At 70.7% G+C, this 113468-nt stretch carries 103 protein-coding genes, 1 tRNA gene and 1 riboswitch (2 of these 105 only partly in view); of the genes, 58 read left to right on the top strand and 46 right to left on the bottom strand.

Annotated elements, in window-relative coordinates:
- On the top strand, positions 1–139 hold the 3' end of the coding sequence (locus KNO15_RS05975; protein ID WP_241702501.1) for a carbohydrate ABC transporter permease. It extends 812 nt beyond the left edge of the window; the window shows 139 of its 951 coding nt (coding positions 813–951); the start codon falls outside the window, past its left edge; the stop codon is at positions 137–139.
- Positions 140–180: 41 nt separating this feature from the next.
- Complete coding sequence (locus tag KNO15_RS05970) at positions 181–1113, top strand: carbohydrate ABC transporter permease (protein WP_241702701.1); 933 nt, start codon at positions 181–183, stop codon at positions 1111–1113.
- Positions 1114–1123: 10 nt separating this feature from the next.
- Here KNO15_RS05970 and KNO15_RS05965 read toward each other — a convergent pair whose 3' ends face one another.
- On the bottom strand, positions 1124–1723 hold the full coding sequence (locus tag KNO15_RS05965) for a LysE/ArgO family amino acid transporter (protein WP_241702500.1): 600 nt from the start codon (positions 1721–1723) through the stop codon (positions 1124–1126).
- 71 nt (positions 1724–1794) lie between these two features.
- Here KNO15_RS05965 and KNO15_RS05960 point away from each other — a divergent pair, with 71 nt between their 5' ends.
- Positions 1795–2685: a LysR family transcriptional regulator ArgP gene (locus KNO15_RS05960; protein WP_241702499.1), complete on the top strand. Its 891-nt coding sequence runs from the start codon at positions 1795–1797 to the stop codon at positions 2683–2685.
- Between the two features lie 62 nt (positions 2686–2747).
- Here the strand turns inward: KNO15_RS05960 and KNO15_RS05955 are convergent, their stop codons facing one another.
- Positions 2748–5624 carry an aminotransferase gene (locus tag KNO15_RS05955; protein ID WP_241702498.1) on the bottom strand — a complete coding sequence of 959 codons (2877 nt, stop codon included), beginning with the start codon at positions 5622–5624 and terminating at the stop codon, positions 2748–2750.
- Between the two features lie 140 nt (positions 5625–5764).
- On the opposite strand from KNO15_RS05955, the gene KNO15_RS05950 reads away from it, so the two are divergent.
- From KNO15_RS05950 to KNO15_RS23285, 5 genes are all read left to right on the top strand, one after another.
- Positions 5765–6145 carry a DUF3054 domain-containing protein gene (locus tag KNO15_RS05950; RefSeq protein ID WP_241702497.1) on the top strand — a complete coding sequence of 127 codons (381 nt, stop codon included), beginning with the start codon at positions 5765–5767 and terminating at the stop codon, positions 6143–6145.
- Positions 6146–6287: 142 nt separating this feature from the next.
- Positions 6288–6758: a hypothetical protein gene (locus KNO15_RS05945; protein WP_241702496.1), complete on the top strand. Its 471-nt coding sequence runs from the start codon at positions 6288–6290 to the stop codon at positions 6756–6758.
- Positions 6759–6817: 59 nt separating this feature from the next.
- Entirely contained in the window at positions 6818–8383 is a 1566-nt protein-coding gene (locus KNO15_RS05940) for a hypothetical protein (RefSeq protein WP_241702495.1), read from the top strand.
- A 10-nt stretch (positions 8384–8393) separates the two neighbouring features.
- A complete protein-coding gene (locus tag KNO15_RS05935; protein WP_241702494.1) occupies positions 8394–9026 on the top strand; it encodes an ATP-binding cassette domain-containing protein in 633 nt (210 codons plus the stop codon).
- Positions 9023–10243, top strand: coding sequence for an FtsX-like permease family protein (locus tag KNO15_RS23285; protein WP_241702493.1), 1221 nt, complete (start codon positions 9023–9025; stop codon positions 10241–10243). Before KNO15_RS05935 ends, KNO15_RS23285 begins: the two co-directional genes overlap by 4 nt.
- A 4-nt stretch (positions 10244–10247) precedes the next feature.
- Here KNO15_RS23285 and KNO15_RS05925 read toward each other — a convergent pair whose 3' ends face one another.
- The 4 genes from KNO15_RS05925 to KNO15_RS05910 form a co-directional block, all read right to left on the bottom strand.
- The gene (locus KNO15_RS05925; RefSeq protein WP_241702492.1) at positions 10248–11528 is read right to left on the bottom strand and encodes a DUF445 domain-containing protein; all 1281 of its coding nucleotides are present in this window, start codon (positions 11526–11528) and stop codon (positions 10248–10250) included.
- Complete coding sequence (locus KNO15_RS05920) at positions 11525–12634, bottom strand: aminopeptidase P family protein (RefSeq protein WP_241702491.1); 1110 nt, start codon at positions 12632–12634, stop codon at positions 11525–11527. Before KNO15_RS05920 ends, KNO15_RS05925 begins: the two co-directional genes overlap by 4 nt.
- A 50-nt stretch (positions 12635–12684) precedes the next feature.
- Entirely contained in the window at positions 12685–13845 is a 1161-nt protein-coding gene (locus KNO15_RS05915; RefSeq protein ID WP_241702490.1) for an acyl-CoA dehydrogenase family protein, read from the bottom strand.
- 91 nt (positions 13846–13936) lie between these two features.
- Positions 13937–14692, bottom strand: a complete 756-nt coding sequence (locus KNO15_RS05910) for an SDR family NAD(P)-dependent oxidoreductase (protein WP_241702489.1) — start codon at positions 14690–14692, stop codon at positions 13937–13939.
- A 60-nt stretch (positions 14693–14752) separates the two neighbouring features.
- Between KNO15_RS05910 and KNO15_RS05905 the strand changes: the two genes are divergently transcribed.
- Positions 14753–15412 carry a TetR/AcrR family transcriptional regulator gene (locus tag KNO15_RS05905; RefSeq protein WP_241702488.1) on the top strand — a complete coding sequence of 220 codons (660 nt, stop codon included), beginning with the start codon at positions 14753–14755 and terminating at the stop codon, positions 15410–15412.
- On the opposite strand, the gene KNO15_RS05900 is transcribed toward KNO15_RS05905, so the two are convergent.
- On the bottom strand, positions 15384–15992 hold the full coding sequence (locus tag KNO15_RS05900) for a TetR/AcrR family transcriptional regulator (RefSeq protein ID WP_241702487.1): 609 nt from the start codon (positions 15990–15992) through the stop codon (positions 15384–15386). The two genes, KNO15_RS05905 and KNO15_RS05900, sit on opposite strands and share 29 nt — an antisense overlap.
- 111 nt (positions 15993–16103) lie before the next feature.
- Between KNO15_RS05900 and KNO15_RS05895 the strand changes: the two genes are divergently transcribed.
- On the top strand, positions 16104–17210 hold the full coding sequence (locus KNO15_RS05895; protein ID WP_241702486.1) for an ABC transporter permease: 1107 nt from the start codon (positions 16104–16106) through the stop codon (positions 17208–17210).
- A 9-nt stretch (positions 17211–17219) separates the two neighbouring features.
- Complete coding sequence (locus KNO15_RS05890; RefSeq protein WP_241702485.1) at positions 17220–18200, top strand: aldo/keto reductase; 981 nt, start codon at positions 17220–17222, stop codon at positions 18198–18200.
- Between the two features lie 22 nt (positions 18201–18222).
- Here the strand turns inward: KNO15_RS05890 and KNO15_RS05885 are convergent, their stop codons facing one another.
- A complete protein-coding gene (locus tag KNO15_RS05885; RefSeq protein ID WP_241702484.1) occupies positions 18223–19434 on the bottom strand; it encodes an MFS transporter in 1212 nt (403 codons plus the stop codon).
- 285 nt (positions 19435–19719) lie between these two features.
- Between KNO15_RS05885 and KNO15_RS05880 the strand changes: the two genes are divergently transcribed.
- Together KNO15_RS05880 and KNO15_RS05875 are read left to right on the top strand one after the other, a co-directional pair.
- The gene (locus tag KNO15_RS05880; RefSeq protein ID WP_241702483.1) at positions 19720–22209 is read left to right on the top strand and encodes a ribonucleoside-diphosphate reductase subunit alpha; all 2490 of its coding nucleotides are present in this window, start codon (positions 19720–19722) and stop codon (positions 22207–22209) included.
- A gap of 118 nt (positions 22210–22327) precedes the next feature.
- A complete protein-coding gene (locus tag KNO15_RS05875; protein WP_241702482.1) occupies positions 22328–23317 on the top strand; it encodes a ribonucleotide-diphosphate reductase subunit beta in 990 nt (329 codons plus the stop codon).
- 87 nt (positions 23318–23404) lie between these two features.
- Here KNO15_RS05875 and KNO15_RS05870 read toward each other — a convergent pair whose 3' ends face one another.
- Together KNO15_RS05870 and KNO15_RS05865 are read right to left on the bottom strand one after the other, a co-directional pair.
- Complete coding sequence (locus KNO15_RS05870; protein WP_241702481.1) at positions 23405–24838, bottom strand: DHA2 family efflux MFS transporter permease subunit; 1434 nt, start codon at positions 24836–24838, stop codon at positions 23405–23407.
- Between the two features lie 83 nt (positions 24839–24921).
- Positions 24922–25473, bottom strand: coding sequence for a TetR/AcrR family transcriptional regulator (locus tag KNO15_RS05865; RefSeq protein WP_241702480.1), 552 nt, complete (start codon positions 25471–25473; stop codon positions 24922–24924).
- Positions 25474–25531: 58 nt separating this feature from the next.
- On the opposite strand from KNO15_RS05865, the gene KNO15_RS05860 reads away from it, so the two are divergent.
- Positions 25532–26368 (top strand): sulfurtransferase, encoded by an 837-nt coding sequence (locus tag KNO15_RS05860; protein ID WP_241702479.1) that lies wholly within the window; start codon positions 25532–25534, stop codon positions 26366–26368.
- Positions 26369–26455: 87 nt separating this feature from the next.
- Here the strand turns inward: KNO15_RS05860 and KNO15_RS05855 are convergent, their stop codons facing one another.
- A complete protein-coding gene (locus KNO15_RS05855; protein WP_241702478.1) occupies positions 26456–27532 on the bottom strand; it encodes an ABC transporter ATP-binding protein in 1077 nt (358 codons plus the stop codon).
- Positions 27516–28523: an ABC transporter ATP-binding protein gene (locus KNO15_RS05850; RefSeq protein ID WP_241702477.1), complete on the bottom strand. Its 1008-nt coding sequence runs from the start codon at positions 28521–28523 to the stop codon at positions 27516–27518. Before KNO15_RS05850 ends, KNO15_RS05855 begins: the two co-directional genes overlap by 17 nt.
- A 169-nt stretch (positions 28524–28692) precedes the next feature.
- Between KNO15_RS05850 and KNO15_RS05845 the strand changes: the two genes are divergently transcribed.
- From KNO15_RS05845 to KNO15_RS05800, 10 genes are all read left to right on the top strand, one after another.
- Positions 28693–29901 (top strand): dipeptidase, encoded by a 1209-nt coding sequence (locus KNO15_RS05845; RefSeq protein WP_241702476.1) that lies wholly within the window; start codon positions 28693–28695, stop codon positions 29899–29901.
- Complete coding sequence (locus KNO15_RS05840) at positions 29901–31517, top strand: ABC transporter substrate-binding protein (protein WP_241702475.1); 1617 nt, start codon at positions 29901–29903, stop codon at positions 31515–31517. Before KNO15_RS05845 ends, KNO15_RS05840 begins: the two co-directional genes overlap by 1 nt.
- Positions 31518–31529: 12 nt before the next feature.
- The gene (locus KNO15_RS05835; RefSeq protein ID WP_241702474.1) at positions 31530–32492 is read left to right on the top strand and encodes an ABC transporter permease; all 963 of its coding nucleotides are present in this window, start codon (positions 31530–31532) and stop codon (positions 32490–32492) included.
- Entirely contained in the window at positions 32492–33439 is a 948-nt protein-coding gene (locus tag KNO15_RS05830) for an ABC transporter permease (protein WP_241702473.1), read from the top strand. The genes KNO15_RS05835 and KNO15_RS05830 overlap by 1 nt, the downstream gene beginning before the upstream one ends.
- Positions 33440–33489: 50 nt before the next feature.
- The gene (locus tag KNO15_RS05825) at positions 33490–34662 is read left to right on the top strand and encodes a M24 family metallopeptidase (RefSeq protein ID WP_241702472.1); all 1173 of its coding nucleotides are present in this window, start codon (positions 33490–33492) and stop codon (positions 34660–34662) included.
- 64 nt (positions 34663–34726) lie between these two features.
- Entirely contained in the window at positions 34727–35656 is a 930-nt protein-coding gene (locus KNO15_RS05820; protein WP_241702471.1) for an alpha/beta fold hydrolase, read from the top strand.
- Positions 35572–36690: an Lrp/AsnC family transcriptional regulator gene (locus KNO15_RS05815; RefSeq protein ID WP_241702470.1), complete on the top strand. Its 1119-nt coding sequence runs from the start codon at positions 35572–35574 to the stop codon at positions 36688–36690. Before KNO15_RS05820 ends, KNO15_RS05815 begins: the two co-directional genes overlap by 85 nt.
- A gap of 70 nt (positions 36691–36760) precedes the next feature.
- Positions 36761–37783: a PLP-dependent cysteine synthase family protein gene (locus KNO15_RS05810; RefSeq protein WP_241702469.1), complete on the top strand. Its 1023-nt coding sequence runs from the start codon at positions 36761–36763 to the stop codon at positions 37781–37783.
- A gap of 21 nt (positions 37784–37804) precedes the next feature.
- A complete protein-coding gene (locus KNO15_RS05805; protein WP_241702468.1) occupies positions 37805–39106 on the top strand; it encodes an NtaA/DmoA family FMN-dependent monooxygenase in 1302 nt (433 codons plus the stop codon).
- Positions 39107–39110: 4 nt separating this feature from the next.
- Positions 39111–40592: an aromatic amino acid ammonia-lyase gene (locus tag KNO15_RS05800; protein WP_241702467.1), complete on the top strand. Its 1482-nt coding sequence runs from the start codon at positions 39111–39113 to the stop codon at positions 40590–40592.
- A gap of 79 nt (positions 40593–40671) precedes the next feature.
- Here KNO15_RS05800 and KNO15_RS05795 read toward each other — a convergent pair whose 3' ends face one another.
- On the bottom strand, positions 40672–41181 hold the full coding sequence (locus KNO15_RS05795) for a GNAT family N-acetyltransferase (RefSeq protein ID WP_241702466.1): 510 nt from the start codon (positions 41179–41181) through the stop codon (positions 40672–40674).
- A gap of 219 nt (positions 41182–41400) precedes the next feature.
- Here KNO15_RS05795 and KNO15_RS05790 point away from each other — a divergent pair, with 219 nt between their 5' ends.
- From KNO15_RS05790 to KNO15_RS05775, 4 genes are read left to right on the top strand one after another with little or no spacing between them, the layout of a single operon-like run.
- Positions 41401–42303 (top strand): ABC transporter substrate-binding protein, encoded by a 903-nt coding sequence (locus KNO15_RS05790; RefSeq protein ID WP_241702465.1) that lies wholly within the window; start codon positions 41401–41403, stop codon positions 42301–42303.
- A 4-nt stretch (positions 42304–42307) separates the two neighbouring features.
- Positions 42308–43294 carry an amino acid ABC transporter permease gene (locus tag KNO15_RS05785; RefSeq protein ID WP_241702464.1) on the top strand — a complete coding sequence of 329 codons (987 nt, stop codon included), beginning with the start codon at positions 42308–42310 and terminating at the stop codon, positions 43292–43294.
- Positions 43291–44094, top strand: a complete 804-nt coding sequence (locus KNO15_RS05780; protein ID WP_441328147.1) for an amino acid ABC transporter ATP-binding protein — start codon at positions 43291–43293, stop codon at positions 44092–44094. Before KNO15_RS05785 ends, KNO15_RS05780 begins: the two co-directional genes overlap by 4 nt.
- Before the next feature lie 53 nt (positions 44095–44147).
- Positions 44148–44942 carry an SDR family oxidoreductase gene (locus tag KNO15_RS05775; RefSeq protein ID WP_241702463.1) on the top strand — a complete coding sequence of 265 codons (795 nt, stop codon included), beginning with the start codon at positions 44148–44150 and terminating at the stop codon, positions 44940–44942.
- A gap of 74 nt (positions 44943–45016) precedes the next feature.
- On the opposite strand, the gene hrpA is transcribed toward KNO15_RS05775, so the two are convergent.
- Positions 45017–48874, bottom strand: coding sequence for an ATP-dependent RNA helicase HrpA (hrpA, locus tag KNO15_RS05770; RefSeq protein WP_241702462.1), 3858 nt, complete (start codon positions 48872–48874; stop codon positions 45017–45019).
- Positions 48875–48949: 75 nt separating this feature from the next.
- Between hrpA and KNO15_RS05765 the strand changes: the two genes are divergently transcribed.
- From KNO15_RS05765 to KNO15_RS05755, 3 genes are read left to right on the top strand one after another with little or no spacing between them, the layout of a single operon-like run.
- A complete protein-coding gene (locus tag KNO15_RS05765) occupies positions 48950–49573 on the top strand; it encodes a hypothetical protein (RefSeq protein WP_241702461.1) in 624 nt (207 codons plus the stop codon).
- Positions 49570–50064: a winged helix-turn-helix domain-containing protein gene (locus KNO15_RS23470; protein ID WP_374113143.1), complete on the top strand. Its 495-nt coding sequence runs from the start codon at positions 49570–49572 to the stop codon at positions 50062–50064. The genes KNO15_RS05765 and KNO15_RS23470 overlap by 4 nt, the downstream gene beginning before the upstream one ends.
- Positions 49983–51551, top strand: coding sequence for a long-chain-fatty-acid--CoA ligase (locus KNO15_RS05755; protein WP_241702460.1), 1569 nt, complete (start codon positions 49983–49985; stop codon positions 51549–51551). Before KNO15_RS23470 ends, KNO15_RS05755 begins: the two co-directional genes overlap by 82 nt.
- A gap of 87 nt (positions 51552–51638) precedes the next feature.
- Here the strand turns inward: KNO15_RS05755 and KNO15_RS05750 are convergent, their stop codons facing one another.
- Positions 51639–52049 carry a hypothetical protein gene (locus KNO15_RS05750; RefSeq protein WP_241702459.1) on the bottom strand — a complete coding sequence of 137 codons (411 nt, stop codon included), beginning with the start codon at positions 52047–52049 and terminating at the stop codon, positions 51639–51641.
- 96 nt (positions 52050–52145) lie between these two features.
- Positions 52146–52979 carry an aldo/keto reductase gene (locus tag KNO15_RS05745; protein ID WP_241702458.1) on the bottom strand — a complete coding sequence of 278 codons (834 nt, stop codon included), beginning with the start codon at positions 52977–52979 and terminating at the stop codon, positions 52146–52148.
- Positions 52980–53017: 38 nt separating this feature from the next.
- On the opposite strand from KNO15_RS05745, the gene KNO15_RS05740 reads away from it, so the two are divergent.
- Positions 53018–54904, top strand: coding sequence for a thioredoxin domain-containing protein (locus KNO15_RS05740; RefSeq protein WP_241702457.1), 1887 nt, complete (start codon positions 53018–53020; stop codon positions 54902–54904).
- Between the two features lie 2 nt (positions 54905–54906).
- Here KNO15_RS05740 and KNO15_RS05735 read toward each other — a convergent pair whose 3' ends face one another.
- The 4 genes from KNO15_RS05735 to KNO15_RS05720 all read right to left on the bottom strand — a co-directional run bounded on the left by KNO15_RS05735 (position 54907) and on the right by KNO15_RS05720 (position 57412).
- Positions 54907–55518 carry a dihydrofolate reductase family protein gene (locus KNO15_RS05735; protein WP_241702456.1) on the bottom strand — a complete coding sequence of 204 codons (612 nt, stop codon included), beginning with the start codon at positions 55516–55518 and terminating at the stop codon, positions 54907–54909.
- A gap of 13 nt (positions 55519–55531) precedes the next feature.
- Positions 55532–55867, bottom strand: a complete 336-nt coding sequence (locus KNO15_RS05730) for a hypothetical protein (RefSeq protein ID WP_241702455.1) — start codon at positions 55865–55867, stop codon at positions 55532–55534.
- Between the two features lie 277 nt (positions 55868–56144).
- On the bottom strand, positions 56145–57035 hold the full coding sequence (locus KNO15_RS05725) for an aminodeoxychorismate lyase (protein ID WP_241702454.1): 891 nt from the start codon (positions 57033–57035) through the stop codon (positions 56145–56147).
- Positions 57036–57118: 83 nt separating this feature from the next.
- Positions 57119–57412, bottom strand: a complete 294-nt coding sequence (locus tag KNO15_RS05720; RefSeq protein ID WP_308220426.1) for an acylphosphatase — start codon at positions 57410–57412, stop codon at positions 57119–57121.
- Between the two features lie 32 nt (positions 57413–57444).
- Between KNO15_RS05720 and KNO15_RS05715 the strand changes: the two genes are divergently transcribed.
- Positions 57445–58965, top strand: a complete 1521-nt coding sequence (locus KNO15_RS05715; RefSeq protein WP_241702453.1) for a DUF7059 domain-containing protein — start codon at positions 57445–57447, stop codon at positions 58963–58965.
- Between the two features lie 27 nt (positions 58966–58992).
- On the opposite strand, the gene KNO15_RS05710 is transcribed toward KNO15_RS05715, so the two are convergent.
- Positions 58993–59487, bottom strand: coding sequence for a metallophosphoesterase family protein (locus KNO15_RS05710; protein WP_242599337.1), 495 nt, complete (start codon positions 59485–59487; stop codon positions 58993–58995).
- 60 nt (positions 59488–59547) lie between these two features.
- Here KNO15_RS05710 and KNO15_RS05705 point away from each other — a divergent pair, with 60 nt between their 5' ends.
- On the top strand, positions 59548–60579 hold the full coding sequence (locus KNO15_RS05705; RefSeq protein ID WP_241702451.1) for an aldo/keto reductase: 1032 nt from the start codon (positions 59548–59550) through the stop codon (positions 60577–60579).
- Positions 60580–60617: 38 nt separating this feature from the next.
- On the opposite strand, the gene KNO15_RS05700 is transcribed toward KNO15_RS05705, so the two are convergent.
- Positions 60618–61061 (bottom strand): WapI family immunity protein, encoded by a 444-nt coding sequence (locus KNO15_RS05700; protein ID WP_241702450.1) that lies wholly within the window; start codon positions 61059–61061, stop codon positions 60618–60620.
- A 5-nt stretch (positions 61062–61066) separates the two neighbouring features.
- Positions 61067–61660, bottom strand: a complete 594-nt coding sequence (locus KNO15_RS05695; RefSeq protein WP_241702449.1) for an NADPH-dependent FMN reductase — start codon at positions 61658–61660, stop codon at positions 61067–61069.
- A gap of 198 nt (positions 61661–61858) precedes the next feature.
- Between KNO15_RS05695 and KNO15_RS05690 the strand changes: the two genes are divergently transcribed.
- Both KNO15_RS05690 and KNO15_RS23055 read left to right on the top strand, forming a co-directional pair.
- A complete protein-coding gene (locus KNO15_RS05690; RefSeq protein ID WP_241702448.1) occupies positions 61859–62155 on the top strand; it encodes a hypothetical protein in 297 nt (98 codons plus the stop codon).
- A 73-nt stretch (positions 62156–62228) separates the two neighbouring features.
- Positions 62229–65252 carry a helix-turn-helix transcriptional regulator gene (locus tag KNO15_RS23055; protein ID WP_278046466.1) on the top strand — a complete coding sequence of 1008 codons (3024 nt, stop codon included), beginning with the start codon at positions 62229–62231 and terminating at the stop codon, positions 65250–65252.
- Positions 65253–65432: 180 nt separating this feature from the next.
- Here the strand turns inward: KNO15_RS23055 and KNO15_RS05675 are convergent, their stop codons facing one another.
- Complete coding sequence (locus KNO15_RS05675; protein WP_241702447.1) at positions 65433–65849, bottom strand: TraR/DksA family transcriptional regulator; 417 nt, start codon at positions 65847–65849, stop codon at positions 65433–65435.
- Positions 65850–65920: 71 nt separating this feature from the next.
- Between KNO15_RS05675 and KNO15_RS05670 the strand changes: the two genes are divergently transcribed.
- Complete coding sequence (locus KNO15_RS05670) at positions 65921–66211, top strand: hypothetical protein (RefSeq protein ID WP_241702446.1); 291 nt, start codon at positions 65921–65923, stop codon at positions 66209–66211.
- Positions 66212–66247: 36 nt separating this feature from the next.
- Here KNO15_RS05670 and KNO15_RS05665 read toward each other — a convergent pair whose 3' ends face one another.
- The 4 genes from KNO15_RS05665 to KNO15_RS05650 all read right to left on the bottom strand — a co-directional run bounded on the left by KNO15_RS05665 (position 66248) and on the right by KNO15_RS05650 (position 69483).
- Positions 66248–66736 carry a glutathione peroxidase gene (locus KNO15_RS05665; protein WP_241702445.1) on the bottom strand — a complete coding sequence of 163 codons (489 nt, stop codon included), beginning with the start codon at positions 66734–66736 and terminating at the stop codon, positions 66248–66250.
- Positions 66737–66820: 84 nt separating this feature from the next.
- Positions 66821–67741 carry a sulfurtransferase gene (locus KNO15_RS05660; RefSeq protein ID WP_241702444.1) on the bottom strand — a complete coding sequence of 307 codons (921 nt, stop codon included), beginning with the start codon at positions 67739–67741 and terminating at the stop codon, positions 66821–66823.
- Between the two features lie 109 nt (positions 67742–67850).
- Positions 67851–69236 carry an L-serine ammonia-lyase gene (locus KNO15_RS05655; protein ID WP_241702443.1) on the bottom strand — a complete coding sequence of 462 codons (1386 nt, stop codon included), beginning with the start codon at positions 69234–69236 and terminating at the stop codon, positions 67851–67853.
- Positions 69237–69312: 76 nt separating this feature from the next.
- The gene (locus KNO15_RS05650; protein ID WP_241702442.1) at positions 69313–69483 is read right to left on the bottom strand and encodes a hypothetical protein; all 171 of its coding nucleotides are present in this window, start codon (positions 69481–69483) and stop codon (positions 69313–69315) included.
- 91 nt (positions 69484–69574) lie between these two features.
- On the opposite strand from KNO15_RS05650, the gene KNO15_RS05645 reads away from it, so the two are divergent.
- The 4 genes from KNO15_RS05645 (at position 69575) to KNO15_RS05630 (ending at position 72308) form a co-directional block, all read left to right on the top strand.
- A complete protein-coding gene (locus tag KNO15_RS05645) occupies positions 69575–69817 on the top strand; it encodes a helix-turn-helix domain-containing protein (RefSeq protein WP_241702441.1) in 243 nt (80 codons plus the stop codon).
- Between the two features lie 9 nt (positions 69818–69826).
- Positions 69827–70336, top strand: coding sequence for a Clp protease N-terminal domain-containing protein (locus tag KNO15_RS05640; protein WP_241702440.1), 510 nt, complete (start codon positions 69827–69829; stop codon positions 70334–70336).
- A 137-nt stretch (positions 70337–70473) separates the two neighbouring features.
- On the top strand, positions 70474–71493 hold the full coding sequence (locus tag KNO15_RS05635) for an ATP-binding cassette domain-containing protein (protein WP_241702439.1): 1020 nt from the start codon (positions 70474–70476) through the stop codon (positions 71491–71493).
- Positions 71490–72308: an ABC transporter permease gene (locus KNO15_RS05630; protein ID WP_241702438.1), complete on the top strand. Its 819-nt coding sequence runs from the start codon at positions 71490–71492 to the stop codon at positions 72306–72308. The genes KNO15_RS05635 and KNO15_RS05630 overlap by 4 nt, the downstream gene beginning before the upstream one ends.
- A gap of 101 nt (positions 72309–72409) precedes the next feature.
- Here KNO15_RS05630 and KNO15_RS05625 read toward each other — a convergent pair whose 3' ends face one another.
- The 3 genes from KNO15_RS05625 to KNO15_RS05615 all read right to left on the bottom strand — a co-directional run bounded on the left by KNO15_RS05625 (position 72410) and on the right by KNO15_RS05615 (position 77861).
- Positions 72410–73501, bottom strand: coding sequence for a DUF5937 family protein (locus KNO15_RS05625; protein ID WP_241702437.1), 1092 nt, complete (start codon positions 73499–73501; stop codon positions 72410–72412).
- Between the two features lie 248 nt (positions 73502–73749).
- Positions 73750–74469 carry a class I SAM-dependent methyltransferase gene (locus KNO15_RS05620; RefSeq protein ID WP_241702436.1) on the bottom strand — a complete coding sequence of 240 codons (720 nt, stop codon included), beginning with the start codon at positions 74467–74469 and terminating at the stop codon, positions 73750–73752.
- A gap of 113 nt (positions 74470–74582) precedes the next feature.
- Entirely contained in the window at positions 74583–77861 is a 3279-nt protein-coding gene (locus KNO15_RS05615) for an AfsR/SARP family transcriptional regulator (RefSeq protein ID WP_241702435.1), read from the bottom strand.
- Between the two features lie 57 nt (positions 77862–77918).
- Between KNO15_RS05615 and KNO15_RS05610 the strand changes: the two genes are divergently transcribed.
- The 3 genes from KNO15_RS05610 to KNO15_RS05600 all read left to right on the top strand — a co-directional run bounded on the left by KNO15_RS05610 (position 77919) and on the right by KNO15_RS05600 (position 79422).
- Positions 77919–78500 carry a class I SAM-dependent methyltransferase gene (locus KNO15_RS05610; protein ID WP_241702434.1) on the top strand — a complete coding sequence of 194 codons (582 nt, stop codon included), beginning with the start codon at positions 77919–77921 and terminating at the stop codon, positions 78498–78500.
- Between the two features lie 248 nt (positions 78501–78748).
- Complete coding sequence (locus tag KNO15_RS05605) at positions 78749–78982, top strand: FitA-like ribbon-helix-helix domain-containing protein (RefSeq protein ID WP_241702433.1); 234 nt, start codon at positions 78749–78751, stop codon at positions 78980–78982.
- On the top strand, positions 78979–79422 hold the full coding sequence (locus KNO15_RS05600) for a type II toxin-antitoxin system VapC family toxin (protein ID WP_241702432.1): 444 nt from the start codon (positions 78979–78981) through the stop codon (positions 79420–79422). Before KNO15_RS05605 ends, KNO15_RS05600 begins: the two co-directional genes overlap by 4 nt.
- 114 nt (positions 79423–79536) lie before the next feature.
- Here the strand turns inward: KNO15_RS05600 and KNO15_RS05595 are convergent, their stop codons facing one another.
- Both KNO15_RS05595 and KNO15_RS05590 read right to left on the bottom strand, forming a co-directional pair.
- Positions 79537–80076 carry a CoA-binding protein gene (locus tag KNO15_RS05595; RefSeq protein ID WP_374113154.1) on the bottom strand — a complete coding sequence of 180 codons (540 nt, stop codon included), beginning with the start codon at positions 80074–80076 and terminating at the stop codon, positions 79537–79539.
- Between the two features lie 128 nt (positions 80077–80204).
- Positions 80205–81503: an O-acetylhomoserine aminocarboxypropyltransferase/cysteine synthase family protein gene (locus KNO15_RS05590; RefSeq protein ID WP_241702431.1), complete on the bottom strand. Its 1299-nt coding sequence runs from the start codon at positions 81501–81503 to the stop codon at positions 80205–80207.
- 148 nt (positions 81504–81651) lie between these two features.
- Positions 81652–81717: riboswitch (guanidine-III (ykkC-III) riboswitch) on the top strand.
- 11 nt (positions 81718–81728) lie between these two features.
- On the opposite strand from KNO15_RS05590, the gene KNO15_RS05585 reads away from it, so the two are divergent.
- Positions 81729–82043, top strand: coding sequence for a DMT family transporter (locus KNO15_RS05585; protein ID WP_241702430.1), 315 nt, complete (start codon positions 81729–81731; stop codon positions 82041–82043).
- 76 nt (positions 82044–82119) lie between these two features.
- Here the strand turns inward: KNO15_RS05585 and KNO15_RS05580 are convergent, their stop codons facing one another.
- Both KNO15_RS05580 and KNO15_RS05575 read right to left on the bottom strand, forming a co-directional pair.
- A complete protein-coding gene (locus KNO15_RS05580; protein ID WP_241702429.1) occupies positions 82120–83709 on the bottom strand; it encodes a S53 family peptidase in 1590 nt (529 codons plus the stop codon).
- A 58-nt stretch (positions 83710–83767) separates the two neighbouring features.
- Complete coding sequence (locus KNO15_RS05575; protein ID WP_241702428.1) at positions 83768–85405, bottom strand: dolichyl-phosphate-mannose--protein mannosyltransferase; 1638 nt, start codon at positions 85403–85405, stop codon at positions 83768–83770.
- Positions 85406–85430: 25 nt separating this feature from the next.
- On the opposite strand from KNO15_RS05575, the gene rsmI reads away from it, so the two are divergent.
- On the top strand, positions 85431–86252 hold the full coding sequence (gene rsmI / locus KNO15_RS05570) for a 16S rRNA (cytidine(1402)-2'-O)-methyltransferase (RefSeq protein ID WP_241702427.1): 822 nt from the start codon (positions 85431–85433) through the stop codon (positions 86250–86252).
- On the opposite strand, the gene KNO15_RS05565 is transcribed toward rsmI, so the two are convergent.
- Together KNO15_RS05565 and KNO15_RS05560 are read right to left on the bottom strand one after the other, a co-directional pair.
- Complete coding sequence (locus tag KNO15_RS05565) at positions 86249–86641, bottom strand: type II toxin-antitoxin system VapC family toxin (RefSeq protein ID WP_241702426.1); 393 nt, start codon at positions 86639–86641, stop codon at positions 86249–86251. The two genes, rsmI and KNO15_RS05565, sit on opposite strands and share 4 nt — an antisense overlap.
- Positions 86642–86652: 11 nt before the next feature.
- A complete protein-coding gene (locus tag KNO15_RS05560; RefSeq protein WP_241702425.1) occupies positions 86653–86946 on the bottom strand; it encodes a hypothetical protein in 294 nt (97 codons plus the stop codon).
- 120 nt (positions 86947–87066) lie between these two features.
- Between KNO15_RS05560 and metG the strand changes: the two genes are divergently transcribed.
- From metG to KNO15_RS05540, 4 genes are read left to right on the top strand one after another with little or no spacing between them, the layout of a single operon-like run.
- On the top strand, positions 87067–88656 hold the full coding sequence (gene metG / locus KNO15_RS05555) for a methionine--tRNA ligase (protein WP_241702424.1): 1590 nt from the start codon (positions 87067–87069) through the stop codon (positions 88654–88656).
- A complete protein-coding gene (locus KNO15_RS05550; protein ID WP_241702423.1) occupies positions 88653–89582 on the top strand; it encodes a TatD family hydrolase in 930 nt (309 codons plus the stop codon). The genes metG and KNO15_RS05550 overlap by 4 nt, the downstream gene beginning before the upstream one ends.
- Positions 89579–90424, top strand: a complete 846-nt coding sequence (rsmA, locus tag KNO15_RS05545) for a 16S rRNA (adenine(1518)-N(6)/adenine(1519)-N(6))-dimethyltransferase RsmA (protein WP_241702422.1) — start codon at positions 89579–89581, stop codon at positions 90422–90424. Before KNO15_RS05550 ends, rsmA begins: the two co-directional genes overlap by 4 nt.
- A gap of 44 nt (positions 90425–90468) precedes the next feature.
- Positions 90469–91413: a 4-(cytidine 5'-diphospho)-2-C-methyl-D-erythritol kinase gene (locus KNO15_RS05540; RefSeq protein WP_241702421.1), complete on the top strand. Its 945-nt coding sequence runs from the start codon at positions 90469–90471 to the stop codon at positions 91411–91413.
- A 192-nt stretch (positions 91414–91605) separates the two neighbouring features.
- Here the strand turns inward: KNO15_RS05540 and KNO15_RS05535 are convergent, their stop codons facing one another.
- Positions 91606–94479, bottom strand: a complete 2874-nt coding sequence (locus tag KNO15_RS05535; protein WP_241702420.1) for a LuxR family transcriptional regulator — start codon at positions 94477–94479, stop codon at positions 91606–91608.
- A gap of 157 nt (positions 94480–94636) precedes the next feature.
- On the opposite strand from KNO15_RS05535, the gene KNO15_RS05530 reads away from it, so the two are divergent.
- A complete protein-coding gene (locus KNO15_RS05530; protein WP_241702419.1) occupies positions 94637–96412 on the top strand; it encodes an ABC-F family ATP-binding cassette domain-containing protein in 1776 nt (591 codons plus the stop codon).
- 130 nt (positions 96413–96542) lie between these two features.
- Positions 96543–98144, top strand: coding sequence for an acyl-CoA dehydrogenase family protein (locus tag KNO15_RS05525; protein WP_241702418.1), 1602 nt, complete (start codon positions 96543–96545; stop codon positions 98142–98144).
- Between the two features lie 7 nt (positions 98145–98151).
- Here the strand turns inward: KNO15_RS05525 and KNO15_RS05520 are convergent, their stop codons facing one another.
- The 3 genes from KNO15_RS05520 to KNO15_RS05510 form a co-directional block, all read right to left on the bottom strand.
- Positions 98152–99255, bottom strand: coding sequence for a DUF2207 family protein (locus tag KNO15_RS05520; RefSeq protein ID WP_241702417.1), 1104 nt, complete (start codon positions 99253–99255; stop codon positions 98152–98154).
- An 87-nt stretch (positions 99256–99342) separates the two neighbouring features.
- Positions 99343–101928 carry a glycosyltransferase gene (locus KNO15_RS05515; RefSeq protein WP_241702416.1) on the bottom strand — a complete coding sequence of 862 codons (2586 nt, stop codon included), beginning with the start codon at positions 101926–101928 and terminating at the stop codon, positions 99343–99345.
- Positions 101929–101988: 60 nt separating this feature from the next.
- Positions 101989–102519, bottom strand: coding sequence for a MarR family winged helix-turn-helix transcriptional regulator (locus KNO15_RS05510; RefSeq protein ID WP_241702415.1), 531 nt, complete (start codon positions 102517–102519; stop codon positions 101989–101991).
- 81 nt (positions 102520–102600) lie between these two features.
- On the opposite strand from KNO15_RS05510, the gene KNO15_RS05505 reads away from it, so the two are divergent.
- The 3 genes from KNO15_RS05505 (at position 102601) to KNO15_RS05495 (ending at position 105151) form a co-directional block, all read left to right on the top strand.
- Positions 102601–102672: transfer RNA gene (locus KNO15_RS05505), tRNA-Gln, on the top strand.
- Positions 102673–102730: 58 nt separating this feature from the next.
- Entirely contained in the window at positions 102731–104173 is a 1443-nt protein-coding gene (gene glmU, locus KNO15_RS05500) for a bifunctional UDP-N-acetylglucosamine diphosphorylase/glucosamine-1-phosphate N-acetyltransferase GlmU (RefSeq protein WP_241702414.1), read from the top strand.
- Complete coding sequence (locus KNO15_RS05495; RefSeq protein ID WP_241702413.1) at positions 104174–105151, top strand: ribose-phosphate diphosphokinase; 978 nt, start codon at positions 104174–104176, stop codon at positions 105149–105151. It begins immediately after the preceding gene.
- 72 nt (positions 105152–105223) lie between these two features.
- Here the strand turns inward: KNO15_RS05495 and KNO15_RS05490 are convergent, their stop codons facing one another.
- Entirely contained in the window at positions 105224–106555 is a 1332-nt protein-coding gene (locus KNO15_RS05490) for a glycosyltransferase (protein WP_241702412.1), read from the bottom strand.
- Between the two features lie 70 nt (positions 106556–106625).
- On the opposite strand from KNO15_RS05490, the gene KNO15_RS05485 reads away from it, so the two are divergent.
- Positions 106626–107291: a TetR/AcrR family transcriptional regulator gene (locus KNO15_RS05485; RefSeq protein ID WP_241702411.1), complete on the top strand. Its 666-nt coding sequence runs from the start codon at positions 106626–106628 to the stop codon at positions 107289–107291.
- On the opposite strand, the gene KNO15_RS05480 is transcribed toward KNO15_RS05485, so the two are convergent.
- From KNO15_RS05480 to KNO15_RS05465, 4 genes are all read right to left on the bottom strand, one after another.
- Positions 107260–107607: a hypothetical protein gene (locus KNO15_RS05480; protein WP_241702410.1), complete on the bottom strand. Its 348-nt coding sequence runs from the start codon at positions 107605–107607 to the stop codon at positions 107260–107262. The two genes, KNO15_RS05485 and KNO15_RS05480, sit on opposite strands and share 32 nt — an antisense overlap.
- A 109-nt stretch (positions 107608–107716) precedes the next feature.
- A complete protein-coding gene (gene gndA / locus KNO15_RS05475; protein WP_308220425.1) occupies positions 107717–109177 on the bottom strand; it encodes an NADP-dependent phosphogluconate dehydrogenase in 1461 nt (486 codons plus the stop codon).
- A gap of 76 nt (positions 109178–109253) precedes the next feature.
- Positions 109254–110669, bottom strand: a complete 1416-nt coding sequence (uxaC, locus tag KNO15_RS05470) for a glucuronate isomerase (RefSeq protein ID WP_241702409.1) — start codon at positions 110667–110669, stop codon at positions 109254–109256.
- Positions 110666–111742 carry a LacI family DNA-binding transcriptional regulator gene (locus tag KNO15_RS05465; protein WP_241702408.1) on the bottom strand — a complete coding sequence of 359 codons (1077 nt, stop codon included), beginning with the start codon at positions 111740–111742 and terminating at the stop codon, positions 110666–110668. The genes uxaC and KNO15_RS05465 overlap by 4 nt, the downstream gene beginning before the upstream one ends.
- 148 nt (positions 111743–111890) lie before the next feature.
- On the opposite strand from KNO15_RS05465, the gene KNO15_RS05460 reads away from it, so the two are divergent.
- Together KNO15_RS05460 and KNO15_RS05455 are read left to right on the top strand one after the other, a co-directional pair.
- Positions 111891–113252: an ABC transporter substrate-binding protein gene (locus KNO15_RS05460; protein WP_241702407.1), complete on the top strand. Its 1362-nt coding sequence runs from the start codon at positions 111891–111893 to the stop codon at positions 113250–113252.
- A gap of 13 nt (positions 113253–113265) precedes the next feature.
- On the top strand, positions 113266–113468 hold the beginning of the coding sequence (locus KNO15_RS05455) for a carbohydrate ABC transporter permease (RefSeq protein ID WP_241702406.1). Its footprint extends 781 nt past the window's final position; 203 of the gene's 984 nt are visible here — the first part of the coding sequence; it begins with the start codon at positions 113266–113268; its stop codon lies beyond the right edge, outside the window.

Below are 113468 nucleotides of genomic sequence, written 5' to 3'. Positions count from 1 at the left end.
CATCTACCAGTACGCCTTCACGAACAGCCTCGGCGGGGCCTACGGGCAGGCGACGGCGCTGAGCCTGATGCTCGCGGTCTTCCTCGCCGTGCTCTCGATCGTCTACTTCCGACTCACCGCACGATGGAGCGACAATTGACCACCACGATCCCCGCCCAAGAAGTCCAGGTCACCGAGCCGCTGCCCGATTCCGGGGTGCCGGGGCGGCGACCCCGCCGGCGCAGGAGCGTGGAGGCGGAGGACCGGCACATCCTCTCGGCCGCCGACTGGCGCCGCCCGCGGATCCGGATCACGACGAACGTCCTGCACGTCATCCTGCTGATCCTGCTGGTGCTCGTCGGGCTCTTCCCGCTGCTGTGGCTGTTCAAGTCGGGAATCACGCCGACGCAGGACACGCTGACGAACCCGCTCGCGCTCTTCCCGCACGGGGTCGCGTGGGACAACGTCGTCAAAGCGTGGAACGAGGTCCACATCGGCGATTTCTTCTTCAACACGATCGCCATGGCCGCCGGCGAGTGGGCGGTGCAGCTGATCGTCGCGACCACCGCGGGGTTCGCGCTGTCGGTGCTCCGGCCGAAGTACGGCCGCTACCTCGCCGGCCTGGTGCTCGCGACACTGTTCGTCCCGGCGGTCGTGCTGCTGGTGCCGCTCTACCTGACGATCCTGCACCCGCCGCTGATCGGCCACTCCCTGATCAACACGTTCTGGGCCGTCTGGCTGCCGGCCGGCGCCAGCGCTTTCAACGTGCTGCTCGTGATGCGGTTCTTCGACAGCCTGCCGCGCGAGATCTTCGAGGCGGCGCGCACGGATGGCGCAGGGACCTTCCGGTTGTTCTGGTCGATCGTGCTCCCGATGTCCAAGCCGATCCTCGGCGTGGTCTCGGTGTTCGCGATCAACGCGGCCTGGGCGGACTTCCTCTGGCCCAACCTCGTGCTGGCCGACATCCACATCCAGCCGTTGTCGGTGCGGCTGCCGCAGATCCAGTCGAGCACGGACCTCGGCGTGTACCTGGCCGCGCTGAGTATCGCGACGCTGATCCCTGTCGTCATCTTCCTGATCTTCCAGCGGACGTTCCTGCGGGGAGGCGGGCTCGGCGGAGCGGTCAAGGGCTGAGCGGTACCGCTCACACCACCAGCATCACCGCGAGGACGAGCATCAGCACCGCGATGCCCGCGTCGAGCACACGCCAGGCGACCGGGCGCGCGAACACCGGTGCGGCGGCGCGGGCGCCGAACCCGAGCAGCAGGAACCACAGCAGGCTGGCCGTGGCCGCGCCCGCGCCGAACACCCAGCGGCCCGGGTCGCCGTGCGTCGCCGACAGCGAGCCGAGCAGGAGGACGGTGTCCAGATAGACGTGCGGATTGAGCCAGGTGATCGCCAGGCACGTGCCGATCGCCGCGGCGAGCGTGCCTCCGCCGGAGGTGGCGGCGGTGAGCGTGCTGGGGCGCACAGCCCGGATCGCTGCGAAGATCCCGTAGCCGACCAGGAACGCGAACCCGGCCCAGCGCACGATCTGCAGCGCGAGCGGGGCCGCCTTCACGAGAGTTCCGATGCCGGCGACCCCGGCAGCGATCAGCACCGCGTCGCTCGCGACGCAGATCGCGACGACGGCGAGCACGTGCTCCCGGCGCAGGCCTTGACGGAGCACGAACGCATTCTGAGCGCCGATCGCGACGATGAGGGCGGCGGCCGAGCCGAGGCCGGTGAGGAAGACGGAGAGCACCCTTCGACGATAGGCATCGACCCGGGTTCAGTACAGCTCATGTTCCTTAAGAACCATTAGCATTGCTGAACATGGAAGCCTCGAGCGATCAGCTGCGCACCCTCGCCGCCGTGGTCGAGCACGGGACGTTCGAGCGGGCGGCCGCTGCACTGCACCTCACGCCGTCGGCCGTGAGCCAGCGCATCAAGTCGCTGGAAGAGCTGAGCGGCCGGATCCTGGTGCGCCGGAGCAAGCCCGTCCAGGCGACGCCCGCCGGTGCTGTGCTCGTGCGGCTCGCGCGACAGGTGGCGCTCCTGGAGGCGGAGGCCGCGGCGGAGCTGGAGGGCGACGAGACGGACGGCGTCACCGCGCCCACGTCCATCCCGCTGGTGGTCAACGCCGACTCGCTCGCCACCTGGGTGCTGCCGGCGCTGGCGACGCTCCCCGGATCGGTGTTCGACATCGCCCTCGACGATCAGGAGCACACGATCGGCCGGCTGCGGGACGGCACGGCGATGGCGGCGATCGGGTCGGACCACGAGCCGGTGCAGGGTTGCACGGTGTCAGCGCTCGGGGCGATGCGCTACCGGCCGCTCGCGAGCCCGGCGTTCGTCGAGCGCTGGTGCTCCGACGGATGGGATGCGCGCGTCGCCGCGGTGGCGCCGATGCTGGTCTACGACCGCAAGGACGCGCTCCAGGATCGCTACCTCGCCCGCTTCGCTCCGGGCGCCCGGCCACCTCGGCAGTACGTGCCAGCGTCGACCGAGTTCCTCGGGGCAGCGGCGCTCGGGCTCGGCTGGGGCATGATCCCCGACCTCCAGGCGCGCCCGCTGCTCGACGACGGCCGGCTGGTCGTCCTCGACAAGGGCGGCGCGGTGGACGTCCCGCTCTACTGGCAGCAGTGGTCGCTGCAATCGGCCGCGCTGGGAGCGGTCGCCGCCGCCATCGCGCGCGCCGCCGCCACCGCGCTCCGCCCGGTCTGACCGCTCCCGATCCCGCCGCGCCCGTCGACCGGCGTCACTCGGTCGCGCAGAGGGGAACGGAGTCAGATCGTCGCGAGCACCAGGTCGAGCGCATCGACGAACCGGTCGGCGCTCTCCCGGGTGATGCACAGCGGCGGCTTGATCTTCAGCACGTTCTTGCCGTCGCCGGTGGGTTGCACGATGGCGCCCTCCTGCAGCATGCGCTCGCAGATCAGGGCCGCCTCCGCAGTGGCCGGCTCCAGCGTCTCGCGGTCGCGGACCAGCTCCACCCCGAGATAGAGCCCGAGACCGTGCACAGCGCCGACGAGCGGATGCCGCTGGCCCAGCGCGCGCAGCCGCGTGGCCAGGTGGTCGCCGACCGTGGCGGCGTTCTGCTGGAGGCGCTCGTCGCGCATCACGTCGAGCACGGTCAGCCCGACGACCGAGCTGACCGGACTGCCGCCGGCGGAGGAGAAGAAGCTGCCTTCGGCGGCGAACGACTCGGCGATCTCCCGGCGGGTGATGACGGCGCCGAGCGGGTGCCCGTTGCCCATCGCCTTCGCGACGGTGATCACGTCGGGCACGACGCCCTGCTGCGCCGACCCCCAGAAGTAGTGGCCCAGCCTCCCGTAGCCGACCTGCACCTCGTCGGCGATGCACACGCCACCGCGGGAGCGCACCCGCTCGTAGACGCCGGCCAGGTAGCCGTCGGGGAGCATGAGCCCTCCCGCGTTGCCGAACACCGGCTCGGCGATGAAGCCGGCGATCCCGGTGCCTGCGGCGTCGAGGCGGGCGAGCTGCTCGTCCAGCTCGGCGAGGTAGGCGGGGGCGGAGCCGGCGCCGCGGTGGCGGCCGTGGAAGATGTTGGGCGAGGCGATCAGCTCCACCCAGTCCGGCCGCGTCTCGAGCGCGCGCGGGTTGTCGCCGAGCGACGACGAGACCGCGTCGGCGCCGACGGTCCAGCCGTGGTAAGCCTCGGTGACGGCCAGGATGGTGCGTCGCGCGGTGTGCACCTGCGCCAGCCGCAGCGCGAGGTCGACGGCCTCGCTGCCGCTGTTGACGAGGAAGACCGTGTCCAGGCCCTCCGGGGCGACCTCGGCCAGCCGCTCGGTGAAGCGCGAGAGCTCCTCGTAGTGGAAACGCGAGTTCGTGTTCAGTCGCGCCCACTGGTCGCGGACGGCGTCGACGAGGCGGGGGTGCGCGTGCCCGATCTGGGTCACGTTGTTGACCATGTCGAGGTAGCTCTGGGCGCGCGTGTCGAACAGGTGATGGCGCCAGCCGCGCTCGATGAGGGGAGGTTCGGCGAAGTAGTGCTCCTGAACGCGCGCGAAGGACGCCTCGCGGCGGGACAGCGCTGCGGCGGCGTCGGCGTCCTCCACGGCGAGGTCGATGCCGAAGAGCGACGACGGATCGGGGGAGACCCCGGCCCAGACGGCGGCGGGCAGGGCCGGGGTGACGAACGCGGGAGGTCGGCGTCCCGGGATGCGGCTCAGCTGGGCGGTCAGCCGCACAGCGCTCCCGATCGCGTCCCCGCGCTCGACGGAGGCGGTGGTCAGCGGTCGCGACAGGCCGTCGAGCCAGAGATCGAGGCCGTCGCCGTGCAGCAGCCAGGAGCCGTCGGTGAGCCGCAGCTCGCCGCCGAATGGCGCGTGCACGACCAGCCCGGAGGGGGCGTCCAGGGTCACGCCGAGCGCGATGGTGGCCGACGCGTCCGAGCGGTCGAGCACGGCGCGGCTGAGGCGCGCCTCGCCGTAGCGCGTGAGTGCATGTCCGAACGTGCGGCAGATCGTACCGAGCACGGCGTCCTCGGCGTCGGGACGGGTCCATCGCCCGGCGTCGAGGGCGTGCCCCGTCACCGAGAGGTCGGCCAGGTTCTGGTCGGTGCTGTCGATCGCGATCAGGCGGCCGAGCGATGGCGCGCCGTGCTGCTCGCGCCCGGCGGCGAGACGGGCACGCACCACGGCCTCCACCTCGACCGCGGGGAGGCGGCGCGCGATGTCGAAGGCCACCCACTCGTGGGCGCGGTTCTCGTCGGCGTAGGCGTTGTCGCCGTCAAGGGCGACCTGCTGCTCCCCGCTGACGACGAGCACCGCCCCGCGCAGCACCACGAGCGGCCAGAGCGCGGCCAGGTCCACGTCGTCGAGCGGCGACTCCTCGTGGAACGCCTCGATGACGTCGAGCACAGCGAGCGGGTCGTCCGGAACGTGGTGGAGCGCGCTCGTCACGGTCGCGGCCAGCTCGGCGACGAGCCAGCCGTCGGCGACGTCACCGAAGTCGATGACGCCGGGACCGTCGTCGCCGAGCACGATGTTGTCGTCGGTCACATCGCCGTGCACCGCCTGCACGCGCAGCCGGTTCCGCAGCGGTGCGAGCGCGGAGAGCGCACGCTCCGCCGCCCGCTGCACCGCGAGCCGCTTGGCCGGCTGCGGCACGTGGTCGGCCAGCAGCTCGACCACGTCGCCGCCGATCCGCGCGTCCCACTGGGTCGTACGGGCGAGGCCGGCGTGCCGCAGGCCGGACAGCCCGGCGGCGATGCGGCCGGACAGGTGCCCCAGCGTGCGCAGCTGCTCGCGGCTGGGGCGCGCGACCTCGGTGAGCGGCTCGCCGTCGAGGAAGCTGAGCACGCGTGCGTTCAGGGTGCGTCCGCGCACCTCGACGGGCGCGACCTCCGCGCCGTCGAGCGCCGGCACGACGGTGGGAATGCGCACGTCGATTCCAGCGAGACGTTCGAGAGCGGCGTTCTGGGCGTGGAGCTCGTCGAGCGAGAAGACCGGGTTCGCGATCTTGAGGACGAACCGCTCGGCGCCGGTGTCGACGAGGAAGTTCCGATCCTGGTTGCTCCCGAGCTCGGTGATGCGGCCCGACAGCCCGAACACGCGCTCGGCGACGGCGCCCGCGTCGTCAGGGCCGACCTCCGGGCGGGGCAGCGATGGCTGGGCGAGGAAGTCGGAGTTCGGCACGGGTGCTCCTCGGCGTGCGGACGCGCGGCGCTGGTCTGCGGCCGTCGAATCGTCGGTGGGCGGGACGTGGCCAGTCTATTGAAGCGGACGCCACGCTCGCACCCAGCGAACGCACGGGAGCCGCGCCGTAGCATCGACGCGTGAAATCCTGGAGGACAGCGGTCGTGGCGTTCGTGATCGACGCCGTGCTCGTCCTCGTGTTCGTGCTGATCGGCCGGCGCAGTCACGGCGAAGCGGCGACGGCCGCCGGCGTCTTCACCACCTACTGGCCGTTCTTCATCGGCCTGGTCGCCGGCTGGCTGGTGACCTGGGCGTGGCGCCGCCCGCTCGCGCTGATCTGGCCCGGCGTGCCGGTCTGGCTGATGACGGTCGCGCTCGGGATGCTGATCCGCACCAACGCGGGCCAGGGCGTCGAACCCGCGTTCATCGCGGTGGCGTTCGTGGTGCTCGGTGTGTTCCTGGTCGGCTGGCGGGTCGCCGCGATCCCGTTCGTGCGGCGGCGGGCGCTGCGGCGAGTGTAGTGGTGGGGCGTGGCAGTTCCTGCGGCTTGAAATCTGTGAAATATAAACATTGACATGTAAGACGCTACTTGAGAATCTGAACTAGCCAGAGAAGCAGTCACGACGCAGAAGTTCATGACTGGGTTAGGAGATTCTTGTGCGAATGAAGCTTGGCGTCCGAAAAGGACTGGCTCTTGCAGGCGTAGTCGTCGGTGCATCTGCGTTGGCATTTGCCGGTGCCGCTCCGGCAAGCGCAAAGAGCACCACGAGTTCGGCGGCGATTCCAGGCGGCACGATGAAGGCGTACGCCTACATTCAGGACTACGCGAACTCGAATAACTGCGGGAGCTTCAACACCAACGCCTCATCGACCAAGGTCGTTTCTGCGATCACCAACACGGTCCAGTGGGACCCGATCGGCATCGGCGGGAGTGCGTCGATCCAGGGCGTCGGTGTCAGTGTGTCCGGTAACGGTGGCGGATCACCGACGGCCTCGATCACCGGCAACAACACGACAAGTGCGGGGATTCAAGGCACCGCATGCATGTCGTGGAGCACGATCTACCTCGGGGTCTACTCGACGGCTGGCTCGCGGATCAACAACACGTATTACTCGGTCACCGCGCATCTGTGAGATCTGCTTCCAAGAGAGGGGAGACCCCTGTCGCCAGGTCTCTCCTCTCTTTAGCGATCGTGCTCATCGCAGCCCTGGTCGTTTCCGGGTGTACGAGCCTAGGCTCCGAAAAGGATGTGCCGGAGCCGACGACGGCGTTCACGCGCCTTCAGTTCGCGCTGGCGCATGAGCTTGCAGAGCTTCGGGATGATGCCGGCCTCGTAGCGAGTCCAGCGAAAGGAGCCGAGGTTCCGATCGATTTCTACGGCTCTGCCCTCATCCGGGAAGCCGCGAGGGAGGTCCAGGTGGATGTCCCGACATTGGATCTCGACCAAGTGACGTCTGATTCGATCGCCGCGTACCGCGAATGGACGTCCATACCCGCTCCCTGGCTCGCCTACGCGCTGACAATGATCGGTGTGCGCGGCAGTCGAATCCCGACGGAGGCGCACGAGGTTTCCGGTACTCCGGACGAGCGAGCAACGGGCCACTGGCTTGCCACGTATGAGACGGCTCCTCGGTCGAGTTCCGACCGCGCAGAGACTGCGAGTGCGTTGCGCCGTCTGGTCGACGACCCCGGGCTCGGCCCTGTCGGAGCGTCCCGGGTCCTCCTTGCGTGTGAACGCATGTCAGTGACCTGCAAACGAACTCAGCCGATGACAGTGGAGCTCGGCCTGGATTCGGTAGACCGCATTCTCGACACCCTCGCTGCGAGCGATCTCGTCCAGCGCGGAGTCGTCGTCGGAGGCTGGTCGAGTGACAGTGCCCGTTTGGGTAACGACGCGAACGAACTGATCGCTGCTCTCGGCGATGGACACGAACTCGAGGTCTCGGCGCTCGCACGCATTGCATATCGCACGAACGGCAGCACAAAGGCCTTCGAAGGCTACGTTGACCGCGCGCGTGGTCGACTGGACCCGTCGACTCGTCTGTACCGCATCTTTGCTGAGCCGCTGGGAACTGTCGGGCTGACCTACGACGCGATGATGTCTGTCGGCGCGTATTGGCCGCTTGTCATCGACAGACGGACGACGCTCGACTCCGTCCAGCGCATCGTGCGCGAAGAGCGCACCGATGCTGGAGCAGACGCCGATCGTCTTCGAGCGTTGGCGATCATCGCCAGGATCCGAGCGTTGAACGCAGCGGAAAGGAAGCTTCTTGATGCAATGGAAACGGAATTCGTGGCGCACCCTGGTGAACCTGCTGGTCTGAGCCGGTCACTCGTGATTCTCGATGCGCTCACCGAGCTCGATTCGCCACCGACCGGATTGCGACTCGATCCCGTCCCGATTACCGAGCGAACCGAGGGTCAGGCCGCAGATCTGATCGCTGCCGCCCGCGACGGACGGATCTCGAACTCAGCCGACGTCCTCGAGTTCTACAGCGGATACATCGCGGATCTTCCTGGTTCTCTCCTCGCGACGAAGGCCGACGATCCACGCTTCCTTACACGTCTGGCCCTTGCCGCGTCGAGTCCCGACATCCTGTCAGGCGAGCAGTGGGATTCGCTGCGTGAGCGATTGACCGCGCGAACCGGGTGCGAATCGACCCCGCACATGATCCGAGTCAGCACCGACGCGAAGAGCTCGTGCGAGGTCACGATCACCCGCCGAGCGATGAGCACCGGGCTCGCTTTCGCGCAATAAGGAGATCTACATGATCGAACTCAGGAATGTCTCCAAGTCGTACGGAAGATCCGGAACGATGCCGGCATTGGCACAGACGAGCGTCCTGTTCGAACGCGGACAATTCGTCTGGATCTCGGGGCCGTCCGGATCGGGCAAGAGCACGCTTCTCGGTATCGGCGCGCTGTTGCTTCGTTCCGACTCGGGGGACGTGATCTTCGATGGGAAGAAGGTCGATGCCGAAGGGAGCTCGGAGCGCGACAGACTTCGGCGACGGTCGGTCGGCATCGTGCCGCAATCGTCGCGACTCTTTCCCGAACTGACTGCTTCGCAGAATGTGATGCTCGCGCGGCGGAGGTCCTCCGTCGTCGACGCAGTCTCTGCTCTCGATCGAGTTGGACTGGGCGAGTTTGCCCACCGGAAGACGAAGACTCTCTCGGGTGGCCAGCAGCAGCGGGTCTCGATCGCCCGTGCGCTCGCCAAGAAGCCCGCGGCGGTCTTCGCAGACGAAGTGAGCTCGTCCCTGGACGATCAGAACGCCGAGTCCGTCTATCGCCTGTTGCGCGCGCTCGCCGACGACGGCCGGATCGTCGTGGCTGCCTCGCACGATCATCGCATCGAAGCTTTCGTGACCTCTCGCCTCATGCTGGAGTCGGCGACGTGAACCGAACGATCCGCCTCGCCCGGTGGCTCTCCTCGAGCATCGTCCGCCGTTATGCTCCGTCCCTCGCCATCGCTGCTGCGGGATTGGCGCTGTTCGTCGCGTTCGTCCCTGTCGTCGCCAACGTCGCGGGTGAGGCGGCGACCTCGAACGAGGGACTTGGTGCTCCGGTGCTTCGAACCGCTGTTCTCGGTGGGTCGGCGGCTGTCGGAAGCGCCGTCCAGCCCGTTCCGCTGACGTCGACTGCGCTCGATGGAGTGCGGGCTATCCGCGGCGTCGAGTCGGTGTTCGGGTGGACCCAGGCCTTTCTCAACGTCGAGACCAGAGGCGAATACTCCACCCTGACCATCACACCCCGCTTCGCCGAGCTGCAGCCTCCACTCGTCGAGGGGCGCGAGCCCCGTGGCGACCGGGAGATCGTGATGGGTTCCCGGTGGGCGACGTCAGTCGACGTCGGCAGCACGCTCCCCGCGATCTATAACGCACGCATCGCAGAAGGCGAGCAGGAAGGCGTCACGACAACGGTTACCGTGGTCGGATTCTATGACTCGGGCGTCCCCGGGGTCGATGGAGAAGGCACGACATACGGGACCAAGCCATGGACTCTCGGCATTGTGGGCGCTGGCCTGGGGCGGGAGATCGCCTGGATGGATTCCGACTACGCGTTTCCGACCGCCTACGTCGTCGCTACGAATCCGGGCGAGCTCTCGAGCATCGTCAGCGAGCTCAGAGCCCGCAACTTCGCTGTCGACAGTCTCGCGACCCTGCTCACGTCGGTCCCACCGCTTCAGTCTTTTCTCTCCACCATGCGACTCGTGCTCGCAGGGCTTCTGGTGGTCTTCCTGGTCGTCGTCGCCTGGGCAGTAGCCGGATCGGTTCTGACGGCCAAGCGCGCAGAGATCGGCTTGCTCCGCGCTCTGGGGTGGTCGCGGGGCGAGATCGGGCGCACGTTCGTCATGCAGTTCGGGTTACTCGGACTCATCGTCGGATCGGCCGGCGTCATCGCCGGCTCGATCGCACTGGCGATCGTCCTTATCGTGGGCGGAGACGCGGAGTTCTTCGGTCTTCCCGTCACACTCCAGTTCGATGCGATGACGATCGGAATGTTCGCGGCGATCGGCCTCGCTCCCGTCGTGCTCTTCGTCGTGGCAGCTGTAGTCCCTGTCACGCGCATCTCGAGGATTCCTCCGGACGATGTCCTCCGTGACCTGACCTCCTGACCCCTCAGAACACCCCCGCCACCACCGTCGCGATCGTATAGATCGCCAGACCCGCGAGCGCTCCCACCACGGTCCCGTTGATGCGGATGAACTGCAGGTCGCGGCCCACCTGAGTCTCGATCTTGTCGGTGGTCTCCGCCGGGTCCCAGCCGCGGACGGTCTCGGTGATGACACTCGCGATGTCGTGGCGGTAGGTCGAGACCAGGTAACGGGCCGCGCCGGAGATCCGCTCGTCGAGGGAGGCGCGCAGCTGCGGGTCGGCCGCGACCCTGGCGGCGGTGTCGGCCAGGGCTGCGGCCGCGCGCTGCCGCACGACGCCGTCGGGATCGCTCAGCGCCTCCACCGCTGCGGTGCGGGCCGCCGTCCAGGCGGACGCGGCCAGCTCGCGGATCCGTGGGTCGTCGAAGGCGCGCGCCTTGGCCGACTCGAGTCCGGCGATGGTCTCCGGATCGTGCTGGAGGCGGTCGCTGAGCTCGGCCAGATAGCCGTCGATCGCGCGTCGGGCGCGGTGCGTGGGGTCGTTCCGCACCTCGGCGACGAACCGTCTGAGCTCCTGGTGCACGCGCTCGTCGACGAGCCGGTCCACGAACGACGGCAGCCACGACGGAAGCCGCCCGGAGACCAGGTTCGACAGCGCGTCGGGGTGGATGACGAGCCAGTCGTCGAGCCGGTCCAGCAGCAGGTCGACCGCGTCGTGGTGGCCCCCGGAGGCCAGGATCCGCTCACCCAGGCGTCCGATCGGCGGCGCCCACTCCGGCTCGATGACGTGCGTGCGCACGACCGCCTCCACGGCCTCCCGCATCCGGTCGTCGTCGAGCAGGCCGGCCAGACCGATGACCGCACCGGAGGCCTCTGCCACCACCCGCTGCGCGTTGCCGGCCTCCATCAGCCAGCGGGCGACGGCGCCGGACACGTCGTAGGCGGCGAGCCGGGTGGCGACGACGTCGTCCGACAGGAACTCCGTCTCGACGAAGTCGCCGAGGCTCTCACCGATCTCGTCTTTGCGCGTCGGGATGATCGCGGTGTGCGGGATGCGCAGGCCCAGGGGATGCCGGAACAGCGCGGTCACCGCGAACCAGTCGGCCAGCGCGCCGACCATCGCGCCCTCCGCCGCCGCACGGACGAACCCGAGCCACGGGAACCTGTCCTGCAGGGCGAAGGAGACCGCGAAGATCACCGCGGCGACGGCGAGCAGGCTGGTGGCCAGCAGCTTCATCCTGCTCAGGGCGCGGCGACGCTCGGCGTCGCGGTCCGCCGTCGTCGTGGTCACCGGCTCAGTGGTCACCGGACGAGGTGCAGCTCGCGGCTGGTGTTGTTCAGCCGCTCTGCGCCGTCGGCGGTCGCGACGACGATGTCCTCGATGCGGACGCCGAACCGGCCGGGAAGGTAGATGCCCGGTTCGATCGAGAAGCACATCCCGGCGACGACGGGCTGCTCCTCACCCTCCACCAGGTACGGGGGCTCGTGCGTGGTGGTCCCGATGCCGTGGCCCACGCGATGCACGAAGTACGGCCCGTAACCGGCCTCCGCGATCACGGCGCGCGCGGTCCTGTCGATCTCCTGCAACGGCACGCCGACGGCGACGGCGTCGAACGCCGCCTGCTGGGCGCGCTTGACCACCTCGAAGACCTCGTGCTCCTCGTCGGTCGGCTCGCCGACGTGCACGGTGCGGGTCGTGTCCGAGCCGTAGCCGTCCATGAGGCCGCCGAAGTCGAGGACCACCATGTCGCCCTGCCGGATGATCCGGTCGCCGGCCTCGTGGTGCGGGTTGGCGCCGTTGGGGCCGGAGCCGACGATCGTGAAGTCGACCTGCGAGTGGCCGTGCTCGCGCAGCAGCCGGCCGAGGTCGGCGGCGACCTCCCGCTCGGCACGGCCCGCGAACGGCACGGACAGGATGTCCTCGAATGTCGCGTCGGCAGCTGCGCCGGCGGCGGCGAGGCGGTCGATCTCGTCGGCGCCCTTCACCGCGCGCAACAGGGGAAGGACGTCCGAGAAAGCACGGAAGCGCACATCGGGCAGCTCGTGCTGCAGCGCGAGCAGGTGCAGCGCCCAGGCGGAGTCGGAGATCCCGTAGCGACCGCCCGACCAGAGCTGGTCGACCAACGGGGCGTGCTCGTCCTCGCCGTCGGCCCAGGTGATCAGCCGGATGGCCCCTGCCGCCCGGGTGGCGGCAGCGCTGTCGTGCTCGAGCACCGGCAGGATCATCGTCGGCTCGCCCTCGGTGGGGATCACCAGCATCGTGAGCCGTTCGGTCACCGGAGGCAGATAGTCGGCGAAGTATGCCAGGTCGGGGCCGGGCGCGACCAGCAGGGCGTCGAGGTCGGCCGCTCGGGCCTGGGCCGCACCGCGCGCGAGGCGCTCGGCGAAGTGCTGCGCGGTGATCTCCTGCATGACGCCTCCGTGTGTGTCTGCTCCGTGTCGGTCTGCTGCGGGTGCTGCTGTCAGTCCTCGATCGGTCCGAGCCACGCGTTCGCGACGGTGCTGTGCGCGGACTCGGCGTCGGAGGGATGGAAGATGCCGGCGAGCACGTCACGGTACAGCCGGCCGAGCTCGTTGCCGGAGAAGTAGCTGGAGCCTCCCGAGACCCGGATGGCCTGGTCGACGACGCGACGCGCCGTCTCCGTCGCCCGGACTTTCATCCCGACGAGCTTCGGGAACCACTGCGCGCCGTGGTCGGCGAGCGTGTCGACGTCGCGCGTGATGGCGTCGAGCTGGGGGAGGAGAGCGTCCTGGTCGATCGCCGCCTCCGCGATGCACCACCGGATGTCCGGGTCGTTCGCGTAGCTGCGGCCGTCGTTCTTGAGACTCTTCCTGCGGTGTGCGGAGGCGACCGCGAGCTCCAGGGCACGCGCGCCGATACCGGTGTACACCGAGGCCAGGAGCAGCTCGAAGTTGGCGAAGATCGCGAAGACCAGCGGGTCGGGGTTGGGGCCGGGATCGAGTCGGCGGACGACGCGATCCGCGGGAGCTTCCGCCCCGGCGAGCACGGTCGTGCTGCTCTGGGTCGCCCGCATCCCGATCGTGTCCCAGTCCTCCCGGATCTCGAACCCGCCCGCTGCCCGGTCGATGAAGCCGTAGACGATCTTGGGGCTGTCGGCGCTCTCGGTGTCGAGCCCCATCGTGCCCAACCTCGTCCACGCGGGAGACAGCGAGGTGAAGATCTTGGTGCCCGTGTAGCGGTACGAGCCGTCGGGCTGTGGCCGCGCCTGAGTCGTCGACCCGAACAGCACCAGGTCGTTTCCGGCCTCGCTGAGCCCGAACGCGAACACCTCGCCGGCTCCGGCCTCCCGCAGCAGGAACTCGAGCGAGTCGTCGCCGCGGTCGCGCAGCGTCTTGGCCACGCCTGTCCAGACCAGGTGCATGTTCACCGCGAGCGCGGTCGCGGGGGCGGCTCCGGCGAGCCGGACCTGGAGGCGGGCGGTCTGCTCCAACGACAGCCCGAGGCCGCCGAACTCGGCGGGGACCAGTGCCTTCAGGTAGCCGGCGTCGGCCAGCTCGGCGAAGTCCTCGGTGAAGAAGCGGTTCTCGGCGTCGTACTGGGCGGCCCGGGAGCGGAACCGCTCCAGTCGCTCGTCGCTCAACAGCAATTCGTGCGCACTCACCTTCCACAGCCTAAGTGCCGAGACGCCGAGGGGCACGTAAACGCCCCTGAAGCCGCATAATGCGGGCGTCCACGTGCCCCTCGATCCCTGCTTACTGCGCGGTGTAGCCGCCGTCCACGAGGTGGTAGCTGCCGGTGATGAACGAGGCGGCGTCGGAGGCCAGGAATGCGACGAGGGCCGCGACCTCTTCCGGCTCGCCGAGGCGCCCGAGCGCGTGCTTGCTCTCCAGGAACTGCAGCGCCTCGGAGGTCATGTTGGCCTTCACCAGCGGCGTCTTGATGAAGCCGGGGCCGACGGCGACGACGCGCACCTTCTGGTCCGCGTACTCGAGAGCGGCGTTCTGGGTGAGGCCGAGCAGGCCGTGCTTGGCGGTGACGTAGGCGGACGAGTTCGCGAAGCCCACGCTGCCGAGGATGGACGCCATGTTGACGATCGCGCCTCCGCCGTTGGCCGCCATCGCGGTCAGCTGCGGCTGCATCGAGTACAGCACCGCGTTCAGGTTGACCTCGATGACCTTCCGCCAGCTGTCCAGGGAGTACTCGGCCACGGGAGCGGCCGCGCCACCGATGCCGGCGTTGTTGACGGCGATCTTCAGCGGCGCGAGGGCGTTGGCGGCCTCCACGCTGGCCACGGCGAACGCCGGGTCGGTCACGTCGCCGGCGAGTGCGGCGGCGGTTCCGCCCGCTGCCTCGATCTCGGCGACGACCGCCTTCGCGTGCTCCTCGTTCAGATCGGTGACCAGGACCGCGGCGCCGCTGGCCGCGAGGGTCAGCGCCACCGCGCGTCCGATGCCCGAGCCTCCACCTGTGACGATCGCGGAGCGGTCGGCGACATCGTACTGAGCCATGGGGAATTCTCCTTCCAGATATCCGACACTTGTCGGATATCTCCATTGTACGATCGGAAAGTGAACACCGGGAAGCCCACGCAAGCCCGATCGAGTGCGCCTCGGGCGAACACCCGGGGCGGGGCGGGAACCGTCGATGGCGCCCGCCTCGACGCCCGGCAGGAGAAGACGCTCGGCCGGCTGACCTCCGCCGTGCTCGCGCTCGCCGCGGAGCAGCCGATCACCGACGTGACCGTCTCCCGGCTGGCCGCGACCGCCGGCGTGCACCGGTCGACCGTCTACGAGTACGCCGCCTCTCCCGCCGCCCTCCTGCAGCGGGTGCTCCGCAGCGAGCTCGACGTGCTGCGCGCCGAGTACCTGGTCGACGTGGCGCCCGACGACGCCGCGGCGGCGATCGGCGGGGTGACCCGGGCGGTGCTCCGGCACGTCGACGACCATGACGCCGTCTACCGGCGCGGGCTCGGGGCGGAGGGCGCGGAGGCCGGCCTCAACGCCATGCTCAGCGAGCACTTCCAGGGCTCCATCGAGCTGCTGCTGGAGCAGCACAGCGTCACGGTGCCGGCCGCCGACGAGCTGGAGAGGCGCGCGATCGAGCGCTACCTGGCAGACGGGATCATCGGCGCCATCGACGTCTGGCTCACCCGGCCGCGACCGCGTGACGTGGAGACCTTGCTCGCCCTCCTCGAGCGACTCACTCCGCCGTGGTGGCCGTCGCGTTGAGCGAGATACCCTCCACGACGTCCAGGTAGGCGGGCCCGTCGAAGCCGTCGAAGAGGACGGTCTGGAGGACGTAGCCCTGCACGAGGCTCATGTACACCGACGACTCGCGTTCGGCGCGCACGCGGGCTTCGTCGAGCGGCATGGTCTGCCCGTGCCAGTCGGTCAGATAATCGGTGAACATCGACCGGATCCGGTCTCCGATCTCCGAGGCCATCCTCTTCAGCCCGGGGTTGATCGGCACCTGCCCCCAGACCTGCACGAGCAGCTGCACGTCGACGATGTGCGTCAGCAGACCGGTGACCAGGAGGCGGACGATCTCGCCGGGGGAGGCGAGGGGTTGCGTGGTGCGCGCCTCGGCGACCTCCAGGAAGCGCGCGTCGAGGATCTCCGACGCGGTGAGCTCGATCAGCTCGTCCTTGCTCGCGTAGTGCCCGTAGATCGCACCGGCCGACAGGCCGGACTCGGCGATGATGTCGGCCATGGAGGTCGCGGCGAAACCGTTGCGCGCGAAGCAGCGGAGGGCGGCCTGCGCGATCTCGTGACGTCGTGCGCTGCGGTACTCCTCGGTGACCTTGGGCATGCCGGCCTCCTCGTCGTCGGGATCCTCGGAAAAAGAACGTTCGTTCTTGACAATAGCGTCGGCGATGTCGATTATAAAGAACGAGCATTCGTTTTTATTGGGGAGTTCGCCATGAGCATCAGCACCGAGCGGCACGTCGAGCGTTCCGCACCAGAGACCCGCGCGGCGCAGGCCGCGCCAGCCGTCGTGCACACCCCGTGGGCGCGCGCGGTCGCACTCGCCGTGGGAGCTGCGGCGGTCGTCGTCGTCATCCTGCTGGCCTTCCTCTGGCCGACCGCGACCTCCACCGTCAAAGACCTCCCGATCGGCGTCGCCGGCCCGGCCGCTCAGGTGACCGCCGTCGAGAAGCAGCTCGGCACGGAGGCCGACGGCGCGTTCGCCGTGACCTCGTACAGCGATCGGCAAGCGGCGGTCGACGCCATCCAGAAGCGCGAGGTCTACGGCGCGATCGTGCTGGGCGACACCCCCGAGGTGCTCACCGCCTCCGCCAACGGCGCCGCGGTGACGCAGATCCTCAACCAGGTCGCGACGACGCTGCAGACGCAGGCCGACGCGCAGGCGGCCGCGGCCGTGGAGCAGGCGATCGCTGCGGGTCGTGCGCCCGCGGGAACCAAGCCGCCGACGATCACCGTGAAGGTGACCGACATCGTGCCGCTGTCGTCCCGTGACGCGCGCGGCCTCGGACTGGCTGCGTCGTCGTTCCCGCTGGTGCTCGGCGGCATGATCGGCGGCGTACTCATCTCGCTGCTCGTCGCGGGCAGCTGGCGCCGGCTCTCCGCGGTGGTGCTCTACGGCGTCGCAGGGGGGTTCGCCGTGGCCGGGATCCTGCAGGGCTGGTTCGGCATCCTGCAGGGCGACTTCTGGCTGAACACGCTCGCCGTCGGCCTGGCGATGTTCGCGACCGCGGCTTTCGTGGTCGGTATGAACGCGCTGTTCGGCCGGGTCGGCATCGCCCTCGGCGCTGTGCTGACGGTGCTGGTCGGCAACCCGCTGTCGGCCGCGGCCCAGCCGCTACAGTTCCTGGTCGGGCCATGGGGTGCGATCGGGCAGTGGTTCGTCCCTGGCGCATCGGTGTCGTTGCTGCGCGACCTGTCCTACTTCCCGTCGGCGGACGCGCCCTTCGCGTGGCTTGTGCTGCTGGGGTGGGCAGCGGTCGGAGTCGTCGGGATGCTGGCGGGCCACTTCCGCAACCAGGAGGTCACCGAGGCAGCCGCCTAGGCTGGGTGCATGCAGCAACGAACACTCGGACGCACCGGGCGCGACGTCTCGGTCATCGGTCTCGGCACCTGGCAGCTCGGTGCCGACTGGGGCGACGTGTCGGAGGCCGACGCACTGGCCGTGCTCGACGCGGCCACCGGGGCAGGTGTGACGTTCTTCGACACGGCGGACGTGTACGGCGACGGCCGCAGCGAGCAGCTGATCGGACGCTACCGTGCCGCGCATCCGGAGCTGTCGCTGACGGTCGCCACCAAGATGGGCCGCCGCGAGGAGCAGGATCCCGCCAACTTCACGCTGGCGAAGTTCCGTGAGTGGACCGATCGCTCCCGCCGCAACCTCGGTGTGGACACGCTCGACCTCGTGCAGCTGCACTGCCCTCCGACGCCCGTCTTCTCGAACGCCGCCGTCTACGACGCGCTCGACACGCTGGTCGGGGAGGGCGCGATCGCGAACTACGGCGTCAGTGTCGAGACCTGTGCGGAGGCCCTGGAGGCGATCGCGCGCCCGGGGACGGCGTCGGTGCAGATCATCCTGAACGCGTTCCGGCTCAAGCCGCTCGATGAGGTGCTGCCGGCGGCGCGGGAGGCCGGCGTCGGCATCATCGCCCGGGTGCCGCTGGCATCCGGGCTGCTGAGCGGCCGTTACTCGGAGACGACGACCTTCGCTCCGGACGACCACCGCAGCTATAACCGCCACGGCGAGGCGTTCGATGTGGGGGAGACCTTCTCCGGCGTCGACTACGAGCAGGGCGTGCGCGCGGCCCGCGAGTTCGCCGCGCTGGTGCCGGACGGCGTGACGCCGGCCCAGGCGGCTCTCGCGTGGGTGATCGCCCAGCCCGGCGTGACCACGGTCATCCCCGGTGCGCGCTCGCCCGAACAGGCCAGCGCGAACGCCGCCTCCGCCGGCGTGGAGCTCGGTGACGACTTCTTCGAAGCCGTCACCTCCCTCTACGACCGCTACTTCCGCCCCACCACCCACCTCCGCTGGTAGCCGAGGGGCAAGAGAGTCGGGGTCAGGAGGGCTGGACGGGGACCGGCTCGGTGTCGGGGATGGGGGAGGCGTCGCGACCGCGGAGGTCGGGGTGGACGCGCCACGCCAGAGCCGGGACCACGAAGCCCACCAGGGCGAAGGCGCCGGCCGCCCAGAACGCGCCGACCGGGCCGTTGGCGTCGATGAGGAAGCCCGCGAGCGCCGAGCCGAGGGCGGCTCCGATCAGCTGCCCCGTGCCGACCCAGCCGTAGGCCTCCGCCGTGTCGGAGAACTTGACGCTCGCCGAGACGATCGCGAACAGCACGGCCAGCGCGGGCGCGATCCCCAGACCGGCGATGATGAGCGAGAGCGACAGCCCCCACCACGACCACAGCATGAAGGTCGAGATCACGACGCCGACGAAGACGATCAGCATGCGCCGCGCCGTCGCCCACGGCCCGATCGGCACATGGCCGAAGGCGAGACCGCCGACGAGCGAGCCGAGCGACCAGATGGCGAGCACGATTCCGGCGAACGGCGAGCCCTCGCCGAAGTTGGCGACGACTCCCGCCTCGACCGCGGCGCACGACCCGATGAGCAGGAAGCCGACGACCGTCGCCAGCAGCACGGGAGGCCGCGCCAGCACCACGCCGAACCGCCGCTTGCTGCGCGGGATGCGCACGCGCCCGACCTCGGGCGACGAGATGAACCAGAACCCGCCGAGCAGCATGATCGCGACCGACATCAGGATGCCCTCGACGGTGCCGATCTGGGTCGAGACGAACGTGATCGCGACGGGGCCGGCGATCCAGATGATCTCCTGGGCCGACGCGTCGAGCGAGAACAGCGGGGTGAGCTGCCGCGAGTTGACCATCTTGGGGTAGATCGTCCGCACCGCCGGCTGGATGGGCGGCATGCTCAGCCCGGCGAAGAACGCGACCGCCATCGTGACGGGGATCGGCATGACGAACACGCCGATCGCCGCGACGGCGACGGAGCACAGCGCGAGCGTCGTCCAGAGGACCGTGCGCATGCCCAGCACGCCCATCAGGCGGCTGGTCATGGGACCGGCGATGGCCTGGCCGATGCTCATGGCGCCCAGCACCAGGCCGGCAGCCCCGTAGGAGTGGTGGATGCGTTCGATGTGCAGCAGGAAGGCCAGCGAAAGCATGCCGAACGGGAACCGGGCGGTCAGCTGGGCAGCGATGATACGCGCGACGCCCGGCGTCTTCAGAAGGCTCGAGTAGCTGCTCACAGTCTTCCCACTCTATCGGTCGGAACCGGCGGAGGAAGGGGTGTGGAACCCGTTCGAGGGGGTGTGGAAATGTGCATAACTTTCCCACACCTGTGGATGACACGCCCACTAGATATGGGGGCATGGAAATGTCGGCACCCGGCTATATAGTGGTTCACGCGACAGGGGGTCCGGCCGGTTCTCGGGGAGGCCAGAGGCTGTCGCGACGGACTTCGCCGCTCGTCCGAGCGGCACTGTGTGAACCGGAATTCGCGTGAACGCAGAAAACGGGAAGAGGGAGAGAAAGTGGCTATCACTGTTGTGAAGCGGAACGGCGAGCGGGAGCCGTACGACGCCAACAAGATCAATCTGGCCATCGAGAACGCGGCTGCCGGCCTGGATGAGAACATCACCTGGGTGACGCAGATCGCGAGCGAGCTGGAACTGACCCTGTTCGACGGCATCACGACCCAGCAGCTCGACGAGGCGGTCATCCAGGTCGCCCTCCAGAACGTCAAGGACGACCCCGCGTTCGACACCGTGGCCGCTCGCCTCCTCCTCAAGACGATCTACAAGCGCGTCCTCGGCGACTACGAAGGGTTCGACGCGCTCGTCGACCTCCACGCCTCCCACTTCCGCGGCTACATCGAGCGCGGCGTCTCCGAGACGCTCCTCGACTCCCGCTTCACCTCCCTCTTCGACCTCGACCGCCTGGCCGGCTACCTCGACCCGTCGCGCGACGAGCTGCTCAAGTACATCGGCGTGGTCACCCTCAACAACCGCTACGGCATCAAGGCCCGCAACGGCGACTCGCTCGAGGTGCCGCAGTACTTCTGGATGCGCATAGCGATGGGCCTCTCGCTCAACGAGGCGAACCCGACCGAGCACGCCATCGCGTTCTACGACAAGATGTCCAAGCTCGAGTACCTCGCCGCGGGCTCCACGCTCGTCAACGCGGGAACCGCGTACCCCCAGCTCTCCAACTGCTTCGTCATGGAGATGCAGGACGACATCGAGCACATCGCCAAGTCGGTGCGCGACGTCATGTGGCTCACCAAGGGCACCGGCGGCATCGGCCTCTCGGTGACCAAGCTGCGCGCCCAGGGCTCGCCCATCCGCTCGAACAACACGACCTCCACCGGCCCGATCCCGTTCATGCACACGATCGACTCGGTGCTGCGCGCGGTCAGCCGCGGCGGCAAGAAGTTCGGCGCGCTCTGCTTCTACATGGAGAACTGGCACCTCGACTTCCCCGAGTTCCTCGACCTCCGCCAGAACTCGGGCGACCCCTACCGCCGCACCCGCACCGCCAACACCGCGGTGTGGATCAGCGACGAGTTCATGAAGCGCGTGCAGAACGACGAAGACTGGTACCTCTTCGACCCGCTGGAGGTCTCCGACCTCAACGAGCTCTACGGCAAGGAGTTCTCTGCCCGCTTCCAGCACTACATCGACGAGGCCGAGGCCGGTCGCCTGCGGATGTTCAAGAAGATCAGCGCCCGCGCGCAGTTCAAGGACATCCTGATGAGCCTGCAGACCACCAGCCACCCGTGGCTGACCTGGAAGGACACCATCAACAACCGCGCCCTCAACAACAACACGGGCACGATCCACCTCTCCAACCTGTGCACCGAGATCACGCTGCCGCAGGACCGTGACAACGTCTCGGTCTGCAACCTGGCCTCCATCAACCTGTCGCGTCACCTGATCGACGGAAAGATGGACTGGGAGCGCATCGAGGCGAGCGCCCGCCAGGCCGTGCGCCAGCTGGACAACCTGATCGACATCACGGTCTCCAGCGTCGACGAGGCCGACTTCTCCAACCAGCAGAACCGCGCGATCGGTCTGGGCGTCATGGGCTTCACCGACATCGTCGAGCGCCTGGGCTTCAGCTACGAGAGCGAAGAGGCCTACGCCCTGATCGACGAGATCATGGAGCACGTCTCGTACGCGGCCATCGACGAGAGCGCCGACCTGGCGCAGGAGCGCGGCGCGTACCCGAACTTCGAGGGCTCGCGCTGGTCGAAGGGACTGGTTCCCTACGACTCGATCGCGCTGACGGAGGCCGACCGCGGCGTGCCGATCACGGTCGACCGCACGATCCGCCTCGACTGGGACCGCCTGCGCGAGAAGGTCAAGGGCGGCATGCGCAACGCCACCCTCATGGCGATCGCCCCGACGGCCTCCATCGGCCTGGTCGCCGGCACCACGCCGGGCTTCGACCCGCAGTTCTCGCAGATCTTCAGCCGGTCGACCTCCTCCGGCAAGTTCCTCGAGGTCAACCGCAACCTGGTCGAGACTCTGCAGGAGCGCGGCATCTGGCAGGATGTCCGCGAGTCGATCCTGCGCTCGCAGGGCGACATCCAGGGCATCGCCGAGATCCCGGACGAGGTCAAGGCCACCTTCAAGACCAGCTTCCAGCTCTCGCCGTACGCCTTCATCGAGGTGGCGGCCCGTGCCCAGAAGTGGATCGACCAGGCGATCAGCCGCAACATGTACCTCGAGACGCGTGATCTCGGCGACATGATGGACATCTACTACGCCGCGTGGGAGAAGGGTGTCAAGACCACCTACTACCTGCACATGAAGCCGCGTCACCAGGCCGAGCAGTCGACCGTCAAGGTCAACAAGGCCGAGGAGATCTCGGGAGGCCGCAAGGGCTTCGCGACGGTCGGCGCCGGCGCTCCGGCCGCAGCCCCCGCCGTCACCGAGACCGCCCCGGCTGCCGCTCCCGCTCGCCGCGGGTTCGGCTTCGGCGGCTTGACCTCCAACAGCGCTGCTGGGGGTGACAAGTAATGAACAGCACCAAGATCGAGGAGTACTACGTGCCGGTCGACCCGATGGACGACCTGCAGTGCGAGTCCTGCCAGTAAGCCCCGCGCCAGCACGAGATCACGAGAGAAGAGACACACACATGGGCATCCTGGGAACAGGAATCGAAGAGGGACTTCTGCTCAAGCCGGTGAAGTACCAGTGGGCGATGGACCTCTACGACCAGGCCGTGGCGAACACGTGGTTCCCGAACGAGATCCAGCTCGGTGAGGACATCGCGGACTTCAAGAAGATGACCGACGAGGAGCGTCACGCGGTCACCTTCCTGATGAGCTACTTCAACCCGAACGAGCTGCTGGTCAACAAGGCGCTGGCGTTCGGGGTCTACCCCTACATCAACGCTGCGGAGGCGCACCTCTACCTCGCCAAGCAGATGTGGGAGGAGGCCAACCACTGCATGTCGTTCGAGTACGTCCTCGAGACGTTCCCGATCGACCGCGAGCAGGCGTACAACTCCCACGTCGACATCCCGTCGATGGCGCGCAAGGAGGAGTTCGAGGTCAGCTTCATCAAGCGGATGACCGAGCAGACGCTCGACATCACGACGACCGAGGGCAAGCAGGACTTCATCCGCAATCTGGTGGCCTACAACGTCATCCTCGAGGGGATCTGGTTCTACTCGGGCTTCATGGTCGCGCTGTCGTTCCGCCAGCGGAACCTGCTGCGCAACTTCGGGTCGCTGATCGACTGGGTGGTGCGCGACGAGTCGCTGCACCTCAAGTTCGGCATCAACCTGATCCTGACGGTGCTGGAGGAGAACCCCGACCTGCAGACGCCGGAATTCGCGAACGAGATCCGCCAGATGATCCTGGACGCCGTGGAGATGGAGGAACAGTACAACCGCGACCTCCTGCCCGGCGGCATCTTGGGCCTCAACGCCAACTACATCAACCAGTACGTCAAGTACCTGGCCGACCGCCGTCTGGAAGAGCTGGGCTTCGAGGCCGAGTACAAGGTCTCCAACCCGGCCAAGTGGATGGCGACCGCGAACGACACCCTCGAGCTGGTCAACTTCTTCGAGTCGACCAACACCTCGTACGAGTCGAACGCGAAGGCGTCCAGCGGGCACTGAGTTCGCGCCGCAATAGCGACATGATCCGCCGAGGGGCGGTCCCGGTCAGCCCGGGACCGCCCCTCGGCGGATGTGCGGGGCGGGAGGTCAGCGCCGGCTGCGCACCACAACCGTGATGGCAGCGGCGATGATCGCGAGAACCGCGACGCCGCCGAAGAGCAGCTGGAAGCCGCCCGCCGCCGCGTCCGCCTGCGAGTGACCCTGGGCGAGGAGCGTGGCGGTCTGGGCCGCTGCCACGGTCCCGAGGCCGGCGAGCCCGAGCGCGCCGCCGATCTGCTGGCTGGTGTTGACCAGTCCGCTCGCGAGCCCCGACTCCCGTTCGGCGACCCCGCGCACGGCGAGCTGCGTCGCGGTCACGAACGCGGCTCCGAGCCCGGCGCCGATCACGACGCTGGGGAGGATGAACCCGGTGAGCAACCCGGTGGGTGCTGCGATCGTGAACCAGGCGACCCCGGCGGCCAGCACGACGAGCGATCCGGCGAGGGTCGCGCGGAGGCCGACCCGGGCGACCACGATGGGGACGAGCCCGGCCACCGCGACCAGCGCCACGGCGAGGGGGAGCTGGCTCAGCCCGGCCGTCAGGGCGTCGAGCCGCAGGACCTCTTGCAGGTAGACCGAGAGCGCGAAGAACAGGGCGACCGTCGCGCCTCCGACCAGCAGCATCACGAGGTCGCCGGCCGCGGCATCCCGATTGCGGAAGAAGCCGAGCGGCACGAGCGGGTGCGCCGACCGGCGCTCGATCAGCACGAACGCCGCGAGCAGCACGGCGCCTGCGGCCGCGAGCCCGAGCACGAGCGGGTGGGTCCAGCCGAGCGCGCTGCCCTCGCTCAGGGCCGCGACCACCGCCGCGAGCCCGAGGGTCGCGGTCGTCGCGCCGGCACCGTCCATGCGCTCCGCGGCGCCGCGCGCATCGCGCCCGACCAGCCGCGGGAGCACGATCAGCACCAGGATGCCGACGGGCACGTTGACGAAGAAGACGGCCGGCCAGCCGAACGCGGCGGTCAGCACTCCGCCGAGCAGGACGCCTGCGGCGCTGCCCATTCCCGCGACGGCTCCCCATACGCCGAGCGCCTTGCCGCGCGCCTCGCTGTCGGGGAAGAGCTGGGTCAGGAGGGCGAGGGAGGCCGGCGCCAGCAGGGCCGCGAAGCCGCCCTGGACCGCGCGGGCGGCGAGCAGCATCCCGCCGCCGATCGACAGTCCGGCGAGGAGGGAGGCCGCGGTGAAGCCGGCCACGCCGACGAGGAACACCCGCCGGTGCCCGAAACGATCGGCGAGTCGTCCGCCCAGGAGGAGCAGTCCGCCGAACGGGAGGACGTACGCCGTGATGACCCAGGCGAGGGCTGCCGTGTCGAGGCCGAGCGCGGTGCCGACGCTGGGGAGCGCGATGTTGACGATGGAGGCGTCGAGCACGACCAGGAACTGGGCGAGGGCGAGGACGGCGAGCGCCCACCAGCGGTGCGCGCTCCGTGGGGCGGGCGTCGCGCCTGCAGTGGCGGTGGTGGTGGCGGCGGTGGCGGACATTCTGATTCCTTTCGATGCGTGAGTGATCAGTCAGTCACTCTTTGAGGCCGAGAAAGCCGGGCGAGTCTGCCCGGTCTCGGTGGTCAGGGGTGGCGGATGCCGCGCGTGAGTGTCGCGGCCCAGGCGTCGGGGATGTCCTCCAGTCCGGCGGTGACGATGAGGTGGCAGAGCTGGCCGAAGGCGATGAAGCGCTGGACGGCCTCCGGCTCCGCGCCGGTCCGCGTCGCCGCGTAGCGCGTGACTCTGGCCAGCCCGCGGCGCAAAGCCTCGCGGATCTCCGGGACGTCTGACGCAGACTGTGCGTGCACCTGGAGCATGAGGAGGCTGCGGTCGGAGATGAGCTCGGCGTAGGCGCCTCCCATCGCGTCCAGCAGCTCGTCGGGTGTCGCGTCGCCGGCGGCTTCGGCTCCTGCGTCGAGCGCTTCTTCGATGAGCTCGAAGCATCGATCGAGGGCGGCGACGAACAGGCTCTCCTTGCCCGGGAACAGTTTGAAGACGTAGGCCGGCGAGATGTCTGCGTCGGCCGCGACGGCGGCGATGGGGGTACCCAGGTAGCCGCTGCGCGCGAAGACGGCGATCGCGCTGGCGAGGACGGCTTCGCGGCGATCCTCGGCGGTGGAGAGCGTTCGTGGCATGTGAGTGACTGTACACTCACTCTTCTCGAGACCGCAAGGATCGTGCGAGAATCGGGGGATGAATCCTCTCGTCTCGGCCGCCGAGCTCGCCGCCGCCCTGACCGCGCCGAACCCGCCGCGCGTGCTCGACGTCCGCTGGAAGCTCGGCGGGCCTCCCGGCCGGGAGGAGTACGCCAAGGGCCACGTCCCGTCGGCCGTCTACGTCGACCTCGACACCGAGCTCGCCGGCCACGGCCTCCCGACCGACGGCCGGCACCCGCTGCCGGCGATCGCCGACTTCCAGGCGGCCGCCCGCGGGTGGGGCCTGAACGACGGGGATGCCGTGGTGGCCTACGACGACGTCTCCGGCATGTCCGCCGCTCGGGCGTGGTGGCTGCTGCGGCACGCGGGCTTCGAGAACGTGCGCGTGCTCGACGGTGGCCTGACCGCCTGGCTCGCCGCCGGGGGAGCGGTCGAGACCGGCCGGCCGGACGTCGCGCCGGGAACGGTCCACCTGGAGTTCGGGCAGCTGCCGGTGCTCGACGCCGACGCAGCCGAAGCTGTCGCCGCGCACGGTGTGCTGCTCGATGCGCGAGCGGGCGAGCGGTTCCGCGGGGAGGTCGAGCCGGTCGATCCGCGCGCCGGCCACATCCCGGGCGCTGTGAGCGCCCCGACGGCCGACACGATCGGGCCCGACGGCCGGCTGCTGCCGCAGCGCGAGCTCGCCGAGCGCTTCGCGGCTCTCGGCATCGACGCCGGCACTCGGGCGGGCGTCTACTGCGGCTCCGGCGTCACGGCAGCGCACGCCGCCCTGGCGATGGAGGCCGCCGGCCTGCCGATCCCCGCGCTCTACCCCGGCTCCTTCTCGGCCTGGTCGAACGACCCGGCCCGCCCGGTCGCCGTCGGCGCCGACTGACGACCACCCGGCCCGGCCATCCGGCGCGGCCATCCGGCGCGGCCGCTCAGTGCGGCCACCCGGTGCGGCGGTGCAGCGGCCGCGCCGCTACTCGACCGCCACCGCCTCCTCCGCGTGGTGGCAGGCGACCTCGCGCAGCGGCAGCCCGCGCCCGTCGAACTCCCGCAGGGCCGGCGCGGTCGCGCGGCATTCGTCGGTGGCGAGCCAGCAGCGCGGGTTGAATCGGCAGCCGGCGGGCGGATCGACCGGCGACGGCGGCTCGCCCATCAGCATGCGGCGCTTCGCGAGCCGGCCGCGGCCCGCCCGAGTCGCTGTAGGCGTCGCCGAGAGCAGGGACTTCGTGTAGGGGTGCGACGGAGTGTCGTAGATCGCCTCGGTGTCGCCGAGCTCTGCGATGCGGCCGAGATACATCACGGCGACCCGGTCGGCGAGGTGGCGCACGACCGACAGGTCGTGCGCGATGAACACGATGGACACGCCGAGCCGCTGGCGGAGGTCGGCGAGGAGGTTGATCACCTGCGCCTGCACCGAGACGTCGAGCGCCGACACCGGCTCGTCGCAGACGAGCACGTCCGGGTCGAGGGCGAGCGCCCGCGCGATGCCGATGCGCTGCCGCTGGCCGCCGGAGAACTGGTGCGCGAAGCGCCCGAGCATCTCCTCGCCGAGGCCCACCAGTTCGAGCAGTTCGACGGCGCGCGCCCGGCGTGCAGCGCGGCCCATGGCGTGCGAGGCCGCGAGCGGCTCCGTGACGATGTCGAGCACCGTCATCCGCGGGTCGAGGGAGGCGTACGGGTCCTGGAAGATCATCTGCACGCCCTGGCGCAGGTGCTTCCTGTCGCTCAGGCGCCCGCGGCTGACATCGCGCCCGCGGTAGGCGATCGTGCCGCCGTCCGGGCGTTCGAGGCCGACCAGCATGCGGGCGAGCGTGGACTTGCCGCAGCCGGACTCGCCGACGATCCCGAGAACCTCGCCCGCGTGCAGTTCGAGGCTGACGCCGTCGACGGCAGAGACGGTCGCGCCCTTCAGGCGGGAGCCGGTCGCGAACCGCCGGACGAGCCCGGAGGCGCTGAGGACGATGTCGCGGTCGGCGAAGCGACCGGCGGAGCGGCCGTCGGCGGACGCGCGTTCGAGCGTCGCGGCGAGCGGGTCAGGGGACGAGTTCACCGATGAGCTCCTCGGATCGGAGACAGGCGGCCTGCCTGCCGGCGGCGACCTCCACGAGCGGAGGCCGGGTGGTGGCGCACGCGTCCACCGCGAGGTGGCAGCGCGGGTGGAACGAGCAGCCGCTGGGCACGCGCGCAGGGCTGGGCGGCGAGCCGGGGATGGTGAGGAGGTCGGATCCGCGCTGCGCCGCCTGCGGCACCGACCTCAGCAGGGCCTGCGTGTAGGGGTGGGCCGGGTGGTCGAAGACCACGTCGGCACTGCCCGACTCGACGATGCGGCCGGCGTACATGACCGAGACATGGTCGGCCACCTCCATCACGACGCCGAGGTCGTGGGTGATGAGGAGGACGCCCATCCCGAGCTGGTCGCGCAGCGAGCCGAGGAGGTCGAGGATCTGAGCCTGCACCGTGACGTCGAGCGCGGTGGTCGGTTCGTCGGCGATCAGCAGCTCGGGTTCGAGGGCGATCGCCATCGCGATGAGGATGCGCTGGCGCATGCCGCCGGAGAACTGGTGCGGGTAGTCGTCGACCCGTCGCGCGGGCGCCGGGATCCCGACCATCCCGAGCAGCTCGACGGCGCGGGCGCGGGCCTGCTTGCGCGTGGCCCCGCGGTGCACGCGGAACAGCTCGCCGATCTGGTCGCCGATCGTCATCACGGGGTTGAGCGCCGAGAGCGCGTCCTGCAGCACGAGGGCGATCCGCTCGCCGCGCAGCCGGCGCCTGGCCTCCTCGTCGATCGTGAGGAGGTCGACCTCGCCGAGCCGGAGCTCGTCCGCCGTGACCCGGGTGTACTCGTCACCGAGACCCATCACCGCCCGTGCGGTGACGGACTTGCCGGAGCCGGACTCGCCGAGCAGCGCGACGAACTCGCCGCGGCCGACGCGGAGGTCGACCTCCCTGACCGCGGGTACGTCGGGCCCCGAGCCCGTGAAGGCCACGGAGAGGTTGCGTACGCGCAGCACCTCGGCCGCGCGATCGTTTCTGGTGTCCACGCTGACATCCTCGCATGAGAGTAATTTCCGGAATGTTTCAATCAGGAAACAGATTTGCCGAATTTTCAAATCAATATTGACACAGGTGCCGAATATCCGCGAGATTGTGTCCTACTGCGCCACGTTGCGCACTCTCGACACCACCTCACCAGGAATCAAAGGAGACCGCGTGCTCGACCCCTCCCCGCGCTATACCGGCTACACGGCGTACGACTACCTCGAGGCAGGAAAGGACTACCGCGAGTTCCGCTATGCGGCGCAGATCGGCCGCGTTCCCGCCTATGCCGGGCTCGACCTCAGCGACGCCCAGAAGGAGCGCACCACCCGCCTCCTCACCGAGTCCACCGTGATCTCGCTTCACGACCACGTGCAGGTGTTCCCGGAGGACATGACCCAGCTCCGCGACCACATCCGCCAGGGCCGCGAACCAACCGGCTACGAGGGCCTGAGCCGCTCGGGCATCACCGCCGTCTTCGACAACGGCATGGACGGCACCTGCTGCATCTCGAGCGATGCGGGCTGGAAGTACCAGGACGTCCTGTTCGACCTGGGCGTCCGGATGGCCGACATCGCCCACCAGGACTTCGTCATCAAGGGCGAGACCGTCAAGGACATCGAGTACGCGGCCGAGACCGGGCGCATCGCGCACATCTTCGCGCTCGAGGCCGCGACGCCCATCGAGAACGAGGTCGACCGCCTCGACGTGCTCTACGGGTTCGGCGTGCGCCAGATGGGCATCGCCTACTCGGAGGCGAACTACCTCGGCTCCGGCCTGAAGGAGCGTGGCGACGGCGGGCTCACCTACTTCGGCGAGCGCGCCATCGAGCGGATGAACAAGCTCGGCATCGCCATCGACGTCTCGCACTCCGGCGACCGCACGGCCGTCGACGCCATCAAGGCCTCCACGCAGCCGGTGTTCATCACCCACGCGGGAGCCCGCGGCCTCTGGCCGACGAACCGGATGAAGACCGACGAGACCATCATCGAGTGCGCAAAGCGTGGCGGCGTGATCGGCATCGAGGCCGCTCCGCACACCACGCTCTCGCCGCAGCACCCGCGGCACTCGCTGGAGTCGGTCATGGACCACTTCCAGTACTGCGTCGACCTGGTCGGCCTCGAGCACGTCAGCTTCGGCCCCGACACGCTCTTCGGCGATCACGTCGGCCTGCACGACGCGTTCTCGTCCAACCTGTCCATCGGCCAGGCGCACGGGCACGTCGACTACGAGAAGGTCGAGTACGTCGACGGCCTCGAGAACCCGGCCGAGGAGTTCTACAACATCATCGGCTGGCTGGTGGAGCACGACTACTCCGACGACGAGATCCGCGCCGTCGTGGGTGGAAACACGATGCGGGTCCTGAAGGAGGTGTGGGTCTGATGCGCCCACGGAAGATCGCGATCGCCGCAGCGGCCCTTGCCGCGTCGGCGCTCGCCCTGAGCGCGTGCGCCCCCAGCGCACCGCCTGCCGCGAGCACGGCGACCGCCGGCTCGCAGACTCTCACGGTGGCGACCACCACCGACGTCGTGAACTACAACCCGCTGGTCGGCAACAGCCGCAGCGACTACTGGATCACGAACCTCATGTACCCGCACCTGCTGAGCATCGCGAACGACGGCTCCAAGGAGCCGCAGGTGGCGACCAAGTGGGGCTACGTGAACAACACGACGGGCTACTACGAGATCCGCGACGACCTGAAGTGGAGCGACGGCCAGCCCCTCACGGCCGAAGACGTCGCCTGGACGATGAACGCGGTCAAGAAGGACAAGCCGTCCGGAACGTTCTACGGCCAGCTGACGAACCTGGACACGGCGAAGGCGGTCTCGAAGACCCGCGTCGAGTTCACGCTCACCCAGCCGGACTCGTCGATCGTGGAGGAGATCGGCTTCTGGGGCAACATCGTCCCGAAGCACATCTTCGAGAAGGCCGACTCCGTCGCCACCTTCGCGAACGACGGCAAGGACGGCGGCTGGGTCAGCGCAGGACCGTACGTGCTGAGCAAAGTGCAGGTCGGCCAGAGCTACACGCTCGACCGCGTCTCCGACTACCCGCTGGTCAAGGGCGGAACGCCGCTGTCGGCCAAGGTCGTCTACCGCGTGTTCCCCGACATCAACACCGAGATCCTGGCGCTGCAGAGCGGCGAGGTCGACGTGATTGCGAACGCGCTGCCGCCGGCGCAGGTCGCGAAGCTCAAGTCCACCACCGGCATCTCCGTCGAGGAGGCCGTGGGCCTCGGCTACGCGCACATGACCTACAACATGAACAACCCGGACCTCGCCAAGGTGGAGGTGCGTCAGGCGCTCGCGCACGCGGTCGACTACAACGCCATCCGCAAGGTCGTGCTGCAGGGCCAGGCGGTGTCGACCGGCTCGAGCCCACTGATGCCGGTGCTGAAGGACTATTACGACCCGTCGATCAAGGAGTACGCCTTCGACACCGACGAGTCGCGGTCGCTCATGCAGAAGGCCGGCTACGCGGCCGGTTCCGACGGCATGTTCCCGGTGAAGTTCCGGCTCATCTACTCGCTGCAGGACAGTGTCACGAGCCAGTGGGCGACCCTGGTGAAGGACAGCGCCGCGAAGGCGGGCATCGCCATCGAGCTGCAGGGCACCGAGCGGAACACCTACCTCGCGATGACCAACAAGGGCGACTTCGACATCTACGCGGGCAACTTCGCCATCATGGACGACCCGGTGACGAACATGACGCTCGCGTACCTGCCGGGCGGCGCGATCAACTACACCTACGTCGATGACGCGAAGCTCAACGACCTGATCGCCCAGGGCACCGCGACGACCGACAAGGACAAGAAGGTCAAGCTGATGCGCGAGGCGGCGAAGATCGTGCGGGACAACGTGTACGACAACATCATGTACACGCAGAACCTGTACTTCGCCCACAGCTCGAAGTGGACGGGGTTCGTCTCCAAGCCCAGCGAGCTGCTCTCCATCGTCAACCCGGTGTCGCTCGCGAGCGCACACCCGACCGGCAAGTAAGAAGGGCCCCGCGTGTCCCGGTTCCTGTTCCTCCTTCCACGGCTCGGCCGGGGAGTCCTCACGATCTGGTTCGCCGTGACCGTGACGTTCCTCCTGCTGCGGCTGCTTCCCGGAGACCCGGCGCTGGCGGTCGCCAGCCCGAACATGACCGAGGACACGCGGGAGGCCCTGCTGAAGCAGTACGGGCTCGATCAGCCGCTGATCGTGCAGTACGGCATCTATCTGTGGCAGCTCATCCAGGGAAACCTGGGGGTGTCGTTCACGCAGTCGATTCCTGTGCTCGACGTGCTGATGCAACGACTCCCGTGGACGCTGCTGCTCACGGGCACCGCGCTCGTGGCCACGGTGGCCGTCGGCATCCCGCTCGGGGTGCTGGCGGCCTCCCACCGCGGCAGATTCCTCGACAGGCTCGTGCAGATCGTCGGGGTCACCGGGCAGTCCATCTTCGTCCCGAGCATCGGCGTGCTGCTGCTGTTCGTGTTCGGCCTGATGCTCGGCTGGCTGCCGATCGGCGGCGCCTACGACCAGGACGCCTACGGACTGGCCTGGTACGGCAGCGTCGCCACGCACCTCATCCTCCCCGCGCTCTCACTCATGCTGGTGCAGCTCGGCTCGTACGTGCTGACCATGCGCTCGACGCTGATCGACGCGCTGGGGGAGGACTACACGACCCTGGCGAAGGCCAACGGCCTCCCGTACCGCCGGGTGCTCTGGAAGCACGCGCTGCGCAACGCGCTCCTGCCGACCACGACGCTGATCGGCCTCCAGCTGGGCTTCCTCGTCGGCGGCGCCGTGCTCACCGAGACGGTCTTCGCCTACCCCGGCATCGGCCGCGGGATCTACGAGGCCGTCACGCAGCTCGACTTCCCCGTGCTGCAGGGTGCGTTCCTGATGCTCGCGATCACCGTGGTGGTCGCCAACATGATCACGGACACCGTCTACGGTTTCCTCGACCCGAGAGTGAAGAAGGCCTGATGTCGCAGTCGAACACGGTGACGCACTCGGATGCGGCGCTCGCCGACCGGGACGACCCGGCCGTCATCGAGGAGGAGTCCGTCGGGCTCGAGCCCGTCGCCCTCGAGAACGGCAGGGCCGCCGCGCAGACCTGGCGGGCCTTCCGGCGGGAGCCGCTCGGCATGCTCGCCCTCGGCGTCCTCATCCTCCTGACGGTCGTCGCGATCGCCGCACCGCTCATCGCCCCGTACCCGCCGAGCTACGGGGAGGTCGTGCTCGCGCCGCCCGGCCTCCAGCACTGGTTCGGCACCGACAGCCTCGGCCGCGACGTCTTCGGCGAGGTGGTCTGGGGTTCGCAGCAGAGCATCCTGGTGGCCGTCGCCGCGTCGGCCATCGCGATCGTGGTCGGCACCGTCATCGCGGTGGTCGGCGCGTACTTCCGCCGGCTCGACGGCTTCATCAGCGTCGTGGTCGACCTGACGCTGTCGCTGCCGGTGCTCCCGCTGATGATCCTCATCGCGGCGCTGGTCGGGCCGAGCACGACCACGATCATCCTCGTGGTCGCCGCGTTCTCGTGGCCCGAGGTCACCCGGCTGGTGCGCTCGCAGGCGCTGACCGTCGTGCGTCTGCCGTACGTCGACGCCGCCCGGCTGATGACGACCTCGCCGCTCTGGATCATCGTCAGGCACGTCGTCCCCGCGGTCACCCCGGTGATCGTGGTCTCGGTGGTCGTCACGGCCTCCCGCGCGGTGCTCTCCGCGGCCGGTCTCGCGTTCCTCGGCCTCGGCGACCCGAACGTGTGGTCGTGGGGCCGCATCCTCTACGAGGCGCAGCAGTCCGGCGCGATGTCGAGCGCCTGGTGGCTGACGCTGTTCCCGTCGCTCGCGATCCTGCTGCTGGTGCTCTCGGCCACGCTGCTCTCGATCGCCTACAACGACGCCCGCAACCCCAAGTCCCGGCGCCGCTGACCGGCTCCGGCACCGACGCCCACCGACACCAGAACGACCGAAGGAGGCCCGTGTTCACCACCCGCCTGAGCGCCGAGGTGCTCGACCGGCTGCAGGAGCGCGTCCGCGAACGCCTGCGCGCTGCGCAGCTGGACGCGCTGCTGACCGACTCACCGGAGGACGTCGCCTACCTCACCGGCTTCTTCCACCACCCTTGCGAGCGCCCGGTCGCCGTCTGGATCGGTGCCGGCGGGGGCGCCGTGCTGCTGGTCCCGGAGCTCGAGCGTGAGAACGCCGAGCGCCAGGAGGCCCGCGCAGAGATCGTCTCGTACCCCGAGTTCCCCGGCGTGCTGCCGCCGTTCCGCGTGCTCGCCGATCGCGTCGGTGCGGCCGGCCGGGTGGGATACACGACGGGGATGACCTGGGAGCGGCATCACGCCGCCTTCTCCGAGCTCGCGGTCGCCGAAGCCGTCCCCACCCCGATCGTCACCGTCGCCCGCCACGTCAAGCTCCCCGAGGAGGTCGCCCTCCATGCCGAGGCGGCGCGCATCACCGACCTGATGCTGGAGGCCGGAGTCGCCCTGATCCGCGAGCGGGTCTGTGCCGGAGGAGAGCTCCCCAGCGAAGCCGAACTGGCGTCGCACGTCGGCGGTGTCGGCGTCGCGACCATGTACGCGGAGCACGACGACGTGATCGTCGTATCCCCGCTCGCGGGCGGCCTGGTGTACGCCGGCGCCAACTCCGCGTACCCGCACGGGCTGCCGTCCGGCTACCGGCTGCGCCCGGGGGACACGTTCATGCTCTCGCTCGGCTGCGCCGTCGGCGGGAGGTTCGTGGAGGGCGAGCGCACCTTCGTCCTCGGCGAGCCGACGGCCGAGCAGCGGCGCTACCACGACGCCGTACGGCTCGCGCAGGAGATCGGGGGCCGAGCGATCCGTCCCGGCCGCGAGTGCCGCAACGCCAACCGCAACTGCCTCGACGTCATCCGCGACGCCGGACTCGGCGGGTACCTGCGCCATCGGCAGGGGCACGGCATCGGCCTCGGCATGCACGAGCCGCCGTGGCTGGAGGACGGCGACGACACCCCGCTGGAGGCGGGGATGATCGTGTCGAACGAACCGGGCATCTACATCCCCGGCCACGCCGGCTACCGGATCTCCGACAGCATGCTGGTGACGGCGGACGGCTCGCAGCCGCTCACCGCCTTCCCACGGGACCTCGACTCCTGCACCATCCCGCTCTGACGTACCACGCTCCGACGCACCATCGCGCGGCGACGCGCACCGCACCCTGAAGAAAGGACCCACCGTGACCGCCACCGAGGACGTCTCGCCCGAGTTCGCCGCCGCGACCACCACCGCCCAGTTCGTCGAGATCAACGGCAACCGGCTCGCCGTCGAGGTGCTCGGCCCGGAGGGGGCTCCGGTGATCATCACGCACCACGGCGCGCCGGGCCTCGGGTCGCGTGCGGAGCCGCGGGCCAGCTTCGGCCGGCTCGCGGACGAGTACCGCGTCGTGGTCTTCGACGCCAGAGGATCCGGTGAGAGCGAAGGCGCGGGTGAGTTCAGCCACGAGCAGTGGGCCGCCGACATCGACGGCCTGCGGGAGTGGATCGGTGCCGACACGATCATCATGGCGGGCGGCTCCTACGGCGGCTTCATGTCGATGGAGTACGCGACGCGCTACCCGGACCGGGTGCGGGCGATGGTGCTGCGCGACACCGCAGCGGACAACACGCACTCGGAGCTCTCGCGCGCCAACGCCCTGGCCTCCGACCGGGTGACGGTCGACATGGACAAGTTCGACCGCATCGACGAGGGGCGGGTGCGCGACGACGACGATCTGCGCGACTGCTGGCGGGAGATCCTGCCGCTCTACGACTTCGTCTACGACCCGGAGGCCGTCGAGCGCAAGGTGGCCGCCACGCCCTACCGGTACGAGGCGCACAACTATGCATTCTCGAGGAACCTGCCCTCCTACGATCTGAAGGAGGCCCTCCCCGGTATCACTGCGCCGACACTCGTCACGGTCGGCCGCACGGACTGGATCACACCGGTATCGTGCAGCGAGACGATCGTCTCGCTGATCCCGGGCGCAGAGCTGGCGGTCTTCGAGAAGTCGGGGCACTCGCCCCAGATCGAGGAGGCGGAGGAATGGACGGCGACGGTTCGCAGCTTCCTGCACCGGGTGGCTCCTCCGCGCACCGGCACGGGCACGCTCACGGGCACGGCCGAGTGAAGGCGCTCGACACCCTCGACGAGCTCGACCGCAAGATCATCGTCGCCCTGCAACACGACGGCCGGGCCAGCTGGACGGCCATCGCCGACATGGTGGGAAGTTCGACGGCGACCGTCGCCCGGCGCGGGCAGCAGCTCGTCGCCGACGGGATCGTCCGTATCGCCGTCGTGCCGGCGCTCGGCAGCTCCGGGCAGGTGGACTCCTTCCTGGTGCGACTCAACTGCCGCCCCGGCACGCAGCTCGACGTGGCCGCAGCGCTCGTCGCACACGCGGACGTCCGCTTCCTCACCCTGGTCACCGGCCAGTACGACATCATCGCCGAACTGGTGGTGTCCGGGGGAGCGGCCCACTACCCGACGCTGATCCAGTCGCTGCAGTCGATCGCGGGGATCCGGCGCTGGCGCAGCGACATCATCATGCACGTCTACAAGGTGCGGCACGACTGGAGCCGGCAGCTGTTCGCGGAGACCATGCGGCTCCCCGACGCTCTGGAAGTGGAGAAGACGTCGCTGGTCGACCCGGAGTGGTGCGAGCCCGCCCACTTCGACGACGCGGACCGACGCCTCCTCGCCGAACTGCGCGCGGACGGGCGGGCATCGTTCCAGACCGTCGGCGACAGGATGGGGATGAACGAGTCGAGCGTGCGGCGACGGTTCGACCGGCTGCGCAGCAAGGGCTGCGTCGACATCCTGACGCTCGTGCCGGCCGCGGCGCTTGGGATGGGTGCCGAGACCCTGCTGCTCGTCCGCGTCGCACCCGACCGGCTGCAGGCCGTGGCGCAGGCCCTGTCGGAGTACCCGGCGGTGCGCTACCTCGCCGCGATCCTCGACGACAACTCCCTGTTCTGCGAGGTGATCACCCCGTCGGTGGCCGAGCTCAACGAGTTCATCTCGCGCACGCTCGCCCTGCTCGACGGCGTCGAGGGCTGGACCGGCGCCATGGAGCTGCTCTACCTCAAGCGCGGCTTCGTCGAGACGCCGTGGTGGCGAACCCAGGTCGGCTACCCGGCGAAGCCGGACGCTGTCGACGCGTGACGTGCCTGCCCCGGTGTAACACGTCGACACAGCCCGTGCGCTCCGCGGCCGACGCGTCTATCGTTCCTGCATGACCGCGCTCGACCTGATCCCCGCCTCCGCCCCAGGCAACCTCCCGCTGGGCGAGGTGTGCGACTCGGCGGCGGCGCTGATCGGCAACACCCCGGTGGTCGAGCTGCACTCCCTGCCGGCCGGCCTCGAGTCCCGGGTGCTGGTCAAGCTCGAGGGCCGCAATCCGGGAGGCTCGTCGAAGGACCGCATCGCCCTCAACATGATCCGCGCGGCGGAGGCGGCGGGCGCACTCGCCCCCGGCGGCACCATCGTGGAGGCGACGAGCGGGAACACCGGGATCGGTCTCGCGCTCATCGGCCGGCTCACCGGTCATCCCGTCGTCATCGTGCACGCCGCCGACATCTCCGACGAGAAGCGCAAGATCCTCGCCGCCTACGGAGCCCGCCTGGTGGAGGCCGACTGGGAGGCCGGCCCCGACGACCCGGCCAACCCGCGCGCCGTCGCGGACAGGATCGCGGCCGAGACGCCGGGGTCGTGGCGCCCCGCCCAGTTCGCGAACGCCGCGAACCCCGAGGCGCACTACCGGGGCACCGGACCGGAGATCTGGCGCCAGACCGCCGGCCGGGTGACGCATTTCGTCGCGGCCATCGGCACCGGCGGCACCGTCAGCGGTACCGGACGCTACCTCAAGGAGGTCAGCGGGGGAGCTGTGGAGGTGCACGGGGCGAACCCCGCCGGTTCGACCTATGGCGGCGGCGCGGCCGGCCGCATCCTCGTCGACGGCGTCGGCACCGCCTGGCCGCGCGACTTCTGGCCGGACACCTTCGACCCGCGGGTGGTGGACGAGGTCCACACGGTCGAGGATGGGGTGGTGTATCGCACGCTCCGCCGGCTCGCCGCAGAGGAGGCCCTCCTGCTCGGCCCGTCGTCGGCGCTCGCCGTCGCGGCCGCCCTGCGGGTGGCGCGCGAGGCGCGACCGGGCTCGATCATCGTCGCGATCGCGCCGGACGGCGGAACGAACTACCTCACCAAGGCGTACGACACCGACTGGCTGACGGCCGCCGGCGTCGGCGTCGATTGACGCGCACAGCAGAGAGAACGCATGGCACTCCTTCACTTCGGCTGGTTCCTCGGCGCCGGCTTCGGCGTCCAGGGCTGGGGCGATCCCACGTACGGCATCGGCTACGACTGGAGGCAGCCGCCCGTCTACCAGGACGCGGCGCGTGCCTTCGAGGGGGCGGGCTTCGACCTGTTCATCATCGAAGACGGGGTGGCCGTGCCTGACACCTACGGCGGGTCGGCCGAGGTGAACCTGGCCGCCGCACGGTTCGTCCCCAAGCACGACCCGCTCCCGCTCGTACCCTACCTGCTCGGGGCCACCAGCCGGCTCGGCATCGTGCCGACGCTCAGCGCGAGCTTCTACGAGCCGTTCACCGCGGCGCGCCTGCTCAGCACCCTCCAGCACTTCGCGGGCGGGCGGCTCGGCTTCAACGTGGTGACCAGCGGCTCCGACCTCGCCGCACAGAACTACGGGCTCGACAAGCAGGTGGAGCACGACCTCCGCTACGACAGGGCCGACGAGTGGGTGGAGGTCGTCCGCAAGCTCTGGCGCAGCTGGGAGCCTGACGCCATCGTGGAGGATGCCGAGGGCGGCGTCTTCGCCGACTACCGCAAGGTGCACACGATCGACCACGAGGGCCGCTTCTTCCGCGTGCGCGGGCCGCTGAACATGGCCCCGGCCGCCGAGGAACCGGTGATGGTGCAGGCGGGCGCGTCCGGCCGCGGGCGCGACTTCGCGGGCAAGAACTCGGACGTGGTGCTCGCGCTGGCCTCCACCCCGGAGCGGATGCGCGAGTACCGCGACAGCATCCGGGCCGTCGCCGTCGAGAACGGCCGGCCGGCCGACGCGGTGAAGGTGCTGTTCGTCGTGCAGCCGATCCTGACCGCGAACGCCGAGGAGACCGCGAGCGTGCGCGCGGCCCGCGCCGAGCTCACGCAGACGGCCATCGACGAACAGCTGCAGTCGATCAGCTACCTGACCGGGGTCGACTTCAAGACCTTCGACCTGGACGCACCGCTTCCGGAGATCACCACCAACAGCAACCGCGGCACCCTCGACAACTTCGTGTCGTCCGCTCCGGCGGGATCCACGCTGCGCGAGATCCTGCAGACCCGCGCCAAGAAGGACGGCCTGGCGATCATCGGCACCGCCGACGAGGTCGCCGACCACCTGGGCGAACTGGGGGAGGCCGTCGGCGGCGACGGGTTCCTCTTCACCGGGCAGGTGCATCCCGCGAACGTGCACCGCACACTCGACCCGCTGGTGCCGGCCCTCCGCCGCCGCGGCCTGCTGCGGCCGGAGCTCGGCGACGGCGGACTCCGCCGCAACCTCGCGGACTTCTGACGCCGTGACAGGACCGACGGGGGACGTCTTCTTCGGCGATGGGCCTCCGACCGTCTCCGACATCGTCGCGATCGCGGAGGGCGCGCCTGTCGCGCTCGACACCGATGCGCGCGAGCGGATCGCCGCGTCCCGGGCGGTCGTCGAGCGTGCGATCGAGGCGGGGGAGCCGGTCTACGGGCTCAACCGTCGACTGGGGGCCGGCCGCGACGACGCCGTGCCGGCAGACGAGCTGGCGGCGTTCCAGCGCCGCACGATCGCGAACCACCGCGGCGGAATCGGCGAACCTCTCACCGAGGTGGAGGCCCGCGCGGTGGTCGCGACCCGCCTCGCCGGGTTCAGCCGGGGCGGCGCCGGCGTCCGGCCGGAACTCGCGGACGCGTACGCGGCACTGCTCAACGCCGGCGTGACCCCGTGGATCCCCTCGCGGGGCTCCGTCGGCGCGGCCGACCTGACCGCGCTCGCCGAGGTCGCCGCCGTCGTCATCGGCACCGGGACGGTGGTGCGCTCCGGCGCGGAGGTCCCGGCGTCCAAGGCCCTCGCCGACGCCGGCCTGGAGCCCATCGAGCTCGCGCCGCACGAGGCTCTGGCCGCACTGAGCGCCAACGCGCTGAGCGTCGGGGTCGGCTCACTGGCGGCGGTCGCCGCGCGGAGGCTCGCGGAGGCGGCCGACCTCGTCGTGGCGCTGTCGCTGGAGGCCGTCGGCGCAGCGGGACCGTCCGGCAACCTGAGCCCCTACTCGTCTGAGGTGGCGGAGGCTCGTGGCGGCACCGGACAGACCGCCTCGGCCCAGGCGATCCGCGCCGCGCTGGATGGCAGCGGCCTCCGCGCGCCCGACCGCGTGGTGAGCGTGCAGGATCCGCTGGCGTTCCGCACGGCGCCGCAGCTCCACGGCGCGTTCCGCGAGGCTGTCGCCCGGCTGCGCTCCGAGCTGGAGGTCGAGCTCGCGGCGCGCTCGGAGAACCCGGTCGTCGACCTCCCGGGCGGCCGGCTGGTCTCCGGAGGCAACTTCGAAGCACTGCCGCTGGCGCTGGCCCTGGAGAACCTGCGCCTGGCACTCGCCCACGTCGCCGAGGCGTCGGAGCGTCGCACCGCCGCGCTCTCGCTCGCCCTCGCGCCCGCGCGCCGGGAGGGCCGCACCCGCATCCCCGGGCTCCTCCTCTACGCCGCCGCCGACGCCGTCGCAGAGGTGCGCCAGCTGGCGGCGCCGGCGACACTCGGCAGCTCGACGCTGTCGGGGGTGGAGGATCACGCGACCTACGCGCCGCTCGCGCTGCGCCTCCTGCAGCGCGCCATTGACCGGACGACGGAGATCGTCGCCATCGAGGCACTGCACGCGGCCGACCTGCTCGGCGTGCTGGGCGCCCATCCCGCCGGCGCCGGCACGGGCCGCTTGGCCGAGGCCCTCGCGGAAGCGTTCGCCGACCCCGTCGACGGCCGCTCCGCCGCCGCGCTCGTCGCCGAGACCTCCCGCCTCCTCACCGACTGACCCCGCGACATTCGTCACGAATGTCGACATTCGTGGCACGAATCACGACATTCGTGACGAATCTCGAGACCGCGCAGCGTTAGAGGTCTTTGCGGAAGCCGAGGTACGAGACGCGCTCCCAGTCGCCGTCGAGGTCGAACAGCGGTGAGTAGCCGAGCGCGATGTACAGCGCGACCGCCTCCGGCTGGCGCGCGCCGGTGGTGAGCACGATCGTCCGGATGCCGCGACGGGCGGCCTCGGCCTCCAGCTCGGTCATCACCCGGCGGGCGAGCCCCTGGCGCCGGTGGCCCGAGTCCGTCCAGACCCGCTTGACCTCGACCGTGGAGTCGTCCTCGCGCATGAAGGCGCCGCCCGCGACCGGTGACCCCGACGCATCGACGAGGAGCAGGAACGTCCCGCCCTCCGCCTCGGTGAACCGCTCGGCCGGATAACGCGACAGCTCGGCGGAGGAGGGGATGCCGTCGTTGAGGCCGTACCGCTCGTCGTACTCGCGCGACAGCTCCTCGACCAGCGGCGCGGCCAGCGGATCGTCGGGGCGTGTGACGACCACGCGGGCCGATTCGGCCAGGCCGGATTGCGGTTGGGTCACGACCCGACCCTAGCGCGGCGCGCCGCACCGCGTGCAATCGGCGTCAACACCCGGCGCAGACAACGGATTCCGCGCAAAGAAACACGAAATCTCTGCGAAACTTGCAGGAAAACTGGCGTTTCGCGCGCGATTTAGTATGCCTACATTGCATCGGGGCTGGGGTATTCTCCCCTTACCCCTCCTGCACACCTTGCACCAGGAAGAAGGACAACTACCATCATGCGCATCCGATCCGTGGCCCCCGTGGCCGCCCTCGTCGCCGTCGCAGCGCTCGCGCTCTCCGGTTGTGTCGACAACTCCACCCCCTCGTCGAGCGGCTCAGCGTCGAGCGCCGCGTTCGACGTGAAGAAGGACGACACCCTCGCAGCCAGCCTGCCGTCCAAGATCAAGTCCGCCGGTGTCCTCACCGTCGGCATGGACGACACCTACCCGCCGAACGAGTACAAGGACGACAACGGCAACCCCGTCGGCTGGGAGGTCGACTTCACCAACGCCATCGGCGCGAAGCTCGGCGTCAAGATCAACTACGCGATCGCCAAGTTCGACAACATCATCCCGAGCGTCACCGGCGGCAAGGACGACTTCGGAATGTCCTCCTTCACCGACACGGTCGAGCGCGAGAAGCAGGTCGACTTCGTCAACTACTACAACGCCGGCATCCTCTGGGCGTCCGCCAAGGGCAAGACCGTCGACCCCGACAACGCCTGCGGCCTCAAGGTCGCCGTCCAGTCCACCACGTACGAGGACACCGACGAGGTCCCCGCCAAGTCGAAGACCTGCACCGACGCGGGCAAGCCGGCCATCCAGGCGCTGCGCTACGACAACCAGGACGACGCGACCAACGCGGTCATCCTCGGCAAGGCGGACGCCCTCAGCGCCGACTCGCCCGTCACGCTGTACGCGGTCTCGAAGTCCAGCGGCAAGCTGCAGGAGGCCGGCAAGACGTTCGACGTCGCGCCCTACGGCATCCCGGTCGCCAAGAACTCCGATCTGACCCCGGTGCTGCAGAAGACCATCCAGGCGCTGATCGACGACGGCACCTACAAGAAGATCCTCGACAAGTGGGGCGTGGCCGACGGAATGGTCACGACCGCGAGCATCAACGCAGCCTCGAAGGGCTGACCTGATGTCGCAGGGCAACCCGGCCGGTCCGGCGACGGGATCCGTCCCGTCGCCGGCCGGCGCCCCGCCGTCCGAGCCGATCAAGGCCATCAAGCTGCGCCATCCGTGGCGCATCGTCTTCGCGATCGTCCTCATCCTGCTGGCCGTCTGGTTCATCGTCGACGCGTCGCAGCGATCCGCCTACGGCTGGCAGTACGTGGGCAAGTACGTCTTCGACAAGCGCATCAGTGCCGCTGCGCTCGTGACCCTCCAGCTGACGGTCTACTCGATGGTCATCGGCGTCATCCTCGGCCTGATCCTGGCCGTGATGCGGCTGTCGCCGAACCCGGTCGTCAAGTCGGTGGCCTGGCTCTACCTCTGGGTCTTCCGCGGCACCCCGGTGTACGTCCAGCTGGTGTTCTGGGGCCTGTTCTCACTGATCTACCCGCACGTCTTCCTCGGCGTGCCGTGGACGAACCTGGGCGCGACCTTCGACCTGGGCTTCATGCAGAACGCGTTCATCATCGCGATCGTCGGACTTGCGCTCAACGAGGCCGCGTACATGGCCGAGATCGTGCGCGCCGGCCTGCTCTCGGTCGACGAGGGGCAGGAGGAGGCCGCGACCGCTCTCGGCATGTCGTGGTGGCAGACGATGACCCGCATCGTGATCCCCCAGGCCATGCGCGTGATCATCCCGCCGACGGGCAACGAGGTCATCTCGATGCTGAAGACCACCTCGCTCGTCGCGGCGATCCCCCTGACCACCGACCTCTACGGTGTCGCGCGCGACATCTCCGCGGTCACCTACACGCCGATCCCGTTGCTGATCGTCGCTTCGCTCTGGTACCTGCTGTTCACCTCGATCCTGATGGTCGGCCAGTACTTCCTCGAGAAGCGGTTCTCGCGCGGCGTCAACATGCGGCGGCCCGAGAACAGGGAGCCGGCACTCGCCACGGGCGCGCTGCCCGCGGCCGGCGCACCCGACGGCAACGACCTGGGAGGCAAGGGATGAGCGACGCGACGGTACCGGACGCGATCGGGAAGGCCGGCGTCACGCCGATGGTCCTCGCCGAGGGCGTCTCGAAGAGCTTCGGCTCCAACGAGGTGCTCAAGTCGATCTCGCTCTCGGTGCGGCCGGGGGAGGTGCTCTGCATCATCGGGCCGTCCGGCTCGGGCAAGTCCACCTTCCTGCGGTGCATCAACCACCTGGAGCGGGTGGATGCCGGGCGGCTCTCGGTCGACGGCCAGGTCGTGGGCTACCGCCAGCACGGCGACAAGCTGTACGAGCTGAAGCCCAAGGAGGCCTCCCGCCAGCGGCGGGAGATCGGGATGGTTTTCCAGCGGTTCAACCTGTTCCCGCACATGACGGCGCTCGAGAACATCATCGAGGCTCCGATCCGGGTGAAGGGCCTCCCGAAGGCGCGAGCGGTCGAGCGCGCCAACGAGCTCCTCGCCCGCGTGGGCCTGGCCGACAAGGGCGACCACTACCCGTCGCAGCTCTCCGGCGGTCAGCAGCAGCGCGTGGCGATCGCCCGCGCGCTCGCGATGGACCCGAAGCTGATGCTGTTCGACGAGCCGACCTCTGCGCTCGACCCCGAGCTGGTCGGCGAGGTGCTCGACGTCATGAAGGGCCTGGCGGCCTCCGGCATGACGATGGTCGTCGTCACCCACGAGATGGGCTTCGCCCGCGAGGTCGCGGACGAGCTGGTCTTCATGGACGGCGGCGTCGTCGTCGAGGCGGGCGACCCGCGCGAGGTGCTCGCGAACCCGCAGCACCGGCGCACGCAGGCCTTCCTCTCGAAGGTGCTGTAGCCGCTCGAAGTACGACGGAGCGGGTGTCGTCGTCCGTCTGACACAATCGTCGGATGGACAACGACGCCCGCTCCTCCCGTCCCGTCGTCTTCATCACCGGCGCGAGCCGCCCGAACTCGATCGGGGCGGCGATCGCCCGCAATCAGGCCTCCCTCGGCTGGGACGTCGCGTTCGCCTTCTGGGACGACTACGACGCTTCGATGCCGTGGGGAGCGCATGAGCGTGCACACGATGAGTTCGCCGACCAACTGCGGGCGTTCGGCGTACGCGCCCTGCCGGTGTCCGTCGACCTCGCGCATCCGGAGTCGCCGCGCCTGGCCGTCGAGCGGGTGCGTGCGGGCCTCGGGCCGATCCAGGCGCTCGTCGCCAGCCACGCCCACTCGGTCGACAGCGGCCTGCTCGACACGACGGTGGAGGCGTTCGACGCGCACTTCGCGGTGAACACGCGCGGCACGTGGCTCCTGATCAAGGCGTTCGCCGAGCAGTTCGTGCAACCGTCGGATCCCGGCGCACCGGCGATGGGCCGCATCGTCGCGCTGACGAGCGACCACACCGCCCACAACCTCCCGTACGGCGCCAGCAAGGGCGCGCTCGATCGCATCGTGATCGCCGCGGCCGTCGAGCTCGCGCACCTCGGAATCACCGCGAATCTCGTCAACCCCGGCCCGATCGACACCGGTTGGATGACGCCGGACCTCGCCGAGGCGCTCGCCGCCGAGACCGCCCTCGGCCGCCTCGGCCGTCCGCAAGACACCGCGGACCTGGTCGCCTTCCTGCTTTCGCCTTCCGGCGGCTGGATCAACGGCCAGCTCCTCCACTCCAACGGAGGCTTCCACCTCCCCGTCTGAGCAGCCATCGCTTCCTCACTTTCTCCCGCCTCCGACCGGCGTGTTGCGGGAGAAAGTGAGGAAGCGACGGCTGCTCAGCCCCCGAGCACCTTGCGGATGCGCTGGAGGGAGACGGTCTCCGCGGTGCCGAGGGACTGCGCGAAGAGCGACACGCGGAACTCCTCCAGCATCCAGCGGGCGTGCACGAGGTTCTCCGGTGCGTGCGGCGCAGGCGGGATGCGGCCGCCGGCCTCCGTGTAGAGCGCCGTCGCGGTCTCCACCTGGGTCTGCCAGGCGCGGTCGCGGCCCGGGTTGGTCGGCAGCGCCTGCATGCGCTGCGTGATGCCCGACAGGTAGCGCGGGAGGTGCTTCAGCTGCTCCAGGCCCGTCGCCGACACGAACCCCGGGTAGACCAGGCCCGCCAGCTGTGTCTTCGCGTCGTTCAGCGCCGGGAGGTACGCGAGCGAGGTCGCGCTCCCGATCGCCTTCTCCGCCGCCCTGGCCGCCGTGAGGGTGCGCGTGACGAGGGCGACCGTGTCGAACATCGAGTCCATCACGACCGCTGAGACCCGGTCGCGCACCGCCTCGAACTCGGCGCGCATGAAGAGCTGGCCGTCGGGCTTCATCCGGTAGAGCACCGAGTCGACGACGGCGAGCAGGCAGTCGTCGAACAGTGCCTTCGTGTTCGGGTACGGGCTGGCGGCGAGCGTCAGCTTCTCGGTGGAGGTGAGGTGCTGCTGCACGTAGGCGACCGGCGACGGGATGCTCGCCAGCAGCAGCCTCCGCACCCCGCCCGGCAGCGCGCGCGCCTGTTCTGCGGGCGTCGACATCAGCCGGATGCTGACGCTCGCGCCGTCGTCGACGAGCGCCGGGTACGCGCGGATGGTGTTGGTCGTGCCGTTCGGGCCCTTCTGGGCCGAGTCGAGGTGGCGGGGCAGCTCGTCGAGGTCCCAGGTCGTGAGCCCCGAGCGCTCGATGGCGTCGGGCGTGCGCGCCTCGGCCACCCGCGCGACCGAGTCGCGGGCGCGCGAGCGCAGGCGCTCCTGCAGCGCGGTGAGATCCTTGCCGCTCGCGAGCGGCCGCCCGCGCTCGCCGATCACCTGGAAGGTGGGCCGCAGGTGGGCGGGCAGCCGGTCGAGGTCGAAGTCGGCGCCGGTGACGCGCGAGCCGGTCTGCCGCGAGATGGTCGCGGCGAGCGTATCGGCGAGGGAGGCCGCGGGCCGACGGCCGTCGTGGGCCTCCATCCCGGCCGCGCCCGCGAGCTCGCCGAGCAGGCGCTTGGCCCAGTCGGCCGCGGGGACCACCTGGCGCCGGATCGCCTTCGGCAGCGATTTGATCATCGCGGTCACGAGCTCCTGGCGGAGCCCGGGCACCTGCCAGTCGAAGCCGTCGGGCACGAGCCCGGCGAGCAGCGCGAGCGGCACCTGCACGGTCACCCCGTCGTCCTCCGCTCCCGGCTCGAAGCGGTATCGCAGCGTGAGCCGTTGATCGCCCTGACGCCACACCGGAGGGAACGCCTCCTCGTCGACCCCTGCCGCGTCGTCCTCGAGCAGCGACTCCGGGGTCATCGTCAGCAGCTCGGGCGTCTCGGTCCTGGCCTTCTTCCACCAGCCCTCGAACGACCGCGTCGAGACCACGTCGGCGGGGATGCGGGCGTCGTAGAACTCGAAGACGGCCTCGTCGTCGTTGAGGATGTCACGGCGGCGGGTGCGCTCCTCCAGTTCGCGCAGCTCGGCGAGCAGTTTGCGGTTGGCCCGGTCGAACGCCTGGCGCGAGTCCCACTCGCCGTCGACGAGCGCGTGCCGGATGAACAACTCGCGCGACAGCTCGGCGTCGATGCGGGCGTACTGCATGCGGCGCCGGGGGATGATCGGGACGCCGTACAGGGTGACGCGCTCGTAGGCGACGACGGCTCCCTGGTTCTTCTCCCAGTGCGGCTCGCTGTACTGCCGCTTGCAGAGGTCGCCGGCGATCGGCTCGGCCCAGGCCGGGTCGATGGTCGCGTTCATCCGAGCGAAGAGCCGGGAGGTCTCCACGAGTTCGGCGGACATGATCGCGTTCGGCTGTTTCTTGGCGAGCGCAGAGCCGGGGAAGATGACGAACCGGGTCTGCCGGGCGCCGAGGTACTCGGACTGTCGCTGACCACGGGCGGACCCCTTGTTTCCGCTCTCGCGAAGGTCTTTCAGCCCGATGTGCGACAGCAGCCCGGCCAGCAGCGACCGGTGGATGCCGTCGGGATCGATCGACGGCTCGCCCACCGTCAACTCGAGCGGTCGGGCCAGCTGGCGCAGCTGCCGGTAGACGTCCTGCCACTCGCGCACGCGGAGGAAGTTGAGGTACTCGGCTTTGCACAGCCTCCTGAACGCGCTGGAGGAGAGCTCGCGCTGCTGTTCCTCCAGGTAGTTCCAGAGGTTGAGCAGGGTGAGGAAGTCGCTGGTCGGGTCGACGAAGCGGGCGTGCTTCTCGTCGGCGCTGCCGCGCTTCTCGACCGGCCGCTCGCGCACATCCTGGATCGTGAGCCCCGCGACGATCGCCATGACCTCGCGCGACGTGTTGTGCCGCTTCGACTCGACGACCATGCGGGCGAACCGCGGGTCGATGGGGAGTTGGGCGAGCGACCGGCCGACCTTCGTCAGTGCGTTCTCGCCGTTCTTCGTCGTGATGGCGCCGAGCTCGGCCAGCAGATCCAGACCGTCCTTGATGCCGCGCGAGTCCGGCGGTGTCAGGAACGGGAACGCCGCGATGTCGCCCAGCCCGAGCGAGATCATCTGCAGGATGACCGCCGCCAGGTTGGTGCGCAGGATCTCCGGCTCGGTGAACTCGGGCCGCTTCTCGAAGTCCTCTTGCGAGTAGAGCCTGATGGCGATGCCGTCGCTCGTGCGTCCGGAGCGGCCGGACCGCTGGTTGGCGCTGGCCTGCGAGATGGCCTCGATGGGGAGGCGTTGCACCTTCGCGCGGGTGGAGTAGCGGCTGATGCGGGCGGTGCCGGCATCGACCACGTACTTGATCCCGGGCACGGTCAGGCTGGTCTCCGCGACGTTCGTGGCGAGCACGATGCGGCGACGCACGCCCGGCATCGTGGACGGTTGGAAGACGCGATGCTGTTCGGCTGACGAGAGCCGACCGTAGAGCGGGAGGACCTCGGTGCCCGGCAGGTTGCGGCCGTGGATGGCGTCGGCGGCATCGCGGATCTCGGTCTCGCCGGAGAGGAACACGAGCACGTCGCCCGCCGCCTCCCTGGCGAGCTCGTCGAGGGCGTCGTTGATGCCCTGCAGGTAGTCGCGGTCGGCGGCGGGCACCGGATCCGGCTCGTCGTCGTCCGCCTCCAGCGTCTCGGCGACAAGCGGCCGGTAGCGGATCTCGACCGGGAACGTGCGGCCGGAGACCTCCACGATCGGCGCCGGCGTGCCGTCCGCCGCGGCGAAGTGGGCGGCGAAGCTCTCCGGGTCGATGGTGGCGGAGGTGATGATCACCTTGAGGTCGGGTCGCTTCGGCAGCAGCTCGCGCAGATAGCCCAGCAGGAAGTCGATGTTGAGACTGCGCTCGTGCGCCTCGTCGATGATGATGGTGTCGTATTTGCGCAGCAGCCGGTCGCGGTGGATCTCGTTGAGCAGGATGCCGTCGGTCATCAGCTTGATCCGCGTCGCCTTCGACACCCGGTCGGTGAACCGCACCTGGTAGCCGACCAGCTCGCCGACGCTCTGGCCGAGCTCCTCGGCGATGCGCTCGGCGATCGTGCGCGCGGCCAATCGCCGGGGCTGGGTGTGCCCGATGCTCTCCCGGCCGAGCTCGAGGCAGATCTTCGGCAGCTGGGTGGTCTTTCCCGAGCCTGTCTCGCCGGCGACGATCACGACCTGGTTGTCGCGGATCGCGCGCGCGATCTCATCGCGTTTCTGGCTGACGGGCAGCTCGGGAGGAAAGACGATGCGGGGGAGGGCGACCGATGCGGACATGAGCCCTCCAGTCTAGCCGTTCGCAGAGTTGCAAATCTCTTGCGGGCGCAGAGTACTTTGTGTTACAAAGTGAATATGAACGAGAACCTGTCCGGAGACGCACGCGAGATGCTCGACCTCATCGACGGTCAGCGCCGCCGCGTCGACCGAGGCCACCGCCTCCCCGTCGTCTGGCTGTACACCGTGTGGGCGGTGGCGTGGCTGGTCGGCTTCCTGGCCCTCTACCTGGCCGAGCTGGGAGTCTTCCCGCCGGTCGCCGCCGGCATCCTGTTCGCCGTGCTCATCGTCGCGTCGATCGTCGCCTCCGCCGTGATCGGCTCGCGGATCGGCCGCGGCGTGCGCGGGGAATCCCAGTTCTCCGGCACCGTGTACGGAGTGTCCTGGTCGGTGTGCTCTGTCGCGTTCGCGCTGGTCGGCACCGGGCTGATCGCACAGGGCATGCCGGGCGAGCTCGCCGGCATCTACTTCCCGAGCGCCTACGCGCTCATGTGCGGAACGCTCTACCTCGCCGGCGCGGCGATCTGGGGCGACCGGTTGCAGCTGTTCCTGGGGCTCGCCCTGCTGGTCGTGGGCTCGGTCGCGCCGTTCCTCGGTCTCGGGCCCAACCTCCTGCTCATGGCGATCACGGGCGGGGTCGTCTTCGGCGTCGGCGCGATCGTCACCCTCGGCACGCTCCGCGCCCCGAAGCCGCAGCGGTGACCGGCGTGGACGAGCTCGACCCGGTCATCCACGCTGCAGCCAGACTCAAGATCACCGCCACACTGGCGACCGTGCCCGACGGCGGCAGCATGTCGTTCCCCCGGTTGCAGGAGCTGCTCGACCTCACCGCCGGCAACCTGGCGACCCACCTGCGCAAGCTGGAGGACGCCGGATACGTGGAGGTGGAGAAGGCGCACCGCGGCCGGGTCCCCGTGACCTACCTCGCGCTCACCACCACCGGCCGCCGCGCCTTCGAGGACTACACGGCCACTCTCCGCTCCATCCTCGGCGCGCACGGGACGCGATGGGGGACAGCCGCGCACCAACGGGGGCGTTGCGGGGCGGGGCGCGGTGACGTAGGTTTCCCTCAACCCGAACGGGTCCGTCAACGTCGACGAAGGAGCCCCCCATGCCTCACGGCTACGCCACCATGTCGGTCGCCAGCATCCTGGCCGAGACCGCCCACCGGATGCCGGACAACGTGGCGTTGATCTTCAACGGCCAGGAGATCGTCTACCGCGACCTCTGGGACCAGACCCGCGCCTACGCCGGCGCCCTCCGCGATCTCGGCGTCGGCCCGGGCGACAAGGTCGCGCTGATGATCCCCAACGTCCCCGACTTCCCACGGGCCTACTACGGCGTGCTCGCCCTCGGCGCGGTCGTCGTCCCCATCCACGCGCTGCTCAAAGCCGGCGAGATCGAGTACGTGCTGCGCGACTCCGGTTCGAAGCTGCTGATCTGCGCTGCGCCGCTCCTGACCGAGGGCGCGAAGGGCGCGGCGCTCGCCGGCGTCGACACGCTGTCGGTGCTGGTACCCGACGAACTGGTCGAGCAGCTGCCGTTCCCGCGGCTGGAGGAGCTGGCAGCGGGCGCGGACCCCGTCGTGACGTACGTCCCGCGTCATCCCATCGACACCGCCACGATCCTCTACACGAGCGGGACGACCGGCAAGCCGAAGGGCGCGGAGGGCTGCCACTTCTCGCTCGTCGAGCAGGTGAACGTGCTCCTCAGCGGCACGCTCGACCTCGAGCCGACCGACCGCATCCTCGGCTGCCTCCCGCTCTTCCACACCTTCGGCCAGACGTGTGTGATGAACATGGGCTTCCGCGCGGGCGCCGCGGTCGTGCTGGTGCCGAAGTTCGACCCGGCGACGGCGCTGCAGCTGCTGAACGCGCACCAGTGCACGGTCATGACCGGGGTGCCCACGATGTACATCGCGCTGCTGGAGGCCGCCAAGACCAACCCGGAACGACCGCCGCTGCGGTACGGCATGAGCGGCGGCGCGGCCATCCCCGTCGCGGTCATCGAGCGCATGAAGGAGGTCTACGGCATCGACGTGCACGAGGGGTACGGGCTCACCGAGACCTCGCCCGTCGCGTCGTTCAACCACCGCGGCCGCCCGACGCGCGTCGGCACCGTCGGCCAGCCGATCTGGGGAGTGGATGTCGAGATCGCCGACGCGGAGGTCGACGACGCGATCCGGCTGCTGCCGCGCGGCGAGCTCGGCGAGATCGTCGTGCGCGGCCACAACCTCATGAAGGGCTACCTCAACCTCCCGGAGGCCAACGCAGAGGCCATGGTCGACGGCTGGTTCCGCACCGGCGACCTGGGCACGAAGAGCGACGACGACTACATCACGATCGTCGACCGCAAGAAGGACATGATCGTGCGCAACGGCTACAACGTCTACCCGCGGGAGGTCGAGGAGGTGCTCTCGACGCACCCCTCTGTCGCGCTGGTGGCGGTGTTCGGCGTCGCGCACGACACGCACGGCCAGGAGATCATGGCGGCGGTGACGCTGATGCCCGGCACCGAGGCCGAGCCGGACGAGCTGATCGCCTTCGTCCAGGAGCGGGTCGCGGCCTACAAGTTCCCGCGCAGGGTGGAGATCCTCGAAGTGCTGCCGCTCGGCCCGAGCGGCAAGGTGCTCAAGCGCGAGCTCGTGGCACGTTTCGAGGAGCAGACGCCGGTCGGGTGAGGGCGGCCTCCGGCCGAGGGGCACGCAAACGCCCCCAAAACCACGGAATGAGGGCGTTTACGTGCCCTTCGGCGGATGCATCGCGCCCTACGGCGCGGTGTCGAGCGTGCGCAGGCGGTAGGACGAGTGCAGGTAGTACGCCGCGAGGAGCGCGTAGGCGATGCACGCGACGGCCGGGACGAACGCCGACTCCGGCTTGCTGGCGAGCGCTCCCACGCCGGAGATGAAGGCGAGCACCCCCAGCACGGCGCCCAGCCAGAATCCGGCCGCCGGCCGGGCGGTGGCGCGCCACCACGGGCGCGGGTCTTCGCGGTTCTCCTCGCTGCCGCGGAAGGTGCGCGTGCCGACGAGCACGTAGGCGACGTTGAGAACGGCGACGATCAGGACATCCAGGGCCGCGTTGACGAGCGGGTCGATCACGAAGAAGTTGAGCGCCAGGATCAGACCGAAGGCGCCCACGATGTAGATGATCTTCCCCGTGATCGACGTGATTCTCACGCTGCGAGCCTAGTCGCGGAACGCCGAAGGGCACGTCGTTGTCACTTTTTCGCGGGATAAGCGACAACGACGTGCCCTTCGGCATGGCAGCAGGTGTCAGTTGACCTCGTTCGGGTGCGCGCTCACGCGGCCCTCGCGCTCCATCGCCGAGATCGCGGCGACCTCGGCGGCGGTCAGCTCGAAGTCGAAGACGTCGAAGTTCTCGGCCATGCGCTCGCGGCGGTTCGACTTGGGGAAGACGATGTTGCCGGTCTGGAGGTGCCAGCGGATGACGACCTGCGCCGGCGTCTTGCCGTGCGCGGCCGCCGGACCGGCGACCTCCGGGGCCTCGAACAGCGGGTACTTGCCCTGGCCGAGCGGACCCCACGCCTCGATCGCGATTCCGTGCTCGCGCGAGAACGCGGTGACCTCGGGCTGCTGGTGGGCCGGGTGCAGCTCGATCTGGTTGACGGCGGGCACGACCTCGGTGTTCGCGAGCAGCTTGGTCAGGTGCGGCACCAGGAAGTTGGAGACGCCGATGGCCTTTGCGCGGCCGGTCGCATAGATCTTCTCCAGCGACTTCCACGCCTGCACGAAGGTGTCCTTCTCGGGAGTCGGCCAGTGGATGAGGTACAGGTCGACGTAGTCGAGGCCGAGCTTGCCGAGCGACTCGTCGAAGGCCGCTTCTGCGTCGGTCTGGCGGTCGTTCCAGAGCTTCGTGGTGATGAACAGTTCGTCGCGGGCGATGCCGGAGGAGGCGATCGCGGCGCCCACGCCCTCCTCGTTGCCGTAGATCGCGGCGGTGTCGATGTGCCGGTAACCCACCTCGAGGGCGTCGGTGACGATGCGGGTCGTCTCGGCCGGGTCGACCTTGAAGACGCCGAAGCCCAGCTGCGGGATGGTGGTGCCGTTGTTGAGGGTCAGGAGCGGGGTATTTGCGTGTGCAACCATATCCTCCAGCTTAGCAAGTGCGGCCGTAGGGTGAGCCCATGACGAATCGGCTGGCGGGCGCGATAAGCCCGTACCTGCGCGCGCACGCCGGCAATCCGGTCGATTGGTTCCCGTGGGGTCCGGAGGCGTTCGCCGAGGCGCGCCGCCGCGACGTGCCCGTGCTGATCTCGATCGGCTACGCGACCTGCCACTGGTGCCACGTGATGGCCAGGGAGAGCTTCAGCGACCCCTCCGTCGCGGCGCTGATCAACGAGCGCTTCGTCGCGGTCAAGGTCGACAGGGAGGAGCACCCCGACGTCGACGCCGCGTACCTCTCGGCGGCGAGCGCCTTCACCGACGGCCTCGGCTGGCCGCTGACCGTCTTCGCCACCTCCACGGGCCGCGCGTTCTTCGCCGGCACCTACTTTCCGCCGGTGCCGACAGCAGGCCGGGCGTCGTTCCGCCAGATCCTCGACGCCGTCGCCGACGCCTGGCAGAACCGCCGTGCCGAGGTGGAGGCCGATGCCGGGCGCGTCGGGGAGGCGCTCACCGCGGCGGCCGCCCGGGCTACCGCGGTGTCCGACCTCCCCGACCAGCGGCGGCTCGACGCGGCCGTCGACGTCCTCGCGGAGGCCGAGGACCCGCAGTTCGGCGGTTTCGGCGGCGCGCCGAAGTTCCCGGTCGCGCCGGTGCTCGGCTTCCTGCTCGAACGCGGCGCCGGCCACGGGCTCGCCCACCGCACGCTGCGCCGGATGGCGGAGTCGCCGCTACGCGACCCGGTCGACGGCGGCTTCTTCCGCTACGCCACCCGGCGCGACTGGAGCGACCCGCACTACGAGCGCATGCTGTATGACAACGCGCAGCTGCTCGATGCGTACGCGACGGCGTGGGGGCAGACGGGGGAGGACTGGGCAGGGCGGACAGCAGACGGCGTCGCCGCGTTCCTGCTCGGCGTGCTGCGCCGGCCCGGCGGCGGCTTCGCGTCGGCGCAGGACTCGGAGAGCGTGATCGACGGCGCCCGGGTGGAGGGGGCGTACTACCGCGTGCCCCCGGAGGAGCGCGCGCGCCTGCGACCTCCCGCGATCGACGACAAGGTGCTGACCGGCTGGAACGGCTTCGCGATCGCCGCGCTGGCCCGCGCCGGACGCATCCTGGATCGGCCCGCGTGGATCGCGGCGGCAGGCGAGGCGGCACGCTTCGTGCTCGAGACGCACCGGCGTGCGGACGGCACGCTCGGCCGCGCCTCGGTGTCCGGCCGGGTCTCCGACGCCGTCGCCACGCTCGAGGACTACGGAGGCCTCGCCTGCGGGCTCCTGGAGCTCGCCCTGGCGACCGGCGACGCAGAGGCCGCGTCCGACGCGCGCGACCTCGTCGACCTGTGTCTGGAGGCCGAACGCGGCGAGGACTGCCCGTTCGGGGTGCCGGGAGGCGGCGACTCGGTGTTGCAGTCGACCGGCCTCGCCGTGCGGGTCGACCCGTCGGAGGGCGCCTACCCGTCGGGTCTCACCGCGATGGCGGCGGCGGCGCACACGCTGTTCCTGATGACCGCGAGCCGGCGCTACGAGCGGGCCGCCCGGGAGGCCATGCGGCTCGTCGCCGGGCCGGCGACGAGCGTGCCGAGCGCGTTCGGGGCGGCGCTGGCGCTGATGTCGCGGCTGGATGGGGAGGGGCGGCAGCTGGTGGTGGTGCGACCGGATGACGGCACGGCCGCGGCCATCGACCACAGCGCCGATCACGGCACCGACCCGGCGGGCCTCGTCGCGGCGGCCCGTCGACACCCCGCAGACCTGGTGGCGATCGTCGACGAGGCCCGGGCCGTCGCACTCGCCGCGGCCGGCTTCGAGCTGTTCGAGGGCAGGACGGCGCGGCACGGCCTCCCGACCGCGTACCTCTGCCGAGACTTCGTCTGCCGGCTGCCCGTCACCTCCCCGGTGGAGCTCGGCTGAGCTCAGCGCACGACCCGGTAGGTCAGGTGGGCGACCTGCGGCGTGACGCGTGACCGCAGCAGTTCCAGCTCCAGCGGAGGCACCCGGTCGAAGACGCGCTCCCCGGCGCCGAGCGTGAGCGGCACCACGTGCAGCCGCAGCTCGTCGACGACTCCCGCCCAGAGCGCCTGGTTGAGCGTCTCCGCGCCCCCGGCGATCGCGACATCGGCCTCCCCGGCTGCGGCGCGTGCCCGGTCGGCCGCTGAGTGGATGCCGTCGGTGACGAACTCGAACGTCGTCCCACCCGCCATCACCAGGGGCTCCCGCGGGTAGTGCGTCAGCACGAACACCGGCGCGTGGTACGGAGGATCCTCGCCCCACCAGCCACGCCAGTCGGACAGATCGCCGGCGGCCGGCCAGTCGCCCCGCACCGGGCCGAACATGTTGCGGCCCATCACGTAGGCGCCCGCCGCCGTGATCGCGGCGATCTCCTCGACGTGCTCGTCGGCGTACTCGAACATCCAGGTGTGCAGTCGCTCCATCCCGTTCTCGCCGAGCGGGTACTCGCGGGACTGGTTGGGCCCGGCGGCGAAGCCGTCGAGCGACACGGCGATATCGGCGGTGACGATCCCCATGCCGCCAGGTCTACTACGCGCGCTCGACCTTGTCGAGCATCCCCCAGACGGCTTCGCTCAGCTCGGGATGCTCCAGGGCGATCCGGCGCAGCACGCCGTACTCGAACCGCGTGTACGTGTCGCGTCCGGCGGCGGGGTGGTGGGCCCTGGACTGCTCCTCGGCGAGGTCGAACTGCTCGATCGCGCCGGCTCGAAGCGAGATGACCACCTGCTCGTCGACGCTCGGGAGGTCGGGGATGAAATGCCAGGGGTCTTCGCCGGCGCGGCATCGGTGCTCGATGATCGCGGCCAACTCGTCGCGCGCCTGCTGGCGCAGCACTTCGATGCTCCTCGGGACCCGCTCGTCCACGTCGACCTCCTTTCCCCTGGCGGTGGTCCCGGCGTCGTCGCCGGTACGGTGCGTACAGCCTAGGCGGCGAATGCATGCACCGCGAATCGGGGTGTAACGCGCAGTCCACGCGCGGGTGAACGATGGGCGCCGCTGGGCCGCGGGTCCCTCCGCGCGGCGACGCGACGAACGGCAACGGAGGAGATCGCCCCCGACACGCCGGCGGATCGCAGCGAACGGAGGAGATCCGCGCCGGATCAGGCGCGGATTCCTCCGTTGCCGGCGAGGGGCGCCCCGCTCAGTGGGACCGCGACAACAGGTACCGGTTCAGCTCGGCCGTCAGCTCCGCGTCCACCGGGTACTCGCGACCGTCGAGGTGCGTGATCGGCGCCGCCTGGCGCACGCTGGAGACCAGCCAGAGCGCGTCGGCCGCCTCCAGCTCGTCCACGGTGATGTGCCGGTACTCCGTCGCGTATCCGCGCTCCTCGAAGAACGCGAAGACCGCCGCCTGCGTGGTGCCGGCGAGGATGCCCTGGTCGGTCTGCGGCGTGCGGACGACCCCGCCGGCCAGCAGGATGACGTTGGAGGTGGGCCCCTCCAGCGCGTAGCCGTCGGAGCTGACGAAGATCACGTCGTCGGCGCCACGGCGCGCGGCCTCCCGCTGGGCCGCCCGGTTGACCGCGTACGACAGGCTCTTCGCGCCCGCCAGCAGCCATGGGGAGGTCTCGGCGACGTCGTGCCGCAGACCGCGGTCGAGCGCGACGACCGAGATGCCGAGCCGCTGCCGGGAGAAGTCCTCGCCCTCGTCGACGAAGATCCAGCCGCTGGGAGCGCCCGTGCCCTCGATGCCGCGCGTGTAGATGAGCTTGGCGAAGAGTTCGCCGCCGTCGCCGTTGCGCGACCGGTAGTCGGCGATTCCCGCCAGCACCGCTTCGTGCCAGACGTGCTCCGCCGGGACGGGGAGGTCGAGCAGCTCGGCCGAGTGCGCGAGACGCATCAGGTGCGGGCCGAGGGCCTGCGGGTGGCCGTCGATGACGGCGATCGTCTCGAAGACGCCGTCGCCGCGCGTCACAGCCAGATCGGTGATGCGCACCTGCGGTGCGTCGAAGTCGGCGAGGGCGAAGCCCGGGTCTCCGGGAGCGGGCTCGCCGGTGGGCGCGGTGATGGTCAGCAGCGTTGCGCGGGTCATGGCCCTATTGTGCCCCTCGCCGGTTGCCGGTGTCAGAGCGCGGCCCTGCGCGGCTGCGGACGCGCCGTCGCGCGCTGGCGCGCCTACTCGGTCTGGCGGATGCGGAACGCGTCGTCCCCGTCGGGCTGGGCGTCCGACACCCGCACGTCGTCGACCGCGCTGCCGGGAGGGCCGGAGCGCAGCCACGCGACCATGCGCTCGACGCTCGCGGGCTCGCCCTCCACCTCCACTTCGACGCTGCCGTCGACCCGGTTGCGCGCCCAGCCGGTCACGCCGAGCCGGTGCGCCTGCTCGCGTGCGCTCCATCGGAATCCCACGCCCTGCACCATCCCGGTCACCACGGCTCGTCTGCGTACGATGCTCTCTCGGGGGTTCACAGCGCCCATTGTGCTCCTGCTTGAATGGTTCCGTGCGTTCTGCAGCCGTCTGGGCCCTCCGTTCCGATCTCCGCGCCGCCGGCTTCACCGTCGACGGGCTCACCGGCCTCTGGGGCGAGTCGGCATCGGCCGCGCTGTCCCGCGGCCGGCGCGTGCCCGCCGAGCGGGCGCTCGCGGCAGCGGCGCCCGGCCCGCTGGGCACCCTCGCCGCGCTCTTCGTGCTCGGCAGGCCGGTTCCGCGGACCGACGCTGCCGAGGCCCTCCCCGCACTCGGCGTCGCGGGCGCGGTTGAGCTCGGCCTGGTGCGGGCCGGCGAGTCGGTCGCTCCCGCGGTCGACCTCCGACCGTACGCGTTCGTCGACTCCGTCGGTCCCGCCGAGTGGTGGATCGTGTCCGACCTCGGCGAGCTGGCACTCGGCGGCGCGCTGCCGGAAGACCACGTCCTCGGGGTCGGCGGTGCCTCGCTGACGCTCAGCGGTCTGATGCTGCAGCGGCCGGTGCGCAGCGCCCTCGACCTCGGAACGGGCTGTGGCATCCAGGCCCTGCACGCCTCCCGCCACGCCCAGCGCGTCGTCGCGACCGACATCTCCGAGCGCGCGCTGCGGCTCGCGGCGCTGAACGCCGAGCTCAACGAGATCGACGGGATCGAGTTCCGGCTCGGCAGCCTGTTCGAGCCGGTGGCCGGTGAGCTGTTCGACCACATCGTCTCCAACCCGCCCTTCGTCATCACGCCGCGCGTGGAGGGCGTGCCCGCCTACGAGTACCGCGACGGGGGCATGGTCGGCGATGCCCTGGTCGCCGCGTTCGTCGCGGGCTGCGGCGCCCACCTGAGCCCGGGCGGCGTCGCCCAGCTGCTCGGCAACTGGGAGTACCACGGCACGGGCGACGCGCTCGACCGGGTGCGCGGCTGGATCGACGACGCGGCGCAGCCGCTCGACGCCTGGGTGATCGAGCGCGATACCGAGGACGCCGCCCAGTACGCGGAGACGTGGATCCGCGACGGCGGCACCCGGCCCGGAACGCCGGAGTCCGACCGGCTCGAGAACGCGTGGCTCGACGACTTCGAGGCGAGGGAGGTGCGCGAGGTGGGCTTCGGCTATGTTCTGCTGCGACGGGCCGACGGCCTCCCGACGCTCCGCCGGTTCGAGCGGAGGCACGGCTCGCTGGGCGCGAACGAGGCGGGGCTCGGCGTGCACCTCGACGCGTGCCTGGCCGCCCACGACGCACAGGCGGCGCTCGACGACGACGCGCTGGCGGCCCTCCGGCTCACCGTCGCGCCCGATGTGACGGAGGAGCGGCACCTGTGGCCGGGTGCCGACGCTCCGACGGCGATCCTGCTGCGCCAGGGCGGCGGCTTCGGGCGGGTCGTCTCGGCCGACACGGGCCTGGCCGCCTTGGTCGGCGCGTGCGACGGCGAGCTGAGCGTCGGCGCGATCGTCGCCGCGCTCGCCCAGCTCCTCGAGGTCGACGAGGCCGCGCTGCGGGCCGACCTCCTCCCCGCCGTCCGCGCCCTCCTCTCCGACGCCCTCCTCACCCTGCCCGAGCTCCCCTAGCCGCTGGGAACGCCCGGGATCGGGCCCTCAGCGCGCGAGGGGCGGGAGGGCGACCAGGCGCACGGCGGTGAGGCGGGAGGCGGTGATCTCGGCGGTCAGGTAGGTGCAGGACGGCTGGCGACGGCGGTCGGTGGGCGAGCCGGGATTCAGGAGGCGCAGGCCGGCTGGAGTGACGGTGTCCCAGGGGATGTGCGAGTGGCCGAAGACGAGCACGTCCGTGTCGGGATGGTCGCGCTCGCAGCGCTGTTCGCGCCCGGCGGCCGGGCCGGTCTCGTGCACCACGGCGAACCGCACGCCGTCGAGGTCCGCGCGCGCGACCTCCGGCAACCGCCGGCGCAGCGACGGCCTGTCGTTGTTGCCCCACACGCCGATGAGCCGGCTGGACCGCTCCTCGAGCAGGTCGAGTGTCGCGTCGTCGACCCAATCGCCCGCGTGGATCACGACGTCGGCCTCGTCGATCGCGGCGAGGACCTGAGCGGGCAGCGCTCGCGCGCGCTTCGGCACGTGCGTGTCCGAGAGCATCAGCAGCTTCACGGTGGCAAACGGTAGGCGAAATCGCCGCCCGAGGCTAGCGTCGAGAGTATGGACCTCAGGACCCTCGGTAACAGCGGAACGATCGTTTCCGCCTTCGCACTCGGCACCATGACCTTCGGAGCGGAGGCCGACGAGGCCACCTCGCACGCCATCCTGGAGCGCTACCTCGACGCCGGCGGCACCCTGGTCGACACCGCGGACGTCTACAGCGCCGGCGCGTCCGAGTCGATCATCGGGCGCTGGCTGTCACGCAACCACGGCCGTCGCGACGGCATCGTCATCGCCACGAAGGGCCGGTTCCCGATGGGGGAGGGGTCGAACGACCTCGGCCTCTCGCGCACCCACCTGCGCAGGGCGCTGGACGACTCGCTGCGCCGGCTGGGCGTCGACCGCATCGACCTCTACCAGCTGCACGCCTGGGACGCCCTGACACCGCTCGAGGAGACGCTGCGGTTCCTGGACGACGCGGTGACCGCCGGCAAGATCGGCTACTACGGTTTCTCGAACTACCTCGCGTGGCAGCTGACCAAGGCCGTGGCCATCGCCGACGGCCGCGGATTCGCGCCGCCGGTGACGCTGCAGCCGCAGTACAGCCTCCTGGTGCGTGGAATCGAGCACGAGATCGTGCCGGCCGCGCTCGACGCCGGGATCGGGCTGCTGCCCTGGTCCCCGCTCGCGGGCGGCTGGCTGAGCGGCAAGTACCGCCGCGACCAGGCGCCGACGGGGGCGACCCGCCTGGGTGAGAACCCGAAGCGCGGCATGGAGGCTTTCGACGCCCGCAACGCCGACCCGCGCACCTGGGAGGTCATCGACGCCGTTGAGGCCGTCGCGGACGAGACAGGGGCGAGCATGTCGCAGGTCGCCCTCGCGTGGCTGGTCGACCGTCCCGCCGTGACCAGCGTGATCCTCGGCGCGCGCACGGTCGAGCAGCTCGACGACAACCTCGCTGCGGCCGAGCTGGTCCTGAGCGACGAGCAGCTCGCCAGACTCGACGGGGTGAGCGCGCCCCGCGCCGAGGTGTACCCGTACGGTGCACAAGCGGTCGCGCAGCGGCACCGCAAGCGCGAGGGAGGTCGCTGAGCCCGGCGCAGGAGTGAGCCCCCGTGCAGAGCCCGGGCTCACTCCGGCGGCGCCGAGAGCCCCTCGACGAACGCGACGGCAGCCTCCTCCACGGCGGCGGCCGGCAGCTGGAGGCCGAGCACCACGTCGGTCGTCCGGCGGGGCTGCCCGGGCGGCGGAGGGTCGTCGTCGGCAGTCGCCATCCCGAGCACCGACACGCGCAGCTCGACGCCCCCGCCGGGCACGCGCCGACCCGCGAACGACAGCGCGGGCGAGCGGAACGTGAGCGTCGTCCACTCGTCGGCACCGAGCGTGAGATCGCCGGGCAGGCCGGCCAGCCACGCTCCCAGGCCGGTCGCCTCGTCGGGGGTCAGCAGGGGGCCGGTGAGCGTCCAGCGGCCGTCGCCGTCCACGGCCTCGACGCGCAGCACGAGCGCTTCGCCGTCCGGGGTGAGCGGGCGCAGCCCGATGCTGCGCGGCGCGTCGGCGTCCTCGAGGAGCATCCGCGTCACTGCGGCGCAGGCACGACGGTCAGCACGCGCTCGATGTACTCGAAGAACGAGACCATGAAACCGCGGAGGAAGGCCTCCGTCGACTCGTCGCTGACGACACCGTCGTCGTCGATCAGCCCGGGGCGCATCTGGATGTAGGCCTCCGGCGCGTTCATCTGCGGGGCCTGCAGGAAGCTGAGAACGCTGCGCAGCTGCTGCTGGGCGACAGCGGTGCCGATCGCCCCCATCGATGCTCCGATCACCGCGGTCGCCTTGCGTGCGATCACGTTCTCCCCGTAGGGCCGGCTCGCCCAGTCGATCGCGTTCTTGAGGGCTCCCGGAATGGACCGGTTGTACTCGGGCGTGACGAAGAGCAGCGCCTCCTGAGCGGCGATCGACGCCTTGTAGTCGCGCGCGACCTGCGGATAATCGCCGTCGAAGTCGCGGTTGTAGAGCGGGAGGTTGCCGATCTCGATCTCGGTGAACAGCAGTTCGGCGGGGGCGAGGCGGAGGAGCGCCTTCGACAGCCTCCGGTTGATCGAGGCCGAGGAGAGGCTGCCGACGAAGTAGCCGACGCGATAGGGAGGCTGGAGCTCGTTGATCGTTGCCATGACGTCAGCTTGCTCTGCCGGCCGCGCGGTGTCGACCCCCTGCGTCGGTCAGGGCGGCCGGGGCGGTGCGTGGAAGGGGGTGCGCGTCGGTCTGAGGCGGCGTGCGGCCGGAATAGGGCATCTTCCCGATGTGAGAGGGGGTACTTAGCGACGAGTCTGAGGGAGTCGAAGAAAGCAGTGGAACGAAGGGTGAGGATCATGATGCTGTCCGAGGAGTTCGTCGCAGGTCGCGTGTTCGAGGGGGACGCCCGCCGGGCCGAGCAGGAGCGCGAACTGGCGCGCCGCGGCCGCGAGCAGCGGGGGGAGCGCCGGGCGGAGCGCGAGGCCGAGCGTTCTGCCCGGAGCATGCGGCGGCACGCGGCAGGTCGGGTCGGCCGCGGAGACGCCGCGAAGGGTGTCGTTCCGGCCGCCGAGCCGGTGCGGGAGCCGGTCGCGGTACCGCTCACCGAGTCGGTCGCCGAGTCGCAGCGCGAGCTGGCCCACGCCGGGCGATGACGGTGGTTCTGCCCTGCGCGAAGCCCGGCGGGGAGAAGGTGAGGATGTCGGTGGTGCGTGGCACGATGATGCCATGCGATCACCGGCGTCCAGCCCCACGATGATCGGGCGCGAGTCCGATCTCGAGGCGCTGCGCGACGAGCTCCGCGCCGTCGAGCGGGGTGCTCTCGAGCAGGGCGGGGGCCTGCGCGCGGTCGTCATCGGGGGAGAGGCGGGCATCGGCAAGTCCCGGCTGCTCGCAGAGTTCCTGGGCGAGGCGGAGGCGTCCGCGACGGTGCTCCTGGGGCGCTGCGTCGACCTCGGCAACGACGGCGCGCCGTACGCCCCCTTCGCGAGCATCCTGCGGAGGCTGATCGAGCTGCGCGGCCTCGACACCGTGCTCGCCGCGGCCGGGCACGGGGCGGGAGTGCTCCCCGTGCTCCTTCCCGAGCTCGCCGACGACTCGGCGGTGCCGGCACGCACGGGCGCCGAGCGCCTCTACGAGCTCGTCACGGTACTGCTCGAGACGCTGTCGGTCGAGCGGCCGCTCGTGCTCGCGGTGGAGGACATCCACTGGGCCGACTCCGCCACGCTCGAGCTGCTCCGCTTCATCGTGCGGATGGCCGAGCGCGGACGCATCCTCGTGCTGCTCAGCTACCGCAGCGACGAGGTCGGGCGCGGCCACCCGTTGCGGTCGTATCTCGCCGAGCTGGAGCGCACGCGCCGACTGACCAGATGGGAGCTCTCCCGGCTCGGTCGCGACCAGGTGGAGGCGCTGATCGCCCGCCTGCTGGGCTGCGAGCCGGACGCCGCGACGGTCGACCGGGTCTACGGCATGAGCGAGGGAGTCCCGTTCTTCGTCGAAGAGCTGATCGGCATCGACGGGCTCGCCACGGGCGAAGACCTCCCCGAGACGCTCCGCGAGCTCCTCCTCGCCCGCTTCGAGAAGCTCAGCGAGCCGACCCAGCAGCTGCTGCGCCTGGTCTCGGCAGGCGGGGTCTGCGTCGACCATGAACTGCTCAGTGCGGTCTTCGACGGCACCGCCGACGAACTCGACGCCGCCGCCCGCGAGGCGGTGGTCGCCAACGTCCTCGCCGCCGACACCACCGAGTACACCTTCCGCCACGCTCTCGTGCGCGAAGCGATCCACGCCGACCTGCTCCCCGGCGAGCGCAGCCGGTATCACCGCCGGTTCGCCGAGGCCCTGGAGGCCGGCCCGCAGCGCTCGGCCACACAGCTCTCGACCCACTGGCTCGCGGCGCACGACCTGCGGAGGGCGTTCGTCGCGTCGCTGGAGGCGATGGAGGAGGCCAGGCGCTCGTACGCCTATGCGACGGCGGCCGCCATGGGCGACCGGGCTCTCGAACTGTGGGACAGCGTGCCGGATGCGCAGGAGCTCGGAACGCGCGTCCTCGGGGTCACCAGCCGCACCGAACTGCTGTCCCGCACCGCGTCGGCGCTGCGCAACGCCGGAGACAACGAGCGCGCGCTCGCGATGGTGAACGCCGCCCTCGAAGCCGCCGGCGACCTCCCGCCCGCCCAGCACGCGCGCCTGCTGCGCGACAAGGCGCAGTATCTGATGAACCTCAACCGGCCGGGCGTCATCGAGCTGTTCCAGCGTGCGCTCGAGGTGGTGCCTGCCGGCTCGCTCCCCGCCGGCGACGGCCTCCGGCCGCAGCTGCTCACCGAACTCGCCGCCCGGTACATGCTGGCAGCCCGCTTCGACGAGGCGGTCGCGCTCACCTCCCAGGCCGTCGACGAAGCGGGCGGCGACGCCGAGGCCCTGCTCTCGGTCGCGCACAACATCCGCGGCAGCTCGTTGGTGGCGGCCGGCTCCATCGACCGCGGCCTGGCCGAGCTCGACGAGGCGGGCCGGCTGGCGGAGCACGATCCGGGAGCCGCGCTGCGCTATGCGGTCAACGCGTCCGACGCGATGAACACACTGGGCCGCTACGACGAGGCCGTGCGCCTCGCCGAGCGCGGAGTCCGCGAGGCACGTGCGCGCGGCGTGGAGCGCACATCCGGTGTCATCCTCTCGTCGAATACGGTGGAGCCGCTGCTCGCGCTCGGCGAGCTCGACCGCGCCGAGGCGATGCTCGATCCGGCCCTCGCTCTCGACCCGCCGCCGAGCTTCCGCGCCCACCTGCAGCGCATGAAGCTGTGGATCACGCTGTGGCGAGGCGACCTCGACACCGCGGACGCGCTGCTGCGCCGCTGGCACGGCGGTCTGCGCACGCTCGGCGAACTCGAGGTGCAGTCCGAGCTGGGGGTGGCCCGGCTGGCCGCCGAGCTCGCCATCGCGCGCGGAGACCACCTCGCGGCCTGGGAAGCGACAGCCCCCGTGCGCTCCGTCTCGCATCGCCGGCTGCCGGCCTCCGACCTCCCGGTGCTCGCCGCCGCCGCGCGGGCGCTCGCCGACGGCGCGTTCCGGGCCGCGCGCGACGCCACTGCCGCCGGCGGTTCAGGCGAGCCAGGCACCCCCGACGGCTCCGGTGCGCTCGATGTCGTTCGGGAGGCCGCCGGCCTGGACGCCGTGCTCGCGGCCATCGAGACCTGGCCGACGGCTGTTGCGTGGGGTCCGGTGATCCGTGCCGAGCTCGCGACGGCCCTGGCCGTCGGGGAGCCCGGAGACGGTTCGAGCGGTGCAACCGGCGCCGACCGCTTCGCCGCCGCGCGTGCCGCCTGGCAGGTGGCGATCGACGCGACGACGTCGCCGCTCGCGCCGGCGCACCTCCACCCGTACGCCCTGGTCCGAGCGGCACGCGTGGCCCGCGCCGCCGGCGACAGCGGTGCGGTCGAGCAGCTCGCCGCTGCTGCCCGCGGCGAGTCGGAGCGTTCGGGGTTCGGCCTCCTGACCGAGGCGGCGACGGTTCTCGCCTCGTCGCGGAGCATCCGCGCGGCGCACGGGTCGGCAGCCGTCGGCCCCGGCGCGCCACTGACCGAGCGCGAGGCGCAGGTGCTCGCACTCATCGAGCAGGGCCTCAGCAACAAGCAGATCGGCGAGGCGCTGTTCATCTCCGCCAAGACCGCGAGCGTGCACGTCTCGAGCATCCTGCGCAAGGTCGGCGCCTCCAGCCGCACCGAGGCGGTCTACCGCGCCTCGCGCCCGGCGCGCTGACGCCGGGGCGCGGTGCGCGCCGGCGGCGGAGCTATAGCGCCTCAGTGCGTGCGGCCAGTGCTCCCGGTGGGTTCGGCGTGCGGCGCAGAGCGCTGGCGCTCAGTGCGCGCTCGGCGCTCACGTTCACCGCTCACGTTCACCGCTCGCGCCTAGCGGCAGCGCGCGCTCAGCGCCCAGCCCTCAGCGCTCGGCCGCGATCGCGCAGACGATGCAGAGTTCGGTCGTCGGGCGTGCTTCGAGCCGCTGCACGCCGATCGCCCGCCCGCACGAGGCGCAGGTGCCGTACCGTCCGGCCCGGATGCGCTCGCGTGCGGCGTCGACGGCCGCGATGTCGGCGGCCGTCTCCGAGCGCAGGGCCTGCAGTCGGCTCCACTCCGCGCTGAGCGTCGGTCCCTCCGGGTCGTGCTCGTCGTCGGCGGTCGACTCCGACCGCGACGACAGCAGGCTGCCCAGTGCTTCGGCATGCCGCTGCGACTCGGCGACATCCCCTCGGCGTCGCTCGTCCAGCATTCGGCCGAAGCGTTCCAGTTGGTCGACCGTCAGCGCCACGTCCTGGATGATGTAGAGCTCTCGTGTGTCCGGTGATTCGGTGTGCATACGCGCACCCCCTTCCGATCCCGCCGTGTCAGCGTACGTCATGGTAGGCCTGCGCCCCGTAGGCTCGGCGCGTGCCTTCGTTTCGTGTGATCATCCCTGTCGGGCGTCTGCGCGGCGACGTGCAGGCCGCCTCCATCGAACCCGCTGCCGCCACGGCCGCCGCCGAGCTGACGACGGTGGAGGCGACCAGCGTCGACATCGTCAGCCGCGAGGCGCGGCTCACCGTGCGGTTCACGGCCGATGGCGCGGCCGACGCATTGCGTGTCGCCGAGCACACCGTCGCAGCCGTGCAGGCGCTCGCGGAGACGGGCGGCTGGCGGCTCACCGAGCGCGTCGGGGGCCGCTGGTTCCGGCGCGCTTGAGCATCGGCGCGAGCCGGCCTGTGGTCGCGCCGGCTGTCAGGCGGCCGCGGGAAGGGCCGTCTCGATCAGCCCGATGATGCGCGGGTCGTCCGGCTCGGTCTGCGGGCGGAAGCGGTGCACCGCGCCGTCCGGTGTGATGACGAACTTCTCGAAGTTCCACTTGACCTTGCCGGCTTTGCCGTCGACGTCCGGGTGGGTGGTCAGCTCGGCGTAGAGCGGGTGCGCGTTGCGCCCGTTCAGCCGCACCTTCTCCATCATCGGGAACGTGACGCCCCACGTCGTCGAGCAGTACTCCTTGATCGCGTCGGTCGAGCTCAGCTCTTGGAGGAACTGGTTGCTCGGGAAGCCGATCACGGTGAAACCGCGGTCGCCGTACGTCTCCTGCAGCTTCTCCAGCTTCTCGTACTGCGGTGCGAGTCCGCAGCGCGAGGCGACGTTGACGACCAGGATGACCTTGCCCGCGTAGTCGGACAGGCTGCTCGGCGCCCCGTCGATGGTGTGGAACGGAATCTCCATCAGGGTCATGCTCCGAGCCTACGACGCGGCCTGGCACCGGGTGCCCGATTGCGGCGAAGACCCAGGATCGACCTGGCGGCGACCGGTTCGGGGTCAGAGCCGGGCGAGCGGAGCCTCCGGGTCGGAGGCCCACTCGTTGAGCGAGCCGTCGTAGACCGAGACGTCGTCGCGGCCGAGCAGCGCGAGTGCGAGGGCGTCCGCGGCGGCGGCGATCCCGCCTCCGCAGTACGTGACGATCGGGTCGGTGGACGACAGCACGTCGGCGAAGAGATCGCGCAGTTCGGCGAGGGGCAGGAACGCGTTCGTCTCGCGGTCCACCAGCCGCACCGCCGGTGCGCTCACGCTGCCGGGGAGGTGCCGAGCGGCGAAGTCCCGCGGCGGGGCGCCGCAGACCAGCGTGCCGGTGCGGTCGCCGGACAGCACGGCCGCGACGTCGTTCCGGTCGCTCCAGTATCCCGGCAGCTCGGTGAGGGGGAGGAGATCGACGCGGCGCGGTGCGACGTCACCGGTCTCGAGGGGCCGCCCTTCCCCGCTCCACTTGGTGACGCCGCCGTCGAGCACGGCGACCCGGTCGTGCCCGAACGACCGGAACAGCCACCAGAGCCGGGACGCCCACTGCCCGACCGCCGCGTCGTAGATCACGACCGTCGTGCCTTCGTCCACGCCGAGCGCGGCGGCGGCGGAGGCGAACGCGTCGGCACCCGGACGCGTGAACGGGAACCTCCCTGCCGGGTCGCTGAACGGGTCGAGCAGGTCGGCGAAGACCGCACCGGGCACGTGGCCGTCGCGATACCGGTCCGCCCCGCTCAGGTAGCCGACGCGCCCGTCGGCGCCGGTCGCGGCCACGACCGTGGCGTCGACGACGATCAGCCCGTCGGATCCCAGGTGGTCGCACAGCCACTGGGTCGACACCAGGGGTCCGGCGAGCGCGGCGCCGAGAGCGGCGCCGCGGGCGTCGGAAGCGGGGAGGAGCTCGGGGTCGGCCTGGCCGGAGCGATCGGTCGCGAAGGTCATGTCGACCACGCTAACGGGACCCCCCGACGCTTCCTATGCTCGTCGCAACCCGGCGTAACGCGCTCAGCGCGTGCGCACCGAAGCGGCACGAAGTCGGGGGCCCACGTGCTCAGCACTCGATGACGTTGACCGCCAGCCCGCCTTCGCTGGTCTCCTTGTACTTCGTCGACATGTCGAGGCCGGTCTGCCGCATCGTCTCGATGACGGTGTCCAGCGACACCAGGTGCGATCCGTCGCCGTGCAGCGCGAGCCGGGCGGCGGAGACCGCCGTGGAGGAGGCGATCGCGTTGCGCTCGATGCACGGGATCTGCACGAGCCCGCCGACCGGGTCGCAGGTCAGGCCGAGATGGTGCTCCATCGCGATCTCGGCCGCGTTCTCCACCTGCCTGGGCGTTCCGCCGAGCACGGCGCAGAGCGCTCCCGCCGCCATGGCGCACGCCGACCCGACCTCCGCCTGGCATCCGCCCTCCGCGCCGGAGATCGAGGCGTTCGCCTTGAACAGCGACCCGATCGCCGTCGCGGTGAGGAGGTACTTGCGGATGCCGTCGAGCGAGGCGCCGGGGACGAAGCGGAGGTAGTAGTGGGCGACGGCGGGAACGATGCCCGCTGCGCCGTTGGTCGGCGCGGTGACGACGCGGCCTCCCGAGGCGTTCTCTTCGTTCACCGCGAGCGCGAAGGCGTGCAGCCACTCCAGCGACGTCGCGCGGCCCGGCTCGTCCTGCACGCTCTCCAGGTGCTCCCGCATGGCGGCGGCGCGTCGCTTGACGCCGAGGCCGCCCGGGAGGGTGCCGTCGCCGGCGAGACCGCGCGCCACGCATTCGGCCATGGCCTCCCAGATCAGGTCGAGGCGTGCGTCGGTCGCCGCCACGCCGTGCAGCGCGACCTCGTTGCGGCGCGCCACCTCGCAGATGGGGATGTCGAGCTGCTCGCAGATGGCGAGGAGTTCCTCGGCCGAGTCGTAGGGGAGGGGGTGGGCGGCGCGGGCCGCGAGGTCGGCCTCCTCGCCGTCGCGACGGATGAAACCCCCGCCGATCGAATAGTAGGTCTCCTCCAGCAGCGGCAGCGGCTCGCGCGCGCCGTCGGCCGCGCGGCCCCAAGCGCGCAGGGTGAGGGCGTTGGGGTGGCCGGGGAGGCGCGTGCGCGGCTCGAAGTCGATGTCGTTCTTCGACAGCGGGATCTCGCGACGGCCGGCCAGGAGCAGGGTCGCGCCCTGCTCGATGCCGGACCAGGCCCGGCGCACGTCGTCGGGCCGGCAGTTCTCCGGTTCGTTGCCGCGCAGGCCGGCGACGACCGCGTCGGGGGTGCCGTGTCCGATCCCGGTGGAGCCGAGGGATCCGTAGAGGGTGCAGGTGACCTGGTCGACCCGGTCGAGGAGGTCGTCGGCGACGAGCCGGTCGGCGAACGCCTTCGCTGCCCGCAGAGGTCCGACGGTGTGCGAGCTCGAGGGGCCGATGCCGATCGAGAACAGGTCGAAGGCGGAGACGTACGCTGTCACTTCATCAGTGTACGTCGCTGCGCACGCGGGATTTGCGCGCCAAGGTGCGCATCCGCGCGGATTTCCTGCGCGAAACTCACGGCCGACGCGGTTGGACCCGGGCGTCGCCGGGCGGGCACCAGATGCTCTCCAGGCCGCCGTCCAGGGTCGAGTACTCCACGAGGAACTGACCGCCCTCGTCCGGTCCTTCCACCACCACCCCGGGCCGATCCCCGAGCCAGACGGCTGTGCCGACGCCGATGTCCATGTGCGCCAGGATACGCGCGGTCGACCGCTCGCGGCAGCACAGCGAAGCAACTTAAGTTGACAAATTGGATTAAGCAACTACAGTTGCTTCCATGAACCCTCCACTTTCAGCACCCGACCCGCTCGGCGGCGTCGCCGACGGCCTCGCCGCGGTCGTCGCGCTCCGCGAGCTCGCCGACCGGCTAGAAGACGCGGAGGTCGAACGAGCCCTCCGCGACGGCTGGAGCTGGACCCAGATCGCCGACGCCCTCGGCGTCACCCGCCAAGCCGTGCACAAGAAGCACCTGCGCCGCGTCGCCGCGGCCGGCGTCGCTCTGCGCCGCCGCCACAACTGAGGAGACGACATGTCCGACACCCCTCCAGGAACCGCCAACAACGCACCGGGCCAGCCGCTCTCCAAGGCGGTGCGCGCGGTCGTGGTCGCCTCCGTCACCGAAGCCCAGCGACGCAACTCCACCCTCGTCGAAGCCGAGCACCTGCTCCTCGCGCTCTCCCGCGACGGCAGCAGCCCGGTGCGCGACGTGCTCGCGTCGGCAGGCCTCGACCCCGCCGGCGTGGAGGCCGCCCTGCTCGCCGAGCGCGAGGCCAGTCTTCGGGTGGCCGGCGTCGAACCGCTGGGGGAGGAACGCCTCGTCGCCTCCCCGCGGGTCGCCCGTCCGCGCTGGGGGGCGTCCGCCAAGGAGGCTTTGACGCGCGCGCACCGCGTCGCATCGGCGCACCGCCGCCAGCGTTCGGGCGAGGCCGACCTCCTGACCGCGATCCTCGGGCTGGAGCTCGGCACCGTGCCCCGCGCGCTGATCCTCGCGGGCGTCGACCGGCCGGCGGTCGTCGCCGCCGTCCGCGACATCGGCTGAGGCGCACCCCGCCCGGCCCACCATCCCTTCTTTCGTCGCCGCTTACAGTCCGGAAGCGGCTCTGTAAGCACGCCGTAAGCGCGGTGTAAGCGCGCCAGGCGACCATCGACTCATCCACCTCATCAGGAAGGACCACCATGACTCGCAGCACCGAGTGGGCCGTCGAGGCCCACGGGCTCGTCAAGGTCTTCGGCGACAACCGGGCGGTCGACGGTGTCGACCTGAACGTCCGCGCCGGCACCGTCTACGGTGTCCTCGGCCCGAACGGCGCCGGGAAGACCACCACCATCTCCATGCTCGCCACCCTGCTGCGGCCCGACGGAGGCGACGCCTTCGTCTTCGGGCACGACATCCGCAAAGAGCAGCAGGTCGTCCGCCAGCTCCTGGGCGTCACCGCGCAGTTCGCATCGGTCGACGAGACGCTCTCGGCCAACGAGAACCTCATGATCTTCGCCCGTCTGCTCGGCCTGAGCGGTCGGGAGGCCAAGGCCAAGACCGCAGAGCTCCTCGAGGAGTTCGGGCTGACGGATGCCGCCAAGCGGCCGCTGAAGAAATTCTCCGGCGGTATGCGGCGCCGCCTCGACCTGGCGGCCAGCCTCATCGCTCAGCCGCCGCTGATCTTCCTCGACGAGCCGACCACGGGGCTCGACCCCCGCACCCGCGCGCAGATGTGGGACACCATCCGGCGCCTGGTCTCCACCGGCTCGACGGTGCTGCTCACCACGCAGTACCTGGACGAGGCCGACCAGCTCGCCGACCGCATCGCGGTCATCGACCGTGGCCGCGTGGTCGCCGAGGGCACCGCCGACGAACTCAAGGCATCGGTGGGCGAGTCCTCCCTGCAACTGCGGTTGACCGACCCCGCCGACATCGAGGACGCCCGGCGGGCCATCGCCACGGTGCTCGGCGTGGAGGCCGTCGTCTCGCCGGAGGGCTCGCGGCTCACCGCGCCGATGCGCGACGCCGACGCCGTCACCGACCTCTTCATCACGTTCCGCGAGGCCGGCATCCATCTGCAGGAGATGTCGGTGCAGAAGCCGACCCTCGACGAGGTGTTCCTGACGCTCACCGGCCACGGCGTCGAAGACGAGGAAGCCACCGACGCCGGGTCCGCCGAGACCGAGAAGGCCACGATGTCAGAAGGAGCCAGGGCATGAGCGCCATCGCCACCATCACCCCGCCGTCCGAGCGGAACCTGAAGAACCACGTCAGTCTCGGCCAGACGCTGTCGAACACGATCACGATGGCCCACCGCGGCCTCCTGAAGATCAAGCGGACGCCCGAGCAGCTGTTCGACGTGACGCTGCAGCCGATCATCTTCACGATCATGTTCGCGCTGCTGTTCGGCGGCGCGATCACCGGAAGCGTCTCGAGCTACCTGCCCTACCTGATCCCCGGCATCCTCGCCCAGACGGTCATCACGACCTCGGTCGTCACGGGTGTGCAGTTGCGGGAGGACATGGACAAGGGGGTGTTCGACCGTTTCAAGTCCATGCCGATCGCCCGCATCGCACCACTCTCCGGTGCGCTGCTCGCCGACACGCTGCGCTATGCGATCGCGACGACGATCACGTTCATCACCGGATTCTTCATGGGCTACCGGCCCGCCGCTGGTCTCGGGTTCGTGGTCCTGGCCGGACTCCTCGTGATCGTCTGCGCGTGGGCGATCAGCTGGATCTTCGCCTTCTTCGGGGTGATCGCTCGCACCGCCGGGTCGGTCCAGGGCATCTCGTTCCTGGTGCTCTTCCCGCTGACGTTCTTCTCCAACGCGTTCGTTCCGGTGAAGTCGTTGCCGGACTGGCTGCAGTGGTTCGTCAACATCAACCCGGTCTCGCACCTGGTGACCGCGGTGCGCGACCTCGCCAACAACGGCACCTTCGGCGCCGACGGCTGGTGGGCGCTCCTGGGCGCTGCGGTCATCGTCGCGGTCTTCGCCCCGCTCACGGTGCGCGCCTACATGCGGAAGGCATAGCCTCCCGCTCCACGGTCAGCGGCCGTCGTCTCCTGCGGAGGGAGGCGGCGGCCGCTCTGCGCGCCAGGTGGAATCGGGCGGCGTGACTCCCCGCCGTGCGCTCAGCGCAGCAAGGCCTCGACCATGTCGCGGCCGAGGCGCGCGGCGGCGACGGCATCGAACACATAGACGACGTATCTCCCACGACGTGACGTCGTCACGAAGCCGGCCTGCTTCAGGATCGCGAGGTGTCGCGAGACCTCCGGTGCGCTCAGGCTCCAGCTCTCCGCGAGGTCGGCCGTGGTGTGCGGGCCGCGGATCAGGCTCCGGGCCAGACGGAGGCGCACGGGGTTGTCCAGTGCGTGCAGGCGTTCCTGGATCAGCTCGATTGTGGTCGAGGGCGGCGGCATCCTCACCCCGGAGACCGGGTACTGGATGACCGGCCGCCATCCCGGAGCGTGCACCACCAGGAGGTGGGGATGGCCGAGCACACTCGGCAGGAAGGTGACCCCGCTCTCATCGGCCGTCGTCGCGTTGTCCTGCAGTTTGTCCACCACGATCCGGGTCCCGGCGTCGTCGAGGGCGATGGCCGGCGACAGAGTGCCGACGAGGCCCCGGAGCCCCGTGGTCGCCAGCACATCGTGCTTGAACCGCGAATCCGCGGTGAGCCGGGGGAGGAGCTGCTTCCAGACGTCGGCGAAGAACGCCGCTTCACAGTCCTCGAGCAGCCGGCGCACCAGTGCGCGGGCGCGAGCGGGATCCGTCAGGACGTAGTCGACGAAGTCGATCTGGCGCGGCCCTCGGGCGAGGGCGCGGTCGCGGGCGAGCTCGCGGGCCGCCGGGTCGACGAGGGGCGAGCCGAGGTCCCGGTACAGGGGAACCGTGCCACAGCTGCTGGTCAGCAGTGCCGCGGACACCCAGGTCTCGTCGCTGAACGCGTCCATCGCGTCGAGCTCGTCGGCCAGGGTCGCCCCCGGCTCGGCCGGGAGCAGCATGTCGGCCCGCGAGGTCCGCCAGAGGAAATCCGCTTCGATGAGCCGATCGAGCAGGTGCGGCTCGATGGCCGCCGCCACCGACGACACCCAGCCGTTCTGAGCGGGATGGTGCGCGGGCTCCATCAGCAGATGCACGGCCGAACCCAGCTCGGCGAGCGGGGACGGGGCGAACCGATAGCCGGTGGGGGAGACGCGCGTGACATCGATCGAGACGCTCATGCGGTCATCCTCGCAACCTTTTCCGCGGCCGCGAAGACGGATTGACGATGATCGTCAATCGGAGCGCGGAGGGCGACACCGCCGCACGAGAGTGACGTCATGACGATCAAAGAGCTCCGTCCTCCGTGTCGATTCGCAGCACTGCCCGCGAGCGTGTGGTGGCGCCTGGTCCCGGCCCGGTGGATACTCCGGCGGGAGCGGACGCCGTCGCGGACGGCACGGGCTCGTGCCCTTCAGGAACGCCTGGACTACGCCTCCGCCGCGCGCGCCGCAGCGGAACGCGCGCGACTCTGGCTCTGAGGATCCCGCGTCGCAGACCGGTCCCGGGGTGCGGACCACGACGCGGTGTACCTCCAGAACAGGCGCCGACGCAGGCGGATGCCGGGCAGCACACGGCGGACCACGTCGCGGACCTCCTCGAACGTCTCGGCCGGATCGGCGGTCGGCGCATGCACGTGCGCCGACCTCCGCGTCGCCCGGGCCGGGTGACGTGCGAGGCCGATGAGCGGGTTCAGCAGAAGCGATACCGCCGAGCGCAGGGCGTCGGCTTGCGTCTCCCTCGCCAGGCCGACGATGACGACGCGGCCACCCGGTCGCACCGCGGCGCGCGCCTCCTCCAGTGCATCCCTCAGCGCGAGGTGGTGCAGGGAGGCCACGAAGACGATCAGATCGTAGGCCGCCGGTCGCTCGTGCCCGAACCCCCTGTTCTCGACGCGGACCGCGGACGTGCGGCAACGCTCGGCGGCTACCGCCGCGGCGGCAGCATCGGGCTCGATCCCGATCACCGTGGGGAACACCCCGGAGAGGCGCTTCAGCAGGGTGCCGGTGCCGCAACCCACATCGAGCGCGGCGCCGCCACCACCGCGTCGCACCGCGCGCGCCTGCCTGAGCACGAACCCCGCGAAGGCGTCATTGTGCGACCACGGGTGGGCGGCGTTGACCCGGCCGAGCAGGGCGAGGAATCCCATCCGGACAGCGTATGCGCTCCGCTCGCCCGACGCGGGACGAGGGAACCGGGAGGTTGAGGTGCGAGCGCCGGCCTGTCGCCGTCGACCGGCGGTGCCGTCGACCGGTGTTCCCGTCAGCCGGCAGCAGGAGGCGTGACCTCCGCCAGCAGCTGCAACCCGCGCACGGCCGCGGCGTCCCTGCTCAGCCCCGACGCCGTCGCCTGCGCCGCCGCCAGCCGATCCTCGCCCCACGACTGGCGCACCCGCGCGGCGAGCGGAGCCCGCCTCAGGCTCTCGATGTCCTGCCGCGAGTTGGACCGCCCCGCCAGGGCGAACAGCTCCAGTCCGGCGTCGACCCACGTGTCTCCGCCGGCGGCGCCGACCTCGGTGTCGAGCATCCAGATCGCGAAACCGAGAAGTCCGGTGCCGACGACCGGCTTGTCGAGGTAGGGCGGGTTCAGGCGCGCGCTCACCAGGACGCGCGTGCGCAACCGCCATGCCGCTGCGGCGGTGTCGCCGCGGCCGAGGAGGTCGGGGTCGGCCTCCTGCGCCCGGAGCCGGGCGGCGACCAGGGCTGCTCCCAGGATCGTCAGCCAGGGGTTGGCGATCACGTCCCGGTCCGCGGCCGTGTCATCGAGGTAGACGCCGATCGCCTCCTCGTAGAGCCGGACGGCCTCGGTGAAGTCGCCCTCCGCCAGCGCGATCTCGGCCAGGCCGGCGAAGCCGATGCCGTAGTAGTCGACGTAGTCGAATCCGGTGCGGTCGACCTCCTCGTACAGATAGTTCTCCAGGAGCCCCCTGCCCCGGGCGATGTCGCCGGCCGAGATCGAGTTGACGGCGATCAGCCAGTCCAGCTGACGCAGGTCTCCGGTCGCCTGGAGCAGCGCAAGTCCCGAGCGGGCGCGTTCGGCCCACTCGAGCGCGTCGCGTGGATGCGCGAGCTGGCTGTGCAGCTGGGCGAGCGCCTGCGCCGCCGACGCGATCGACCACGCGTCCTCGGCCTCCAGGGCCTTGGCATGGGCGTGGGCGGCGACGACCAGGGCCTCGTCGAGCTCGCCCGCGTTCTCCTGCAGCTGCGCGGTGAGCAGGCTGCCCATCGCCGCGAGCTCGGGGTCGCGCGAGCGGCGGAACTCCGCGAGCAGCCGCATCCCCGGCTCGACGTGGCCGGCCGAGAGCACGAGCTCTGCGATCGCATCGAGCCGCGGATCCGCGAACGGCCGGTCACGGCGCAACCTCCGCAGCCGGGAGATGGCACGGACGGCCGTGCGCAGCCCCGCGAAGAGGAACGTGCCGCCGACGAGCGCGTAGCACGCGGCCGCCGCCTCGCGGTCGTCGCTCTCGGGCTCCCAGCCCGACAGCACCTCCATCACTGCCGGGCCGAAACCGAGAACCTCGGTGTGGGTGCTCCGCAGCGACCAGTAGTACGCCAGCACCGCGAACACGGCGGCGGCGGTCGCCTGTCGTCGGCCGTCGATGGCCGAGCGCAGCACCGCCACGAGGTTGTCCTGCTCGGCCGTCACCCTGGCGAACGTCGGCACCTGCTCAGGGCCGTGCATGCGGGCGAGCGCACTGCGTGCGAAGCCGATGGCCCAGGCGTCCACGCCGGCACGCACCTCGTCTGCCTCGCCGGCCGAGGTCAACTCCAGGTCGCCGAACTCGCGCACGGTCTCCAGCATCCGGTAGCGGAGGATTCCGGTCTCGGCGTCCTCCGATACCGTCACGAGCGACTGCGCGACGAGCGCATCGAGATCGTCGAGCACCGACGCGCCGCCGGCGCCCGCGACAGCTTCTGCCGCCTCGGAGCTGAACCCGTCGGGGAACACCGAGAGCCGGCGCATCAGCGACTGCTCCGACGCGCCGAGGAGGTTCCAACTCCAGTCGATGACCGCGAACAGGGTGCGGTGGCGCTCCGGGGCGGTGCGGTCGCCCCCGGTCAGGAGAGCGAAGCGGTTGCCCAACCGGCGTTCGATCTCCTCCACCGACAGCGAGCGGGTCCTGGCGGCGGCGAGCTCGATGGCGAGGGGGAGGCCGTCGAGCCGTGCGCACAGCCGTGCGACGGCCTCTGGCGGCAACACGACGCCGGGGCGTGCCGCCCGCGCCCGCTCGGCGAACAGCTCGACGGCGGGCCCGTCGTCCTCCGACGGCAGCGGACCGAGGGCGTAGACGCGCTCGGCGCCGATCGACAACGGCGCTCGGCTGGTGGCGAGCACCCGCACGGTGGGTGTCGACGAGAGGATGTCCTCGACGTACGCGGCCGCGGCATCCACGATGTGCTCGCAGTTGTCGACGATGAGGAGTGTCTCCCGCTCCGAGAGCAGCCCGAGGATGCGGGAACGCAGATCGAGTTGCGCGCCGGGGTCGGCGAGCCGGGTCGCCCTGGCCTCGCGGATCCCGAGGGTGGACGCGAACGCCAGTTCGACGTCGTCGCCGGTACGCACACTCGCCAGCTCGACCACGATCACGGCGGGCGTGTGGATGGCGCGCTGGCCGACCTCGTTGGCCAGGCGCGTCTTGCCGAGGCCGCCCGCTCCCAGGATCGTCGTCAGGCGCGAGGTGGCGACGAGGTCCTCGACGGCGTCGAGGTCGTACTCCCGGCCGACGAGCGCGTTCGGGGCCGTGCGCAACCCGATCCGCACGCGGCGCGGCGCGATCGGCTCGCGCTCGTCCTCCTCGGCGAGGAGGCGCGCGTTGAGTGCGACCAGGTCGGGCCCCGGACGCGTGCCGAGCCGGTCGAGCAGGGCCTCCTTGAGCTCGGCGAACGCCAGCAGGGCGTCGCTGCGACGGCCCGCATCAGCGAGCGCGCGTATCCTCTCGGCGTGCAGAGACTCGTCGTAGGGGCGCTCGGCGAGCAGCGGCTGGAGGTCGGCCAGCGCGGTCACCGGGTCACCCGCGTCGCGTGCCGCACCCGCGCGAACCGCGAGCAGCTCGGAGCGCAGCTCGCGAGCCGTTTTGGCGAGCTCGTCCGCCAGCCGGGTGCCGCTCAGCTCCAGCCCCGGTTCGCCCCTCCACAGCGCGAGTCCGGCGCTCGCCGCGCTCACGGCCGCGGCATGATCGGCCGCCTCGCGCGCGGCCCGCGCCCGCTCGAGGAGGATGCGCGCGAGCCCGAGGTCGGTGCCGTCGGCCTGCACCGCGAGCGTGTAGCCGGACGGGGTCGACTCCAGTAGGCCGTCGGCGCTGCTCGTCCGCACCCGGGAGACCAGGGTCTGCAGGGCGGCACGCTCCTGTCGCGGGGGCGCGTCGTCCCAGAGGGCCTCGACCAGCGCCGCCACCGAGGCCGCACCGCGGGCCAGCACCAGCGCCACCACGAGGCTCTTCCCGCGGGCGCCGGACGGCTCGGCGAGGGCGCCCGTACGGTCTTCGACGAGCACCGGGCCGAGCACGGCGACACGGAGGCGGGCGGGTGCGGAATCCACTCGCCGATCTTAGCCAGGGCGGCGCGTCCCGCGGGTCACCGCGCGTAGGCTCAGCCCATGGCGTTCGACTGGTCGCAGTTCTACGAGAAGCAGGGCGGACGCGGGGTGCGTCCCACGTTCGAAGCCGCTCTCGACGGGTGGAGCGACGGACCGGGTCTCGCGATCGACCTCGGGTGCGGCGACGGCGTCGAGACGCGCGAGCTCGCGGAGCGCGGGTGGCACGTGCTGGCGATCGACTCCGATCCCGGCGTCGACGACCGCGTCAGGGAGGGTCTCGACACGGAGGCGTCCTCGCGCGTCGAGACCCGGTGTGCGACCTTCGAGGGCCTGGGCGAGCTGCCGAGGGCCGACCTGGTGTACGCGGGGTTCGCCCTCCCGTTCTGCGATCCGACGAGCTTTCCGTACCTGTGGGCGGACATCCGCGATGCGATCGAGCCGGGCGGGCTGTTCGCGGGGGAGCTGTTCGGCCCTCACGACGAGTGGTACGGGCGGCCCGGCATGAACTTCCACGATCGCGCCGGGGTCGAGGCGATGCTCACGGGGCTCGACGTGCTCCGGCTGGTGGAGGACGACCGTCGGGGGATGTCGTTCGAGGGACCCAAGCACTGGCACGTGTTCCACATCGTGGCGCGGGCGTGAGCGGGGGCGGGGGCGGGGGTGGGGGCGTCGTGCCGGTCGAGCCTGCTGCTCCGTGGCCCGCTGCTCCTCCCCAGTCCGGGCTCTGAGCGGCTTTTCCACAGATCTCGCGGAGACTGCGCGGCAGGTGGTCGGGCCCGAGCACGATGGATACACGGTGAGCGCCCGAAAGGGGCCGCACGCACCCGCGACATCGACATCCGCACAGAAGGAGACCTGCACAATGCCACCCCTGCTGCTCAAATGCATGCATGCCCATTTCCATCACGATCCGTTCGGCTCCCGACGAGGTCCGCGACGAGCTCGCGGCCCGCGCGGCCCGTTCGGGCAGATCACTTCAGGAGTACCTCGTGCATGAACTCACCCGCCTCGCCGGCAGACGCGCCATCGACGATGTCCTCGACAGCATCCGCCAACGGGCAGAGCACTATCCTCCGATCGATCGGGAGGTCGTCCTCGGCATCATCGCAAGGGGTCGTGAATGATCAGCGCCGCCGCCGGACTGCCCGAGACGGTCGTCGTCGACACCAGTGCGCTGGTCGACCTGCTCATCGATCCGTCCGAGGCGGGCCGGGCGGTCGCCGAACGTCTGCGGGGCCGCGACCTCGCGGCGCCCGATGTCATGTTCGCCGAAGCCGCGAACGTCCTTCGAGAACTGAAGCTGCGCGGACTCCTCAGCGACGGCGAAGCGTCCATGGCCTACGCGGAGCTGCTGGAACTGCCCATCGAGTCCTGGCCGTTCGAGAGCGTCGAGCACCGGGTCTGGGAGCTCCGAGCGGGCATGAGCGCGTTCGACGCGGCTTTCGTCGCCCTCGCGGAGCTGCTCACCGCTCCGCTCGTCACCAGCGACGGCCGACTCGCGCGCGCGGTCGAGGCGCTGCCGGCGGCCCGGGTTCGGCGCGTGGAGGTGGTCGATGCGCGCTGAGCCCGATACGGCGCGGAGTGGATGGTTTTGCAGAGCCGGCGCGAAGGGAGGTGCTGCCCGCATGAGCTGCGGTGCGGTCGGCGCGCGTGCGTGCGCGTCGGCGGCCCGTGAGCGTCAGCGAATGGTCTTGCGTGCCGTGATCTGTCCGGTGTCGAAGCCGAGCAGGTGCAGCCCGCCGTGGAATCGGGCGTGCTCGATCTTGATGCAGCGGTCCATCACCACCGTGAGGCCGAGCGACTCCCCGTACTCCGCGGCCTCCTGGTTCCAGATGCCGAGTTGCACCCAGACGGTCGGAACACCGAGGGCGGCCGCCTCATCGATCACGCCCGGCACGTCGCTCGGACGCCGGAACACGTCCACGATGTCCGGGACTTCGGGGAGGGAGGCCAGGTCAGGGTAAGCGGGGCGGCCCAGGATGGTGTCGGCGTTCGGATTGACGAAGTAGACCCGGAAGTCGGTCGACTGCAGCAGGTACGTGCCGACGAAGTAGCTCGAGCGCGTCGGGTTGGACGACGCGCCGACGATCGCGACGGACTTCGCGTTGCGCAGGATGCGCAGGCGTTCCTTGGCGTCGGGTCCGGTCCAGGTGCGCTGCGACTTGAGCAGCTTCGCAAGGGGGGAGTCCGCGGGGACGGAGCAGCTGAGGCCGTTCACCAGCTGCACGTCTGTGAGTTCGGCGTCCGTGGTCCCACGCGGGTCGGCGTGGCCGGTCGGGTTCTGGCCGCTGAGCTCCGCTCCGGTGGGAGCGGTCGCGGTGGCGTTCGTCTCCTGGTGCGTCGTCGTCATGCTGCCGTCTCCTTCAGCGCTGCGCTGAGCGCTTGGTCCAGATCGTAGATGATGTCGTCGACGTCTTCGATGCCGACGCTGATGCGCACCACGCCCGGGAGCACGCCGGCGTCGAGGAGCTGCTGCTCGGTCAGCTGTGCGTGCGTCGTGGAGGCGGGGTGGATGACGAGCGTCTTCGCGTCACCGATGTTCGCCAGGTGGCTCGCGAGGTTCAACGACTCGATCAGGCGCTGGCCGACCTCCCTGCCGCCGGCGACGACGAACGAGAACACGCTGCCGGGACCCTGGGGCAGGTATTTCTGCGCTCGCCCGTGGTGCGGGTGATCCGGCAGGCCGGCCCAGAAGACCTTCTCGATGCGCGGGTCGGCGTCGAGCCATTCGGCGACGGCGCGGGCGTTGTCCACGTGCGCCTGGATGCGGTAGGGCAGCGTCTCGACGCCCTGGGCGAGGAGGAACGCCGAGTGCGGGGCGAGCGACGGGCCGATGTCGCGCAGCTGCTCGGCGCGCAGCCGGGTGAGGAACGCGTACTCGCCGAAGTTGCCCGACCACTCCAGCCCGCCGTACGACGGGACGGGCTCGCCGAACAGCGGGAACTTGTCCGTGTGCCAGTCGAAGCGACCGCTCTCGACGACGACACCGCCGAGGGTCGTGCCGTGGCCGCCCAGGAACTTGGTCGCCGAGTGGATGACGATGTCGGCGCCCCACTCGATCGGGCGGTTCAGATACGGCGTGGCGATGGTCGAGTCGATGATCAGGGGGACTCCGGCGGCGTGGGCGACCGCGGCCAGGCCCTCGATGTCGGCGATCTCGCCGGACGGGTTGGCGATCGTCTCGGCGAAGACGAGTTTCGTGCGGTCGTTGATGGCCGCGGCGTAGTCGGCCGGGTCCGAGCTCTGCACGAAGGTCGTGTCGACGCCGAATCGGCGGAGGGTGACGTCGAGCTGAGTGATCGATCCGCCGTAGAGGTTCGCGGACGCCACGATGTGGTCGCCGGCCCCGGCCAGGGAAGCGAAGGTGATGTACTGGGCGCTCAGGCCGCTCGCGGTCGCGACGGCACCCAGTCCGCCCTCGAGGCTCGCGATCCGCTCCTCGAAGGAGGCGACGGTCGGGTTCGCGAGACGCGAATAGATGTTGCCGTACTTCTGCAGCGCGAATCGCGCTGCAGCGTCGGCGGTGTCGTCGAACACGAAAGCGCTGGTCTGGTAGATCGGGAGTGCGCGGGCACCGGTCACGGGGTCGGGGATGTTGCCCGCGTGGATCGCACGCGTCCGGAAACCATATTCGCGATCAGCCATGCGGCCACGCTACCGGAGGCTCCCCGGGCGCCGGGGGCGGCGGTCGTAATACGCGGACATGGTTCACCCGAACGCGGGCGCCGTACGCTCGCGTGCGTACGCGGGCTCCGGTGCACTGCTCGTGCCCAGACCGCTGTTGTAGCGTGGAGGGGATCGCGGCGACTGCGATCCCGGACGACGGTTCAGTACCCGGAACGCGACAAGACTGGCCAAGGAGTCGTCCTCGTGTCCTGGATCGTCCTCATCGTCTCCGGCGTGCTCGAAGCCGTCTGGGCCACCGCCCTCGGAAAGTCCGCCGGCTTCACCCGGCTCTGGCCGAGTGTGGTCTTCGGGGTGGCGCTCGTCGCCTCCATGGCCGGGCTGGCCTACGCGATGCGCGAGATCTCGACCGGCACCGCGTACGCCGTGTGGGTCGGGATCGGCGCCGGGCTCACCGTCCTCTACGCCATGATCTTCGGCGGCGACGGCTTCTCGCTGCTGAAGCTCCTGCTCATCCTCGGCCTCGTGGCGTGCGTGATCGGGCTCAAGCTGGTGCACTGAGCCCGCTTGGCCCGCGGCGTGTCCGCCCGCTCCAGCTGACCGCCGCCCCGTGCGACACAGCGTGCGACCGGACCCGCTACAACGCCGCCAGCAGCCGCGCCCCGTCCGGCACCCCGAGGCCGGTGCACGCATCCCAGCCGGCGCCGGCCGCATACGCACCGTTGTCGCCGGAGGTGATGTCGCGGAAGCCCGCCGCGACCTGGCCGGCCCGGATGGAGTCGTAGAGCGCCGGCTGCACCAACCCGAACCGCTTCCCCGTCGACTGGGCGAGGCGCGCGATCAGTGCCGCCCAGAGAGGCGCGACCGCGCTCGTGCCTCCGATGACCAGGTCTCTCCCGTCGACCCGCACCCGGTAGCCGGTCTGCGGGTCGGCCACGGCCGACACGTCGGGCACCCCGCGGCCTCCGGGGCCGTTGGCCGCCCCACCGGCGTCCGTGCCTCCCGGCCCGAGCGGCACGCCCACGGTGCCCTGCCACGACGGGAGGGCGAACACCGCGCTCACCCCGCCGCCGGTCGCGCCGTTGCCCGTTCCGTTGTTCCACACCGTCTCCGAGCGCACGGTGCCGGTGGACGTGTCGGCGTCCAGGCGGGTCCCCCCGCAGGCGAGGGCGTGCGGCGACGAGGCGGGGAAGTCCACGTGCGCCTTGCCGTCGCCGACCCGGTCGCTGCTGCCGTCGTCGCCGGCGGCGACCGTGGTGGTCACCCCGAGCGCCGCCGCGTCCTGCAGAGCCTGGTCGAAGGCGGTCCGCGCCTGGGCCGTCCACTGATCCTCCGACTGCCCCCAGCTGATGCTGATGGCCGCGGGCGTCGGCGTCGCGTGCGCCGCCGTGCTGACCGCGTCGAGGAACCCGGCGTCGGTATTGGGGGCGAAGTAGACGACGATCGACGCTCCGGGTGCCAGGGAGCCTGCGACCTCGATGTCGAGCATCACCTCCCCGTCGGCCCCGTTCGGGTCCTGGCCCGGCACGTTCGCGCCGCCGTCGACCCCCACGGCTGTGACCGACGGCGTAGGGATGCCCAGGCCGGCGAAGTACGTGTCGAGGTCCGACTGCACGTAGCCGCCGCCGAGTTCGACGATCGCGATCGTCTGCCCGCTGCCGTCGGTTCCCGCGGGGAAGTCGTAGACCGCGCCCAGCTGGGGCGGGGTGTAGCTCGTCGTCACGGCGGCCGGGCGAGCGACGCGGAACTGCGCACGCGCTTGCGGTCGGTCATCGAGCCCGAGGACGGCGGTCACCACGCCGTCGAGCTCTGCCGGGATGCTGAGCCCGCCGGTGCGCTGGCGGTAGCTCGGGGCGTCCGCGCCCGCGTCGGCCGGCCGGGACTCCGCGAGGTCGGTTCCGAAGACGCGCGCGAGGACCGCCGCCGGCCCGGAGACGCGCACGCGCCGCTCTGCCGCGTTCTCCTCGTCGATCGTCACGCCGAGCCGCGCAAGCGTGGAGACCACGAGCTGGAGGTCCCCCGGAGACGCGCCGTAGCGCTCGCCCAGCTCCTGCGCGGTCAGCGGCGATGTGAAGGCGTCGGCCGGCAGCGGCGCCCTGCGGCGCAGGATCAGTGTGGCCTCCACGGGCGCCTCGGGCGAGAGCGCCCCGTGCGCCCGGTAGCCGGTGCGCTCCGGCCGTTCGCTTCCGGGAAGGGGGACGAGGTTCAGCGGCTCTTCGGCATCCATACCCCACGGTCTACCACCGGGTGCCGACAGCGGGAACGGCCGGAGGCTGAGGAGGGTCTCAGACCCAGCTGGGCAGCCACATGTGGATCTGCCAGTACCAGAACGGCACCTGCTGCGCCGTCCAGAGCGGCCAGAAGAACACGCTCACCGCCGTCACCACGGCGAGGAACACCGCCGTCCAGGCGATCCCGCGTCTGCGGCGATGCTCGGGGTCGGTGCGCCGTCCGAGCACGATGCCGACGACCGCCGCGAGTCCCAGGATGAGGTAGGGCTCGAAGGCGATCGAGTAGAACTGGAAGATCGTGCGGTTGATGTAGAGCAACCACGGCAGGTAGCCGGCGGCGAGCCCGGTGAGGATGAGGCCGTACTGCCACTCGCGGTAGCGCGCGAGCCGGTAGACGAGGTAGAGCACGGCAGCCGCAGCTGCCCACCAGATGATCGGGTTGCCGAGCGAGGTGATCGCCGCCGAGCAGCCTCCCGGCGCGGTGCAACCGGCCTGCCCGTACGCGTTTCCGGTGTAGTACATGCTGGTCGGCCGGATCATGAGCAGCCACGTCAGCGGGTTCGCCTGGTACGGGTGCGGAACGTGCAGGTTGATGCTGTAGCCGTACATCTCGGACTGGTAGTGCCAGAGGTTCTGGAACCACAGCGGCACCCAGGCGAGCCCGCCCGTCCACTGGGCGTGCACCGACTCGGCCCAGTCGCGGTAGTAGCCGCCGGTGGTCACGAGCCAGCCCGTCCAGGTCGCGAGGTAGGAGGCGAACGCGATCGGCACCATCAGCACGAAGGTCGCCGGAGCCTGCTTGAGGATCGCGCCGCTGATGTAGAAGGCGATCCCCGCGCGCCGGCGGGCCACCAGGTCGACGATCACGGTGTACACGGCGAAGAACGCGAGGAAGTAGAAGCCGCTCCATTTCACCCCGGCGCAGAGCCCGGTGAGGATACCCGCCGAGATCAGCCACGGCCGCCACCAGATCACCGGACCCCAGGCGGGGTCGCGGCCGGCCGAGCGTTCCGCGGCCACCCGTGCCGCCAGCCGGGTCGCGTGCCAGCGGCGATCCAGCAGCACGCAGCCGAAGGCCAGCAGCGCGAAGAACATCACGATGTTGTCGAGCAGCGCGACGCGGCTCATCACGATCGCGTGCCCGTCGATCGCCAGCAGGAACCCGGCGATGGTCGCCAGGATCGTCGACCTGAAGAGCATCCGGGCGATCAGGAACACCACCAGCACCGCCAGGATGCCGACGATCGCGGTCGACAGGCGCCAGCCGAAGGAGTTGCCTGCGCCGGTCGCCGCCATGCCGAGGGCGATGATCCACTTGCCGAGTGGAGGATGCGCGACGAACGAGGGCGCCGAGGAGAAGATGTCGGTGTTCCCGGCGGCGAAGGACTGGTCGGCCTTGTCGGGCCAGCTGCCCTCGTAACCCAGGTGGAACAGACTCCAGGCGTCCTTGACGTAGAAGGTCTCGTCGAAGACCAGCACGTGCGGCGAGCCGAGGTCCCACAGCCGCAGGATCGCTGCCAGAAGGGTGACCCCGAGCGGTGCTCCCCAGTACCAGAGCTTCAGCCGCAGCGGAGTGCGCAGGACGCGCGCCCACCAGTCGTCCAGCCGGCTGCCGGTGCGCTCCGGCGCGACGTGCGCGGCGGTCGGCGCAGAGGACACCGTGTCGCCGGCGAGTGGGTAAGGGGAGCTCACCAGGACATCCTGACAGACTGGACCCATGATCATCCTCGCCGCGACGCCGATCGGGAACCTCGGCGACGCCTCCGCCCGTCTGGTCGAGGTGCTCGCCTCCGCGACGGTCGTCGCGGCCGAAGACACCCGCGTCACGCAGCGGCTGCTCGCCGGGCTCGGCATCGACAACCGGCCGCGCCTCATCGCGCTCCACGAGCACAACGAGCGGGAGCGCGCCACCGAGCTCGTGGAGCTCGCCCGCGACCAGGACGTCGTGGTGCTCTCCGACGCCGGCATGCCGACCGTCTCCGATCCCGGCTTCCCGCTGGTGGAGGCCGCTGCCGCTGCGGGTGTCGACGTGACGGTGATCCCGGGGCCGAGCGCCGTGCTCACCGCGCTCGCCGTCTCCGGCCTCCCCACCGACCGCTTCACGTTCGAGGGCTTCCTGCCGCGCAAGCAGGGGGAGCGGCTCTCCGCGCTCCGGGCGCTCGCTGCCGAGCAGCGCACGATGGTGTTCTTCGAGTCGCCCAACCGGCTGGCGGCCTCGCTCGCCGATCTCGCCGAGGTCTTCGGCGGCGAACGCCGGGCCGTCGTCTGCCGGGAGCTGACCAAACTGCACGAGGAGGTGCGCCGCGGCCCGCTCGCGGTGCTGGCGGAGTGGGCGGCCGAGGGCGTGCGCGGCGAGATCGTGGTCGTCGTCGCGGGCGCGCCGGCGCGGGAGGCCGATCCGGCCACGGCGCTCGACCAGGTGCTCGCGCTCGTCGCCGACGGCGTCCGGCTGAAGGACGCGGCCGCCGAGGTCGCGGAGGCCACCGGCCTGTCGCGCCGCGATCTGTACCAGGCGGCCCTGGAGGCGCGGAAAGCCTAGGGCGTACGGTTCGACGGGACGATGACCACCTCGACGTCGGGAAAACGGCTGAATCCCGCGTCCTCGGTGAGAAGCGGGACGCCGACGGCGTAGGCGTGAGCGGCGATGAGCGCGTCCTTCTGCCTGATCGCGGTTCGCGGTCGGGCGGTGAGCGTTCCGTAGCCGTCGGACGCCGCCCGGTCGAAGTCCAACCAGAACTCCGGGAGGTCGTCCAGCGTCGCGATCAGTTCGTGCCGTTGGCTGGCGGCCGCTTTGCGGCGAGGGTCGGCCTGGAACGAGAAGAGTCCTTGCATGAGCTCGCCGCGACAGACCGTGGACGAGCGGTACGAGCCAAGCTCGTCGATGATGTGGTCGGGTATCCCGCTGATCAGCACGCTCGTGTCGAGCATCCCCCGCACGATCACCGGGCTTCTCCGACGGCGTCCGCGTCTCGGGATGCGCTCAGGCGCTCGAGCTCTTCTGCGACGAGGTCGGCGTCGGCGAGTCGCGCGAGGAGCCGGAGTCGTGCCTTTGCGCCTTCGAGTGCGGCGTCGGAGCCCTTCTCGGCGTCATCGGCGACGGGGACGAACGCTGCACTCACGCGGCCGTGCGTGGTCACGGCTGCGCCGGACGTCAGATAGTGGGCGGGATTCGCCTTGAAGGTGGTGATCGGGACGTGAGGGAGTCGATCGATTTCGGCAGCGGTGAGCGACATTTCTGCTCCGTTCGGAAGATTCGGCTCTGATTCTATTCCGTTCAGCTCCGAATTTGCCGCGTGACAGCAGCGCGAGTAACAACGCCGGCCCACCCCTCGCGCGCCCGTAGGATAGTCAGCATGTCCGACGGCTCCGCGTTCTACATCACCACGCCGATCTTCTACGTCAACGACGTCCCGCACATCGGGCACGCGTACACGGAGGTCGCCGCGGACGTGCTCGCGCGCTGGCACCGTCAGGCCGGCGACGACACCTGGCTGCTCACCGGCACAGACGAGCACGGCCAGAAGATCCTGCGCACCGCGACCGCCAACGGCACCACACCCAAGGAGTGGGCCGACCGGCTGGTGACCAACGAGTGGCTGCCGCTGCTGAAGACCATCGACATCGCCAACGACGACTTCATCCGCACCACCGACGAGCGGCACGAGAAGAACGTGCAGAAGTTCCTGCAGAAGCTCTACGACGACGGCTTCATCTACGCGGGCGAGTACGAGGCGCTGTACTGCGTCGGATGCGAGGAGTTCAAGCCGCAGAGCGAGATCGTCGACGGCACGGGGGAGTACGCCGGCCAGAAGGTCTGTGCCATCCACTCGAAGCCGCTGGAGCTGCTGCAGGAGAAGAACTACTTCTTCCGCATGAGCGACTTCGCCGACCGGCTGCTGGCCCTCTACGAGGAGCGGCCGGAGTTCGTCCAGCCGGAGTCGGCCCGTAACGAGGTCGTCTCGTTCGTGCGCCAGGGCCTCAGCGACCTGTCGATCTCGCGTTCCAGCTTCGACTGGGGCATCAAGGTGCCGTGGGACGAGTCGCACGTCGTCTACGTGTGGTTCGACGCGCTGCTCAACTACGTGACCGCGGTCGGCTACGGGCAGGACGACGAGAACTTCGAGCGCCGCTGGCCCGCCACCCACCTGGTCGGCAAAGACATCCTGCGGTTCCACGCCGTGATCTGGCCCGCGATGCTGATGGCGGCCGGCCTGGAGGTTCCGCACCAGGTGTTCGGCCACGGCTGGCTCCTGGTCGGCGGCGAGAAGATGTCCAAGTCGAAGCTCACCGGCATCGCGCCGACGCAGATCACCGACACCTTCGGCTCCGACGCGTTCCGCTACTACTTCCTGCGCGCCATCAACTTCGGGCAGGACGGCTCGTTCAGCTGGGAGGACCTCGCGGCGCGCTACCAGGCCGAGCTGGCGAACGGGTTCGGCAACCTCGCGTCGCGCGTGATCGCCATGGTGACCCGCTACTTCGAGGGCATCGTCCCGCCGGCGGCCGCGTACGAGGAGGCGGACCTCCACGTGCAGCAGGTCGTCGGGAAGGCGGCGGCCGACGCCGACGCCGCGATGGGCAAGCTGGCGATCCACGACGCCCTCGCCGCGGTGTGGACCGTCGTCGACGAGCTGAACGGCTACATCACGCTGCAGGAGCCGTGGAGTCTCGCGAAGGACGACACCAAGCGCGAGCGGCTCCAGACCGTCCTGTACACGGCGGCGGAGGGCCTGCGCGCTCTCGCGGTGCTGCTCTCGCCGGTCATCCCGCAGGCGACCGCCAAGCTCTGGACGGCGCTCGGCGCGTCCGCAGAGCTCGGGCCGCTGGAGGCGCAGCCGCTGCGCCGTGCGGGCGACTGGGGACAGCTCGCCGCCGGTACCGAGGTCAACGGTCTCGAGGCGCTGTTCCCGCGGATCGACGCGGACGCGGTGCCCGCGGCATGACCGACCCGGCGTTCATCCGCCAGCGGCACGTCACCGACGGCCGCGACCTCGCCTACCCTCCACTTCCGGAGGCGCTGGTCGTGCCCGTCTACGACAACCACACGCACTTGGAGATCGCCGACGGGAACGACCCCCTCGACTACCGCGAGCAGCTCGACCGGGCGTCGAGCGTCGGCGTGCGCGGGGTCGTCCAGGTCGGCAACGACGTCGAGACGTCGCGGTGGTCGGCCGAGACGGCGGCGGTCGAGCCCCGGATGCTCGCCGCCGTCGCCCTGCACCCCAACGATGCTCCCGACTATGCCGAGCGCGGGGAGCTGGACGACGCTCTCGCGGTCATCGCCGAGCTGGCGGGGAGGCCGCGCGTGCGGGCCGTCGGCGAGACCGGCCTCGACTTCTTCCGCACGGAGGAGGGCCCGCGTCGCGACGCGCAGTTCGCCTCCTTCGAAGCGCACATCGAGATCGCCAAGCAGAACGGCATCGCCCTGCAGATCCACGACAGGGACGCGCACGCCGCGGTCGTGGCGACGCTCAAGCGGGTCGGCGCCCCGGAACGGACGGTCTTCCACTGCTTCTCCGGCGACGTCGAGCTCGCCGAGATCTGCGCGGAGAACGGCTGGTTCATGTCGTTCGCGGGCACTGTGACGTTCAAGAACGCGCCGGGCCTGCGGGAGGCGCTGCGCGTCGCGCCGCGTCACCTGATCATGGTCGAGACCGACGCGCCCTTCCTCACGCCCACGCCGTTCCGCGGCCGGCCGAACGCGCCCTACCTCATCCCGCACACGGTGCGGGCGATGGCGGAGACCATCGGCACCGACGCCTCCACGCTCGCGGCGCAGCTCAACTCCAACACCGAGCTCGTCTACGGGCGCTGGGACAGCGAACCCGTCGGCGCGCCGCCGACGGAGCCGATCGGGATCATCGCGTGAGCGAGCTGCGACTGCTCGGCCCCGCCGAGATCCGCGACCTGGCGGAGCTCCTCGGCGTCACGCCCACCAAGAAGCTCGGCCAGAACTTCGTCATCGACGCCAACACCGTGCGCCGCATCGTGCGGGTCGCGGAGGTGGCAGAGGGTGACATCGTGGTCGAAGTCGGGCCCGGCCTCGGATCACTGACTCTCGGGCTGCTGGAGGCGGGCGCGCGCGTCGTCGCCGTCGAGATCGACGGCCGGCTGGCCGCCCAGCTGCCGGTCACGGTGGAGCAGCTGGCGCCCTCCGTCCGCGATCGGCTGACGGTCGTGCACCGGGACGCCCTGGCGGTGACCGACCTCCCGGAGAGCCCGGTCCGCCTGGTCGCCAACCTCCCGTACAACGTGTCGGTGCCGGTGCTGCTGCACTTCCTCGAGACCTTCCCGACCCTGCTCTCCGGAGTGGTGATGGTGCAGGCGGAGGTCGGCCACCGCATCGCGGCGGGGCCGGGTTCCAAGGTCTACGGGGCGCCCAGCGTCAAGGCGGCGTGGTACGGCACCTGGCGCACCGCGGGCAACGTCAGCCGGCAGATCTTCTGGCCGGTCCCCAACGTGGACTCGGTGCTGGTCGCCTTCGACCGCCGTTCGGAGCCGCGCGGCGACGAGGCCCTGCGCAAGCGCACCTTCGCCCTCGTGGACGCCGCGTTCCAGCAGCGCAGGAAGACCCTCCGCCAGTCGCTCTCCGTCGTGTTCGGCGACCCGACGTCGGCGGCGACGGCCCTGGAGGCGGCGGGCATCAGCCCGTCGCTGCGCGGCGAGCAACTGCAGCTCGACGACTTCGTCAGACTCGCCGCCACCACCTGATCGGGTGGTCCTCGGAGCGCCCGTGCGGTGTGTAGGTTTGAGGCATGGTCGAGGCGGGTACGGGCTGGGACGTGGATGCCGTACATGTGCGTGCTCCGGGCAAGATCAACGTGTTCATGCGCGTCGGTGCCGTGCGCGAAGACGGCTACCACGACGTCGCCACCGCCTATCAGGCGGTCTCCCTCTACGAGGACGTCCGCGCGCACCACGCCGATGACTTCTCGGTGACCTTCGCGGGCAGCGTCGACACCAGCGGCCTGGCCACCGACGGCACCAATCTGGCGATCAAGGCGGCCCGGCTGCTGGCCAAGAAGACCGGGTACACCGGCGGGGTGCGGCTCGAGATCGACAAGCATGTGCCGATCGCCGGCGGCATGGGTGGCGGCTCGGCCGATGCGGCTGCGACGCTCGTCGCGTGCGATGCGCTCTGGGGCACCGAGCTCGGCCGCGACGAGTTGTCGGCGCTGGCCGCACGGCTGGGCGCCGACGTGCCGTTCGCGCTGATCGGCGGCACCGCGATCGGCACCGGCCGCGGCGACCGGCTCAGCCCCGCTCTGGCGACCGGGCAGTTCCACTGGGTGCTCGCCCTCCCCGAGGGGGAGCTCAGCACGCCGGCCGTCTACAGCGAGCTCGACCGGCACCGCCAGCGCCATGCGGGCGAGATCGCCCCGGCCGAGCGCAGCCCGAGCGTGGACGCCCCGGTGCTGCACGCGCTCCGGGCGGGGGACCCAGCGATGCTGGCGGAGGCGCTCAGCAACGACCTCCAGGCGCCGGCGATCCACCTCGCGCCTAGTATCGCCGAGGTGCTCGAGCTCGGCGAGCTGAACGGCGCGCTGGCCGGGATCGTGTCGGGCTCCGGACCGACCGTCGCGTTCCTGGTGGCCGACCTCGACAACGCGCTCGACCTGCAGATCGCGCTCAGCGCGTCGCGCATCCACGCTGTGCGTGCGACGGGCCCCGTCCACGGCGCCCGCGTCATCGGCGACTGACTGTTGAGTCGTCTCCCGGACCGTATCCCTCGCGTCCGGGGCCATGCCCGAGGATGCCCGATCCGTGCCGCATGTCGGGTTGAGACGATTCGTCAGATGGAGTCGTTTCCATGCGGAGCGGTCGGGCATCCCAGGTGTTCACCACGTTAGCGAGAGCCCCCCGTGTCCTCCTAGTGGGGGACGCGAAAACCGTCAACTCTTGACGGGTCGATCGGTTCTGACGGGTCGGCGACGGGGCAGGGCGAGTGCTCGGAGCTCGCGCCGCGAGCGCATCCCGAGCTTCGCGAGGATGTTGCGCACGTGGAAGTTGACAGTCGTCACCGACACGTACAGCCGCTCGGCGATCTCCTTGTTGGTCATCCCGGCGGCCAGCGCGTGCGCGACCTGGCGTTCGCGCGTGGTCAACGGGGCCAGCGGGTCGACGGCGGAGGTGAGCTCGACTCCGGGAGCGGTGTCGCCGGCCGCGCGCAGCGCGTCGAGGAGCTGGACCGCGCGAGCGAGGTACGCGCTGGCGCCCAGCCGGCGGAAGGTCGCGGCGGCGCGTTCGAGCAGCACGCCGGCTTCGGCGCGGTCGGTCTCGCTGCGGGGCGCGGCCCCGCTGCCGGCGGTGGCCCTCCCCGCCGCCAGAAGGCGTCCGGCGTCCAGCGCTGCGATCGCGTCGGGGAACGGGAAGGGGGACTCCCCGGCCGCCTCGCGGTACGCCTGGAGAGCGTCGGCTGCGCGGCCCTCGGCCTCGAGCACACGGCCCTCGAGCCAGCGCAGCGATCCGTAGTACGGGCGCCAGAGCCCGGGAGCGGCGCAGCGCTCGTAGGCGGCGCGCGCGTCGGCAGCGCGTCCCAGCGTCGCGAGCGCGTCGACGCGGTAGGTCAGCCAGCCCAGCGTGGAGGCGCGCGTCGCCGCATCCTCGGCGTCCAGCGTCGCGCGGAGCTGGTGCTCCGGGCGGCCGAGAGCGCGCGCCAGCTCGGCGCGGGCCAGGAACGGCAGATCGCCGTCGTACGAACCCGTGATGCGCGGATCGGCCTTCGCCGCCGAGCGCAGGCGTTCGGTCACCGGTTCGGACTCGCCACGCCCGGCACGGACGAGCGTCGACGTCCAGAGTGCGATCGGCCAGCACGACAGATCGGTCTCGTCGAGCGCGAGCGCGACGGCGGTGTCGGCCAGGGTGACCGACTCCTCCCACTCGCCCACCAGGAAGAGGATGTGCGCGTAGATCGTGCGCACGAAGCCCGCGGTCCAGCTGCTGGGGAACCGGCGGACCAGCTCGTTCGCTTTCGCGAGGTCGGCGCGCGCCCGCTCGATGTCGCCACCGAGGATGAACACGCGGGAACGCGCGACCAGGGCGTCGACGGCGGCAGGGGACTCGTGCTGCACGAGCAGCTCGTCGAGCTCGGCGGTGAGCGGGCCGAACAGATCGGGTCGCTGCGCGTGCGCGGCGGAGTTGAGCGCCCAGCCGAGCAGCCGCACCAGGTGCTCGTCGGGCTCGGCGAGCCAGCGCAGCGCAGGGTCGGCGACGTCCTCCGGCGCGGGACACTCGGCGATGTGCAGCCGCCCGGTGTCCAGGTGATCGAGGACGCCAGAGAAGTCGCCCATCGCCATCAGCACCTTGGGCAGCGCCTCGGCCACATGGGTGCGGATCGCGCGCTCGTCCGGGGTGAGGGCGGGAGCCGCCTCGAGCCGGAGGGCGAGCTCCAGGGCGCCAGGCACGTCCCGCGACAGCGTCCGCAGCTCAAGCAGCACTGCGTCGCGCGCGGGCGACGGCGGCAGCGTCTCGATCGCGGGCCGGAGGTCGAGGATCTGTTCGTGCAGCCGGAACCGCATCGCGAGAAGGCCCAGCTCGATGAGCGAACGCTCGAGCTCCCCGTCGGTCGCGAGATGCATCGCCGAGCGCGCATAGCTCATCGCCTGCTCCGCCCGGCCCTGGTCGGCCGCCGCGAGCGCTGCGGTCAGCAGCTCGTCGACGAGCCCGGGGTCTGCGGTGTCGGCGGCCTCCACCCGGTGCCGCAGCGCGCGGTGGCCGTCGAGCACGTCGGCGGCGACCCGGTGGAGCTGGACACGGCGTTCCACGGTGAGGTCCGCGGCGAGGGCGTCGGCGAGGAGGGCGTGCGCTGGCTCCACCCACAGCACGCCGTCCCGCGGCGTCCCGAGCACGAGGCCGCGCGTGACGGCCCCCGGCAGGTCGAGACGCTCGCCCAGCCGCGCCGCGATGGTGCCGACCACGGGGGCGGGCAGCGGGTCGCGCAGCACGGCGACGAACTCCGCCGCGGTGCGCACCGAGACGTCAGCGCCCTCCAAGGCGGCGGAGATCGCGGAGGCGAGCGGCATGATCGCGGTGTCCGGCAGGTCCCAGCCCGCGGGGTGCAGGGCCTGCGTGAACGTGTCGTGCAGCTGCCCGAGGAGCACGCTCAGCAGCAGCGGCGAACCCTGGGTCGCCTCCGTCAGCCGGGTCGCGGTGCGCCGCGAGACCGCATGGCCCAGGATGTGTTCCGCCAGCTCTTGCGTGTCGGACACGGTGAGTGGCGTCAGGTCGATGCGGGCATGGTTGACCGACGACGACGCCAGGTCTTCGAACAGGTCGGACACGCTGTTCTGCTGAGGTCGGGTCGCCGCGGTGAAGAGGAAGTCACGGTCGGAGAGCCGGCGCACGACGAATCGCAGGGCGCGTGCCGACGGCTCGTCCACCCACTGCGCGTCGTCCACGATCAGGCAGACCGGACCGGAGAGCGCGTCGATGGCGTCGAGCAGCAGCCTCCCGACGGTGAGCGCGTCGTCGTCGGGCGCGGGAGGCCGGATCGCCGTCCCGCCGAGTCCGGCGAGTCCACGCACCAGGGTCTCGACGGTCGCGTACGCCAGATCGGACTCGAACGAGTCGGCGCTCACCCGCAGCACGGTCCACCCGTCGAGCCGCTGCGCGACGTCGGCGAGCAGGGCGGTCTTGCCGAGACCTGGCTCGCCTGTGACGAGCACGGCACCACCCTGATCGATGGCGCGATGGGCGACGAGGAGGATGGTCTCACGAGCCCGATCCCGGCCGATCAACGGCCGAGCCGTCGAGTCCAGGTCGGTCACGGTCGCCCCCATCCGCCCGCGCGGGTCAGAAGTCGGGAGTGCGCGGTCCGGTCCGTCGATCATCGCACAACCGGGGCACCGGTCGGTTTCCCCCAAGGTGGGGGAGCGCGGCGGGCGGCTCGGCGACGCCTGGCGCGACGGTAGGCTGGAGGACCGTATGGCTCATCTCCTCGGCGCCGAGTCGCTGCATCTCGAATACCCCACGCGGGTCGTCTTCGACTCGGTGACGCTGGGCGTCTCCGAAGGCGACCGCATCGGCGTCGTCGGCCGCAACGGCGACGGCAAGTCGACCCTCCTGTCGCTGCTCGCCGGGCGCCTCCAGCCCGACGCGGGGCGCGTCACGCGACGTCGGGACGTGACCGTCGGCATGCTCGACCAGCGCGACGATCTGCCGGACGCCCTCACCGTCGGCCGGGCCATCGTCGGCGACCGCGAGGAGCACGTCTGGGCCGGCGACCCGCGCGTGCGCGACGTTCTCGCCGGCCTGGTCGCCGACATCCCCTGGGACGCCACGATCGGCGAGCTTTCGGGAGGTCAGCGGCGCCGCGTCGCGCTGGCCGCGCTCCTGGTGCACGACAACGACCTGCTGTTCCTCGACGAGCCGACCAACCACCTCGACATCGAGGGCGTCGCCTGGCTCGCCTCCCACCTGAAGCAGCGCTGGGCCTCCGGGTCGGGTGCGCTCGTGGTGGTCACCCACGACCGCTGGTTCCTCGATGAGGTGTCGACCGCCACCTGGGAGGTGCACGACGGGATCGTCGAGCCCTTCGAGGGCGGGTACGCGGCGTACGTCCTGCAGCGCGTCGAGCGCGACCGGATGGCCGCCGTCGCGGAGACCAAGCGGCAGAACCTGATGCGCAAAGAGCTGGCCTGGCTGCGGCGCGGTGCGCCTGCGCGCACGTCCAAGCCGAAGTTCCGGATGGATGCTGCTGCCGCCCTGATCGCCGACGAACCCGCCCCGCGCGACGCCGTCGAGCTGACGAAGCTCGCCACTGCGCGCCTCGGCAAAGACGTCGTGGACCTCCTCGACGTGACGGTCGAGTTCCCGCCGAAGACAGTGCTCCGCAACGTGGAGTGGCGCATCGCGCCGGGCGAGCGCACCGGGATCCTCGGCATCAACGGAGCGGGCAAGTCCACGCTGCTCGGGCTCGTGGCCGGCACCGTCGAGCCGACGGCGGGACGCGTCAAGCACGGCAAGACGGTCAAGATCGCCACCCTCACGCAGCAGCTCGACGAGCTCGACGCGGTGCGCGACCAGCGCGTCAGCGCCGTCGTCGCCGACAAGCGCACGACGTACCTCGCCGGCGGCAAGGAGGTCACTCCTGGCCAGATGCTCGAGCGCCTCGGCTTCACGAACGCCCAGCTCTCCACACCGGTGAAGGACCTCTCCGGCGGCCAGAAGCGCCGCCTCCAGCTACTGCTCATCCTGCTCGACGAGCCGAACGTGCTCATCCTGGACGAGCCGACCAACGACCTCGACACCGACATGTTGGCCGCGATGGAGGATCTCCTCGACGGCTGGCCGGGGACGCTGCTCGTGGTCTCGCACGACCGCTACCTCGTCGAACGGGTGACCGACCAGCAGCATGCGGTCATCGACGGCGCGTTCCGGCACCTCCCTGGCGGGATCGACGAGTACCTGCGGCTGCGGAGGGAGCGCGGTCCTGCGCCGAGCGCCGGCGCTGCCGTCGTCGCGACCCCCGTACTGTCGGGCGCCGCCTTGCGCGCCGCCGAGAAGGAGCTGACCTCCATCGACCGCCGCCTCGCGAAGCTCGCGGGCCAGGTCGCCGAGCACCACGAGGCGATCGCGCGCCACGACCAGTCCGACTACATCGGCCTGGGCCGGCTCACGGAGGAGCTGCGAGCCCTGGAGGGCGAGATCGCCGACCACGAGACCCGCTGGCTGGAGTTGTCGGAACAGCTGGAGGGCTGAGCCGGTCGGCAACGGAGGAGGATCCGGATTCCGGAGCCCCGATCTCCTCCGTTCCCTGCTTTCGGCCGGCGTGGCGCCGCGAGAGTCCTCCCTTGGCGACCCACCGCCGGCCCCGCATTAGACTCGCCGCATGCCCACTCACACCGTCGTGAACCAGGCCCCGCCGCGCGTCGACCTCGACGAGTTCGCAGCGAACCTCCCGCTGCGGGAGGCGGTCGAACGCTACGACGCCGACTGGGCCGTCGCCGACCTCGGGGCCGTCGGACGGCTGGTCGGCTCGGCCGGCTTCCAGGCCGACGCCGAGCGCGCCAACATGCGCGAGCCGCAGCTGCGCGCGTTCGACCGGTGGGGCGACCGCATCGACGAGGTCGACTACGACGAGAGCTACCACCGGGTGATCCGGGAGGCCGTCGGCGCCGGCGCGCACACCTCCGCGTGGGCCGATCCGCGGCCGGGGGCGAACGTCGCCCGCGCCGCCGCCTTCATGCTGTTCGCGCAGGTGGAACCGGGGCATGCGTGCCCCGTCTCGATGTCGCACGCGGCCGTCCCCGCCCTTGCCGCCTCCCCCGAACTCGCGGCCGAGTGGGTGCCGCGGCTGCTGTCGCGGGACTACGACGGCCGCCTCGGTGCGAACAAGGCGTCAGCACTGTTCGGCATGGCGATGACCGAGAAGCAGGGCGGCTCCGACGTCCGCGCCAACACCACACGGGCGCTCGCCGACGGCGACGGGCGCTGGCTGCTCACCGGTCACAAGTGGTTCTGCTCCGCGCCGATGTCCGACGCGTTCCTGGTGCTCGCTCAGACCGCGGGCGGGCTGAGCTGCTTCGTCGTGCCGCGCGTATTGGAGGACGGCACGCGCAATGTCTTCCTCATCCAGCGTCTGAAGGACAAGCTCGGCAACCGGTCCAACGCCTCCAGCGAGATCGAGTTCGACGGGACCGTCGGCCATCTGCTCGGCGAGGAGGGACGCGGCGTCCGGACCATCCTGGAGATGGTCAACCGCACGCGGCTCGACTGCGTCCTCGGCACAGCGGCCGGCATGCGGCAGAGCGTCGCCGAGGCGGCGTGGCACGCGCGTCACCGAGCGGCGTTCGGGCGGCGCCTGACGGACCAGCCGGCGATGACGTCGGTGCTCGCCGATCTCTCCCTGGAGTCGGAGGCGGCCACCGCCGTAGCCCTGCGCCTGGCTCGCGCCCACGACGACGACGCCCCGGACGCCGATGTCGCCTTCCGCCGGCTCGCGACGGCGGTGAGCAAGTACTGGGTGTGCAAGCGGGGACCCGGCCACGCGTACGAGGCGATGGAGTGCCTCGGCGGCAACGGCTATACGGAGGCGTTCCCGCTGGCCCGGCGCTATCGGGAGCAGCCGGTCATGGCCATCTGGGAAGGCTCGGGCAACGTGATCGCCCTCGACGTGCTGCGCGCGCTGAGCCGCGAGCCGGCGAGCGTGGAGGCGTTCGACGCCGAGCTCGCCTCCGCCCGCGGCTCGCACGCCGCCTATGACGCGCATCACGATCGGCTGCGGCGCACGATCGCCGACGCCGACGAGTCCACGGCCCGGACGGTGGTCGCGGCGCTCGCCGTCGCTCTCCAGGCGTCGCTGCTCATCCGCCACGCCCCGGCCGCCGTCGCGGACGCGTTCGTCGCGTCCCGCCTCGGGCCCGACCGCGGTTCCCTCTACGGGGAGCTGCCCTCCGGGGTGGACACGGTCGCGCTCGCCGGTCGCGCCTGAGCCGAGGTCACGGCCACGAGCCGAAGAGGTCGCCGATGGCACCGGCGATGTCGAGGGCCGAGCCGGCGGCGTCGAACACGTCTCCGACCGAGGAGACGATGTCGACGAGGTCGCCGAGCGCGTCCGCGACCTGGAGGATGTCGACAGCGGACTGCGCGATGTCGCCGAGGGACGACACGATCGCCCGATCGATCCCGTCGAGGTCGATCGCGACCACCTTCGTCCACTCGCGCTCCATGCCGAAGATGACCGCGTACGGCAGCAGCCGCTCGTGCAGCCGGAAGCGCTCGACAGGGTCGGACTGTCGGGCGGGGCCGATCGACCCCGCGGACCCGGACGAGGCCGGGTCGGCGGACGCGACCGCGACCCGCTCCGCACCCGCGGGAGACTGCAGCGTCCGCAGCCGATCCGCCTCTGCCAGACGCATGTACTGGCGGAGGCCGTCGAGGTGGGTCCTGCGCGGCTCCGCAGCGGCGGTGAAACGACGCGGACGCACCCGGCCGGCGATGATCACCGCCGCGATCAGGAGGGCGGACGCCACCGCCGCCGGAATCGCCAGTGCGACAGCGCCGAGGAGCGCGGACCCGATCAGCGTCGGCAGCGCGATGATCAGCAGCAGCACGCCGAGCCGGAGGAGCAGCGGCCCGGCGATGCCGTCCTTCGTCAGGAGGCCGGCGCGCCGGAGCCGGGAGGCCTCGCGCCGGATGAGGTCCTGCACCCGTCGACCGGCCCGGCGTGCGTCCTTCGAGAACCGCCGGGGCCGTCCGTCGCGCTCGGAGTCGAAGAGCGCGTCGAGGAGCGCCAGGTCGGCGGCGCCGAGAGCGTCGGGGTCGGGCACCTCGATCGAGATGGTCGGTCGGCTGCGGCGACGTCCGTTCGGGCCGTCGGTGAGCAAGCGGACCCTGCCGCGGACGGCCAGGTCCAGGAGGGCAGCAGCCGCCGCCCGCCGTTCGAGGCCCGCGAGCACGGCGTCCCCGAGCACGGTCGCGCCGCGCGCCGGCGCGTACTCGACGATCAGGGAGCGCGGCAGCCGAGACGAACGGAGGGCAGCCACGATCGCACAGAGCAGCACCAGCGCCGCGACGGACGCCAACGCGACTCCGAACACCATCGCCCCAGCCTAGGGATGCCCCGCCGTCCGCTCACGCCCCGGTTCAGGGGCGGTCGAGTAGTCGACGGTCAGCGTGCGTGGCGGGTCTCAACCGACGATCGGCGTAGTCGACGGTTCGTCGGTGTCGGTGTCGGTGTCGGTGTCGGCGGCGGCGGCGTCGGGGAGGGGAGCGGGATCGGGGGCGGCGCCGATGGCGCGGTAGAACTCGGCGACCGCCTTGCGGTTGTAACCGGCCCAGTCGAAGCCGCCGTTCGGGACGTCGCCGCGAAGGAACGCGCGCAGCCCGTCGGCGACTCCCTCGACCGTCTGGGGCACCACCAGTCCGCTGCCCTTCGGCAGGGCGTTCTTGGCGGAGGCGAACTCGACGGTGACGATCGGCAGCTGCAGGACGAGGGCCTCCAGGATGACCATCGGCTGGCCCTCGTAGTCACTCGACAGCACGAAGCAGTCGGCCTTCGCCGTGATGGCGTGCGGATTGCGCTGCATCCCGGTGAGGAACACCGAGCCCTGCAGCCCGAGCTCCGCGACGACGGCCTCCAGATGGCCGGCCAGCGGTCCGGAGCCGACGATCAGGAGTCGTGTCTTCGGGTTCTCGGCATGCACCTGCGCGAACGCGCGGATGAGGCGCTCCTGGTTCTTCTCCGGCGACAGCCGGCCGACGTTCACGAAGGTGGTGGTGTCGTCGTTCGGGGCCAGCAGCTGCTCCGCCCAGTCGGGGACGCTGCCGGTCTCCTCGTCGAAGGTGAGCTCGTGGAGGTCGGCCGCCGCGTTCTCGAGGATGTGCTCGGCGTCGACGGTGTTGAGCGCCGACCGGAACTTCTCCGGCTCCGCATATTCGGCCAGGGAGGAGCGGTTCACCTCGGACAGCGTCGGCGACACCGACACCAGGTGGTCGTACTGCGCGTACAGCGTGAACAGCTGGGTCAGCGAGTGCAGCATCCGCTTCTCGCCGTTGACCTCGCGGTGCGCATCGGCGGCCAGATCGTTGTGCATCCAGATGGAGCGCTGCGCGTCGGGGGAGTGCAGGAGCAGGATCGCCCAGAACGGGCCGTAGCCCGAGAAGTCGACCACGTAGTCGAACCGGCTGTCGCCGAAGCAGCGGTACCACTCGTCGTCCCAGAGCCGGTTCTGCGCGTCGGTCTCCGCGTGCTGGGCCGTGCGCCCCCGCCGGAAGTCGAGGTGACGGGCGAGGTGGCGCAGCTTGGCGCCGTTCATGCCGCCGACACGCGGGAACTGACGTACCGCCGGATGGATCTGGCGCTGTTTGGCGATGATCGTCTGCGAGCCGCTCTGGGCGAAGAACGCGGACACGTCGTAGCGTTCGTGGTCGAGGTTGTTGAGGAGATTGAGGGCGGAGGTCGTGATCCCGTTCGGGCGCATGCCGCCGAGGTAGAGCAGGATCTTCTCGCGGCCGTCGTCGTCGAGTGAGGTGCGCAGACGATATCCGTCGCGCACGCCGCGGAACACGATGTCGATGACGCGCTCGGACGCCGAGCCGTCTTCGTAGGGGGTGAACCGGCGCTGCAGATCGAGGTAGCGCTCCCGCGACTCGGCGGGCACCCGGTCGCCGTCGGCCGCGACAGCCGCGAGCGCGTCGCCCAGCTCGCGGGCCGACATGAGGGTCGGGCCGGGCCACTCGTCCGGCTCGAAGTAGAGGCCGCGCGTTCCGGCGTACTCGGCGAGGTCGGGCGTGAAGAACAGGATCGGCCGGCCGGTGCGGAGGAAGTCGAAGAAGATGCTCGAGTAGTCGCCGACCAGGATGTCGGTGGCGCCGAGGACCAGGTTCGTCGGGATCTCGTTGGGCACGAGCATCCGCGCGAGTTCCGGGCGGTCGGCGGCCAGCGCGTGCACGGTCTGGTGGGTCTTGACCAGCACGGCGTAGCGGCTGGTGTCGATGCGCTGCTCCACCTCGTGGAGATGCGCCAGGAGCGCGTCGAGGTCGTCCTCCGGCCGGCCGAAGGTCTGTCCCTTCCAGGTGGGCGCGTACAGGACGATCTTGCGGTCGCCGAGCGGGATGCCGGAGGCGACGAGGCGCTGGCGCACGGTCTCGCGCTGCGCGTCGTCGAGGAACTGCCGGTCGACGCGCGGGTAGCCCTCCTCGATGATGGTTCCGCGGTAGATGCCATCGAGCTTGTAGGCGCTCTGGTACATCTGGTCGGCCATGAACGGATTGGCCGCCAGCAGGTAGTCCGCCTGGACGAAGTTGCGAACGATGTTGGCCGTCGCGAGCGCCCCGTCTTCGATGTCGTAGCCCATGCGCTTGAGCGGGGTGCCGTGCCAGGTGTTCAGGTAGACCTGGCCCTGGCGCTTGGAGAAGTCGTACGGGAACGTGGCGTTGTTCACGAGGTACTGGCTGGTCGCCAGCGCACGGTAGTAGGCCGCCGAGCCGTAGCGGACGAAGGTCACGCGCGGGTCGTCGGCGAACTCCTCCACCGCTGTGCGGTACCGGTGCAGGTCGGACAGTGCCCAGATGTGGGTGAGGTGCTTCAGGTCGGGCGCGGCGAGCAGCCGGCGGAACAGCGCTTCCGGGTTGTCGAGCATCCCGTTGCCCGAGAAGGACTCGTAGAGGACCGAGCCGAGGACGAGCGGCTGCCGACGCCAGTGCGCGTGGATCTCGAAACGAGCGGCGCGCTTCACTCGGGACGGGAGGCGCTTCAGGCGGGAAAGTCTCATCGCCGAGAGTTTATGAGAGCGGGATAACAGTCTGCTGAGAAGCTGCGCCGGAGGATCCGGTCATTCCCCGGCGTCGAACCCCAGGCTCAGCTTGCGCAGCAGACCGGCGAGCCGCTCCTGATCGCCGGGGGAGAGCGACTCGAGGAGGTCGGCCTCGGCGTCGACCAGCCGGGTGATCGCGGCGTCCACCCTGGCGAGGCCCTGTGCGGTCATCTGCACCAGGATCCCGCGGCCGTCGTTCGGATCCGTCCTGCGCTCGACGAGACCGCGCGCGACCAGCCGGTCGATGCGGTTCGTCATCGTCCCCGACGACACCAGGGTCTGCTGCAGGAGCGACTTGGGGCTCAGCTGGAAGGGCGAGCCGGCCCGGCGCAGCGCGGAGAGCACGTCGAACTCCCACGAGTCGAGGTCGGAGCGTTCGAAGGCGCCCCTGCGTGCCCTGTCGAGGTGGCGGGAGAGCCGGTCGACGCGCGAGAGCACCTGGAGCGGCGAGAAGTCGAGGTCGGGACGCTCGCGGAGCCACGCCCCGACGATGCGGTCCACCTCGTCGCGCGCCCCGCTGCGCGCGGTCCCGTCGTGTGCGTCGGCCATCCCTCCATGCTATTCGGCCGCCCCCGCAGCTCGGCGGCATGCGTCGCCGAGTCTGGCAGACTGTGTGTGCGCGTTGCGCGGTCCGCCTTGGTGTAATGGCAGCACGACAGCCTTTGGAGCTGTGAGGTCTAGGTTCGAGTCCTGGAGGCGGAGCGACGTCCGCAGCCGAACCGACGCGTCACCGCACCGTCACCACCGCACCGGGAGCATCATGACCGACCAGAATCTCGCCATCGTCGTTCTCGCGGCCGGGCAGGGCACGCGGATGAAGTCCGCGACGCCCAAGCTCCTGCATCCGCTCGGGGGCCTCCCCGTCGTCGGGCACGTGCTGGCGACCGCCCGCGAGCTCGACGCCGCCCGCGTCATCGCCGTGGTGCGGCACGAGCGCGACCGGCTCGCCGAGGTGATCGCCGCCGACCTGCCGGACGCAGTCATCGTCGACCAGGACGAGGTGCCGGGCACGGGCCGCGCCGTGGAGCAGGCCGTCGCCGCTCTTCCCGCCGACTTCACGGGCGACGTTCTCGTGGTCAACGGCGATGTGCCGCTGCTCGACGCCCCGACGCTGCGCGAGCTCGTCGCCGCCCACCGCGCGGGAGGAGCGGCCGCGACCATCCTGTCGTCGTTCCCCGCCGACGCCACCGGCTACGGCCGAATCGTCCGCACCTCGGAGGGGCACCTCGACCGCATCGTCGAGCACAAGGACGCGAGCGAGGCCGAGCGAGCCATCGGCGAGATCAACGCCGGCATCTACGTCTTCGGCGCCGCCGCCCTGCGCGACATGCTCGCGAACGTGACGACCGACAACGCCCAGGGCGAGAAGTACCTGACCGACGTCATCGGCCTGCTGCGGGAGGCCGGCTTCGACGTGGACGCGCTCCCGGTCTCGGAGTCGTGGCTGGTCGAGGGCATCAACGACCGGGCGCAGCTCAGCGAGGCGGCCGCCCGCCTCAACGCGCTCGTCGTGCGCACCTGGCAGCTCGCCGGGGTCACGGTGCAGGACCCGGCGACGACCTGGATCGATGTCACGGCGACCCTGGAGCCCGACGTCACCATCCTCCCCGGCACGCAGTTGCGCGGGGCGACGGCCATCCGCACCGGCGCGACCGTCGGGCCCGACACGACGCTCCTCGACACCGAGGTGGGTGCGGGTGCGACCGTCACGCGCACCGACGCCACCCTCGCCGTGATCGGCGACGGCGCCACCGTCGGTCCCTTCGCCTACCTGCGTCCTGGCACCGTCCTCGGCGCCAACGGCAAGATCGGAACCTTCACCGAGACCAAGAACGCCGTCATCGGTGCCGGCACCAAGCTGGCGCATTTCAACTACGTGGGCGATGCGGAGGTCGGCGAGAAGGGCAACCTCGGCGCCGGTGTCATCACCGCCAACTACGACGGAGTGAACAAGCACCGCACGGTCATCGGATCGCATGTGAGGATCAGCACGAACACCGTGCTCGTCGCGCCCGTTAGGATGGGTGACGGAGCGTACACCGGAGCGGGAACGGTCGTCCGGAAGGACGTTCCACCGGGCGCGCTCGCCATCACGGTCGCGCCGCAGCGCAACATCGAAGGCTGGGTCGCCGAGAAGCGGCCGGGCACCGACGCCGCCCGTGCCGCTGAGCAGAGCACGGCTGCGGAAGAGAGCGGAGAGTAAGTGTCAGGGATCACTGCCACCGGCCAGAAACGACTCGTTCTGATCTCGGGGCGCGCACACCCCGAGCTGGCCGAGCAGATCGCCGAGTGCCTCGGCAGCGAGTTGGTCCCCACCGACTCGCGTACGTTCGCGAACGGCGAGATCTACGCACGTTTCGACGAGAGCGTCCGCGGCTCCGACGCGTTCGTCATCCAGTCGCACACGTCCCCGATCAACGAGTGGCTCATGGAGCAGCTCATCATGGTCGACGCGCTGAAGCGCGCCTCGGCCAAGCGCATCACCGTCGTGGCGCCGTTCTACCCGTACGCCCGCCAAGACAAGAAGGGCCGCGGCCGCGAGCCGATCTCGGCGCGCCTCGTCGCCGATCTGTTCAAGGCCGCCGGTGCCGACCGCATCATGTCGATCGACCTCCACGCCGCCCAGATCCAGGGCTTCTTCGACGGCCCCGTCGACCACTTGTTCGCGATGCCGGTCCTGCTGGAGCACATGCAGCGCGAGCTCGATCCCTCGACCCTCACCGTCGTCTCGCCCGACATGGGGCGCGTGCGCGTCGCCGACATCTGGAGCGACAAGCTCGGGGTGCCGCTGGCGATCATCCACAAGCGCCGGGACCCGCTGGTGCCCAACCAGGTGTCCGTGCACGAGATCGTCGGCGAGGTCGACGGCCGCGTCTGCCTGCTCGTCGACGACCTCATCGACACCGGACGCACCATCGTCAAGGCGGCGGAGGCGCTCAAGGCCAGCGGCGCGATCGGCGTGGTCGTCGCCGCGACGCACGCCGTGTTCAGCGACCCGGCGGTCGAGCTCCTGCAGTCGGAGGCTATCGACTCGGTCGTCGTCACCGACACGCTCCCGCTTCCCGCGCACAAGCGCTGGGACGGCCTCACCGTGCTGCCGATCGCGCCGCTGCTGGCGAACGCGATCCGCGAGGTGTTCACCGACGGCTCGGTGACCTCCATGTTCGACGGCGCCGCGTAGGCGACAACCCTCGAAGGGCACGTGAACGCCCCTAAAACTCGGTTTCAGGGGCGTTTACGTGCCCTTCGTCGATCACGGAAGCGTCGTGGCCGACGCTCGACGTCGGTCGTGGCGCCGCGCCGTCTCGACGACGGCGCGTTCCAGCCCGTCCAGTCCGGGCGAGGTGCGGATCGCCCTGCCGATCCGCGCGCTGTTCGCGGCGTAGGCCGGGTCGCGGAGTACCGTCCTGACCGCCCGCGCGACCGCGGCGTCGGTGGGGCGGTTCGTCGTGAGCCGGACGCCGACGCCCGACCAGGCGACGCGGGCGGAGACCTCCGTCTTGTCCTCGGTGGTGCCCGCCACCACGACGGGCACACCGTGCTCCATCGCGTAGTGGATGCCGCCGTAGCCCCCGTTCGTGACGTACGCGGAGGTGCGGGGCAGCAGCTGGTCGTACGGCAGGTAGGTCGCCACACGCGCGTTCGTCGGCAGCGCTTCGCGGAGCCCCGTCACGGCACGACCGCCCGTGCTGGCGACCACCCACACGTCGTCGTCGGCGAGTGCGCGGATCGTCGGAAGCAGCAGGTCTCCGAAGTCGGTGTTGGCCACGGTGCCCTGGGTGACGTGGACCACCGGGCGCCCGTCGTCCAGGTCGCTCCACCACGCGGGGAGCGGCGTGTCCGACGGCCGGGTGCGCGAGACCGGCCCCACGAAGTGCAGGGGCAGTGTGACGTCGGGGCGCGGGTACTCGAACTCCGGCACGGTGAACTGGACCACCCCGTCGGCGAGCGACGGCCAGTCGAGCACGAATCCGCCGAGCCCGGTGCCCGCCTCCAGGCCGACGCGGAGGGCCGCGCGCTGCACGGGCGCGAAGACGACCTTCTCGGCGACCGTGGTCAGCGCGGCGTTCCTCAGCCGGCCGACCGCGCCGGGCCGCGGCGGTACTCCGAGGCCGAACGGCGCGGTGTCGCGACTCTTGACCCCCAGTGGCACGATGCCGAGATTGAGTAGCGCCGGGCGGGCGTCGCGGGGTCGCGAGGCGAGCAGCGCTGCGCCGAGGAACAGGCTCTCGGCGAGCACCACATCGATCCCGAGGCCCTGGATGGCGGCCTCCATCGCCACGAGTTGGCTGCGCGCGGGCCGCAGGAAGATCTCGGTCATGTCGTACCGGATGCCGGCGGGGCCGGTCAGCCCGACGCGGCCGGGAAAGGCGGCGTCCATATCGGTGTCGTCGTAGTCGGCTTCGGCGGGCAGCCGGAGGACCGAGGCTCCCGTCGCCGCGGCGCGCTGCAGGTAGCGTTCGCCGGTCAGGAAGTGCACCCGGTGGCCGCGCTCCACGAGGGCGCGGCTCACGGCGAGCAGCGGGGTCACGTGTCCGTGGACGGGTGTGGAGCAGATCAGGATGTCGAGCGGCTGGTCGTTCATGGGTGTTCCTCGTTCGGGTAGAGTCGAATAAACGTCAACAGTATTCACTACACTCGAAAGGTAGTCAATAGTGGCTGGGATCCGACCGTACCGCTCGACCCTGCGGCAGGAGCACGCACAGCAGACGCGCCGCCGCATCCTGGAGGCCGCCGCCGAGGTGTTCTCGTCGCGCGGCTACGCCAGCGCCTCCCTCGCCGACATCGCGGCTTCGGCGGGCGTCTCGGTGGAGAGCGTGAAGGTGCACGGCCCGAAGCGGGCGCTCCTGCTGGCGGCCTTCGAGCTGACCTTCGGGGGCGAGGCGGGCGAGTCGTCCCTCGCCGAGCGCCCGGAGATCGCGGAGATCGCCGCCCTCGACGACGCCGAGACGATGTTGTCGGAGCTCATCCCGTTCATCGCCGCGGCGAACGCCCGCACCGCCGGACTGTGGGCGACGTTCACCGCCGCAGCGCGCGACGACGGCACGGTGGCCGCCGTCCTCGCCGATCTGCTGGAGCGCCGGCACGCCGACTACGCGCTGATGGTCGGGCTGCTCGCCGAGCGCGGCGCCGCTGAGGTGGCGGGCCTCGACGACGCCGGCCGTCGGGAACTCGCGGACGCCTTGTCGTTCGTGATGTCGCCGGAGGGGTACCAGCAGCTGGTGACCGAGAGCGGCTGGAGTTCCGAGCGCTACACGCAGTGGCTGGGCGGGGCCGTCCGGCTGCTCGTCACGGCAGGGCGTGGGGCGTCGACGGGATGAGACCCAGCGGCGCGACGAAGGTGGCGTCGCCCTCGGTGTTGAGCGCGTAGCACTGCCAGCCCGGACCCGCCGGTGCGAACAGCTCGAAGCGGGCGGAGGAGCTCACCGAGTCGGGCACGTAGTGCTGCGCGTAGACCGCGCACGTGCCGGTCGCGGTGTCGGTCTGGATGCTGATCGTCAGCATGATCCCGGGCAGCACCAGCGCGGTGAGCGCGACCACGACGAACACGCGTGTCGCGATCGTGCGGCGTCGCCCGCGCAGCGGGCGGTCCGACGGCTCGTACTCCGCCAGCTCCGGGTGGTCCTCGAACGTCACGCTACGAGTCTGAGCCGCGTGCGACGCGATTGCAACTGACGACGAAGGGCACGTCGTTGTCGTTCCCGAGCGGGGAAAGCGACAACGACGTGCCCTTCGGCAGCGCGCGTCAGTGCGACGAGCCCTCGGTCTCGATCTCGGTGCGGTCGCCCGACCACAGCGTGTGGAAGGTGCCGTCCTTGTCGACGCGCTTGTAGGTGTGCGCTCCGAAGAAGTCGCGCTGTCCCTGCACGAGCGCGGCGGGCAGGCGGGTCGAGGCGAGCGAGTCGTAGTACGACAGAGCAGCGCCGAAGCCGGGCACCGGGACGCCGGAGAGGGCGGCGGTGGCGACGATGCGACGCCACGCGGCCTCGCCCTCGCGGACGGCGTCGGCGAAGTACGGCGCCTCCAGCAGGGTGGCGATGTCCGGGTTCTCGTCGTAGGCATCGGCGATCCGGTTGAGGAACTGGGCGCGGATGATGCAGCCGCCACGCCAGATCTTGGCGATCTTGTCCTTGTTGATGTGCCAGCCGTACTTCTCGGCTCCGGCGATGATCGCGTCGAAGCCCTGGGCGTAGGCGACGACCTTGGAGGCGTAGAGCGCCTTCGAGACGTCGTCGGCGAACGCGGCGACATCGTCGGCCTTCTGCACGTCCGGACGGGACCGGATGGTCGCCTGAACGGCGGCGCGCTGCTCGGGCTTGGACGACACGGCCCGGGCGAAGACGGCCTCGGCGATGCCGCCGACAGGGATGCCGAGGTCGAGTGCGTTCTGCACCGTCCAGACGCCCGTGCCCTTCGAGCCGGCCTGGTCGAGGACGATGTCGACGAACGGCTTGCCGGTCTCCGCGTCCACCTGGCGGAGCACCTCTGCGGTGATCTCGATCAGATACGACTCGAGGTAGCCCTTGTTCCACTCGGCGAACACGTCCGCGATCGCGGACGGCTCGAGGCCGCCGACCGTGCGGAGCAGGTCGTAGGCCTCGGCGATGAGCTGCATGTCGGCGTACTCGATGCCGTTGTGGATCATCTTGACGAAGTGGCCGGCGCCGTCGGTTCCGACATGCGTCACGCAGGGCTCGCCCTCGGCGACCGCGGCGATGGAGGCCAGGATCGGGCCGAGGGTCTTGTACGACTCCTCCGAGCCGCCCGGCATGATCGAGGGGCCGTTGAGGGCGCCCTCCTCGCCGCCGGAGATGCCCGCGCCCACGAAGTGGATGCCGGTCGGCGCGATGCGCTTCTCGCGCTCGATGGTGTCGTGGAAGTTCGCGTTGCCGCCGTCGACGATGATGTCGCCCGGCTCGAACCGCTCGACGAGCTGGTCGATCACGGCGTCGGTGCCGCGGCCGGCCTGCACCATGATGATCGCGGTGCGCGGCTTGGAGAGCGAGGCGACGAAGTCGTCGATCTGCTCGGACGAGACGAACCCGGCCTCCGGGTGCGCGTCGACCAGTTCCTCGGTGCGCGCGTACGTGCGGTTGAAGACGGCGACGGTGTTGCCCTCGCGCGAGGCGAGGTTGCGGGCCAGGTTCGACCCCATCACAGCCAGACCGACGACTCCGATGTTGGCCGTTGCGTGGTTCTCGGGCACGGAGGACTCCTTCGTTGAGACGGTTTGCGTCAAGCGTAGCCGCACGCTCGTCGTGTGGTTCGTCGTGTGACGCGGATCACCCCAGCCGGAACGTCGCCCGGGGGATGTCGTCGACGAGCCGCCGCGCGATCGCGAAGGCGTCCTCCTCGGCGAGCTGGTGGGTGACGACGAGCGACGCCAGGAACGACGCGTCCACCCGGCGGGACATGTCGTGGCGTGCGGGGATGGAGCAGAACGCGCGGGTGTCGTCGATGAAGCCGCTGGTCTTCGTGAAGCCCGCGCTGTCGGTCACCGCCCGGCGGTAGCGGAGGATCGCGGCCGGGGTGTCCAGGAACCACCAGGGGGCTCCGGCGTAGACCGACGGGTAGAAGCCGGCGAGCGGCGCGATCTCGCGTGCGAACGTGGTCTCGTCGACGGTGAACAGCACGAGCCGGAACGTCGGGTTCGTGCCGAAGTCGCGCAGGATGGGCGTGAGCGGTTCGGTGAACGCGCCGACCGCCGGGAGGTCGTGTCCGGTGTCCGGTCCGTAGGCGTCGAAGGTCGGGCGGTGGTGGTTGCGATGCACCCCGGGGTGCAGCTGCATCACGAGGCCGTCGTCGGCGGCCATCTCGGCGAGACGGTAGAGCATGTTGCGGCGGTAGGCGACCGCCTCGGCCGCGGTGAGGGATCCGTCGAGCGCTGCGCGATGGATGCGGGAGGCCTCCGCCGGCTCGAGGGGCTCGCTGCCTGCGTCGAGGACGCCCGTGTCGGTGGCGGTGCCGCCCGCGGCGGCGAAGGCCGCGCGGCGCACGCGCAGCGCTTCCAGCAGTCCGGCGTAGCCGGAGGTGTCGATATCGGCTCGCTCGGCCAGCGCGCGCAGCCGCGCCGCCCAGCCCGGCTCGTCCGGGTGCATGTACCGGTCGGCACGGAAGGTCGGGATCACCCGGCCGGTGAAGGTCGGGTCGGCCGCCAGGCGCGCGTGCGCCTGCAGGTCGTCCGCGGGGTCGTCCGTCGTCGCGAGCACCGCGATGCGGAAGCGGTCGAACAGGGCACGCGGCCGGAACTCCGGAGCGGCCAGGGTGGCCTCCAGCTGGTCGTAGAGCGCGTCGGCGTTCGCCGCGGACGGCTGCTCGGTGAGCCCGAAGACCTCGCTGAACTCCGACTCGAACCAGAACCTCACCGGCGTGCCGAGGAAGGCGTCCCAGTTCTCGCACAGCGTCCGCCAGATCGCTCGGCCCGAGACGGGGGAGGGGACGCCGCCGCGCGCCAGGCCGAGCGCGTCGAGCGGCACGCCGACCGCGTGCAGCATCCGCGTCACGTAGTGGTCGGGGGTGATCAGCAGGGCGGCCGGGTCCGGGAACGGCTGGTCGTCGGCCAGCATCGCGGCGGGCACGTGCCCGTGCGGCGAGTAGATCGGGGCGTCGGCGACGGCTGCGTGCAGGCGCCGGGCGAGGTCGCGCTCGGCGGGGTCGGCGGGGAACAGGCGGTCCGGATGCGGGGCGAGCGTGGTCATCCTCGTCCTTTCGGCGGAGTGGAGGGAGTGGGTTCTGCGGTCGAGGCGGCCCGCGCCGGGCCGGTCGAGGCCCGCACGGTCAGGTGGGTGGGGAGGGTGGCGGCCTGCCGGGTGATGGGCGCGGCGCCGTCGTCCAGCCGCGCGAGCAGCATCGCGACGGCCGTACGGCCGGCCTGCTCGATCGGAGCGGTCAGGGTGGTCAGCGGCGGGTTGCAGAAGTCCGCGCCGAAGATGTCGTCGCAGCCGACCAGGGAGACGTCGCCCGGCACGTCGACCCCGCGCTCGCGGAAGCGGGCGAGCATCCCGATCGCGAGGAGGTCGTTGAAGGCGATGCAGGCGGTGGAGCCCGCGTGCAGCACCGCGTCGGCGGCTGCGGCACCGGCATACTGCCGCGGTGCGAACGGCCCGACGCGGAGGGCCTTCACACCGTAGCCCTCCGCGGCCCGGACGAGCGCGCGCCAGCGGCGTTCGTTCGACCACGAGGTCTCCGGCCCCGAGGCGTAGACGATCTCCCGGTGGCCGAGCGACACGAGGTGGCCGACGGCCTGCTCGACGCCGTTGGGGGTGTCGATGAACACGTTCGCGACTCCGCGGGTCTGGCGGTTGATCGCCACGAGCGGCACCTCGTCGGCCAGCGCGGTGAGCCGGCGGTCGGTGAGGCGGGACGCCGCCAGGATCGCACCGTCGAACGAAGGCCGCAGTTTGTGCAGCATCCCGTCCTCCAGCTCGTCCGACTCCTCGGTGTCGACGAGGATCTGCGTGTAGCCCGCCGCCTTCAGCTGCTGCTGGGTGCCGCGGATGATCCCGAAGTAGAAGGGGTTCGTGACGTCGGAGACGAGCACGGCGATCGCCCGTGTGCGGCCGCTGGTGAGGGCACGTGCCTGGGAGTTCGGGATGTAGTTGAGCTCGCGCGCCGCGCGTTCGATCCGCTCGCGGGTGACGGCGTTGACGCGCCCCGGATTGGAGAGGGCGCGGGAGGCCGTCGAGGTGGCGACTCCGCTCGCCGCGGCGACGTCCGCGAGCGTGGCCGGGCGGTCCTGTACGGACGAATACCCGCGATGCTGAGGGCTCATGCGCCCATCACAGCACATCATGGCAATTTTTGGCAATCGTTTGCACTTGCATTGCCAATCTCCCTAAGCTCGGCCGCAGCCCTCCCGCCTGCACCACTTCCGGGGGGCATGATCCCCACGATCACCGTCCTCAAAGGAGAGTCACACGATGAGATCACGTTTCGCGCTCGCAGCGGTCGCGGGCCTCGCAGCGGCAGGCCTGGTCCTGACCGGGTGCTCGGGCACCAGCGGCAACACCAGTACGTCCAGCAGCGGCAAGGTCGACGGGACGGGCAAGACCCTCGACGTCATGATCGCCGCCAACGCGCTCTACCCCACCGAGCAGCAGCAGTGGTTCAAGGATGTCTCCGCGCAGTTCCAGAAGGAGACGGGGGCCACGGTCAAGTTCGAGACGTTCGCCTCGGCCAACGACGAGCTGACCAAGATCCAGACCTCGGTCCTGAGCGGCCAGGGGCCGGACATCTACGACCTCGGCACGACCTTCACGCCGACCGCGTACTCCACGGGCGCCTTCGTCAAGCTGACCGACGCCGACTGGGCGAAGGTCGGAGGTCGCGACCGCTTCGTCCCCGCCACCCTCGGCATCTCCGGCCCCGACCAGAAGAACGAGGTGGGCATCCCGTTCCTCAGCCGCCCGTTCGTGATGGCGTACAACAAGGACCTGCTGTCCGCCGCCGGCATCGACAAGCCCGCGACCACCTGGGACGGCCTCGCCGAGCAGGCCAAGAAGCTCACCTCCGGCGACGTGCACGGCATGGCGATCGCCTACGCCGACAGCTTCGACCCGTGGAAGTTCGTCTGGGCGATGGCGATGCAGCAGGGCAACACCATCCTCGACGTGAAGAACAAGAAGGCGACGATCGACGACGCCGCCGTCAAGAAGGCGTACGAGACCTACTTCGGCTGGCTGACCGACGACAAGGTCGTCGACCCGGCCGCGATCGGCTGGAAGAACGCGCAGGCGGTCGCCGCCTTCGCCAACGGCAAGGCCGCGTTCCTGCCGATGGTCTCCTCGTCGTCGCAGGTGACGCTCGACAAGTCCCCGATGGCCGGCAAGTACGCGTACGCCGTGATGCCGACCGTTCCCCCGGGAGCGACGAAGCTGCCGAGCGACGGCAAGGCCGCCGCCACGATCATCTCGGGCGACAACATGGTGGTCGCCAAGTACTCGAAGAACCAGGACCTCGCGTTCGCCCTCGTCAAGATGCTCACGAGCGCCGACAACCAGGTGAAGTACACCAAGACCTTCGGCGACCTGCCGACCAACGCCGAGGCGGCCAAGCAGGTCGAGCAGGGCAACCAGCTCATCGCGCCCATCCTCGACGCCGGCACCAAGGCGTACGGCACCCCGTTCACGGGAGCCTGGGGCGACACGCAGCTGGCGCTGGTGAACGTGGTCGTCCAGTCCATCCCCGCGCTGTCCTCCGGAAAGGTGTCGTCGTCCGACCTGGAGGCCAAGCTCAAGACCGCCCAGGACACCGCGCAGAACTCGCTCAACAAGGCGAAGTGACGCGAGGCAGCTCATGTCGAACCCCACCCTGACCCCGCCGTCTGGCCCGGTCGTGACAGGCGCGTCGCCCGCGGGGACCACCCCCGCGGGCGGCCGCCCGGCCAAGCGCCGCCGCCAGGGCGAGCGCAACCGGCCGCTCTGGATGCTGCTGCCCGGCGGCATCCTCATGCTCCTGATCATCGTGGTGCCGCTGATCGTGGCCGCGGTGATGTCGAC

The organism is Leifsonia shinshuensis, from assembly GCF_022606355.1.
In the GTDB taxonomy this organism is placed as follows: domain Bacteria; phylum Actinomycetota; class Actinomycetes; order Actinomycetales; family Microbacteriaceae; genus Leifsonia; species Leifsonia shinshuensis_B.
The sequence above is the reverse complement of the archived record's forward strand: the minus strand, read 5'-3'. Positions and strand labels throughout refer to the sequence as shown.

What these genes read in the sequence shown, in the direction of transcription:
- KNO15_RS05960 (WP_241702499.1), top strand. Translation starts at nt 1,795, where the DNA reads ATGGAAGCCTCGAGCGATCAGCTGCGCACCCTCGCCGCCGTGGTCGAG.
- KNO15_RS05945 (WP_241702496.1), top strand. Translation starts at nt 6,288, where the DNA reads ATGAAGCTTGGCGTCCGAAAAGGACTGGCTCTTGCAGGCGTAGTCGTC.
- KNO15_RS05935 (WP_241702494.1), top strand. Translation starts at nt 8,394, where the DNA reads ATGATCGAACTCAGGAATGTCTCCAAGTCGTACGGAAGATCCGGAACG.
- KNO15_RS05920 (WP_241702491.1), bottom strand. Translation starts at nt 12,634, where the DNA reads ATGCAGGAGATCACCGCGCAGCACTTCGCCGAGCGCCTCGCGCGCGGT.
- KNO15_RS05910 (WP_241702489.1), bottom strand. Translation starts at nt 14,692, where the DNA reads ATGGCTCAGTACGATGTCGCCGACCGCTCCGCGATCGTCACAGGTGGA.
- KNO15_RS05900 (WP_241702487.1), bottom strand. Translation starts at nt 15,992, where the DNA reads ATGCCCAAGGTCACCGAGGAGTACCGCAGCGCACGACGTCACGAGATC.
- KNO15_RS05895 (WP_241702486.1), top strand. Translation starts at nt 16,104, where the DNA reads ATGAGCATCAGCACCGAGCGGCACGTCGAGCGTTCCGCACCAGAGACC.
- KNO15_RS05890 (WP_241702485.1), top strand. Translation starts at nt 17,220, where the DNA reads ATGCAGCAACGAACACTCGGACGCACCGGGCGCGACGTCTCGGTCATC.
- KNO15_RS05875 (WP_241702482.1), top strand. Translation starts at nt 22,328, where the DNA reads ATGGGCATCCTGGGAACAGGAATCGAAGAGGGACTTCTGCTCAAGCCG.
- KNO15_RS05870 (WP_241702481.1), bottom strand. Translation starts at nt 24,838, where the DNA reads ATGTCCGCCACCGCCGCCACCACCACCGCCACTGCAGGCGCGACGCCC.
- KNO15_RS05865 (WP_241702480.1), bottom strand. Translation starts at nt 25,473, where the DNA reads ATGCCACGAACGCTCTCCACCGCCGAGGATCGCCGCGAAGCCGTCCTC.
- KNO15_RS05860 (WP_241702479.1), top strand. Translation starts at nt 25,532, where the DNA reads ATGAATCCTCTCGTCTCGGCCGCCGAGCTCGCCGCCGCCCTGACCGCG.
- KNO15_RS05840 (WP_241702475.1), top strand. Translation starts at nt 29,901, where the DNA reads ATGCGCCCACGGAAGATCGCGATCGCCGCAGCGGCCCTTGCCGCGTCG.
- KNO15_RS05830 (WP_241702473.1), top strand. Translation starts at nt 32,492, where the DNA reads ATGTCGCAGTCGAACACGGTGACGCACTCGGATGCGGCGCTCGCCGAC.
- KNO15_RS05815 (WP_241702470.1), top strand. Translation starts at nt 35,572, where the DNA reads ATGGACGGCGACGGTTCGCAGCTTCCTGCACCGGGTGGCTCCTCCGCG.
- KNO15_RS05810 (WP_241702469.1), top strand. Translation starts at nt 36,761, where the DNA reads ATGACCGCGCTCGACCTGATCCCCGCCTCCGCCCCAGGCAACCTCCCG.
- KNO15_RS05805 (WP_241702468.1), top strand. Translation starts at nt 37,805, where the DNA reads ATGGCACTCCTTCACTTCGGCTGGTTCCTCGGCGCCGGCTTCGGCGTC.
- KNO15_RS05790 (WP_241702465.1), top strand. Translation starts at nt 41,401, where the DNA reads ATGCGCATCCGATCCGTGGCCCCCGTGGCCGCCCTCGTCGCCGTCGCA.
- KNO15_RS05785 (WP_241702464.1), top strand. Translation starts at nt 42,308, where the DNA reads ATGTCGCAGGGCAACCCGGCCGGTCCGGCGACGGGATCCGTCCCGTCG.
- KNO15_RS05780 (WP_441328147.1), top strand. Translation starts at nt 43,291, where the DNA reads ATGAGCGACGCGACGGTACCGGACGCGATCGGGAAGGCCGGCGTCACG.
- KNO15_RS05775 (WP_241702463.1), top strand. Translation starts at nt 44,148, where the DNA reads ATGGACAACGACGCCCGCTCCTCCCGTCCCGTCGTCTTCATCACCGGC.
- hrpA (WP_241702462.1), bottom strand. Translation starts at nt 48,874, where the DNA reads ATGTCCGCATCGGTCGCCCTCCCCCGCATCGTCTTTCCTCCCGAGCTG.
- KNO15_RS05765 (WP_241702461.1), top strand. Translation starts at nt 48,950, where the DNA reads ATGAACGAGAACCTGTCCGGAGACGCACGCGAGATGCTCGACCTCATC.
- KNO15_RS05755 (WP_241702460.1), top strand. Translation starts at nt 49,983, where the DNA reads ATGCCTCACGGCTACGCCACCATGTCGGTCGCCAGCATCCTGGCCGAG.
- KNO15_RS05745 (WP_241702458.1), bottom strand. Translation starts at nt 52,979, where the DNA reads ATGGTTGCACACGCAAATACCCCGCTCCTGACCCTCAACAACGGCACC.
- KNO15_RS05740 (WP_241702457.1), top strand. Translation starts at nt 53,018, where the DNA reads ATGACGAATCGGCTGGCGGGCGCGATAAGCCCGTACCTGCGCGCGCAC.
- KNO15_RS05735 (WP_241702456.1), bottom strand. Translation starts at nt 55,518, where the DNA reads ATGGGGATCGTCACCGCCGATATCGCCGTGTCGCTCGACGGCTTCGCC.
- KNO15_RS05725 (WP_241702454.1), bottom strand. Translation starts at nt 57,035, where the DNA reads ATGACCCGCGCAACGCTGCTGACCATCACCGCGCCCACCGGCGAGCCC.
- KNO15_RS05710 (WP_242599337.1), bottom strand. Translation starts at nt 59,487, where the DNA reads ATGCTCTCGGACACGCACGTGCCGAAGCGCGCGCGAGCGCTGCCCGCT.
- KNO15_RS05705 (WP_241702451.1), top strand. Translation starts at nt 59,548, where the DNA reads ATGGACCTCAGGACCCTCGGTAACAGCGGAACGATCGTTTCCGCCTTC.
- KNO15_RS05700 (WP_241702450.1), bottom strand. Translation starts at nt 61,061, where the DNA reads ATGCTCCTCGAGGACGCCGACGCGCCGCGCAGCATCGGGCTGCGCCCG.
- KNO15_RS05695 (WP_241702449.1), bottom strand. Translation starts at nt 61,660, where the DNA reads ATGGCAACGATCAACGAGCTCCAGCCTCCCTATCGCGTCGGCTACTTC.
- KNO15_RS05690 (WP_241702448.1), top strand. Translation starts at nt 61,859, where the DNA reads ATGATGCTGTCCGAGGAGTTCGTCGCAGGTCGCGTGTTCGAGGGGGAC.
- KNO15_RS23055 (WP_278046466.1), top strand. Translation starts at nt 62,229, where the DNA reads ATGCGATCACCGGCGTCCAGCCCCACGATGATCGGGCGCGAGTCCGAT.
- KNO15_RS05675 (WP_241702447.1), bottom strand. Translation starts at nt 65,849, where the DNA reads ATGCACACCGAATCACCGGACACACGAGAGCTCTACATCATCCAGGAC.
- KNO15_RS05665 (WP_241702445.1), bottom strand. Translation starts at nt 66,736, where the DNA reads ATGACCCTGATGGAGATTCCGTTCCACACCATCGACGGGGCGCCGAGC.
- KNO15_RS05660 (WP_241702444.1), bottom strand. Translation starts at nt 67,741, where the DNA reads ATGACCTTCGCGACCGATCGCTCCGGCCAGGCCGACCCCGAGCTCCTC.
- KNO15_RS05650 (WP_241702442.1), bottom strand. Translation starts at nt 69,483, where the DNA reads ATGGACATCGGCGTCGGCACAGCCGTCTGGCTCGGGGATCGGCCCGGG.
- KNO15_RS05645 (WP_241702441.1), top strand. Translation starts at nt 69,575, where the DNA reads ATGAACCCTCCACTTTCAGCACCCGACCCGCTCGGCGGCGTCGCCGAC.
- KNO15_RS05640 (WP_241702440.1), top strand. Translation starts at nt 69,827, where the DNA reads ATGTCCGACACCCCTCCAGGAACCGCCAACAACGCACCGGGCCAGCCG.
- KNO15_RS05635 (WP_241702439.1), top strand. Translation starts at nt 70,474, where the DNA reads ATGACTCGCAGCACCGAGTGGGCCGTCGAGGCCCACGGGCTCGTCAAG.
- KNO15_RS05630 (WP_241702438.1), top strand. Translation starts at nt 71,490, where the DNA reads ATGAGCGCCATCGCCACCATCACCCCGCCGTCCGAGCGGAACCTGAAG.
- KNO15_RS05625 (WP_241702437.1), bottom strand. Translation starts at nt 73,501, where the DNA reads ATGAGCGTCTCGATCGATGTCACGCGCGTCTCCCCCACCGGCTATCGG.
- KNO15_RS05620 (WP_241702436.1), bottom strand. Translation starts at nt 74,469, where the DNA reads ATGGGATTCCTCGCCCTGCTCGGCCGGGTCAACGCCGCCCACCCGTGG.
- KNO15_RS05610 (WP_241702434.1), top strand. Translation starts at nt 77,919, where the DNA reads ATGGCGTTCGACTGGTCGCAGTTCTACGAGAAGCAGGGCGGACGCGGG.
- KNO15_RS05605 (WP_241702433.1), top strand. Translation starts at nt 78,749, where the DNA reads ATGCCCATTTCCATCACGATCCGTTCGGCTCCCGACGAGGTCCGCGAC.
- KNO15_RS05600 (WP_241702432.1), top strand. Translation starts at nt 78,979, where the DNA reads ATGATCAGCGCCGCCGCCGGACTGCCCGAGACGGTCGTCGTCGACACC.
- KNO15_RS05590 (WP_241702431.1), bottom strand. Translation starts at nt 81,503, where the DNA reads ATGGCTGATCGCGAATATGGTTTCCGGACGCGTGCGATCCACGCGGGC.
- KNO15_RS05580 (WP_241702429.1), bottom strand. Translation starts at nt 83,709, where the DNA reads ATGGATGCCGAAGAGCCGCTGAACCTCGTCCCCCTTCCCGGAAGCGAA.
- rsmI (WP_241702427.1), top strand. Translation starts at nt 85,431, where the DNA reads ATGATCATCCTCGCCGCGACGCCGATCGGGAACCTCGGCGACGCCTCC.
- KNO15_RS05565 (WP_241702426.1), bottom strand. Translation starts at nt 86,641, where the DNA reads ATGCTCGACACGAGCGTGCTGATCAGCGGGATACCCGACCACATCATC.
- KNO15_RS05560 (WP_241702425.1), bottom strand. Translation starts at nt 86,946, where the DNA reads ATGTCGCTCACCGCTGCCGAAATCGATCGACTCCCTCACGTCCCGATC.
- metG (WP_241702424.1), top strand. Translation starts at nt 87,067, where the DNA reads ATGTCCGACGGCTCCGCGTTCTACATCACCACGCCGATCTTCTACGTC.
- KNO15_RS05550 (WP_241702423.1), top strand. Translation starts at nt 88,653, where the DNA reads ATGACCGACCCGGCGTTCATCCGCCAGCGGCACGTCACCGACGGCCGC.
- KNO15_RS05540 (WP_241702421.1), top strand. Translation starts at nt 90,469, where the DNA reads ATGGTCGAGGCGGGTACGGGCTGGGACGTGGATGCCGTACATGTGCGT.
- KNO15_RS05530 (WP_241702419.1), top strand. Translation starts at nt 94,637, where the DNA reads ATGGCTCATCTCCTCGGCGCCGAGTCGCTGCATCTCGAATACCCCACG.
- KNO15_RS05525 (WP_241702418.1), top strand. Translation starts at nt 96,543, where the DNA reads ATGCCCACTCACACCGTCGTGAACCAGGCCCCGCCGCGCGTCGACCTC.
- KNO15_RS05520 (WP_241702417.1), bottom strand. Translation starts at nt 99,255, where the DNA reads ATGGTGTTCGGAGTCGCGTTGGCGTCCGTCGCGGCGCTGGTGCTGCTC.
- KNO15_RS05515 (WP_241702416.1), bottom strand. Translation starts at nt 101,928, where the DNA reads ATGAGACTTTCCCGCCTGAAGCGCCTCCCGTCCCGAGTGAAGCGCGCC.
- KNO15_RS05510 (WP_241702415.1), bottom strand. Translation starts at nt 102,519, where the DNA reads ATGGCCGACGCACACGACGGGACCGCGCGCAGCGGGGCGCGCGACGAG.
- glmU (WP_241702414.1), top strand. Translation starts at nt 102,731, where the DNA reads ATGACCGACCAGAATCTCGCCATCGTCGTTCTCGCGGCCGGGCAGGGC.
- KNO15_RS05490 (WP_241702412.1), bottom strand. Translation starts at nt 106,555, where the DNA reads ATGAACGACCAGCCGCTCGACATCCTGATCTGCTCCACACCCGTCCAC.
- uxaC (WP_241702409.1), bottom strand. Translation starts at nt 110,669, where the DNA reads ATGACCACGCTCGCCCCGCATCCGGACCGCCTGTTCCCCGCCGACCCC.
- KNO15_RS05465 (WP_241702408.1), bottom strand. Translation starts at nt 111,742, where the DNA reads ATGAGCCCTCAGCATCGCGGGTATTCGTCCGTACAGGACCGCCCGGCC.
- KNO15_RS05460 (WP_241702407.1), top strand. Translation starts at nt 111,891, where the DNA reads ATGAGATCACGTTTCGCGCTCGCAGCGGTCGCGGGCCTCGCAGCGGCA.